At 64.6% G+C, this 103,983-nt stretch carries 88 protein-coding genes, 1 tRNA gene and 1 pseudogene (1 of these 90 cut by a window edge); 73 read left to right on the top strand and 17 right to left on the bottom strand.

The window, feature by feature from the left end:
• On the top strand, window positions 1-128 hold a 128-nt coding region (locus BN3789_RS12305; RefSeq protein WP_147569527.1), incomplete at its 5' end, for an IS3 family transposase.
• 389 nt (window positions 129-517) lie between these two features.
• Here BN3789_RS12305 and BN3789_RS03945 read toward each other — a convergent pair.
• The gene (locus BN3789_RS03945) at window positions 518-1,624 is read right to left on the bottom strand and encodes an AAA family ATPase (protein ID WP_066830226.1); all 1,107 of its coding nucleotides are present in this window, start codon (window positions 1,622-1,624) and stop codon (window positions 518-520) included.
• Between the two features lie 484 nt (window positions 1,625-2,108).
• Here BN3789_RS03945 and rfbB point away from each other — a divergent pair, with 484 nt between their 5' ends.
• The 5 genes from rfbB to BN3789_RS03920 all read left to right on the top strand — a co-directional run bounded on the left by rfbB (window position 2,109) and on the right by BN3789_RS03920 (window position 7,926).
• Window positions 2,109-3,128 carry a dTDP-glucose 4,6-dehydratase gene (gene rfbB, locus BN3789_RS03940; protein ID WP_066830223.1) on the top strand — a complete coding sequence of 340 codons (1,020 nt, stop codon included), beginning with the start codon at window positions 2,109-2,111 and terminating at the stop codon, window positions 3,126-3,128.
• 142 nt (window positions 3,129-3,270) lie between these two features.
• Window positions 3,271-3,828 carry a VanZ family protein gene (locus BN3789_RS03935; RefSeq protein ID WP_066830221.1) on the top strand — a complete coding sequence of 186 codons (558 nt, stop codon included), beginning with the start codon at window positions 3,271-3,273 and terminating at the stop codon, window positions 3,826-3,828.
• Between the two features lie 269 nt (window positions 3,829-4,097).
• Complete coding sequence (glmM, locus tag BN3789_RS03930; RefSeq protein WP_066830219.1) at window positions 4,098-5,438, top strand: phosphoglucosamine mutase; 1,341 nt, start codon at window positions 4,098-4,100, stop codon at window positions 5,436-5,438.
• A 278-nt stretch (window positions 5,439-5,716) separates the two neighbouring features.
• Entirely contained in the window at window positions 5,717-5,941 is a 225-nt protein-coding gene (locus BN3789_RS03925) for a hypothetical protein (RefSeq protein ID WP_066830216.1), read from the top strand.
• Window positions 5,935-7,926 (top strand): DUF4012 domain-containing protein, encoded by a 1,992-nt coding sequence (locus BN3789_RS03920; protein ID WP_066830213.1) that lies wholly within the window; start codon window positions 5,935-5,937, stop codon window positions 7,924-7,926. The genes BN3789_RS03925 and BN3789_RS03920 overlap by 7 nt, the downstream gene beginning before the upstream one ends.
• A 118-nt stretch (window positions 7,927-8,044) precedes the next feature.
• Here BN3789_RS03920 and BN3789_RS03915 read toward each other — a convergent pair whose 3' ends face one another.
• Window positions 8,045-8,989, bottom strand: a complete 945-nt coding sequence (locus BN3789_RS03915) for an SPFH domain-containing protein (RefSeq protein ID WP_066830210.1) — start codon at window positions 8,987-8,989, stop codon at window positions 8,045-8,047.
• Window positions 8,990-9,127: 138 nt separating this feature from the next.
• Window positions 9,128-10,654 (bottom strand): carboxypeptidase M32, encoded by a 1,527-nt coding sequence (locus tag BN3789_RS03910; protein ID WP_066830207.1) that lies wholly within the window; start codon window positions 10,652-10,654, stop codon window positions 9,128-9,130.
• A gap of 511 nt (window positions 10,655-11,165) precedes the next feature.
• Between BN3789_RS03910 and pheS the strand changes: the two genes are divergently transcribed.
• From pheS to BN3789_RS03895, 3 genes are all read left to right on the top strand, one after another.
• Window positions 11,166-12,242 (top strand): phenylalanine--tRNA ligase subunit alpha, encoded by a 1,077-nt coding sequence (gene pheS, locus BN3789_RS03905; protein ID WP_066830204.1) that lies wholly within the window; start codon window positions 11,166-11,168, stop codon window positions 12,240-12,242.
• Window positions 12,243-12,335: 93 nt separating this feature from the next.
• On the top strand, window positions 12,336-14,801 hold the full coding sequence (gene pheT, locus BN3789_RS03900; RefSeq protein ID WP_066830202.1) for a phenylalanine--tRNA ligase subunit beta: 2,466 nt from the start codon (window positions 12,336-12,338) through the stop codon (window positions 14,799-14,801).
• A gap of 92 nt (window positions 14,802-14,893) precedes the next feature.
• Window positions 14,894-15,712: a hypothetical protein gene (locus BN3789_RS03895; protein WP_066830199.1), complete on the top strand. Its 819-nt coding sequence runs from the start codon at window positions 14,894-14,896 to the stop codon at window positions 15,710-15,712.
• A 269-nt stretch (window positions 15,713-15,981) separates the two neighbouring features.
• On the opposite strand, the gene BN3789_RS03890 is transcribed toward BN3789_RS03895, so the two are convergent.
• Together BN3789_RS03890 and pyk are read right to left on the bottom strand one after the other, a co-directional pair.
• Window positions 15,982-16,908, bottom strand: a complete 927-nt coding sequence (locus BN3789_RS03890; protein ID WP_147569523.1) for a hypothetical protein — start codon at window positions 16,906-16,908, stop codon at window positions 15,982-15,984.
• A gap of 240 nt (window positions 16,909-17,148) precedes the next feature.
• Window positions 17,149-18,609: a pyruvate kinase gene (gene pyk, locus BN3789_RS03885; RefSeq protein WP_066830194.1), complete on the bottom strand. Its 1,461-nt coding sequence runs from the start codon at window positions 18,607-18,609 to the stop codon at window positions 17,149-17,151.
• Between the two features lie 479 nt (window positions 18,610-19,088).
• Between pyk and BN3789_RS03880 the strand changes: the two genes are divergently transcribed.
• Together BN3789_RS03880 and BN3789_RS03875 are read left to right on the top strand one after the other, a co-directional pair.
• The gene (locus BN3789_RS03880) at window positions 19,089-21,773 is read left to right on the top strand and encodes a cation-translocating P-type ATPase (protein WP_066830192.1); all 2,685 of its coding nucleotides are present in this window, start codon (window positions 19,089-19,091) and stop codon (window positions 21,771-21,773) included.
• A gap of 431 nt (window positions 21,774-22,204) precedes the next feature.
• Window positions 22,205-24,892, top strand: coding sequence for a cation-translocating P-type ATPase (locus BN3789_RS03875; protein WP_066830189.1), 2,688 nt, complete (start codon window positions 22,205-22,207; stop codon window positions 24,890-24,892).
• Window positions 24,893-25,377: 485 nt separating this feature from the next.
• Here BN3789_RS03875 and BN3789_RS03870 read toward each other — a convergent pair whose 3' ends face one another.
• Window positions 25,378-26,493 carry a CdaR family transcriptional regulator gene (locus BN3789_RS03870; RefSeq protein ID WP_066830186.1) on the bottom strand — a complete coding sequence of 372 codons (1,116 nt, stop codon included), beginning with the start codon at window positions 26,491-26,493 and terminating at the stop codon, window positions 25,378-25,380.
• Window positions 26,494-26,618: 125 nt separating this feature from the next.
• A complete protein-coding gene (locus BN3789_RS03865) occupies window positions 26,619-28,145 on the bottom strand; it encodes a UxaA family hydrolase (RefSeq protein WP_066830183.1) in 1,527 nt (508 codons plus the stop codon).
• A 411-nt stretch (window positions 28,146-28,556) separates the two neighbouring features.
• Here BN3789_RS03865 and BN3789_RS03860 point away from each other — a divergent pair, with 411 nt between their 5' ends.
• The 26 genes from BN3789_RS03860 to BN3789_RS03735 all read left to right on the top strand — a co-directional run bounded on the left by BN3789_RS03860 (window position 28,557) and on the right by BN3789_RS03735 (window position 55,830).
• Window positions 28,557-29,924, top strand: coding sequence for a GntP family permease (locus BN3789_RS03860; RefSeq protein ID WP_066830181.1), 1,368 nt, complete (start codon window positions 28,557-28,559; stop codon window positions 29,922-29,924).
• Between the two features lie 130 nt (window positions 29,925-30,054).
• A complete protein-coding gene (locus BN3789_RS03855) occupies window positions 30,055-31,398 on the top strand; it encodes an enolase C-terminal domain-like protein (protein WP_066830178.1) in 1,344 nt (447 codons plus the stop codon).
• Window positions 31,399-31,696: 298 nt separating this feature from the next.
• On the top strand, window positions 31,697-33,022 hold the full coding sequence (locus tag BN3789_RS03850) for an enolase C-terminal domain-like protein (RefSeq protein ID WP_066830175.1): 1,326 nt from the start codon (window positions 31,697-31,699) through the stop codon (window positions 33,020-33,022).
• Between the two features lie 180 nt (window positions 33,023-33,202).
• Entirely contained in the window at window positions 33,203-34,120 is a 918-nt protein-coding gene (locus tag BN3789_RS03845) for a dihydrodipicolinate synthase family protein (RefSeq protein ID WP_066830163.1), read from the top strand.
• Window positions 34,121-34,282: 162 nt separating this feature from the next.
• Window positions 34,283-35,476 (top strand): glycerate kinase, encoded by a 1,194-nt coding sequence (locus BN3789_RS03840; RefSeq protein ID WP_066830160.1) that lies wholly within the window; start codon window positions 34,283-34,285, stop codon window positions 35,474-35,476.
• Between the two features lie 99 nt (window positions 35,477-35,575).
• Entirely contained in the window at window positions 35,576-36,460 is an 885-nt protein-coding gene (gene garR / locus BN3789_RS03835; RefSeq protein WP_066830156.1) for a 2-hydroxy-3-oxopropionate reductase, read from the top strand.
• Window positions 36,461-36,571: 111 nt separating this feature from the next.
• The gene (locus BN3789_RS03830) at window positions 36,572-37,432 is read left to right on the top strand and encodes an MBL fold metallo-hydrolase (RefSeq protein ID WP_066830153.1); all 861 of its coding nucleotides are present in this window, start codon (window positions 36,572-36,574) and stop codon (window positions 37,430-37,432) included.
• Between the two features lie 550 nt (window positions 37,433-37,982).
• On the top strand, window positions 37,983-39,152 hold the full coding sequence (rsgA, locus tag BN3789_RS03825) for a ribosome small subunit-dependent GTPase A (protein ID WP_066830151.1): 1,170 nt from the start codon (window positions 37,983-37,985) through the stop codon (window positions 39,150-39,152).
• Window positions 39,153-39,477: 325 nt separating this feature from the next.
• Window positions 39,478-40,284, top strand: a complete 807-nt coding sequence (gene cpaB / locus BN3789_RS03820) for a Flp pilus assembly protein CpaB (RefSeq protein WP_229254160.1) — start codon at window positions 39,478-39,480, stop codon at window positions 40,282-40,284.
• Window positions 40,284-41,855 carry a CpaE/TadZ family protein gene (locus BN3789_RS03815; protein WP_066830149.1) on the top strand — a complete coding sequence of 524 codons (1,572 nt, stop codon included), beginning with the start codon at window positions 40,284-40,286 and terminating at the stop codon, window positions 41,853-41,855. The genes cpaB and BN3789_RS03815 overlap by 1 nt, the downstream gene beginning before the upstream one ends.
• Complete coding sequence (locus tag BN3789_RS03810) at window positions 41,852-43,195, top strand: TadA family conjugal transfer-associated ATPase (protein ID WP_066830148.1); 1,344 nt, start codon at window positions 41,852-41,854, stop codon at window positions 43,193-43,195. Before BN3789_RS03815 ends, BN3789_RS03810 begins: the two co-directional genes overlap by 4 nt.
• Window positions 43,180-44,121, top strand: coding sequence for a type II secretion system F family protein (locus tag BN3789_RS03805; RefSeq protein WP_229254159.1), 942 nt, complete (start codon window positions 43,180-43,182; stop codon window positions 44,119-44,121). The genes BN3789_RS03810 and BN3789_RS03805 overlap by 16 nt, the downstream gene beginning before the upstream one ends.
• A gap of 12 nt (window positions 44,122-44,133) precedes the next feature.
• Window positions 44,134-44,739, top strand: coding sequence for a type II secretion system F family protein (locus BN3789_RS03800; protein WP_066830142.1), 606 nt, complete (start codon window positions 44,134-44,136; stop codon window positions 44,737-44,739).
• A gap of 16 nt (window positions 44,740-44,755) precedes the next feature.
• On the top strand, window positions 44,756-44,980 hold the full coding sequence (locus BN3789_RS03795; protein ID WP_229254158.1) for a class III signal peptide-containing protein: 225 nt from the start codon (window positions 44,756-44,758) through the stop codon (window positions 44,978-44,980).
• Between the two features lie 19 nt (window positions 44,981-44,999).
• On the top strand, window positions 45,000-45,533 hold the full coding sequence (locus BN3789_RS03790; protein WP_066830139.1) for a hypothetical protein: 534 nt from the start codon (window positions 45,000-45,002) through the stop codon (window positions 45,531-45,533).
• Window positions 45,534-45,550: 17 nt separating this feature from the next.
• Window positions 45,551-45,790, top strand: a complete 240-nt coding sequence (locus tag BN3789_RS03785) for a hypothetical protein (protein WP_066830136.1) — start codon at window positions 45,551-45,553, stop codon at window positions 45,788-45,790.
• Window positions 45,735-46,280: a TadE/TadG family type IV pilus assembly protein gene (locus BN3789_RS03780; RefSeq protein ID WP_066830133.1), complete on the top strand. Its 546-nt coding sequence runs from the start codon at window positions 45,735-45,737 to the stop codon at window positions 46,278-46,280. The genes BN3789_RS03785 and BN3789_RS03780 overlap by 56 nt, the downstream gene beginning before the upstream one ends.
• Before the next feature lie 28 nt (window positions 46,281-46,308).
• Window positions 46,309-48,333 carry a hypothetical protein gene (locus BN3789_RS03775; RefSeq protein ID WP_066830130.1) on the top strand — a complete coding sequence of 675 codons (2,025 nt, stop codon included), beginning with the start codon at window positions 46,309-46,311 and terminating at the stop codon, window positions 48,331-48,333.
• Entirely contained in the window at window positions 48,330-48,803 is a 474-nt protein-coding gene (locus tag BN3789_RS03770) for a hypothetical protein (RefSeq protein ID WP_066830119.1), read from the top strand. Before BN3789_RS03775 ends, BN3789_RS03770 begins: the two co-directional genes overlap by 4 nt.
• Before the next feature lie 2 nt (window positions 48,804-48,805).
• Window positions 48,806-49,291, top strand: a complete 486-nt coding sequence (locus BN3789_RS03765; RefSeq protein ID WP_079989066.1) for a DUF192 domain-containing protein — start codon at window positions 48,806-48,808, stop codon at window positions 49,289-49,291.
• Between the two features lie 67 nt (window positions 49,292-49,358).
• A tRNA-Phe gene (locus BN3789_RS03760) sits at window positions 49,359-49,431 on the top strand.
• A gap of 70 nt (window positions 49,432-49,501) precedes the next feature.
• Window positions 49,502-50,566, top strand: coding sequence for a glycoside hydrolase family 5 protein (locus tag BN3789_RS03755; RefSeq protein ID WP_066830117.1), 1,065 nt, complete (start codon window positions 49,502-49,504; stop codon window positions 50,564-50,566).
• 15 nt (window positions 50,567-50,581) lie between these two features.
• Window positions 50,582-51,460, top strand: a complete 879-nt coding sequence (gene rsmI, locus BN3789_RS03750) for a 16S rRNA (cytidine(1402)-2'-O)-methyltransferase (RefSeq protein ID WP_066830114.1) — start codon at window positions 50,582-50,584, stop codon at window positions 51,458-51,460.
• A 482-nt stretch (window positions 51,461-51,942) separates the two neighbouring features.
• Window positions 51,943-53,544 (top strand): methionine--tRNA ligase, encoded by a 1,602-nt coding sequence (gene metG / locus BN3789_RS03745; protein ID WP_066830111.1) that lies wholly within the window; start codon window positions 51,943-51,945, stop codon window positions 53,542-53,544.
• A 362-nt stretch (window positions 53,545-53,906) separates the two neighbouring features.
• Window positions 53,907-54,785: a 16S rRNA (adenine(1518)-N(6)/adenine(1519)-N(6))-dimethyltransferase RsmA gene (gene rsmA / locus BN3789_RS03740; protein WP_066830108.1), complete on the top strand. Its 879-nt coding sequence runs from the start codon at window positions 53,907-53,909 to the stop codon at window positions 54,783-54,785.
• A complete protein-coding gene (locus BN3789_RS03735) occupies window positions 54,778-55,830 on the top strand; it encodes a TatD family hydrolase (RefSeq protein ID WP_079989065.1) in 1,053 nt (350 codons plus the stop codon). The genes rsmA and BN3789_RS03735 overlap by 8 nt, the downstream gene beginning before the upstream one ends.
• 65 nt (window positions 55,831-55,895) lie before the next feature.
• Here the strand turns inward: BN3789_RS03735 and BN3789_RS03730 are convergent, their stop codons facing one another.
• Window positions 55,896-57,323, bottom strand: a complete 1,428-nt coding sequence (locus BN3789_RS03730) for a pyridoxal phosphate-dependent decarboxylase family protein (RefSeq protein ID WP_066830105.1) — start codon at window positions 57,321-57,323, stop codon at window positions 55,896-55,898.
• Window positions 57,324-57,443: 120 nt separating this feature from the next.
• Between BN3789_RS03730 and BN3789_RS03725 the strand changes: the two genes are divergently transcribed.
• The 22 genes from BN3789_RS03725 to htpG all read left to right on the top strand — a co-directional run bounded on the left by BN3789_RS03725 (window position 57,444) and on the right by htpG (window position 78,275).
• Entirely contained in the window at window positions 57,444-58,346 is a 903-nt protein-coding gene (locus tag BN3789_RS03725) for a LysR family transcriptional regulator (RefSeq protein ID WP_066830102.1), read from the top strand.
• Window positions 58,347-58,429: 83 nt separating this feature from the next.
• Window positions 58,430-58,768, top strand: coding sequence for a hypothetical protein (locus BN3789_RS03720; RefSeq protein WP_066830099.1), 339 nt, complete (start codon window positions 58,430-58,432; stop codon window positions 58,766-58,768).
• A gap of 22 nt (window positions 58,769-58,790) precedes the next feature.
• Complete coding sequence (locus BN3789_RS03715) at window positions 58,791-59,096, top strand: hypothetical protein (protein WP_066830097.1); 306 nt, start codon at window positions 58,791-58,793, stop codon at window positions 59,094-59,096.
• A gap of 505 nt (window positions 59,097-59,601) precedes the next feature.
• A complete protein-coding gene (locus BN3789_RS03710) occupies window positions 59,602-60,723 on the top strand; it encodes a phosphate/phosphite/phosphonate ABC transporter substrate-binding protein (RefSeq protein WP_066830095.1) in 1,122 nt (373 codons plus the stop codon).
• A 203-nt stretch (window positions 60,724-60,926) separates the two neighbouring features.
• The gene (phnC, locus tag BN3789_RS03705; protein WP_066830092.1) at window positions 60,927-61,808 is read left to right on the top strand and encodes a phosphonate ABC transporter ATP-binding protein; all 882 of its coding nucleotides are present in this window, start codon (window positions 60,927-60,929) and stop codon (window positions 61,806-61,808) included.
• A complete protein-coding gene (locus BN3789_RS03700) occupies window positions 61,805-62,638 on the top strand; it encodes a PhnE/PtxC family ABC transporter permease (RefSeq protein WP_066830090.1) in 834 nt (277 codons plus the stop codon). The genes phnC and BN3789_RS03700 overlap by 4 nt, the downstream gene beginning before the upstream one ends.
• Entirely contained in the window at window positions 62,638-63,519 is an 882-nt protein-coding gene (locus tag BN3789_RS03695) for a PhnE/PtxC family ABC transporter permease (protein WP_066830088.1), read from the top strand. The genes BN3789_RS03700 and BN3789_RS03695 overlap by 1 nt, the downstream gene beginning before the upstream one ends.
• A gap of 63 nt (window positions 63,520-63,582) precedes the next feature.
• Window positions 63,583-64,044 carry a phosphonate C-P lyase system protein PhnG gene (locus tag BN3789_RS03690; protein ID WP_066830086.1) on the top strand — a complete coding sequence of 154 codons (462 nt, stop codon included), beginning with the start codon at window positions 63,583-63,585 and terminating at the stop codon, window positions 64,042-64,044.
• Entirely contained in the window at window positions 64,044-64,754 is a 711-nt protein-coding gene (gene phnH / locus BN3789_RS03685) for a phosphonate C-P lyase system protein PhnH (RefSeq protein ID WP_161938971.1), read from the top strand. Before BN3789_RS03690 ends, phnH begins: the two co-directional genes overlap by 1 nt.
• Window positions 64,742-65,872: a carbon-phosphorus lyase complex subunit PhnI gene (locus tag BN3789_RS03680; RefSeq protein ID WP_066830080.1), complete on the top strand. Its 1,131-nt coding sequence runs from the start codon at window positions 64,742-64,744 to the stop codon at window positions 65,870-65,872. Before phnH ends, BN3789_RS03680 begins: the two co-directional genes overlap by 13 nt.
• Window positions 65,865-66,713, top strand: coding sequence for an alpha-D-ribose 1-methylphosphonate 5-phosphate C-P-lyase PhnJ (locus BN3789_RS03675; protein ID WP_066830077.1), 849 nt, complete (start codon window positions 65,865-65,867; stop codon window positions 66,711-66,713). The genes BN3789_RS03680 and BN3789_RS03675 overlap by 8 nt, the downstream gene beginning before the upstream one ends.
• A gap of 4 nt (window positions 66,714-66,717) precedes the next feature.
• A complete protein-coding gene (locus BN3789_RS03670; protein WP_066830074.1) occupies window positions 66,718-67,599 on the top strand; it encodes an ATP-binding cassette domain-containing protein in 882 nt (293 codons plus the stop codon).
• Window positions 67,600-67,701: 102 nt separating this feature from the next.
• A complete protein-coding gene (locus tag BN3789_RS03665) occupies window positions 67,702-68,976 on the top strand; it encodes an alpha-D-ribose 1-methylphosphonate 5-triphosphate diphosphatase (RefSeq protein WP_066830072.1) in 1,275 nt (424 codons plus the stop codon).
• Entirely contained in the window at window positions 68,977-69,726 is a 750-nt protein-coding gene (locus BN3789_RS03660) for a phosphonate C-P lyase system protein PhnL (protein WP_202615060.1), read from the top strand.
• 39 nt (window positions 69,727-69,765) lie between these two features.
• Window positions 69,766-70,503, top strand: coding sequence for a GNAT family N-acetyltransferase (locus BN3789_RS12300; protein ID WP_187119104.1), 738 nt, complete (start codon window positions 69,766-69,768; stop codon window positions 70,501-70,503).
• A gap of 206 nt (window positions 70,504-70,709) precedes the next feature.
• Entirely contained in the window at window positions 70,710-71,489 is a 780-nt protein-coding gene (gene pstB, locus BN3789_RS03650; RefSeq protein WP_066830347.1) for a phosphate ABC transporter ATP-binding protein PstB, read from the top strand.
• Window positions 71,490-71,575: 86 nt separating this feature from the next.
• Complete coding sequence (locus BN3789_RS03645) at window positions 71,576-72,256, top strand: response regulator transcription factor (RefSeq protein ID WP_066830068.1); 681 nt, start codon at window positions 71,576-71,578, stop codon at window positions 72,254-72,256.
• Window positions 72,257-72,283: 27 nt separating this feature from the next.
• A complete protein-coding gene (locus tag BN3789_RS03640) occupies window positions 72,284-73,714 on the top strand; it encodes a sensor histidine kinase (RefSeq protein ID WP_066830066.1) in 1,431 nt (476 codons plus the stop codon).
• 215 nt (window positions 73,715-73,929) lie between these two features.
• Window positions 73,930-74,592, top strand: coding sequence for a YveK family protein (locus tag BN3789_RS03635; RefSeq protein ID WP_066830063.1), 663 nt, complete (start codon window positions 73,930-73,932; stop codon window positions 74,590-74,592).
• A gap of 1 nt (window position 74,593) precedes the next feature.
• Window positions 74,594-75,397 (top strand): CpsD/CapB family tyrosine-protein kinase, encoded by an 804-nt coding sequence (locus BN3789_RS03630; protein WP_079989063.1) that lies wholly within the window; start codon window positions 74,594-74,596, stop codon window positions 75,395-75,397.
• A gap of 17 nt (window positions 75,398-75,414) precedes the next feature.
• Window positions 75,415-76,065: a CpsB/CapC family capsule biosynthesis tyrosine phosphatase gene (locus BN3789_RS03625; protein WP_066830060.1), complete on the top strand. Its 651-nt coding sequence runs from the start codon at window positions 75,415-75,417 to the stop codon at window positions 76,063-76,065.
• 176 nt (window positions 76,066-76,241) lie between these two features.
• A complete protein-coding gene (gene htpG, locus BN3789_RS03620) occupies window positions 76,242-78,275 on the top strand; it encodes a molecular chaperone HtpG (RefSeq protein WP_066830057.1) in 2,034 nt (677 codons plus the stop codon).
• Window positions 78,276-79,027: 752 nt separating this feature from the next.
• Here htpG and vsr read toward each other — a convergent pair.
• The gene (vsr, locus tag BN3789_RS12295) at window positions 79,028-80,020 is read right to left on the bottom strand and encodes a DNA mismatch endonuclease Vsr (protein WP_079989062.1); all 993 of its coding nucleotides are present in this window, start codon (window positions 80,018-80,020) and stop codon (window positions 79,028-79,030) included.
• Between the two features lie 359 nt (window positions 80,021-80,379).
• On the opposite strand from vsr, the gene BN3789_RS12625 reads away from it, so the two are divergent.
• The 5 genes from BN3789_RS12625 to BN3789_RS12900 all read left to right on the top strand — a co-directional run bounded on the left by BN3789_RS12625 (window position 80,380) and on the right by BN3789_RS12900 (window position 84,385).
• Window positions 80,380-80,541, top strand: coding sequence for a hypothetical protein (locus tag BN3789_RS12625; RefSeq protein WP_154018718.1), 162 nt, complete (start codon window positions 80,380-80,382; stop codon window positions 80,539-80,541).
• A 68-nt stretch (window positions 80,542-80,609) separates the two neighbouring features.
• Window positions 80,610-81,500, top strand: a complete 891-nt coding sequence (locus BN3789_RS03605) for an ABC transporter ATP-binding protein (RefSeq protein WP_229254157.1) — start codon at window positions 80,610-80,612, stop codon at window positions 81,498-81,500.
• The gene (locus tag BN3789_RS03600; protein ID WP_066830051.1) at window positions 81,490-83,688 is read left to right on the top strand and encodes an FtsX-like permease family protein; all 2,199 of its coding nucleotides are present in this window, start codon (window positions 81,490-81,492) and stop codon (window positions 83,686-83,688) included. Before BN3789_RS03605 ends, BN3789_RS03600 begins: the two co-directional genes overlap by 11 nt.
• A gap of 12 nt (window positions 83,689-83,700) precedes the next feature.
• Window positions 83,701-83,826, top strand: coding sequence for a hypothetical protein (locus tag BN3789_RS13325; RefSeq protein WP_267872867.1), 126 nt, complete (start codon window positions 83,701-83,703; stop codon window positions 83,824-83,826).
• A gap of 172 nt (window positions 83,827-83,998) precedes the next feature.
• Window positions 83,999-84,385: a YxeA family protein gene (locus BN3789_RS12900; RefSeq protein ID WP_066830048.1), complete on the top strand. Its 387-nt coding sequence runs from the start codon at window positions 83,999-84,001 to the stop codon at window positions 84,383-84,385.
• Window positions 84,386-84,610: 225 nt separating this feature from the next.
• Here the strand turns inward: BN3789_RS12900 and BN3789_RS12620 are convergent, their stop codons facing one another.
• The 5 genes from BN3789_RS12620 to BN3789_RS03575 all read right to left on the bottom strand — a co-directional run bounded on the left by BN3789_RS12620 (window position 84,611) and on the right by BN3789_RS03575 (window position 89,534).
• The gene (locus BN3789_RS12620) at window positions 84,611-84,769 is read right to left on the bottom strand and encodes a hypothetical protein (protein WP_154018717.1); all 159 of its coding nucleotides are present in this window, start codon (window positions 84,767-84,769) and stop codon (window positions 84,611-84,613) included.
• A 1,000-nt stretch (window positions 84,770-85,769) separates the two neighbouring features.
• Complete coding sequence (locus BN3789_RS03585; protein ID WP_147569521.1) at window positions 85,770-87,419, bottom strand: hypothetical protein; 1,650 nt, start codon at window positions 87,417-87,419, stop codon at window positions 85,770-85,772.
• 5 nt (window positions 87,420-87,424) lie between these two features.
• On the bottom strand, window positions 87,425-88,183 hold the full coding sequence (locus BN3789_RS03580) for an ABC transporter ATP-binding protein (protein ID WP_066830039.1): 759 nt from the start codon (window positions 88,181-88,183) through the stop codon (window positions 87,425-87,427).
• Between the two features lie 77 nt (window positions 88,184-88,260).
• Entirely contained in the window at window positions 88,261-88,434 is a 174-nt protein-coding gene (locus tag BN3789_RS12285; RefSeq protein WP_079989060.1) for a type II toxin-antitoxin system antitoxin, read from the bottom strand.
• A gap of 80 nt (window positions 88,435-88,514) precedes the next feature.
• Window positions 88,515-89,534 (bottom strand): SPFH domain-containing protein, encoded by a 1,020-nt coding sequence (locus BN3789_RS03575; RefSeq protein ID WP_066830036.1) that lies wholly within the window; start codon window positions 89,532-89,534, stop codon window positions 88,515-88,517.
• Between the two features lie 274 nt (window positions 89,535-89,808).
• Here BN3789_RS03575 and BN3789_RS03570 point away from each other — a divergent pair, with 274 nt between their 5' ends.
• The 4 genes and pseudogenes from BN3789_RS03570 to pflA all read left to right on the top strand — a co-directional run bounded on the left by BN3789_RS03570 (window position 89,809) and on the right by pflA (window position 95,153).
• A complete protein-coding gene (locus BN3789_RS03570) occupies window positions 89,809-90,192 on the top strand; it encodes a PTS-dependent dihydroxyacetone kinase phosphotransferase subunit DhaM (RefSeq protein ID WP_079989059.1) in 384 nt (127 codons plus the stop codon).
• A gap of 474 nt (window positions 90,193-90,666) precedes the next feature.
• Window positions 90,667-93,129: pseudogene (grcA3, locus tag BN3789_RS03565) on the top strand (autonomous glycyl radical cofactor GrcA3).
• A gap of 173 nt (window positions 93,130-93,302) precedes the next feature.
• Window positions 93,303-94,352 carry a Gfo/Idh/MocA family protein gene (locus tag BN3789_RS03555; RefSeq protein ID WP_066830020.1) on the top strand — a complete coding sequence of 350 codons (1,050 nt, stop codon included), beginning with the start codon at window positions 93,303-93,305 and terminating at the stop codon, window positions 94,350-94,352.
• A gap of 33 nt (window positions 94,353-94,385) precedes the next feature.
• Complete coding sequence (gene pflA / locus BN3789_RS03550; RefSeq protein WP_066830016.1) at window positions 94,386-95,153, top strand: pyruvate formate-lyase-activating protein; 768 nt, start codon at window positions 94,386-94,388, stop codon at window positions 95,151-95,153.
• Between the two features lie 114 nt (window positions 95,154-95,267).
• Here the strand turns inward: pflA and moaC are convergent, their stop codons facing one another.
• A complete protein-coding gene (gene moaC / locus BN3789_RS13460; RefSeq protein ID WP_066830013.1) occupies window positions 95,268-96,665 on the bottom strand; it encodes a cyclic pyranopterin monophosphate synthase MoaC in 1,398 nt (465 codons plus the stop codon).
• Window positions 96,666-96,667: 2 nt separating this feature from the next.
• The gene (locus tag BN3789_RS03540; RefSeq protein ID WP_066830010.1) at window positions 96,668-97,744 is read right to left on the bottom strand and encodes a GTP 3',8-cyclase MoaA; all 1,077 of its coding nucleotides are present in this window, start codon (window positions 97,742-97,744) and stop codon (window positions 96,668-96,670) included.
• Between the two features lie 108 nt (window positions 97,745-97,852).
• On the opposite strand from BN3789_RS03540, the gene BN3789_RS03535 reads away from it, so the two are divergent.
• Window positions 97,853-98,335, top strand: a complete 483-nt coding sequence (locus BN3789_RS03535; RefSeq protein WP_066830007.1) for an S-ribosylhomocysteine lyase — start codon at window positions 97,853-97,855, stop codon at window positions 98,333-98,335.
• 50 nt (window positions 98,336-98,385) lie between these two features.
• Window positions 98,386-98,952, top strand: coding sequence for a histidine phosphatase family protein (locus BN3789_RS03530; protein WP_066830005.1), 567 nt, complete (start codon window positions 98,386-98,388; stop codon window positions 98,950-98,952).
• A gap of 40 nt (window positions 98,953-98,992) precedes the next feature.
• Here the strand turns inward: BN3789_RS03530 and BN3789_RS03525 are convergent, their stop codons facing one another.
• Window positions 98,993-99,859 carry a MurR/RpiR family transcriptional regulator gene (locus BN3789_RS03525; RefSeq protein WP_066830003.1) on the bottom strand — a complete coding sequence of 289 codons (867 nt, stop codon included), beginning with the start codon at window positions 99,857-99,859 and terminating at the stop codon, window positions 98,993-98,995.
• 215 nt (window positions 99,860-100,074) lie between these two features.
• Here BN3789_RS03525 and BN3789_RS03520 point away from each other — a divergent pair, with 215 nt between their 5' ends.
• From BN3789_RS03520 to BN3789_RS03510, 3 genes are all read left to right on the top strand, one after another.
• On the top strand, window positions 100,075-101,505 hold the full coding sequence (locus BN3789_RS03520; protein WP_066830001.1) for a 6-phospho-beta-glucosidase: 1,431 nt from the start codon (window positions 100,075-100,077) through the stop codon (window positions 101,503-101,505).
• Between the two features lie 358 nt (window positions 101,506-101,863).
• On the top strand, window positions 101,864-102,958 hold the full coding sequence (locus BN3789_RS03515) for a PTS transporter subunit EIIC (protein WP_066829998.1): 1,095 nt from the start codon (window positions 101,864-101,866) through the stop codon (window positions 102,956-102,958).
• Window positions 102,959-103,434: 476 nt separating this feature from the next.
• A protein-coding gene (locus tag BN3789_RS03510) for a glycoside hydrolase family 1 protein (RefSeq protein ID WP_066829997.1) crosses the window boundary here: on the top strand, window positions 103,435-103,983 show its start. Its footprint extends 903 nt past the window's final position; 549 of the gene's 1,452 nt are visible here — the first part of the coding sequence; the start codon lies at window positions 103,435-103,437; its stop codon lies beyond the right edge, outside the window.

Here is a 103,983-nt window from a genome sequence, read left to right as displayed (position 1 = left end):
CCCTCGAGATCTTCGAGTACATCGAGTGCTTCTACAACCGGGTGCGGATCCACTCGGCGCTGGGGCACCTCAGCCCCGAGGAGTTCGAGGCGAGGCATATGGAGGGCGCCGCCAAAACGGCGGCGTAAGGATGTAAACGGAATCGGGGCAAATTCAAACAGCAGCGCGTAGGCCTCCGCATCCGACATCCCCTCGGCCTCCGCCCAGCCGATCCCCGCCGCCTCGGCGGCCTCGGACACCGCCTGGACGCTGTGCTTCGGCATTCCCTGCGACCTCGCGATCGCGTTTCGCGACATGCCCGACTCGAGCAGCCGCAGGACCTCCCTGGCCCTGATCTTCCTCGCCATGTCTTGCCTCCTTCTCTCTCGGTTGCATGGCGAGCCGAGCGTAGGCGGAGGCGGTGCCGAACGGGAATACGGCTGGTGCCGAACGGCAATATCGGGCGATGGATGGAGCGGTGCCGAATCGCGATACCGAGGGTGCTAACAGGCGCGATTACTCAAGTAGACAGCCTCCGTCACTCGCTACTCCTCATCCCCTCAAGGTACTCCCTGAAAAACGGGATGTCGAAGTCGACGATTCTGCGGCCGCGCTCGCCGATGACGCCCTGTTCGAGCAGCCTACGCTTGTACTGCGCGGCGTAGCCGCTTGAGACCCCGAGGCGATGCGCGATATCGGACACGCGGCTGGCCCCTTCGTCTTCAAGCATCGCCTCGAGAAAGCGCAGGTCGCCTTCGGAGAGCTCCCGATATGCCGCGTCGAGCACGCGCGTGCGCATGTCGTTGCGCGCCATGTCTATGCCGCGCTTCACGTCTTGGGAGCTGATGCGTTTCATTTCGGGGTGCTGAGACCAGACCCTCGACCCGACGAGTTGGATCATATACGGGAAGCCCTGCGATGCTTCGGCCATTCGAGCCAGTTCTTGATCGGATGCCGTGCGGCCCTCCGCCTCGATCGTCTTGCGCAGCGCATCGATGACCTCGTAGTCCGGAATGCGCTCCATGTGATACTGGGCCGCTCGGCGCAAAAACGAAATATTCTCGTTACGCAGCAGTGCGGATACCTGATGGGGGAGGCCCGCCATAAGGAGCCCGATTCGCCTGCCCTCTCCAACGAACAGCTGATATGTGGCAGCCAGCGCGACCATTTCGTCGAGAGTCACGCGCACCTCGTCTACGGTGATAAGAAGCCCCACGTTCTGTTCTTCAAGTTCGTTAAGCAGACGGGTCATCCGCGTGCGCCAATTACCGGTTTCCGGGGACGAACGTTCCCATGAAACGCCGAAAACACCTCCGACGTTTACTCCCGTCAGATGATGTTGGTTTTCAGACGAGACGAACTCCCGCGCTTTCTCGAGGCTTTGCTCATATATGTCTTCCAACATGCCCGGGAGAGCGGAGACGCTGACGGCGATCCAGCCGTATTGCTGGGCTTGACGCGCGAGGTACATGAGCAGCGCGGTCTTTCCCGTTCCGCGAGCGCCGATAAAGATGGTCGAGAGATTTGGATCGCCCGGGCCGTTATCGAGCGCATTCAGGATATTGCTTATCTGCTCGTCGCGTCCGGCCATGACGAAAGGCACAACACCAAAGGTCGGGGTAAATGGGTTTCTCGATGCCGTCATGTCGCTCCTTCCGTTTTGCATGGCACAGGCATGCTCCGAGCGGTGTCCCATTTCGATTTTTGCATCTTTTGGCATCGTTTGGGAGTTTTGTCATTTGTCCCGCGTGTCGCCAGAAATGTGTACGTGTGGAAGAACGTCCTGACGGGTTGCGCCATGTCTTCACGACAACGAGATGCTTTTGGAGACCGGATGGTTCGGAGGTCGGCATTCTGTGGCACAATATCGAATTCACATTCGATTATGACGTCTGGTCGACTACAAATCCTTATAAGCGCCATTATGAGGTTGTGTCAGCGCACCGTGTATTTGGCTCTCTATCATGGACTCCGCATCTTCCATGTGTCGTAGACTGCTGTGAGCCCTTCGATTGTGAGGCTTTCCGCTCCGACATTACGAATGCAAAGCCATGTGTCTTCCCGCTGCAGCGGGCTGATAGTTCGTGTAGAGTGACGGGGTGGAACAATACAGCGGAAGGATGGCTGGAATGTCGGAGATCTTCGAGCCGAAAAACATCATCGTCACCGGCGGCTGCGGCTTCATCGGGTCGAACTTCGTGCGCTGGGTGGCGCGCGAGCACCCGGAGGTGCACGTCACGGTGCTCGACAAGCTCACCTACGCGGGCAACCCCGAGAACATCGCGGGGCTGGACTCTGCGTGCGTGGAGCTCGTCGTGGGCGACATCTGCGACGCGGGGCTTCTGGACGAGCTCGTCCCGGGGCACGACGCCGTCGTGCACTACGCGGCGGAGTCCCACAACGACAACTCCATCGCCGACCCGGCGCCGTTTTTGCGCACCAACGTGGAGGGCACCTTCGCGCTCATAGAGGCCTGCCGGAAGCACGGCGTGCGCTTCCACCACGTGTCGACCGACGAGGTCTACGGCGACCTCGCGCTCGACGACCCCGCCCGCTTCACGGAGGAGACGCCGTACCGGCCGTCCTCCCCGTACTCCTCCACCAAGGCGGCCTCCGACATGCTCGTGCGCGCCTGGGTGAGGACCTACGGCCTGCGCGCGACCATCTCCAACTGCTCGAACAACTACGGCCCCTACCAGCACCCCGAGAAGTTCATCCCCAGGCAGGTCACCAACATCCTGGACGGCGTGCGCCCCAGGCTCTACGGCGACGGGCGCAACGTCCGCGACTGGATCCACACCGAGGACCACAGCTCCGCCGTGTGGACCATCCTCACCCGCGGCCGCGTCGGCGAGACCTACCTGATCGGCGCGGACGGCGAGCGGAGCAACATCGACGTGCTGCGCGCCATCCTGCGCGCGATGGGGAGGCCCGAGGACGACTTCGACTGGGTCCGCGACCGCCCCGGCCACGACCGCCGCTACGCCATCGACCCGACGAAGCTCCGCCGCGAGCTCGGCTGGGAGCCCGCCCACACCGACTTCGCCGCCGGCCTGGAGCGGACCATCGCCTGGTACCGCGACCACGAGCCCTGGTGGCGCGCCGCCAAGGACGCCGCCGAGGCCCGCTATGCCGCGCAGGGGCAGTAAGGCGGGCAAACCCTATAGCTCCCAAAACCGAAAAGCCCGCAGACGTCGCGTCTGCGGGCTTTTTGCGTAGAGCATCCCGAGGAGCGATCGAGTGGGTATCAGAACGCGAGTCGCAAGAAGCTGAAAAGAGGTGAGGGGCCATATGATTTCCCATCGCACAAAACGCTGTATCTGGTTTGCCTGCGTTGCACTCGGCGTGGTCGCGTTCGCGGCCATCTTCGCCCTTACCGTGCAGGGACCGCAGGAAAGCGCCTCCCTTTCCGGTTTCTTCGAGCAGAAGCTCACGCCGGTCGAGACCGCTGCCGGCGGATCGATCTGGATGACCATCAAGGCGACGATTCGCAAAGTCGCCTCGCATCTGTTCGCTGTCGCCGGCATTCGCAAGTGGGCCCATACGGCGGAGTTCTTCGCGCTCGGGCTGTTTGTGAGCTTGGCGGCGCTTCTGTACGTGCCGCGAAGCGACAGCTCTCCTTTGAAGCCGCGCAAGCGCTTGAGCCATCGAGCGACTGTTGCCCTGGCGATCTGCGTCGTATGCTCCCTGTTCGACCAGATCCATAAGCTGTTCGTCCTCGGTAGGCATTTCGATGTCACCGACCTTCTTTTCGACGCTTTGGGCTACGGGCTGGCGCTCGTCTTGGTGTTCATCCCCGCCGTCCTCTTGATGGCGCACCGGGGAAAGCGCGGCGCCCATTTCGGCTGACCAGGGGAATGCTTATAGGGAACGCACATTTTGACCACCTCCGGTGCTGCGTCGCTGGCGCAGCTTGCCGATCCGCCATCCTCGCCGCCCCCAACATGCCTCAGGGCGTCTCCCTCCCAACTGATAAACGATTCGATAACTTGACGCCGCCCCGTTTGGGCCAATGCGCTCGCAACGCTACAATAGAGCCGCTGGCGCACGCCAGTTTCAATGCATCGCGCCGCGGTCGCATGTCCGCTGGTCGCACCATTCTGCGAAAGGGACCGTACATGAAGTATTTCGGCACCGACGGATTCCGTGGAGAAGCCAACAAGGGCCTTACGGTTGATCATGCGTTCAAGATCGGACGGTATGTGGGCTGGTATTACGGCGCGCGCCAGGAGCGCAAGGCGCGCGTGGTCGTGGGCAAAGACACCCGCCGTTCGAGCTACATGTTTGAATCTGCGCTGGTGGCGGGCCTTGTCGCCTCGGGTGCCGACGCGTACATGCTGCACGTCATTCCCACGCCGGGCGTGGCGTACGAGACGGTCGACGGCCGTTTTGACTGCGGCATCATGATCTCTGCCTCCCACAACCCCTACACCGACAACGGTATCAAGCTCGTGAACGGCGAGGGCTACAAGATGGACGAGGAAGTGCTCGAGCTGATCGAGGACTACATCGACGGCAAGTGCGACGTGCCGCTGGCCACCGGAGACGCCATCGGCGCGACGATCGACTACATGCAGGGCCGTAACCGCTACATCGCCTTCTTGATCTCCAGCGCCAACTTCTCGCTGCAGGGCGTGAAGATCGGCCTGGACTGCGCCAACGGTTCCGCGTCTTCGGTTGCCAAGCCCGTGTTCGACGCGCTCGGTGCCGACGTTCGCGTGATCAACAATAGCCCCGACGGCTTCAACATCAACGTCGACTGCGGCTCCACCCATATCGATCGCCTGCGCCGTCACGTGGTCGAGCAGGGTCTGGACGTGGGCTTTGCCTACGACGGCGACGCGGACCGTTGCATCGCCGTGGACGAGCACGGCAACGTGGTCGACGGCGACCTCATCCTGTACGTGTGCGGCGTCTACCTCAACAAGCACGGCCGTCTGACCGGCGGCACCGTGGTCCCGACCGTCATGAGCAACTACGGCCTGTTCAAGGCGTTCGACGAGGCGCGCCTGTCCTACGAGACCACGGCCGTCGGCGACAAGCACGTCTACGCCTGCATGCGCGCCAACGGCTACAGCCTGGGCGGCGAGCAGTCCGGACACATCATCTTCGGCGACATCGAGTGCACGGGCGACGGCATCATGACCTCGCTGCGCGTGATGGAGGTGCTGCGCGCCGAGCGCGAGACGCTGTCCCAGCTGTGCGCGCCGGTGAAGCTGTATCCGCAGCTGCTCACCAACGTGCGCGTGACCGACCGCGACGCGGCGATGGCCGACGAGGGCGTGCTGGCGTCCGTCAAGCAGGCGGAGGAGTTCCTGGGCGATCGCGGCCGCGTGCTCGTGCGCGCGAGCGGCACCGAGCCGCTGGTCCGCGTGCTCGCTGAGGCGCCGACGAAGGAGCTGTGCGAGGAGGCGAGCGCGTTCACGCTGAAGGCGCTCGATTCGTTCAAGGTGGAGTAGGCGAAAACCGTCGATACATAGGCGTCTGTATCGGGCGTCCCGCGCGGTGGCGGGGCGCCCGATTTGCGTTTTGGCACAGAGTGCGGGGCTGCGTGCCATCCCCGACCAACCCATCGAAGGGGCGTCCCCGATTTGCAAAAGTGCATGCGGAAGGTACGTCCCCAATTTGCATGCATCCCCTTGTAGCTCATTTGGAGTTTAGTAGCTGCAAGTTTGCATAAACTATACTTTCAAGGGCGAATACAGACGCACTCGTGCGTGCGATACAAGGAGACGATATGGCAGATTCGAACGACATGAACGGCAGCGGTCCGCAGCGTCCGCCGCGCCGCCGCACGGCCGCCGAGCAAGGAGAAATCGCAATGCGCGTTCCTTATAGTTGGTTGGGCGAGATGATCGAGCTGCCGTCCGATCCGGCCGATCTCGTCGCCGAGTTCATTCGCACGGGCACCGAGGTGGAGTCTGTTGATACGGTTGTCTCTTATTCACAGCCGATGTGTTAAAGAGACCGCCCCAGGACGGCCCCTACACCGAGCCGGTCGGCCGCATCGAGACCGAGCGGGGGAGCGCCTCCTCCGAGCCGACCGCCTTCCAGGGTGCGCCCTCCGGGGAGCGCGCCGAGTTCTACGACTTCGGCCTGCCCTACGGCGAGGACGCCGGCTCGCGCACCGACGACGGACTCGTCAAGCGCCGCCACAGCCGCCGCGACCGCCGTCGCCGCCGCATCCGCCGCACCGTCATCGCCGTCGTCGTCCTGCTCGTGGTCGCGCTCGGCGTCTCGGGCGCCCTGCTCGCCCGCTCCGCGCTGTCCGTGCGCGACCGCGCGGGCGAGGCCGTGGGCATCGTCAACTCGGTGAAGGACAAGGTCACCTCTGGCGAGTTCTCGACGCTGCCCGACGACGCGGTGCGCCTCCAGGCCCTGTGCGCCGACATCGAGGCCGAGACCTCCGGTCCCCTCTGGGCCGCGGCCTCCGTCATCCCCGTGGTCGGCTCCGACGTGTCTGCCGCCCGCGAGCTCGTCTCGGTTCTGTCCGAGGTGTCCGCGGACGCGCTCGTGCCCATGGCTGAACAGCTCGCCGGCGCCACGCCGGGCAGGCTGTTCGCCGACGGCAGCATCAACGTGTCGGCCGTCTGCGCCGTCGTGGACGCGCTGGCCGACAGCGCCGGGGTCCTCGGGAGCGCGAACGAGCGCGTGCAGGCGATCGGCGACACGCACGTCGCGCAGGTGACCGAGCTCGTCGAGACCGCCAAGGACGGCTTCGCGGTGCTCGACGGCGCGGTCAAGGCGAGCGAGAGCCTCTCGCCCGTGCTGCCCGCCATGCTGGGCGCGCAAGGTACCCGCAGCTACCTCGTCATGGCGCAGAACAACGTCGAGATCCGTGCGAACGGCGGCCTGGGCGGCTCCCAGGGTGTCATCACGATCACGGACGGCCAGATGGAGATCGGCGATTTCCGCGGTTCGCTGCGCGTGTCCGACGATCAGCAGGTTCTGCTCACCGATGAGGAGAACAACCTGTTCAACAAGATGACCGGCAACGTGGGCAAGGTGACGGGCGACGCCACCATGATCCCCGATTTCCCGCGCGCCGCCTCCATCATCGGTCAGCTGTGGGAGGCCGGTATGGGTCAGCACGTCGACGGCGTCATCGCGCTCGATCCGGTGTTCCTCCAGTACCTGCTCGGGCTCGTCGGCGGCGTGACGCTGCCCGATGGCACGGCCGTGGACGGCACGAACGCGGCGACCGTCCTCATGCACGACGTGTACTGGAACTACCCCCAGGAGGAGTCCGACGCCATCTTCGCGAGCGTGGCGCAGGCGGCCTTCGACCGCATCCTGTCCGGCATCGGCGAGGCCGACATGGCCGGCCTCGTGCAGGTCTTCGCGCGCGGCTGCGACGAGGGCCGCTTCATCGTTTGGATGGAGGATGCGGACGAGGAGCAGGCGATCGAGGACATGGGCATCGCCAACGAGCTGCCTGACGCGGGCGACGTCGACGGCGTCCCGGAGGCCGGCGTCTACCTCAACAACGTGGGCTATTCCAAGATGGACTGGTACCTCGACCTCAACGTGGACGTCTCCTCGGGCATGAAGCGCGGCGACGGCACCACGACCTACGACGTCACGGTCGACATCGCCAACACCTGCACCGAGGCGGAGGCGGCCAACCTGCCGGGATACGTGGGCGTGAACAAGTGGATGGACGACGGCTCGATCCAGCTCGTGCCGCTCGAGCGCTACATCGTCTACCTGTTCGCACCTGCAGGCGGCACCATCTCCGATGTGAACGTGCAGGTGAACGGCCAGGCCGACATGACTATGAAGGAAGGCACCTACAACGGGCTGAACGTCACGTACGGCATGCTCGACCTGTATGACGAGGAGAGCTGCACGGTGACCTACACGATCACGGTTCCCTCCGATGCGGCCGGCGAGCTCCAGATGCGCGTGACCCCGACCTGCCAGGATGCGCGCGAGGGTAATCTGTAGAGTTCTCAGAGCACGCGCGGTACAGTAAGGCGCCCCGTCCGGAAAGCGATCCGGACGGGGCGCCTTTGCGTTGCGCGTGCGTGTGCGGGGCGGCCGGCTGGGCGAGCGGAGCGATCCGCTAGCCCTCAGGCGTCACCGGCGGCACGTTACCGGCGTCGTTGGCCTCGCCGGCGGCGATCATCTGCTCGAACATGCTTGCCGACTGGCGGAAATCACTCGGGAGCACCACGGTGGAGCTCTTGCCGCTCTTGGCGAACTCGTTCATCATCTCGGTCCACTGCGTGAACATGAACAGCAGGTTCGCCTCGTCGTTGCCCACGCCGGTCTCCTGGATGATCTCCAGCGAGTCCTTGATGCCCAGCGCGATGGCCTTGCGCTGGTTGGCGATGCCCTCGCCCGCCTGCTCCATGGCCTCCGCCTCCGCCTTGGCCTCCGTGACGCGACGGATGCGGTCGGCTTCGGCCAGGTCCTGCGCCGCGGCTTTGGTGCGCTGGGCGGCGTTGATCTGGTTCATGGAGTTCTCGACCTCAGCGGGCAGCGCGATCTTGGTGATGAGCGTCGAGACGAGCGTGAAGCCGTAGGCCGCCATCTGCTCAGAGACGGTGGCGTTCACGTCCTTGGCGATGTCGTCCTTCTTGGCGAAGACCTCGTCGAGGGTGTAGACGGGGATGGAGCTGCGCAGGGCGTCGGTGATGAAGTCGCGCATCTGGGCGACGGGCTGCTGCAGCATGTAGTAGCTCTTGTACACGCCGGATTCCTGCGGCGCGTTGCCGAGCTCGTAGCTCACGTGGTACTGCGCGGAGACCTCGAGGCCGATGGTGACGTTGTCCTCGGTCTTGACGTCGATATCGAAGCCGTTCTTCATGGTGCGCAGGCTCACCGTGGCCGCCTTGCGGTCGATGAAGGGGATCTTGGCGTGGAAGCCCGCGCCGACGATGCGGTTGAACTTGCCCAGGCGCTCGATGATGACGGCGTGCTGCTGCTTGACCACGAAGAACAGGTTGCCTGTCGCGATGCTGATGATGAGCAGGACGAGCACGGCGATGAGGATGAAGCCGAACATGGCGTTTCCTTTCGACGGATGAACTTACAGGCAGGATACCCCATCCGGGCGCAGGGGAATCGCAAGCTTGGGATAAAGGGGCGCGCCGCAGGGAGATCCCCCCTGCGGCGCGCCCGCGTCAAAAACGAAACATAAGCATTACAGCGCGTAGAGCGCACCGAACTTCTTGGCGAGGTAGTCGCAGTAATACGTCGCGTCGAACGGCGCACCGCAGGCGTTCTCGATGAGCTCGGGCGCATCCTTGCCGCGGCCCCAGCGCCAGATGTTCTGCTCGAGCCATGCACGCACCGGTGCCAGGTCGCCCGAGGCGCACGCCGCCTCCAGGTCGATGCCGGCGCTCGCCATGGCCGGCGCATACTGCGCGTCGTAGGCGCTTCCCAGCGCGTAGGTGGGGAAGTAGCCAAAGCTGCCGCCCGACCAATGCGTGTCCTGCAGGCACCCGTGCGTGTCGTCGGGCACCTCGATACCCAGGTACTTCATGGTCAGCTCGTCCCAGAGGCCCGGGATGTCGCGCGCCGTCGCCTCGCCGGAGAACAGCTTCCGCTCGATCTCGTAGCGGATCATGATGTGCAGCGGGTAGGTGAGCTCGTCGGCCTCGGTGCGGATGAGCGAGGGCTCCGCGATGTTGACGGCACGGTACAGCTCCTCCTCGGAGACACTGTCGTAGATGGCGGGGATGCGGCGGCGCAGGATCTGCAGCAGCGGGCCCATGAACGCGCGGCTGCGGCCGACGGTGTTCTCGAAGAAGCGCGACTGGCTTTCGTGGATGCCCATGGACGTGCCGCCCGCCAGGCACGTGTAGGCGTAGGCCTCGTCGACGCCCAGCTCGTAGATGGCGTGGCCCGCCTCGTGGATGATGGAGTAGACGTTCGAGATGACGTTGTCCTCGTAGATGTGCGTGGCGATGCGCGCGTCGCCGGTCGAGAAGCCCTCGGAGAAGGGGTGCTCGGTGAAGGCGAGCGCGGTGTCGGCGCGGTCGATGCCCACCAGGTCGATTAGGTCGAACGAGATCGCCTTCTGGATGGACTCGGGGATGCGCGCCTGGAGGAACGAGGCGTTGGGCTGCACGCCGTGCTCCACGATGGCGTGCACGAGCGGGACGACGGTTGCGCGCACCTGGTCGCAAAACGCGTCGAAGGCCTGGGAGGTGAGCCCGCGCTCGTACTGGTCGAGCAGCACGTCATAGGGGTCGCGCGTGGGATCGAGATAGCCCGCATGGCGCTTGCAGGTCTTGACGATGCGGTCGACGTAGGGCTCGAACGACGCCCAGTCGTTGGCAGCCTTCGCCTTGTGCCACACGGCATCCGCCTCGCAAATCAGGCGGGTCCAGGCCTCTTCTTCCTCGGTGGGGATGACGAGCGCTTCGCGCTGGTCGCGCGCGAGCACGCGGACCTCGTCGGCGAGCTGGCCGGTGATCTTGTCCTTGGCGGCCGCCTTCTCGAGCGCGCGGACGAGCTCAACGGCCTTATCGCTCGTGAGCAGCTTGTGATGGGCGGCGGCGAGCGTGCCCAGGGCCTCGCCGCGAGCTGCGGCGCCGTTCTCGGGTGCCACGGTGGCGCCGTCGAACTCGCTAATCTTGAGCAGGTACTCGTAGGTCCACAGCCTGCGCTCGAGCTTTCGCAGCTTCTTACCCAGCTTGTGGGTGTTGATCTTTGCCTTTCCCATCGCGTTCTCCTCATCCTCCGTGCGATTGAGTATTCCAACAAGTGTAGCTGTATCGGCTTCGTAAGCCTATGGCAAAACACCGGTAAGCATCCGGCCGGTCGCGCAAGCGACGCGCATTCCGGATAAAAGGACCCGTCCCAAAAGGCGCCGAAAAGCGTGGAATGTGCGCTTGCGCGGGTTTGCGGCAAGCGCTTGTGCTATCCTTGCCCTCAACGCGTTGACGGAGAGGGTTGTGCCCGCCGCGTCCCGCAGAGAGAGGGAAGGTCACCGGCTGAAAGCCTTCCTGCGTGGGCAAGGACACAGCGTTCACTCCCGAGCAGCGACCTGAACGGACGTGCCGGAACACGGCAGCTGAGTAGGGAAGCCGCGCGCCCGGGCGATATCGGGCAAAAGAGGGTATGCCGGGCGCGACAACCGGCAGCCAAACAAGGTGGTACCGCGGATCTGTCCGTCCTTGCACACGGGGTTTCCCCACGTGCAAGGACGGTTTTTTATTGAGAAGGGATGTTTCATGAGTCTGATTGAAGACCTTGACCAGCTCGAAGCCAAGGCAAAGGAGATGATCGAGGGCGCCGTGACGGTTGATGCGCTCGAGCAGGCGCGCGTGGCGCTGCTCGGCCGCAAGGGCGAGATCACCTCGGTCATGCACATGATGGGCAAGGTGGCTCCCGAGGAGCGCCCGGTGCTCGGCAAGCGCGCCAACGAGCTGCGCCGTCTGGCCGAGAGCCTGCTGGAGCGCCGCGGCGGCGCGCTCAAGCGCGAGGCCATGCGCAACCTCATGGCGACCGAGGCCGTTGACGTGACCCTGCCCGGTGCGCGTCCCAAGATCGGCCATCAGCACCTCATCAACCAGATCATCGAGGAGATCGAGGACGTCTTCTGCGGCATCGGCTACACGGTCGAGGACGGTCCGCACGTGGAGACGACCTTCTACAACTTCACCGCGCTGAACGCGCCGATGGACCATCCCAGCCGCAGCGCGCGCGACACGTTCTACGTGGTGGACAACGCGCCCGGCACCTGCGCCCACGCCGAGGCGCACGCGCACGGCGAGTCCGACGTGCTGCTGCGCACCCAGACCTCGGGCGTGCAGGTGCACACCATGGAGGAGCAGAAGCCGCCCATCTACATGATCGCCCCGGGCACGGTCTACCGCCCCGACACCCCCGATGCCTGCCATCTGCCGCAGTTCAACCAGGTCGAGGGCCTTGTGGTGGACGAGGGCATCACGTTCGGCGACCTCAAGGGCACGCTCGACTACTTCGTCAAGTGCATGTTCGGCTCCGAGCGCAAGACGCGCTACCGCCCGCACTTCTTCCCGTTCACCGAGCCCTCCTGCGAGGTCGACGTGAGCTGCGGCGTGTGCCACGGCGAGGGCTGCAGCTTCTGCAAGCATTCCGGCTGGATCGAGATTCTGGGCTGCGGCATGGTCGACCCCAACGTGCTCGTGAACTGCGGTATCGATCCCGAGCGCTATTCCGGCTTCGCCTTCGGCATCGGCGTCGAGCGCGTGGCGGCGCTCCGTTACGACCTGCCCGACCTCCGCACGCTGATGACGGGAGACATGCGCTTCCTGAACCAGTTCTAGGCGGTCCCGGGCGACGCCCTGGGCGTCGCGCCTGTTCGAGACCGTTCATGCGAAAGCCGAAACCGTTCTACATGTCATAAAGGAGAAATCGCAATGCGCGTTCCTTATAGTTGGTTGGGCGAGATGATCGAGCTGCCGTCCGATCCGGCCGATCTCGTCGCCGAGTTCATTCGCACGGGCACCGAGGTGGAGTCTGTTGATACGGTGGGCGAGTCCTTCGACCATGTCGTCACCGCCCAGGTGGTTTCCAAAGAGCCCCATCCCGATTCCGACCATATGTGGGTCACCAAGGTCGATGTGGGCGAGTTCAATCTCGGCGAGGACGGCGCGCCCGAGCCGCTGCAGATCGTGTGCGGTGCCCAGAACTTCAACGAGGGCGATCACATCGTGACCGCCCTGATCGGCGCCGAGCTGCCCGGCGGCGTCAAGATCAAGAAGTCCAAGCTGCGCGGCGTGGTGTCGTTCGGCATGAACTGCTCCGCACGCGAGCTGGGCCTGTCCGGCGACCATTCCGGCATCATGATCCTGCCGCCCGACGCGCCCGTGGGCGTGCCGTTCGCCCAGTACCAGGGCACCTCCGAGACCGTGCTGGACTGCGAGATCACGCCGAACCGCCCCGACTGCCTGTCCATGGTGGGCATGGCGCGCGAGGTCGGCGCCATCTACGACCGCGACTACCATGTCGAGTACCCCCAGATTAAAGAGGAGGTCGGCCGTCCGACCGCCGACGAGATCTCGGTCGACTTCGACGGGGAGGGCATGTGCAGCCGCTACGTCGCGCGCATCGTCCGCAACGTGAAGGTCGGCCCCAGCCCTGACTGGATGGTCCAGCGCCTGAACGCGCTCGGCATCCGCCCGCACAACAACATCGTCGACATCACGAACTACGTGATGATGCTTACCGGCCAGCCGCTGCACGCGTTCGACCTGTCCACATTCGCCGAGCGCGACGGCAAGCGCTCCGTCGTGGTGCGCGCCGCGCGCGAGGGCGAGACGTTCACCACGCTCGACGGCGTCGAGCGCACGCTGTCTGAGGGCATGAGCCTCATCACCGACGGCGAGCGCCCCGTGGCGCTGGCCGGCGTCATGGGCGGCATGGATTCCGAGATCGAGGACGACACCGTCGACGTGATGGTCGAGAGCGCCTGCTTCGACGCCGGCCGCACCTCGCACACGAGCCGCGACCTGTCCCTGATCTCTGACGCGTCCATCCGCTTCGAGCGCCAGGTTGACGAGACCGGCTGCGTGGACGTGGCCAACATCACGTGCGCGCTGATCGAGGAGCTCGCCGGCGGCGAGGTCGCTCCGGGCTACGTGGACCTCTATCCCGCGCCCAAGCAGCAGCCCGAGCTCACGCTGCGCCTTGCGCGCGTGCACGCCATCTGCGGCGCGGACATCGATCCCGAGTTCATCGAGCGCGCCCTGACCCGCCTGGGCTGCACGGTGTCTCGCGTGTGCGAGGGCGATGAGCAGGCGTTCCGCGTCGTGCCGCCGAGCTTCCGCCCCGACCTGCCGCGCGAGATCGACCTGATCGAGGAGATCTTGCGCCTGTGGGGCATGGACCGCGTCGAGGCGACCATCCCTGCCGCCAAGAACCACATCGGCGGCCTGACGCGCGAGCAGCATCTCACCCGCAAGATCGGCCAGATCCTGCGCGCCTGCGGCCTGAACGAGACCACGACCTTCGCCTTTGCTGCGGCCGACGACCTCAAGAAGATCGGCATGTCGGAAGAGGGCCGCGGCCTTCCCGTCGTGCTCATGGACCCGCTGATCGCCGAGCAGACCGAGATGCGCCGCTCGCTGCTGCCTGGCCTGCTGCGCTCCGTGGCCTATAACGAGGCCCACGGTATCGCCAACGTGCAGCTCTACGAGATCGGCCGCCTGTTCCACGGCCGCGAGAACGCCAGCAAGCCCAAGGAGAACGTGAGCGTCGCCGGCGTGCTGTCCGGCGCCATGGGCGACGTGACGTGGAACCAGAAGTTCGCGCCGCTGCGCTTCTTCGACGGCAAGGGCGTGGTCGAGGAGCTGCTTGCCCAGCTGCGTGTCGAGAAGGTCCGCTTCCGTCCCGCCGAGGGCGAGGGCTACGCGTTCTTGCAGCCCGGCCGCGGCGCCGAGGTGCTGTCCGGCGGCACCGTGCTCGGCTGGGTCGGCGAGATCCACCCCGATGCGCGCGAGGCCATGGACATCGATCTTCCCGTGGTCGCCTTCGAGCTCAACTTTGAGGCCCTGCTGCGCGGCGCCCGCAACCAGGAGGCCTACCACGAGTTCTCGAGCTTCCCGAGCGTGGAGCACGATCTGGCTATCGTCGTCGATGAGGGCGTGACCTGCGAGGATCTGGAGCGCCGCATCGTGAGCGCCGGCGGCAAGCTGCTGTCCGATGTGCGCCTGTTCGACGTGTACCGCGACCCGGTGCGCGTGGGCGAGGGCAAGAAGTCCATGGCGTTCGCGCTGACGTATCGTTCCGACGACCATACGCTCACGTCCGAGGAGGTCGAGCGCGCCCACTCCAAGCTCGTGGCGAAGGTTTGCAAGGCCACGGGCGGCGAGGTCAGGTCTTAACTGTTGCCGCGGCGCGTTGACGCATTGGTCTTTTATACTGAGGGGGTCCGTGCCTGGCGCGGACCCTTGTTCGTTTGGAGGATGCGCACCCTATGCCCAGCTGGAACATTCATATCGCCGAGGCCGAGCGCCTGCTTGAGCGCGGCGGTGCGGTGGCCCGCACGGTTCGGGACGCGAACGCGTTTTTGTTCGGCAGCCTCGTGCCCGACATCATGGTGGGGTATATGGTTCCCGGCATCGGCAAGCCCATTCCGTATCGGACCACGCATTTTGCCGCGCCCGCGTTCATCCCCAAGCCGCGTGAGCGCGAGTTCTGGGACACCTATGTCGTTCCGCAGGCCGCGCTGCTGTCCGACGAGGACCGTGACTGCGCGTGCGTGCGGCCGATGAGTATCGTCGAGGAGCGCGAGGCCATAGACCGCATCCACTTCCCCCAGCGTTTCGAGGGGCGGCAGGATGCATCCGCGGTCGAACGGGATCGATGCGAGGGCGCTTCTGCGCCACGGCCCGAGCGCACCCTTTTCGATTATCTGCTCGGCACCTGGGCGCACTTGGTGGCGGACAACCTGTGGAACACCCGCGTCAACGAGTTTTTGGATGCGCATGGCGGCAAGCCGAGCGAGCAGTTCCGCATCAAGAAGCAGGGAGATTTCGACGGATTCGGCAAGATGCTGCCCATCGTCTCGATTCCGCGGGAGACGCCAGCACTGCTGCAGGCCGCAGCCGAGTTTCCCCAATATCCGATCGCGCGCGGGCACGTGCACGACGCCATCGTGGTGGCGCACGAGATCGTGCGCACCAACGGGGCGCCCGACCACGCTCCCTATCAGCTGCTCACCGAGGATTTCTTCGAAACCACCTTCGCAGAGGTCCTGGACACGACCGATCGCGCCCTCGAAGAGCGTCTGTAGCCGCCGCGCCCGTGCGCGTTGCCACTCCGGGGCGGCCCAAAATCCATGAATATCGAGTTTGGTGCGATTTTTGAGTGCCCCTCGCCCACAGGTGCCACACCCCTCAACAAAACCGCAGGATTCAACTGGGCGTTTGTTGAGGGATATGGCGCATAGGGAGAAATGGCGCTCTAAAATCGCACCAAACTCAACCCTCCATCTTTGTAGGTTTTGCTTAAAACGGATTTTTATACAAAAGAATTTCCGATACCTGCACGTTTATAACAATTCTATTCAGTCCAAGATTCGGGCAACAAGAGCTTTCTCAGTGCGAGGCGAGATGTGTTCCGTCCGGGCTCGCAGCGAGAGAAATCTACCCCCAGATAGCGCGCGAGCCGCTGCACGACCGCCTCAAAGCGATCGAAATCCTTGATGCGCGACGGCGTGATGAACATCACGGTGTAGCCGGTCGCCTCGATGTCGTCGCGTCGGTCCTCGTCTGACTCCCTCTTCTCTACTCCTGCGTGATGCTCGCTGCTCTGGTATTCCAACACGACGCGCGCGGACCGATAGACCAGGTCCCCGTAGCGGATTTGAGGGACATGCATCGATCCCAGATACTGGATAACCGGCAGGTCGGCGTTGAGCTCCGGCAGGGGAAGGCCGTAGCCGCCCTCGGACACGGGCAGACAGAGCAGCAAGAACAGCACCGTCTCCATGGGGGAGGCGGACCCGTCCTGCAAGATGCGCGCAAATCGCTTTGCCCGTTTTGCGCCGTAAATGCCCGGATTGCGCGCAATAAACTCCCGAATAGACTTTGCGGTCGTCAAGACGGGCAGGTCATATGTAGTAAAGCATTCGTTATCTGAAAAGGCGGGCAGCGTATAGGTCCCGCACAGCTCCAGTCCAAGCTGGATGCTCGTCGCGAAAGAGTGCTTCTGGCCATACAGGATGAACAGCAGCTCGGGTGTCACGCGCAGGCAGTCTTCATCGATGCTGACAAGATAGGGCTCCGTGATGCTCGCAGAGAGTGCTCGGCAGGTAATGAGCTTGGAGTTGCGCCGATGTGCATGTTCGGGGACCAGCACCATGTAGGGCTGCGTGAGCCGGGCAATAGTGTCCGAGCGCTCGACAAGTTGCTTGATGTCGCGCGCGTTGCTTGCCGCGTCGAGCATATCGGCCGGCGCGAACGCAACCGACGCATAGTCGCGCGGCATGGCGCCCGAACGGATGAGCTCAAGTGCCGTTTTGTCTGTCGCATAAAGTCTTTTCATGCGACCAGAATATCACAAGTTAAGTAAAAACTATAAAAGAAAGCAAAATAATATGATGCGTACCAAATGGAACCTATGCATCACATGGTACAAGAGTAAAAGAATACCCCCGCCTACATATATAGACGGGGGTATGCAAGCTGTCAAAAGGGCAGGCGTGCGGCAAAATGCCGTGAGCCGGCGTTAGCGCACCTGCGCGACGTAGGCCACGTTGGTGGACGTCGCCTTGCCGTCGAGGTGGATGGACATACGCGGATCGCCAGCGGTGGCAACGGTGAGGTCGCCTTCCTTGACGTAGCCGAGCTCCTTGGCGGTCTCGATCGCCTTGATGATGGTGCCGTTGACGGTGCCCTGCGTGATGGCGGCCAGGTGCGGATCAACGCCCCAGTACATGATCATCTGCTGAACGGCCCACTCGTGACGGGAGAACGCGCAGATGGGCACGTTCGGACGGAAGTGGGAGATCAGGCGCGCGGTGCGACCGGTGGTGGTGGGAACGGTGATGCACTTGGCGCCCACGACGGTGGCCATGTTCACAGCGGACATACCCACGACGTTGTTGATGACGCGGGTGCCGTGCGCGTTCTCGGGGGCCTTGAGCTGCGCGTGGACGGGAAGGTGCTTCTCGGTCTCGTGCGCGATGTGGGCCTGCATCTTGACGGCCTCGACCGGGTACTGGCCGGCAGCGGTCTCGCCGGAGAGCATGACGGCGTCGGTGCCGTCATAGATGGCGTTCGCGACGTCGGCGACCTCGGCGCGGGTCGGGCGCGGGTTGTGCTGCATGGAGTCGAGCATCTGGGTCGCGGTGATGACGGGCTTGTAGGCCGCGTTGCACTTGGCGATGATCTCCTTCTGGATGTGCGGCACGAGCTCGGGAGCGATCTCGATGCCCAGGTCGCCGCGGGCGACCATGATGCCGTCGGAGGCCTCGAGGATGTCGTCGAAGTTCTGGACGCCCAGCGCGCACTCGATCTTGGGGAAGATCGTGACGTGCTCGCCACCGTTCAGGCGGCAGAGGTGACGAATCTCCTCGACAGCCTGGGCGTTGCGGATGAAGGAGGCGGCGATGTAGTCGATGTTCTCCTTGATGCCGAACAGGATGTCCTCGCGGTCACGGTCGGTGATGGCGGGCAGGCCGATCTCGACGTTGGGGATGTTGACGCCCTTGCGCTCGCCGATCTCGCCGGTGTTCTTGACGACGCAGTGCATGTCCTGGCCGTCGATGGACTCGACCTCGAGGGCGACCAGGCCGTCATCGATCAGGATGAGGGAGCCGGCCTCGGCCTCGGAGGGGAGGTCCAGGTAATCAAGGGAGATGTGGGTCTCGTCGCCGAGCCAGTCCTCGGAGGTGGGCTGCGCGGTCACGATGATCTTGTCGCCCTCGTGAACGGTGATCTTGGCGTGATCCTTGAGCAGGCCGGTGCGGACCTCGGGGCCCTTGGTGTCGAGCAGGATGCCCACGGGGATACCGAGCTCGCGGGAGATGCGGCGGACGCGCTCGATGCGCTCGTGATGCTCCTCATAGGAGCCGTGCGAGAAGTTGAAGCGGGCGACGTTCATGCCCGCCTTGATCATCTCGCGGAGGGTCTCGTCGCTGTCGCAGGCAGGACCCATGGTGCATACGATCTTCGTGCGCTTGTACATTCAGACCTCCATCTGACGGTAAGAGTGCGCTGATAAAACGAATTACCAGCGCGTATTATAGAAGATAATCACTCACAGGAACGTAAGAGATGCATCATCTCTGAGTCATCACACAAGTTTTACGAGAACGATTCCATAAGTGAGAAGCTACTGGTTTTCCGAACGTGCTCGAGGGGAGCCTACGGGATGGAAGGGGCTTGCACAAGGTTCTCCATACCAATTTAGTGCGTTTATTGGTCCGCCGCGCATGTGGCGGCGTCCACACGCGGTTGACAAGTCGCCGACCTGAGCGCCTGCGCCGAATATCGACCGTTTGCGTAGAACATGAATAAATTGTGTAGGAGCGCGCTACACTTTTGTTTGTTGTAAGCCGCTGGCCGGTACGCAGCCTCTAGAGGCCCTTGCCCCTTCTCACGGGGAATTAAGATCGGGCAAAATCTGCTGGCCAGCACGTGTTCCCAAGAGGGGAGAAGCAAAGTATGCAGAAGGAATACTTAGCTTCGGCCGAGGAGGTGCTCGAGGACCAAGCCTCGAATGCCGAAACCGGTCTTACGGCAAGCGTGGCCCAACAGCGCCTGTCGCAGTTCGGTCCCAACAAGTTGGACGAAGAGGAGAAGACGCCGCTGTGGATCCGCTTCTTCCAGCAGATGGCGGACCCCATGGTCATCATGCTTATCGTCGCCGCCGTCATCTCGGCGGTCACGGGCATGATCCAGGGCGAGTCGGAGTGGGCGGACGTCGTCATCATCATGGCGGTCGTCATCATCAACTCCGCGCTCGGCGTGATCCAGGAGGCCAAGTCCGAAGAGGCGCTCGAGGCCCTGCAGGAGATGAGCGCCGCGCAGTCCAAGGTCATCCGCGACGGCAAGATGACCATGCTGCATTCGTCCGAGCTCGTTCCGGGCGACGTCGTGCTGCTCGAGGCCGGCGACTCCGTACCTGCCGACTGCCGTGTGCTCGAGAGCGCGTCCATGAAGATCGAGGAGGCCGCGCTCACCGGCGAGTCCGTCCCGGTCGAGAAGCACGCGGATGCCATCACGCTCGAGGCGGGCGTCGATGACGTGCCGCTGGGCGACCGCAAGAACATGTGCTACATGGGCTCCACCGTGGTCTACGGCCGCGGCCGCGCTGTGGTGGTCGGTACCGGCATGAAGACCGAGATGGGCAAGATCGCCGGCGCCCTGACCGAGGCCAAAGAGGAGCTCACGCCGCTGCAGATGAAGCTCGCCGAGCTGTCGAAGATACTGACCATCATGGTCATCGTCATCTGCGTGGTCATCTTCGCGGTCGACCTGCTGCGCTCCGGCATCGGCAACGTCGCCTCCGAGCCGCAGATGCTGCTCGATACCTTCATGGTCGCCGTGTCGCTCGCCGTCGCGGCCATCCCCGAGGGCCTCGTGGCCGTCGTCACCATCGTGCTGTCCATCGGCGTGACCAAGATGGCCAAGCGCCAGGCAATCATCCGCAACCTGTCCGCGGTCGAGACGCTCGGCTGCACGCAGGTCATCTGCTCCGACAAGACCGGCACGCTGACCCAGAACAAGATGACGGTCGTCAAGCACGAGCTCGCCTCCTCCGAGGAGAAGCTGCTTGCCGGCATGGCCCTGTGCTCCGATGCCAAGTGGGACGAGGAGGCCGGCGAGGCCGTGGGCGAGCCGACCGAGTGCGCGCTCGTGAACGATGCAGGCAAGGCCGGTATGCAGGGTCTCGATATCGAGCACCCGCGTGTGGGCGAGGCCCCGTTCGACTCCGGCCGCAAGATGATGTCCGTCGTGGTCCAGGAGGCCGACGGTTCCTTCGAGCAGTACACCAAGGGCGCTCCCGACGTCGTGCTGAACCTGTGCACCCAGGTCTTTGACGGCGACAAGATCGTGCCCATGACCGAGGCGCGCCGCGAGGAGCTGCTGGCCGCCAACAAGGCCATGGCCGACGAGGCCCTGCGCGTGCTCGCGCTCGCGAGCCGCACCTATGCGGAGAAGCCGACGGACTGCTCGGCCGAGGCACTCGAGCATGATCTCGTGTTCTGCGGCCTGTCCGGCATGATCGACCCCGAGCGTCCCGAGGTGGCCCCGGCCATCAAGGAGGCCCATGGCGCCGGCATCCGCACCGTCATGATCACGGGCGACCACATCGACACCGCCGTGGCCATCGCCAAGAACCTCGGTATCGTCGCCGACCGCAGCCAGGCCATCACGGGCGCCGAGATCGACAAGATGTCCGACGCGGAGCTCGACTCCCAGATCGAGAAGTACGGCGTGTACGCGCGCGTCCAGCCCGAGCACAAGACCCGTATCGTCGAGGCGTGGAAGTCCAAGAACAAGATCGTCGCCATGACCGGCGACGGCGTGAACGACGCGCCGTCCATCAAGCATGCGAACATCGGCATCGGCATGGGCATCACCGGCACCGACGTCACCAAGAACGTCGCCGACATGGTGCTCGCCGACGACAACTTCGCCACGATCATCAACGCGTGCGAAGAGGGACGCCGCATCTACGACAACATCCGCAAGGTCATCCAGTTCCTGCTGTCCGCGAACCTGGCCGAGGTGTTCTCGGTGTTCGCGGCGACCATCATCGGCTTCACGCTGTTCCAGCCCATCCAGCTGCTGTGGGTCAACCTCGTCACCGACTGCTTCCCGGCGCTCGCGCTGGGCATGGAGGAGGCCGAGGGCGACATCATGCGCCGCAAGCCGCGTAACGCCACCGACGGCGTGTTCGCCGGGCACATGGGCCTCGATACGGTTGTCCAGGGCCTGATCATCACCGTGCTGGTGCTTGCGAGCTTCTTCTGCGGCGTGTACTTCGACATGGGCACCATCGACATCGCCAACATGATGGCGGGCACCGCCGACGAGGAAGGCGTCATGATGGCGTTCATCACGCTCAACATGGTCGAGATCTTCCATTGCTTCAACATGCGCAGCCGCCGTGCCTCCATCTTCCATATGAAGAAGCAGAACAAGTGGCTGTGGGGCGCCGCGATCCTCGCGCTCATCCTGACGCTCGTCGTGGTCGAGTTCGACCCGCTGGCCGAGATCTTCTTCGGCGTGACCGCGCTCGAGCCGCGCGGTATGATCACCGCGCTCGTGCTCGGTTTCCTGATCATTCCGCTGGTCGAGATCTACAAGGCCATCATGCGCGCGGTCGAGAAGGACGCATAGCCTTTGCACGCATGTGCGCTCCGATGTGCACGGGAGGCCCCTTTCGGGCCTCCCGTTTTTTGTGCGTCGGCACGGCGCGGGCCCTGGTTGAACGGGGCGGGTGCGAGGCCGCCGCGCGGGGATTTCGGCTCCCGACAGGGGGTTTGTCGAGTATGTCCGCCGTCTGCTGCGGTCCGCATCCCCCGCCGCGTTGCAAATGGTACGCAGACCAATGGGCGCTCAGCTCTCGCTGATATTTCTCGCAATTTGTAACATGGCCTTTTCAAAGGCAAGTCTGTAGGCTTAATACCGTCGTTATAGGGTATTATTGCTACTCATTGCAAGACGCCAGCTAACATGGCAGCCTTGAAGGGCCCTTGCCCCGCGCTCCTGGGGAATTATGATCGGGCTTCAACCTGTTGGTTGGCACGACACCCAGGAGGAAGAAAGGTATGGAGAAAGAGTACCTGGCTTCGGCAGAGGATGTGCTCAACGCGCAGTCCTCGAACGCCGAAACGGGCCTTACTGCAGCCGTGGCGCAGCAGCGCCTCGGCGAGTTCGGTCCCAACAAGCTCGATGAAGAGGAGAAAACTCCGCTATGGAAGCGCTTCTTCGAGCAGATGGCAGACCCCATGGTCATCATGCTTATCGTCGCTGCGGCGATTTCTGCCATCACGGGCACCATTCAGGGTGAGCCCGAGTGGGCCGACGTCATCATCATCCTGACCGTCGTCGTCATCAACTCCGTGCTGGGCGTGGTCCAGGAGGCCAAGTCCGAGCAGGCGCTCGCCGCGCTGCAGGAGATGAGCGCCGCCCAGTCCAAGGTCATCCGCGACGGCAAGCTGGAGCACCTGCCGAGCGCCGATCTGGTCCCCGGCGACATCGTGCTGCTCGAGGCCGGCGACTCCGTGCCCGCGGACTGCCGCATCATCGAGAGCGCATCCATGAAGATCGAGGAGGCCGCGCTCACCGGCGAGTCCGTCCCGGTCGAGAAGCACACCGATCCCATCGTGCTTGCCGAGGGCACCGACGACGTGCCGCTGGGCGACCGCAAGAACATGTGCTATATGGGCTCCACCGTCGTGTACGGCCGCGGCACCGCCGTCGTGGTCGCCACCGGCATGAAGACCGAGATGGGTAAGATCGCCGACGCGCTGACCACCGCCAAGAAGGAGCTCACGCCGCTGCAGATCAAGCTGAACGAGCTCTCCGGCATCCTGACCAAGCTCGTGCTCGGCATCTGCGTGGTTATCTTCGCCGTCGACCTCATCCGTCACGGTGGCGAGCTGGGCTCCAACCCCGAGATGATCCTCGACACCTTCATGGTCGCCGTATCGCTCGCCGTCGCCGCCATCCCCGAGGGCCTCGTCGCCGTCGTCACCATCGTGCTGTCCATGGGCGTCACCAAGATGTCCAAGCGCCAGGCGATCATCCGTAAGATGACCGCGGTCGAGACGCTCGGCTGCACCCAGATCATCTGCTCCGATAAGACCGGTACGCTTACCCAGAACAAGATGACCGTCATCAAGCACGAGGTCGAGGGCCCCGACGCCCTGCACGTGCGCGCCATGGCCCTGTGCTCCGACGCCAAGTGGGATCCCGAGGCCGGCGAGTCCGTGGGCGAGCCGACCGAGTGCGCGCTCGTGAACGATGCCGCCAAGCTCGGCTTCTATGAGGGCGGCGACGCCGCCAAGTACCCGCGCGTGGGCGAGGCCCCGTTCGACTCCGGCCGCAAGATGATGTCCGTCGTGGTCAAGACCCCCGAGGGCACCTTCGAGCAGTACACCAAGGGCGGCCCCGACGTGGTGCTCGGCCGCTGCACCCAGGTCATGAACGCCGACGGCTCCGTCGAGCCCATGACCGACGCGCGCCGCGAGAAGATCATGGCCGCCAACAAGGAGATGGCCAACCAGGCGCTCCGCGTTCTGGCCTCCGCCGTCCGCATGCACGACGAGCAGCCTGCCGACTGCAGCCCCGAGGCCCTCGAGCACGACCTCACCTTCGTGGGCCTGTCCGGCATGATCGACCCCGAGCGTCCTGAGGTCGCCCCGGCCATCGCCGAGGCCAAGGAGGCCGGCATCCGTCCCGTCATGATCACGGGCGACCACATCGACACCGCCGTGGCCATCGCGAAGAACCTGGGCATCTGCGAGGACGCCAGCCAGGCCATCACCGGTTCCCAGCTCGACAAGATCTCCGACGAGGACTTCAAGGAGAAGGTCACCGAGTACAGCGTGTACGCGCGCGTCCAGCCCGAGCACAAGGCGCGCATCGTCGACGCCTGGAAGAGCCGCGATAAGATCGTCGCCATGACCGGCGACGGCGTGAACGACGCCCCGTCCATCAAGCGCGCCGACATCGGCGTGGGCATGGGCATCACCGGTACCGACGTCACCAAGAACGTCGCCGACATGGTGCTCGCCGACGACAACTTCGCCACCATCATCAACGCGGTGGAGGAAGGCCGTCGTATCTACGACAACATCCGCAAGGTCATCCAGTTCCTGCTGTCCGCCAACATCGCCGAGGTGCTTTCGGTCTTCGTGGCGACGCTCGTGGGCTTCACCATCTTCCAGCCCGTCCAGCTGCTGTGGATCAACCTGATCACGGACTGCTTCCCGGCGCTCGCGCTCGGTATGGAAGAGGCCGAGGGCGACATCATGAAGCGCAAGCCGCGTAACGCCACCGACGGCGTGTTCGCCGGCGGCATGGGCATCGACATCGTGTTCCAGGGCGTCATCATCACCATCCTTGTGCTTGCGAGCTTCTTCGTGGGCGTGTACTTCGACATGGGCTACATCGACATCGCCGACATGATCGCCGGCACCGCCGACGAGGAGGGCGTCACCATGGCGTTCATCACCCTGTCGATGGTCGAGATCTTCCACTGCTTCAACATGCGCAGCCGCCGCGCGTCGCTGTTCAGCATGCCCAAGCAGAACAAGTGGCTGTGGGGCGCCGCGCTGCTCGCGCTCATCCTCACCGTCGTGGTCGTCGAGTTCCACCCGCTGGCCGTGATGTTCGGCTTCATGGAGCTGCCGCTCGAGGCGCTTGCCTGCGCCATCGGCCTCGCCTTCCTGATCATCCCGATCATGGAGATCTACAAGGCCATCATGCGTGCGGTCGAGAAGAACGACTAGCATCATCTGGGTCCTACATCCCCGCTGACGACAAGGCCCCGAGGGATCGCCCTCGGGGCCTTTTTTCATCCCGAATAAGTGCAAATTCGGGGACGTACCTTCCGCGTGCACTTTTGCAAATTGGGGACGTACCTTGGGGGTGCATGTTTGCAAATTCGGGGACACCCCTTGATGGGCTGGTTGGGGCCAGGCGCGTTTCAATCCATCCCATCTCGGCATTTCCGCAGGATTCCGATGTTCAGCCCGCGCTGTTTTGTGAAAACTTCCGCCGGAGCATCCGTATCCACGGGCCAGACCGAGGTTTACACATGGGGAATACCCCGTCAACGTGCAGAAGCGCGCGCTCAAGGGGTGTCCCCGAATTTGCAAACATGCACGCGGAAGGTACGTCCCCGAATTTGCACGGCGGAGGCTCCGGGCGCAGAAAAAAGCCCTCCTGTCCCGCGTGGGACAGGAGGGCGAAGCCTGGGCTCGACGGTCGCGCTCTATTGGCGGCGGATGTAGCGGCGCAGCAGGAACGCCATGGTCAAAACGGCGAAGCCGGAGAGCTTGCGCGGGTTGTAGCCCGTCTTGTCGGCGATCTTGTTCAGGCGGTTCTGCAGCGTGTTCTTGTGCAGGAACAGCTCGTCGGCGCAGTGGACGATGCTGCCGTTGTGGCGGGCATAGGCCTCGAACACGACCTGGAAGGAGTCGACTTCCTCGTCGGATAAGCCGCTGAACACATGGTCGACCAGGCGCTGGGCGTCGTCGCGCGGAATGGAGGAGACCACAAGGCCCAGGTCCATGCTGTCGTAGCGCTGGGTGAACCCCTCCTGGGCGAACTCGTTCCACTCGAGGGCGCGGCAGGCCTCCTCGTAGCTGCGCCAGTAGTCGGAGCACGATTCGGCTGCCATGCCGATGCCGAAGCGCACGGGCAGGCGCAGCAGCCGGTGGGCGTCGTCGCGGATGCCCTCGAGCAGGCCGGGCAGGGCGCGCTCGTCGCGCGTGTCGATAAACAGGCACAGTTCGCGCTCGGAGAACGCGAAGAAGCTCGTCTGCAGCTGCTGGAAGCGCGCGTGCATCATGGCGAACAGCGCATCGTAGTCGGGCACCTCGTCGGTCTCGACGCGGCCCACTACGACGATGCGCGGGCGGTTCAGGTCGATGCGCAGAAACGAGGCGTAGTAGGCGACGAGCTCCTCGTCGTGATGCTTGAGCTTGAGCATGTTGACGAGGTTCTGCACGCGCGAGCGGCGGTCGTACTGGACGGCCTGGTCCCAGTTCTCACGGATGAGGATCTCGGTCATCTTCTTGATGACGACGCCGAACGGCTCGACCTCGGAGCGCTCGCCCGTGATGCCGATGACGGCGACGACGGAGTCGTTGAAGACGACGGGCACGTTGATGCCGTGCTTGGCGCCCTTGAACTCGTGCTCGTTGTCGATGGTGACCGTCTGCTTGGTCTTGATCGCCAGACGGGCGCCGTCATGGCTCGTGCCGATGCGCGAGCGCACCGTGCTGGCGATGATGGTCCCGGTGGTGTCGAAGAGATTGATCTCGTGGTTGATGACGTCCTTGAGATTGGTGACGATGCTCTCGGCAATCTGCGGATCGAGGTTCATAGCGCTTCCTCATGAGGAGAGGGGGCCCTCCGTGCGGACGGCCCCCATCGGAATTCGTACATGGCATGCGATCTGGCGCTGAAGGCGCACGCCTTATGGTACCCGACGCATGCCTTCATAGATCATTAGGTAATGGGCGCGGGATTGAAGACGCACAGATCGTTCGCGAGGCCGTGCTCTTCGGCGTGCGATTTCTTGCGACCGCTCACCACGTCGAGCAGCAGCAAGAACAGCTCGGTGCCCACTTCTTCGATCGTGCGCTCGCCGCTCGAGACGGGGCCGGCGTTGACGTCGATGAGGTCGGGCCACTGCGCGGCGACCTCGCTGCGCGAGCAGACCTTGAGGACGGGTGCGGCCGCCAGCGAGTAGGGGGTGCCGCGACCGGTCGTGAACAGCTCGGCGCCCATGCCGCTGGCGAGCTGGCAGGGGCCGCAGCACAGGTCGCTCGCCGGGGTGGCAGCGTAGATGAGGCCGTGCTTGGTGGGGCGCTCGCCCGGCGAGAGGACCTCGACGATGGGGGAGCGGCCGGACTTGGCGATCGAGCCCATGGCCTTCTCGACGATGTTGGACAGGCCGCCCTTCTTGTTGCCGGGCGTGGGGTTCGCGGAGCGGTCGGCGCCGCCGCGGTCCAGATACTCGTCGTACCAGCGCATCTCGGCTGCGAGCTTCTTCTCGGTCGGCTCGTCCACGCAGCGGTGGGCCAGCAGGTACACGCCGTCGCGCACCTCGGTGACCTCGGAGAACATGGCCGTGCCGCCGCCGGCGACCAACAGGTCGACGCAGTAGCCGATCGAGGGGTTCGAAGCCACGCCGGAGAAGGCGTCCGATCCGCCGCACTGCGCGCCGATCAGCAGGTCGGACAGCGGCAGCGTGACGCGGCGGCGCTCGTTCAGGCGCTTGAGCTTGGTCTCGGCCATGGCGCAGATCTTGTCCATCATGTCCTCAAAACCATGGCAGTCCTGAAGAATGATGACGTTGTCGGGGTTGTTGTCCTCGGGACGGTCCTCGCAGAACATCTCGGGCGAGAACTTCTCGCACCCGAGGCCCACGAGCATGAACTCGCCGCCGAAGTTGGGGTGCTTGGCGATGTTGCGGATGATGCGCTTGGGGATGTAGGCGTCCGTCGCGTTGATGGCGACGCCGCATCCGTACGCATGGCTGACCGCCACGACGCCGTCCACGTTGGGGTACTTGGGCAGGATGTCGCGCTTGATGCGTTCGACGGCCTTGTTCACCACGCCGGCGGCGCACTGCACTGTGGTCTGGATGCCCAGGTAGTTGCGCGTGCCGCCGTAGCCGCCGGGCTCGACGGGCGCGTAGCCCTCCCAGGTGGTGACCGGCGGGGTGGGCAGGTCGGTCACGATGTTGGTGCCCCATTCCATCTCGTCGAGCGGGGGAGGGGTGGGAAGGTCGAGCGACGTCTCGTTGATCCACGTGCCCGCAGGGGTGTCCTGCTTGGCGTAACCGAGGACCACGCCGTAGCGGACAACGTTGCCGCCCTTGGGGATGTCGGCCAACGCGATCTTGTGCGCCTGGGGGATATCGCTTTGCGCGATGACCCCGCCGCCCACGTCGGTGCCGGCTGCGATGTCGTGCAGCGCGATGCCGACGTTGTCGATCTCGTTGATCTTGACGTACAGCGATGCGGCCATATACCAGCTCCTTTCCATATAAAGGCAGCTTTCTCTACGCGCTTTACTCTATCGGTGTGTCAATGTCTAAAAAATGTTTTCTGTACCACCAAACGGCCAATTCACCTGCTCAAGCGATGGTATTTGGACTCTTAAAAGGGTATGCAGGTTAGCTCATCATTTCTCCATAAGCAAGCGAGCGGCGATATGCCCGATCTTTCGCTTCCGCGGTCCGCGCAGGCCGCAGGCAGCAGGATGAGCGAGCGTATCGGTGCTTTAGTTTTGGGCGCACGTGGGCGCAACGAGGTGCGGGCCGTCGGCTGCCAGTCTGCCCGACGCGATCGAGTTGTGTGCTGCGTACCCTGAAGGAGAGAAAGGAGAGGGGGAGAACACATCTAGTTCCAACGCATGCATCTGTAAGGAGGAAAGAGTATGGATGCAGGACTTCTTAGTCTGATTGGCATTCTCGTAGCCATGGCCTTCCTGATCATCGCTTCGATCAAGGGTCTTCCTATTCTGGTCGTCGGCCCCGTGTCGGCAATCATCGTCTTCGCGTTCTCGAGCATGGGTCCCGCAGAGATCCTGGAGAACATGGCCGGTGCCTACTCTGAGGACTTCGCCGGCTTCTCGCAGAGCAACTTCTTGCTCTTCCTGCCCGCGTGCATCCTGGGCGCCATGTTGGGCGATTGCGGTGCCGCTCAGAAGATCGCCATCAAGATCGGCGACGTCGCCCAGCGTCTGGGCGGCGGCAAGAACGACATGATGTCCAAGTACCTGGTCATCATGGGCCTGTCCCTCATCACCGCCATCCTGTCCTTCGGCGGCGTCTCCGGCTTCGTCGTCATCTTCACCATCGCGCCGATCTGCCGCGAGATCTTCAAGAAGATGGACATTCCTTGGCACTTCGTCATCGCCGTCGCCGTCTACGGCGGCTCCATGTGGACCGCTATTCTGCCGGGCTCCCCGTCCGTCCAGAACCTCATGCCCATGAGCTACCTGGGCACCGAGGCCACCGCGGCTCCGGTCCTGGCCATCGTCACCACGCTCACCTGCATCGTGTTCGGCGCCTGGTACATCTGGTTCGTCCTGCGTCGCAACGAGCGTCGCGGCGAGGGCTACCTGCCCACCGGTAAGCTCATGGAGGAGAACTCCAGCGAGCTCGACACCTCCATCCTGGGCGACACCTGCACCAACTGGGAGTTCATCAAGGCCCTGCTGCCCTCCATCGTGCTGCTGGTCTGCATGAACGTCATCCTCGTCGACTACGATCCGTGGATCTCGCTGACCATCGGCTGCCTGGTCTGCTATGCCCTGTACTTCAACAAGTTCCAGAACATCGGCAAGACGCTTGGCGCCGGCTGCACCTCCACGATGAAGTCCATCATGAACGTCTCCGCGGTCGTCGGCTTCGGCGCTGCCGTTGAGCTCGCCCCCGGCTTCCAGTACGTCGTCGACAACCTGAACGCCATCCCGGGCACCCCGCTCATCCAGCTCTGCCTGGCCACCAACCTCGTTGCCGGCATCACCGGCTCCGCCTCCGGCGGCGAGGCCATCGCCCTGAACCTGTTCGCTCAGCGCTTCGTCGACATGGGCATCAACCCCGACGTCGTGCACCGTGTTGTCGCCGTGTCCTGCTACGGCCTGGACTCCATGCCCTACAACGGCTCGGCCATCAACCGCCTGAACTACACCAACCTCGACTACAAGCGCGGCTACATCCACGAGTTCATCCTGGGAGCTATCTTCCCGTTCATCAACTCGTTCTTCTGCGTCTTCTTGGCATCGATTGGTATCGTGTAGTCAACCATCGACATGAGTTGGGAGGGTCCGGTTTCGAGTCATCGAGATCGGGCCCTTTTTGTTTCGCGGAAGGCGGGCGCGGGAGGGTGTTTGGCCGCGCCGGGTCCTTCTGCAAGGAAAGGAGTATCGCATGGACGTCAAGATCGAACGAATGGAGGTCGTGCCGGTCGCAGGCTATGACAGCCCGCTTCTGAACCTCGCCGGCGTGCACGAGCCGTTCTTCACGCGCAACATCGTGGTGCTGACCGACTCGGCCGGCTACACCGGCGTGGGCGAGGTCCCCGGCGGCGAGGTGATCACTAAGCGTCTCGAGAGCCTGATCCCGCTTGTCGAGGGCAAGCCACTCGGCCGCTTCAAGCAGACGCTGCTCGAGGCCCAGGAGTTCCTGAGCGCCAACATGGCCGCCGCTGCCGCCGCCGGCGGGGCCCAGACGGCGCACGCCCAGATCTTCTCCAAGGTCACCAACGTCATCACCGGCATCGAGACCCCGATGCTCGATCTGTTGGCCAAGCATCTCGAGGTGCCCGTCGCCGCGCTGCTCGGTGACGGCCAGGTGCGCGAGGACGTGCGCTTCCTCGGATACCTGTTCTATGTCGCAGACCGCAACGTCGTGGGCGGCCCGTACCTGCACGACGATGACGACTCCGACGAGTGGGGCCGCATCCGCCGCGACCCGGCGCTCACGCCCGAGGCCATCGTGCACCAGGCCGAGGCTGCAGCCGAGCGCTTCGGGTTCCATGACTTCAAGCTCAAGGGCGGCGTGTTCCCTGCGCGCGAGGAGATCCGCGCCATCCGCGCCCTGAAGGAGCGCTTCCCCGAGGCCCGCATCACCATCGACCCCAACGGCGCCTGGTCGCTCGCCGAGTCCGTCGAGGTCTGCCGCGACCTGGTGGGCGTGCTGACCTACTGCGAGGATCCCTGCGGTGCGGAAGGCCGCTTCTCCGGTCGCGAGACCATGGCCGAGTTCCATCGTCAGACGGGCCTGCCCACGGCCACCAACATGATCGACACCGACTGGCGCGAGATGAAGGCGGCCATCCGCCTGGACTCCGTCACGATCCCGCTGGCAGACCCGCACTTCTGGACCATGCAGGGATGCGTGCGCGTGGCGCAGCTCTGCCATGAGATGGACCTCACCTGGGGCGTCCACTCCAACAACCACTTCGACATCTCGCTCATGATGGTCGCGCACGCTGCCGCCGCGGCGCCTGGCTTCGTGAACGCCTGCGATACGCATTACATGTGGCAGGACGGCCAGCATCTGGGCAAGACGGCCCCGCAGTTCCACGACGGCTGCCTCACGGTGCCGCGCGACAGCATCGGCCTGGGCATCGATCTCGACCGCGCCAAGCTGGACGCCGCCCACAAGCTCTATGTGGACAACGGCTGCGGCACGCGCGATGACGCGCGCGGCATGAACGCGCTCATCCCCGGCTGGACCTACGACCCGCATCGTCCGGCCATGGTGCGCTAGCACGCATGCGGAAACGGTCGTCCCGCGTCGTCCAGGCGGCGCGGGGCGACCCAATCGGGGAGGGGCCGCATTTTTCCGCGAACGGTCCCGCCTCTGTTCCCAAAGACGTGTCGCGCCCGCTCCCGATGGGCAATTTTACCCCTGATGACCTGCTAGAATAGTACGCAGAACATCTTGTGTCGCGCTGCATCTGCGGCTTATGTCCTATCGAATATGGGAGCGCCTGCACCAGGACGGTAGATTTAGAACCATCATCTCGACCGGCAGTGATCCCGGTCGCCGAACAGGAGGAGTCCTTATGGTACCCACAATTGAGAAAATCGAAGTCTATCCCGTTGCCGGCTACGACAGCATGCTGCTGAACCTCTCTGGCGCCCATGGTCCGTACTTCACGCGCAACATCGTGATCCTGACCGACTCCGAGGGTGTCGAGGGTATCTCCGAGGTCCCCGGCTCCACCAAGATCACCGAGGTCCTGAACGAGATCGACGACCTGGTCATCGGCCAGCCCATCGGTCAGTACAAGAACATCGTCAAGTCCATCCACGACAAGTACGCCTCGCTCGACGCCGGCGGACGCGGTGACCAGACGTTCGACCTGCGCACCACCGTGCACGTCCAGACCGCCATCGAGACCGCGCTGCTCGACATCCTCGGCAAGCACCTGAACGTGCCCGTGGCCTCCCTGCTCGGCGACGGCCAGGTCCGCGACTCCGTGCGCTTCCTCGGCTACCTGTTCTATGTGGGCGACCGCAACAAGACCGACCTGCCCTACATCCATGACGACGACGATTCCGACGCCTGGGGCCGCATCCGCCGCGACGAGGCCCTCACGCCCGAGGCCATCGTCGAGCTCGCCAAGGCAGCCTACGAGCGCTACGGCTTCAAGGACTGGAAGCTCAAGGGCGGCGTCTTCTCCTGCCCCGAGGAGCTCGAGGCCATCCGCGCCCTCAAGAAGGAGTTCCCGAACGCCCGCATCGACCTCGACCCCAACGGCGCCTGGTCGCTCGCCGAGGCCGTCGAGAACTGCAAGGACATGGTCGGCATCCTGACCTACTGCGAGGATCCCTGCGGTGCGGAAGGCCGCTTCTCCGCGCGTGAGACCATGGCCGAGTTCCATCGTCTGACCGGCCTGCCCACCGCGACCAACATGGTCGCGACCGACTGGCGCGAGATGAAGGCCGCCATCCGTCTCGACTCCGTGTCCATCCCGCTGGCCGACCCGCACTTCTGGACCATGCAGGGCGCTGCCCGCGTCGCGCAGCTCTGCCACGACATGGACCTCACCTGGGGCGTCCACTCCAACAACCACTTCGACATCTCGCTCGCGATGGTCGCCCACTGCGCCGCCGCCGCGCCCGGCTTCTACAACGCCTGCGATACGCACTGGATCTGGCAGGACGGCCAGTTCCTCACCAAGAACCCGCCCAAGATCGAGGGCGGCGAGATCGCGGTGCCCTACGACGTGCCCGGCCTCGGCATCGAGATCGATCGCGACGCGCTCGAGAAGGCGCATCAGCTCTACGTCGAGAATGACCTCGGTACGCGCAACGACGCCATCGCCATGCAGTACCTCATCCCCGGCTGGAAGTTCGACGGCAAGCGCCCCTGCCTGGTTCGCTAGCCGCTCGGGGCGCCGGCGCCGCGCGGCGCGCCAAACTGGTACGCGGAACACGGTTCCGGTGCCGGCGCCCTGTGCCTCTCGTCGCGTATACCATAGTTCGGGAGGCGAATATCCCATATAACTAGATGTGTCAAGCACGAACCGTCATTTTTTCGGTAAGTGCCCGAGATTGGAGCACGAATGGCAAGTAAGTTCGATGTCGAGCGCCTTAAGGGCATCGTCGTCCCCATCATCACCCCGGTTACCGATGCCTATGACGGCAAGATCGATATCGCGCGCCTGTGCGATCAGGTCGACTACGTCATCGAGCACGGTGTCGACGGCATCCTGGCGTTCGGATCCAACTCCGAGTTCTACATGTTCGACGACGACGAGATGATCGAGGCCACCCGCGCCATCGTCGAGCGCGCCGCCGGTCGCGTGCCGGTGTTCTTCGGTGTCGGCCACATCCGCACCTCCAAGGCCGTCGCGCTCGCCAAGCGCGCCGCCGAGCTGAACGTCGACGCGGTCTCCGTGCTCACCCCGATGTTCATCCATCCCACCGAGGAGGCCAACTACCACCACTTCAAGGCGGTTGCCGACGCCATCCCCGACACGATGGTGCTCATCTACAGCAACCCCGGTCGCGCCGGTTACGCCATGACGCGCAACACCATCTCCCGCATCGCGCATGACTGCGAGAACATCGTGGGCATCAAGGACTCCTCGGGCGACATCACGAACCTCCAGGAGCTCATCCGCCTGACCGACGACATCGACTTCGCTGTCTTCGCCGGCAAGGACACCGTCGTGTTCCCGGCTCTGTGCTGCGGCGCCGTGGGCGCGGTGTGCTCCACGTCCAACATGTACCCCGAGCTGGTCTGCGGCATCTACGACAAGTTCGTGGAGGGCGACTACAAGGGCGCCCTTGAGAACCAGACCAAGCTCAACCCGATCCGTCTGTCCCAGGACGCCGCCAGCTTCCCGGCTGCCACCAAGGACATGGCCAACCTCATGGGCATGAACGCCGGTCCGTCCGTGCTGCCCACCGAGCCCGCCGACGGCGCTGTGCTCGAGGGCATGAAGGCGGCCATGCGCGCCGGTGGCTACCTCGACTAGCTCCCCCTTTTCCTTGCCGGTCGCCTTGGGCGACCGGCCTTCCTCATCTAGCGCGGGGCGTGTCCCTGCCTATATGGCGCCCCGCGCATTTTGATGTTCCTGCGGCCGCTTTGGCCGGTACATAGGCTCAAGCACAGCTTCAACTTTCGAGAGGAGGTTTCCATGGACAAGCTATCCGTTCTGATCGCGTCTGACTCGTTCAAGGGATCCGTTTCGAGCCTCGGCATCGCCGATCTGCTCGAGCAGGGCATCCATCGCGTCGTTCCCGACTGCGAGGTCCGCAAGTTCGCCATCGCCGACGGCGGCGAGGGCACGGTCGAGGCCATCGTCTCCGGCGTGGGCGGCGAGATGCGCGAGGTCGAGGTCTCCGGACCGCTGGGCGACACCGTGTGCGCCCACTACGGCTTCATCGGCGAGGACACCGCGATTCTGGAGATGGCTGAGGCGAGCGGTATCACGCTCATCGAGCAGAACAGCGACAACGCCCTGCGCGCTTCCACTTGGGGCGTCGGGCAGGTCATGCTGGATGCCATCGACCATGGAGCCAAGCGTATCTATATCGGTTTGGGCGGTTCGGCTACAAGCGACGGCGGCGCCGGCATGGCCAAGGCGCTCGGCATTCGCTTTTTGAACGCGGACGGCGAGGACATTCCTTGCGGTCTGGTCGGGCTGGGCGAGCTCGCGTCGATCGATTGCTCCCAGATGACCGATAAGCTCGACGGCGTCGAGGTCATCGCCCTGACGGACGTGACGAGCCCGCTGACGGGCCCGGATGGCGCCGTGTGCGTGTTCGGTCCGCAGAAGGGCATCCCCGCCGATCAGACGACTCACTTCGATGCGTGGATGGCCCGCTATGCCGAGATCATGAACGCCACGGTCGGCCGTGCGGTTGACGCGGTGCCCGGTTCGGGCGCTGCCGGCGGCCTCGGGGCGGCGCTCGTCGCGTTCTGCGGAGCGCGCATCCAGCGCGGCATCGAGACGCTGCTCGATCTCATCGGGCTCGAGGACGCTATGGACGGTGTTGATTTGGTGATCACGGGCGAGGGCCGCATGGACTCCCAATCGGCGTTTGGCAAGGCACCCATAGGTGTGGCCAAGCGCGCCAAGCGCCACGGCATCCCGGTGGTCGCGGTCGTCGGCGGACGTGCCGACGATTTGGGTACCGTATATGACGAGGGCATCGACCTGGTGCTCTCCATCGCCACGGGCCCGATCACGCTCGCCGAGAGCATCGCGCACGCCGATACGCTCGTGCCGATTGCGGGCGAGAACGCCATTCGCGCGCTGCTGCTGGGATCCAAACTCCGCGCCGAGCACGAGTCCCAGGAAGCGTCCGCGATCTTTTCTGCAGCATAACGGGTGCTGCAGGCTCTCTGAATCCCTTTGGGGTTCCCGCCCGCGTTTTGCGGGCGTGAACATAGGCAGGCTGTTGTAATGAAAAGAAAGGACAGCAGTATGAATGTAGGATTTGTCGGTCTGGGTATCATGGGCAAGCCCATGTCCATCAACGTCCAGAAGGCTGGTCACACGGTCTATGCGTTCGACTTCAACATCGAGCGCGCGAACGACCTCGTCGAGCTCGGCGGCGTTGCCTGCGCAAGCGGCAAGGAGGTCGCTGAGAAGTCCGACGTCATCATCACCATGCTCCCCAACTCCCCGCACGTCGAGGCCGCGCTCTTCAACGAGAACGGCATCGCCGAGGGTCTTTCCGCTGGCAAGTGCGTCATCGACATGAGCTCCATCGCTCCGCTGGCGAGCCGCGACTTCGCTAAGCGCCTCGAGGAGATCGGCGTCGACTTCCTGGACGCCCCCGTCTCCGGCGGCGAGCCCAAGGCCATCGACGGCACCATCGCCGTCATGGTCGGCGGCAAGGAGGAGGTCTTCGCCAAGTACGAGGACCTGCTCAAGACCATGTCCTCCACGGTCACCCTCGTGGGCGAGGTCGGCGCTGGTAACATCACCAAGCTCGCCAACCAGATGATCGTCGCCATCAACATCGCCGGTGTCGCCGAGGCCTACTCCCTCGCCAAGAAGGCCGGTGTCGATCCTTCCCGCGTCTACCAGGCCATCCGCTCCGGTCTGGCCGGCTCCACGGTCATGGATCAGAAGTCCCAGAAGATCTTCGACGGCGACTTCACCCCTGGCTTCCGCATCGAGCTCCACATCAAGGACCTGCAGAACGTCATGGACACCTCTCACGGCGTGAACGTCTCCGTGCCGTTCTCCTCACTCGCGATGGAGATCATGCAGTCCCTCAAGGCTCATGGCCACGAGAAGGACGACCACTCCGGTATCGCCGAGTGGTACGAGATGGTCAACGACATGAAGCTCCAGGGCTAAGTGTCGATCAAGACGTCTTTGCCGTCTGCCGGGCGCCCCGCATCGGGGCGCCCGGTTTTTTCTTAAGGCAGCAGGCGGCATGTTCCGCCTGCTTATGAGGGGGAGGGCCCTATGCCGTTTCGTTGCACGCCGCCGATTCCGGGCGTGTTCGCCTGTGCATCCGAGCGTCCATGGGAGCTTGCGGTCGAGCCGTTCCAGGTTGCCCCGCGTACGTACTATGTAGCCGGTCAGCGCTGGGTCGGCTGCTATCTCATCGATACGGGCGCGGGATGCATCCTGATCGACACGGCGGTGTCGGAGACCTGTCCTTTGCTGATCGACTCGGTCCACAAGCTGGGATACCAGCTCTCCGATATCAAGCTCATCCTCATCTCCCACGTGCATGTCGACCATTGCGGCGCGGCCGGCATGCTGGCGCATCTCACGGGTGCCAAGGTCCTCATGAGCCGCGAGGACACCGAGTTCATGCGCGCCTGCCCCGAGGAGACGACGCATCTCGATGCGCGCCTGCATGCGCAGCCGTTTGAGGTTGACGGCTACTTCTCGGACGAGCATCCCGTCGATCTGGGGGACATATCGGTGCGCACGCTGCTGACGCCTGGCCACACCTGCGGTTGCACGTCGTTTTTCTGGGAAGTCGAAAACCCCGCGAACGGCGAGCGGTATACCGTCGCCATGCATGGCGGCGTGGGCGCGAACACCATGAACGACGACTATTACCGGACAAGCGCCTACCTCACCCCGGCGCTGCGCACGCGCTTCATCGACGATGCCGAGCGCATCGCTGACATTCCGGTCGATATCGCGCTGCCGAGCCACCCCAACCAGATCGAGATCATGGATCGCGCGGGAACCTATACGGATAAGGGCCAGCCCTATCGGGATACGACGGTTTGGGGAGACTTCCTGCGCGAGCGCGTGCGTCAGATTCGCGAATACGACCCGGGTCCGCAGGAGCTTCAGCGTGCGTAGGACACCGTTGAGTCGCATGAGGGAACATTCCACGGGTGCATAAAGATGGTTTGCAGACCATGGGACGGGGCGTGTCGCCCGCCTATAGTCTGAACCATGATCGGATACGGGAATCAAGAACACCGCAAGGACACGTGCACACCGTAAGGACACGAAGAAGCACGATAAAGCTCCTACCATAGAGGCAGCGAGACAAGGCGTCTCCCAGAACCTGCTTTCTCTCCCCTGAGGCGGGCGGACCTCAGCTTTTTTGCCACTTTTCCTCCTTTCATGGCGAAAAGGCTGAAGCCGCCCGCCTTTTTGCGTTCTGCAGGTCCGCGTGTTTAGCCTACGATCACATCAAAGCGTCCGCCAACGGACCGTGAGTGGAGGCTCCACTGAGCAGGCGGGGAACGCTCATAGGTCCGCCCACATGGGTGCCTGGGCGGCAGGAGTGATGCTCACGCGCCCGTCCCCATGGGTAGGCGCGGCAGCCCGGCGCGAACGCAGTTAATCAGTGCTTCCCTTGCGTTACACTGGGCGATGTCGTCTTTCGAGCGGAGGGGCTCCTATGGGCAAGAACAAGGCAAAGGGCAAGCGCCGGTCGCATGCAACGCCCGTCGACACGGCTGCCATGATGGCGACGCTGCCGCAGGTCGATGCGTTGCACGATGTGCCCACCTTCGCCGACATGCATATCGACGATGCGCAGCGGGCCGCGCACGAGTCGTTCTGCGCTGCGCTCGCGGCGACGGATGCGCAGGCGGCCTCCGAGATGCACATGGGATGCGTCGTGCGCCTCGACCGCGGGTTCCCGCTCGTCGCGACCGCAGAGCGCGTGTTCCGCGCCGAGCACGCGGTGAGCTTCGCCAAGGGGCGCTCCGAGGGGGAGCGCCTGCTTCCTGCGGTCGGCGACGTCGTGACGGTTCGGCTGGCCCCCGGCCACGATATGGGCGTGATCGAGCGCGTGCTCCCGCGCAGGACCTCATTCGAGCGCTGGCGGGGCAAAAACCGCGGTGAGAGGCAGGTGCTCGCCGCCAACGTCGATACGATCTTCATCGTGCAACCGCTCGGCGCCTCCCGCGACACCTCGGCGCTCGTCCGCGATCGTATCGCCCGCTCCCTTGTGCTCGCCTACGATTGCGGCGCCGATCCGGTGGTCGTCTTCACCAAGGCCGATCGCTGCGACGCGGACGAGCTCTCATCCATCTTGGCCGATACGAGGCGTCTTGTTGGATCCGAGGTGCGGGTCATCGTCACGTCCTCGATGGAGGGGACGGGCCTGGACGAGATTCGTCTCTGCGTGCCGCACGGCACCTGCGCCATGATCCTGGGCGAATCGGGTGCGGGCAAGTCGACGCTGCTCAACGCGCTGCTCGGGCACGAGGCCATGGCTACGGGCGAGGTGCGCGAGCGCGACGATGCGGGACGCCATACCACCGTCGCGCGCGTGATGGTGGCGCTGCCCGAACCCTGCGGCGTGATGACCGATGCGCCCGGCTTGCGCAGCCTTCCGCTGGTTGGGCATGAACGCGGCCTTGCCCGCGCGTTCCCCGAGATCGTCGTGGCGGCTCGCGCGTGCCGGTTCAACGACTGCACGCATACGCATGAACCGGGCTGCGCCGTGCGCGAGGCCCAGCAGGCCGGCGACATCGACGGCATCCGCCTCGAGGCCTTCCTCGCGCTCGCATCCGAGATGCGCGTCAGCGCGCAGAGCCTCGACCCCGACATCAAGCTCTAGGGAAATACCGACCAATGAATGGGTCATTTGGGGATGGGTTCGTTCCAACCCATCGGCGGCAGCGCAAGCCGCCGATGGGTTGGAACGAACCCGTCCCCAAATGACCCATTGCTTACGGACATCTAACACGTCTGTTTGATATGGGAAAGTCCCTCGTCAGATGGCGAGGGACTTTCTTTTTTCGATTCAGATGACCCTTCGATCCCCTCGGACAATTGAATCGTTCCGCACGGCAGGACCGAACAGGCGATGCGCGTGGCGGATACCCAGCAGGTGCCGATGAGGGGAGCGCTTCGTGAAACGCAGTGTCAGGCTCGCGATCAGCGTGGTTACGGGAATCGCGGCGGCTGTCGTAGCGCTGGCCTACGCCTCGTCGGTGCGACAGGAGGCGCAGGCTGCGCAGCAGGAGGCCCTCGCGCGCTATGGCGGCGAGCTCGTGGCCGTTTGTGTGGCCTCGCGCGACATCGAACCGGGCGACATGATCGACGAGGGGAACGTGGTCGTCGAGGAGTGGGTGACCAGCCTGCTGCCTCCCGAGGCCATGACTTCTCTGGGCGATGTCGCCGGTCGCGTCGCGACCTCGCACATCCCCGAGCGGGCAGTACTCTCACCGGTCTATTTCGAGACGCAATCCGGCTCGCTGGAGATCCCTGCCGACAAGGTCGCGGTGTGCGTGGCGAGCGATCCGCAGCATGCGGTGGGCGGATCGCTCGCGCGCGGCGACACGGTGGATGTGTACGTGTCCGACGCCGAGATCGCCGACCGCCTGCTGTCGGCGCGCGTGCTGGACACAAGCGCGCTCGCCCAGGGCGGCGGCGATCTGAGCTGGGTGACGCTGGCGGTCGATCCCGGGCGGGTGTCCGAGGTGCTCGCGGCGATGTCCGCCGGCCAGATCACGCTGGTCGCTCCCGGACGGGACGGTGGCGTATCGGACGACGCCGCTGACGAGGACGATTCGGCGGCAACCGATGCGGGCGATACCGAGCGGGCATCTGGTGGCGATGCGGTCAGTGAGGCGTCCTCGAATCAGGCTGATGAGGATGCGCACCGTGAAGAAAGTAAGGATGGGGGCTCTGCCGGTTCGTCTGAAGACGAGGGGGTCTCCGTGGAAGAGAAGCGTGGTGATGCTTGATGGGATCGATGTGGCTGGCGTGCTGCAACGGGAGCGAGGCGCCCCGGGTTCGGCACGAGATCGAGGCGCGCGATGCGGGCGCACGGCTGCTGCGCGTCGATGATGCGGCGAGTCTGCTCGCGGTGGCGCAGGTCATGGCGGGGATCGCCGCCGGTGCGGCGGTCTGCGTGCATGATGGCGAGGACGCCGAGGGCGCTATCGAGAACCTGGTGCGCCTGGAGTGCGCCGAGACCGTTCTGGCGTTTGTCGACGAGGCGGATGCGGGGCTTATCGCCCGCCTCTTTTTTGCAGGAGCAACCGAGGTCATCGCTGTTGGAGACGTGTGTGTTGACGGCGACGGCGAAAGGGCGTGTGCGGGAGAGGGTCCCGAGTCAGTTCTGCGGCCGGAGCGTGCAAGCGGCGATGACCTCGAGCTCGAAGTTCCGCCGTGGGAGCGTGCCGAGCCTGCGCGCGAGGATATCGGAGAAGACGCGTATGCGCGGACGCCGGGTGATTCCGATGACAAGAAGACGGAAGGTGCGGATGCGCGATCCGTCTCGGCCGGACCGACGGCGTCGGACGCGCCCGACCGGGCCGATGGGGGCGGAAAGCCCGTTGCGCGAGATGCCTGCGAGCCCAAGCCTGCAGATGGCGGTGCCGCGGAGCCCGGGGAGGATGCGACGGCGTCGCGACCGGCGCCGGACGCGGTGACGTTTTCGCCAAGAACTGGCGGGGCGGAGGTCGGCGGCGCACCGTTGGTGGTCGCCATCTCCGGTTTGGGTGGGTGCGGAAAGACGACGGTTGTTTCGGCCATGGCGTGGCAGGCTGCGCAGATGGGGTTGCGCGCGGCGGTCGTCGATCTTGATCTGATGTTTGGAAACCTGCACAACCTCATGGGGGTCGAGCGGGTGTGCGACCTGGGGCGACTGGTCGATGCCGACGGCAAGCCGATGTGCTCCCAGGAGATGATCGAGGCGACGGCGATGCGGATCGCCCCGGGACTCACCCTGTGGGGGCCGTGCTTTGCCCCCGAGTACGCGGAGCTCATGGCGGCTCCCGTCGAGGAGCTGATCGGCGTGCTGCGCCATGAGGCCGATGTGATCTTCGCCGACACGTCGGTATTCTGGGGAGATGCGGTGGCGTCGGCCGTGTCGAGCTGCAACCGCTGCCTGGTGGTGGGGAGCGGCAGCGTCTCGGCGGAGACCTCCACGGTGCGCGCCGTCGCCCTGGCCACGCGCATCGGGGTGCCCAAGACGCGCATGACATGCCTGTTCAATCGGTTCGGAGCTCCCGGCTGCGACGAGGAGCGCGCCATGCGCTTTGAGATGGCGGTCGCCCTGCGCTCGCGTGCGCGCATTTCCGATGGGGGCCAGACGGTGCACGACCTGCTGTCGTTCGGCAAGCTCGGCGACCTCATGGCCACCTCGAACCCATTTACCCGCGACGTGCAGACGACGACCTACGGCCTGCTCAAGGAGCTCGGCTGCCCCTTGGAGGGCTGGGAGGGCCAGCAGCAGGCGCTCGGTGCGCAGAACGGCTCGCGCTCTCGCATCAAACTGCCCTGGAAGCATGAGGAAGGGGCGGGGCAATGAGCGTTCTCGAGCGCGTGAGGCGCGCGGAGCGCTTCGACGACGAGGGCGTCGAGGGCCTGGAAGGCCTGATGGACGAGCGCCTGCGCGAGGTCAAGCGAACGGTTAAGCGCGAGATGATGGAGCGCATGGGCTTTGCCGAGGTCGCGCGCATGGCCAACGCGGCGGATGCCGCGCGGTCGCGCGAGGAGCTTCGGCCGGTGATCGAGGCGGTGCTCAACACGAGCGAGACGGCGGAGGTCGACGCGGCGGACCGCGCGCGCATCATCAACGAGGTGCTTGACGACGTGGTGGGGCTCGGCCCCCTGCAGCCGCTGCTCGACGACGAGAGCGTGACCGAGATCATGGTGAACGGCTGCACGTCGGCGTTTTTCGAGCGCGGCGGAACGCTGCACCCCATGCCCGACGTGTTCGAGAACGACGAGCAGATCCGCATCATCATCGATCGCATCATCTCGCCGCTCGGCAGGCGCGTGGACGAGCGCAGCCCGCTGGTGAACGCCCGCCTGCCGAGCGGCTACCGCGTGAACGCGGTCATCCCTCCCATCGCCATCGACGGTCCGACGCTGACGATCCGCAAGTTCTCGGACCGCATCAGCTCGCTGGCTCAGCTCGTCGAGATGGGTTCGCTGCCCGACTGGTACGCAAGGCTGCTGTCGTGCGCGGTGTCGCTCAGGCAGGATCTGGCGGTGGCAGGGGGTACCGGCTCGGGCAAGACCATGTTGCTCAACGCGCTGTCGTGCGAGATCGGCCTCGGGGAGCGCATCGTGACCATCGAGGATTCCGCCGAGCTCAAGTTCTCGCGGCACCCGCATGTGGTCCGTCTGGAAGCGCGCGAGGCGTCGATCGAGGGCGAGGGCGCGGTGAGCATCCGCGACCTGGTGACCAACGCGCTGCGCATGAGGCCCGACCGCATCGTGGTCGGAGAGGTGCGCGGCGCCGAGTGCATCGACATGCTGCAGGCCATGAGCACGGGCCACGACGGCTCGCTGACGACGCTGCACGCGGGCTCCGCCCGCGAGGCGATCGTGCGCCTGACGCTTCTGGCGCGCTACGGCATCGACCTGCCGGGGGACCTGATCGAAGAGCAGATCGCGATGGCCCTCGACGGCATCGTCATGTCGGCGCGCCTGCCGGGCGGGCGGCGCTACGTCTCCTCGTTTGCCGGCGTGTCGCGCGCGGAGGGCGGCGGCGTGGAGCTGACCGAGTACGTGGCCTTCGATGCGGCGACGCGGACGTGGGAGCTCGTATGCGAGCCGCCGTTTATCGAGGAGGGGTTGCGGTCGGGTTTGTTGAGCAGGGAGGAGGTGGAGCGATGGAGGTCCTTGTGTCCTGCTGCGTAGGCGCGCTCGCCATGGTGAGCACGGGCATGGCGCTGGTGCCGGCAGGTGCGAGTGCCGCCACCCCCTATGTGCCCCAGGCGGCCGCCACGCCGCTCGAATCCTTATGCGGGATGGCCCGACGCCTGGGGTCGGCGCTGCTGGGCGGCAGGAGCGTCCCCGCAGCGCCCGTTGCGCGCGCGTTGGGCGAGCTGCGCTTTGCGGCGTGGGGCCGGACGCGTCCGCTTGGGAGCGCGGACGACGCGACGCTTCTGGGGCTGGTCGTGATGATGAGCGCGGTGTCCGGCGTGGTCGTATCGGTGGTGGCGCATGCGCTGCCGGCGCTGCCGATCGGGTTGGCGCTGCCCTCGGTGGTCCTGGTGGTGCTGTCATCGCGCAGGGCCCATCGCGAGGCGGGCCGTCTGGAGGAGGCGATGCCCGAGGCGTTCGGGGCGCTCGCCATATCGCTGGGGTCGGGTCACTCCCTGTCGCAGGCCATGCGCTACGTGGGGAGTCATGCCGAGGAGCCCGTCCGCTCGGAGTTCATGCGCGTCTCGTTCGCGGTGGATTGCGGGATCTCGGCGGTGGATGCGCTCGACGCCATGCTGACGCGCCTGCGCGCCCCGGGGCTCGACTTGGTAGTGCTCGCCCTCAAGGTCTCCCAGAGAACGGGAGCCCCGCTGAAGGATTTGCTCGCAGAGGCGACGCGTATGGTCAGCGCGCGCATCGAGCTGCGCCGGATGCTGGACGTCAAGACGTCGCAGGCACGTCTGTCGGCACGGCTGGTCGCCTGCATGCCGGTCGGGATGCTGGCGGTGCTCTCGCTGATCTCCCAGGATTTCCGCGCCGGCTTGGCGATGCCGATCGGTGCGGCATCGGTTGCGTTGGCGCTGGTGCTCAACGTGGCGGCGCTTGTCGTAATCCGCAAGATCATGAAGGTCGAGCTGTGAGAGGGGGTCGGTATGCAACAGGTTCTATGGGTGGGAGCTGTCGGTTTGTCGGTTGCGCTCTGCGCGTGGTTCGTGCTGGAGCTGGATGGGCGGAAGCTGTTGGGGTCGATGCGGGCGGGCGCCGCGCGCGTGGACGCGCTGCGTGCGGCGCGCAGAGGAAAGGCGGCGGGTGCGACGGTGACGCTGGGGCAGGTATCCGAGATGGTCGACGTGATCAGGCTCGGGCTGTCCGCGGGGTTGTCGTTCGATGCCGCGCTGGGAATGTATTGCGAGCACAGCCGCGACGCGCTCGCGTCGCGTATGGCGCGCGCCCGCCTGGGCTGGCAGATGGGCATGGAGACGAGGGAGGAGGGCCTCATGGCCGTGGCGCGCGACGTCGAGGTGCGGCAGCTCGAGTCGTTTGCGGTGTCGGTCGGGCAGGCCCATGCGTTGGGGGCGCCGCTTGCCGACACGCTGGCACGGCAGGGGCACGAGATGCGCGCGGCACACCGTGCGGCCGTGGAGCGCGAGATCGAGCGGGCTCCGGTCAAGATGCTGATCCCCACCGGCGTGCTCATCTTGCCGGCGCTGCTGCTGTCTATCGTGGGGCCGCTCATCGCATCGAGCGGGGCGGCATGAGGTAAGGAGGGTTCATATGGAACGGATGACGAAGCTGATCGGATGCGTGCGGGCGCAGGCGGCCGAGGTCGGGACGCTGTTTCGCGAGGAGCGGGCGCAGGGCACCATGGAGTACGCGATCTTGGTCGCGGTGCTGGTGGTCGTGGCCATCGCTGCGATAACGGCGGTCGGCCCCATGATCGGCGACATGTGGACGGCGATCGAGGACGGCGTCACGAGAGCGACCGGTGCGGTCGGATAGGGGCGTCGGGCCTCGTCGCATGCGGTGGGCGCTTTTCGCGCTGCCGGCCGCATGCCTTGCCGTGGCGCTTGGGGCGCTGTGGTGGACTCAGGGCGTGGCGGATATCGTCGCGCCCTCCTCGTCTGAAGCGACCGGGCAGCGGGCTGAGGACGTCTCAGACGAGCGGAGTGCCGTCGAGACGGTCGATTCCGATGTCGAGCGGATGTTCGAGCGGGCGGAGGTCGTGATGGAGAAGGCCGTCGAGTCATCCGTCGATTCGTTCATATCCGATCTTGGCGCCGGTGCCGAAAAGGGAGCCCAGGGCGCGGCGGTGCAATGGTCCGAGCAGCGCGATCTGGTCGGGCCCGCGCAGGATGTGCTGTACGCCTATGCGGAGCTTCCCGAGGCCGAGCTCATGAGCAGCGGATACCTCGACCTCGCGGGGAACGTCTGGGTGGCGCTGGTCCAGGGCGGCCGGGAGTGGGTCGACATGGTGTATCTGGCGTCCAACGAGGAGCGAAGCGAGACGGATGTGCATATCGTCCGCCTGCGGGCGGAGATACCGGATAGCTAGGAGGGCGGGATGAGGAGATGGGGGCAATCGACCGCGGAGTTCGCGAAATCCGGCGTCTCGCCGTGCGCGCCGCAGGGGAGCAGCGGGCCCAGGGGACCCTCGAGTACGCATTGGTGTTCTGCATGCTGCTCGCGATCGTGCTGGGTCTGGCGGCCATCTGGAAAGCGGGCGAGCAGGGCCTGTTCGCCCGTTTGGTCGAGGATGCGGCCTCGCACGGCCTCGACCCGCTCGGCGTCTTGGACATCTTGCTGTACTGAGCTTGCGCGCGAGCGGTCGGCGCAGGCGACCGTCGAGGCCGCCTTCCTGCTGCCGACGTTTCTGGTGCTGTTGCTGTTGGCGCTGCAGCCGGTGTGCATGCTCTACACCCGCAGCGTGATGGAGTCGGCCGCCTCCGAGACCGCGCGCCTGATGGTCACGGCGCAGGAGGACAACGACATGACGCTGAAGGCGTTCGCGGTGCGTCGTCTCCAGGCCGTGCCCGATCTGGACATCTTCCATGCGGGCGGGCCCGCCTCGTGGGACGTCCGCCTCACGCGCGCCGAGGACACCGGCGGGGCGGTCGGCGTGTCGATCAAGGGGTACGTGACGCCGTTGCCGGTGCTCGGCGTGTTCGCCTCGGCGTTCGGCAAGACGAACATCTACGGCGATGTGGAGATGGAGGTGACGGTGGCATATGAAGGACGTCCGAGCTGGCTGGAGGGCGATTACGAGACGTGGATGGAGATGTGGGAGGAAGAAGAGGCGTGAGGAGGGCTCCGATGGGGGAGCGGCCCGCGTGCGCTGGGGCATCGACCTGTTCATAGAGGACGGCGCGTACACGACGCTTGCAGCGGCGGTCACCATATTGGTGGTGCTGACGCTGCTGTTCTCCTCGCTCACGGCGACATGGAGCATGTCGCGTGCGGGAGACGTGCAGGTCAGCGCTGACGCGACCGCGCTCGCTGGCGCCAACGTGGTGTCATCGTACTGCACGGCGGCGACGGTGATGGACGCGTGCGTGCTGAGCCTGGGGCTCGCCGGGTTCATCACCTCGGGGACGGGGCTCGTGCTCACGCTGATCCCCGGCGCGGAGGCGGCGGGTGCCGAGACGCTGCACAAGGGGATACAGATTCTGAAAACGCGCAACAAGTTCTCGCAAAGCGTGGGCAAGGCGCTCATGAAGCTCGAGAAGGTCCTGCCGGCGATCATCGCCGCCAACGGGACGAAGACGTGCATGGCGCAGACGACCGATGCGGTCGCGTATATGGGGACCGCGATTCCCGTGCCGTGGAAGTCCGATTCCGATTTCGGCGCGCTCGAGGAGGATGTCGAGACCGATGAGCTCGAGGAGGCGGGCGAGAAGCTCGAGGAATCGGCGCAGGAGATGCAGGAGGCCGCGAAGAAGACCGCGGAGGCCAAAGAGGAGGCGTGGCGCGCCGATTGCGGCAAGGCGGGCAAAAACATGCAGGAGCGCGCGGCCAGCCTTTCGGGCCTGTCCGCCATGGAGAATCCCGATTACCAGTCGAGCGTGAGCTGGCAGCCAAAAATCGCGCTCGACCGCGCGCGTGCGTACTACCGCTGGCGCCTGAGCAACGAGAAGCCCAAGAACAACTCGACCGAAGAGAAGGCGAACTCGGCGGCGCGTCGGGCGTTCTACCAGTTCGCGTGCGATGAGCTGCGCGATGCCGCGGTCGAGCTGCGCGGCGACCATGTGGTCTCGACGGTGCCGCTGCTGCCGAGAAACACCGAGGAGATTCGTCAGAGCTCCCTGTACCGGCGCGCCATGTGGCCCTCGACGATAGAGGACGGCGGCGTCACGCTGCACTACGGAACCGACTGCCCGGGCGCCAAGGGGGACGCGGGGCCGCAGCTCTCGCTGGCAGATGTCGAGCTCGGCAACGCGGTCGAGTGCCCGGAATGCGCGTTCGGCGTGGGCGACGTGGGGAAGACCCCTGCGGCATCGACGTCGATCGACAACGGCTTCGAATACCATCTGCGCGCGTTCACCAAGGCGCTCGATGCGTACGTCGAGTGCCGGAACCGGGAGCTCGAGCTTGAGCGCCAAACGAAGGACGAGGCCGAAAACGCGGGCAACGTCTTTCAGGACATCGCCGACGAGCTGAGCGTGATTAGACCCAAGATCGCCCCGCCAGGACGCTACGGCTGCATCGGGGTGGTCGGCTCGGGCGAGATCGTGTCGCCCGAGCTGCTCGAGACCGATTTCTCGGAGGCGGTCGAGCTGGGGGAGCGCGGGGCGGTGTCGGCGGCGGCGCTCGCCCGCGACGAGGCGACGCTGCAAAACAACGTGCTCGCGAGCTTCTTCTCCTCGCTGGAGCGCAATGCCGTGCTCGGCGGCGTGGCGGGCATCCTCGGCGCCGTCATGGACCTGTGGGGCGTCCTGCTCGTGGGGTACAGCGCCGCCGGCGAGGGACTCACCTCGCTGTTCGACCAGTTCGTAGCCGGTGCAGGAGGAATCGGGCTGGGTCCCATCGCCACGTTTCTGCAAGATCTCCTGGGCGCTGCGATCGAGGGGCTCGGCTTGCAGCCTGTCGACATGAGCCTCAAGAAGCCGGTGCTCACGGACACGACGAACGTGCTCGCGCGCTCCGATATTCCCGCGCTGTCCAACGTCCAGTCGCTGGTGCGCAGGATCCCGGTCGGCACGACCGATCCCGGCGACATCGCCGAGGCGTTGACGTATATGCCCGTGGCCGAGATCACCTCCTACGAGTTCAGCCTGGGCGAGATCGAGTTCCCGTGGGGCGGCTCGATCCCGTTGACGATTCGGGTCAAAGACGTGATAGAGGCGGTGGGAGGATGAGCGGGCTCAAGGGCTGGATGGGCGAGGAGCGGGCGCAGGCGACCGTGGAGATGGCGATCGTCGCGCCCGTGCTGATCGTGCTCGCGCTGGTTGCCTACAACGCGATGATGTTCGCTTCGGCCGTGGCGCGGTTCGACCGCGTGGCGCCCGACGTGGTGCTCGCGCACGCCGTCTCGCCGGTGGGCGACGGGGGCGCCGATGCCGTGACGACGACGGTGGAAGAGCAGCTCGCACAGGCGATGGCGGGATGCGGCGTCGAGGTCGAGGTCGTGCTCGAGGGGGAGGACGACCAGGGGCTGGGGTCGCTGCTGACGCTCGTGGGCGTCACGCGTACCTACCGGTGCGTGATGCGCTATGCGCCCTGGCCGTCCGCGCTGACGATCGCCGGCGTGGACATGGGGGCGCCGCTGTATCTGGAGCACGAGCGCGCGGTCGTCATCGATCCATGGCGCCCCGGGGTGGTGATGTAGCGATGCGGGGAGAGAAGGGTCGTGAAGCGCTCGAGCGCGCGCTCGATGAGCTGGGCTGGAGGCCCGCGGAGCTGGTGGTGGCGCGTGGATTCGCGCCAAGGCTGCTCGGCATGACGGTGAGGGACCCTGTGGGGAGGGGCGGCCTGCCGCTGGTCATGGCGTTTCCCTCGTGCCGGTCGGTCCATACGTGCTTCATGCGCTACCCGCTGGACATCGCCTGCGTGGACGTGCACGGGCGCGTGCTGGCGCTGTACGAGGGCGTGCGTCCGTGGCGGATGGTGTCGTGCCCCGGGGCGGTGGCGGTGCTCGAGCGCGCCTCGCTGCTCGGGGCCGACGGCGGGCGGGTGTCTTGGTGCCGCGTTCAAGACGAGGCGCCGCGAGCATGTGCGGGCGCAACCCCGCCAGGGGCGCTCGGAGACGGTGCATGGGGAAGCATGCTCGCTGACCTGCAGAGATGGCGAACGGTTCCGCCGTGCCGAAATTTCTGAATTTTCCCCTTGACCCAATTTCGGCATTTGCTAAACTGTACTAGCCGTCGCTTGCGACAGGCGATGTGGCCAGATAGCTCAGTTGGTAGAGCAGAGGACTGAAAATCCTCGTGTCAGGGGTTCGAATCCCTTTCTGGCCACCCTTTGATTGATGAGCGTCCGGCGGAAACGCCGGACGCTTTTTTATTCCGCTCGCAAGGAGGGGTCGGGATGGCAGAGAGAATCCGCGGCGTCAATCTGTCCGGCTGGTTTATCCCTGAGCCTTGGGTCACCCCGTCGCTGTACGCGGCAACGGGGGCCTCGAACGACGTCGAGCTGCAGCAGGCCATGGGTTCTGCGACGTACAGCGACCGCCTGCGCCAGCACTACGAGACGTTCATCAGCGAATTCGATTTCAACCGCATGTCCGCCATCGGCTTCAATGCCGTTCGCCTGCCGGTGCCGTGGTACGTGTTCGGTTCGCAAAGCGATGCGCTCGCGCACATCCCGGCGGTCGATTACGTGGACCGCGCCATGGAGTGGGCCGAGAAGTACGACATGACCGTCCTGCTCGACCTGGCGACTGTGCCCGGCGGGCAGGGTGACTCCAACGAGAGCGCCACCACGCCCGAGACCACGGCGGACTGGCACTCGACGTCCAACGGCCGCCATGTCGCCCTGAACGTTCTGGGTAAGCTCGCCGAGCGCTACGGCACATCTCCGGCGCTGCTCGGCATCGAGCTGCTCGACTCCCCGATCATGAGCGTGCGGCGCGGCCTTTTCAACGTGACGCAGGGCATTCCGAGCCATTACCTGCGCAATTACTACCGCGATGCCTACGAGCTCGTGCGCGCCCACATGCCCGAGGACAAGATCGTGGTGTTCTCCGATTCGGGCCATCCCGAGATGTGGAAGCGCTTCATGAGCGGTGCCAAGTACCAGAACGTGTACATGGATCTGCACCTGTACCACTACCGCGACGACACCGCGGTTGACATCACGTCGCCCAAGGGCATCTCCCAGGCCGTCGCGCGCAACCGCCGTCTCATCAAGGAAGCGCGCTCCTGCGGGTTCCCGGTGATCGTGGGCGAGTGGTCCGCTGCCGCCGTGATGTCGAGCTCGACGGTGACCCCGGAGGGCCGCGACGCGTACGAACGCGTCTTCATCTCGAGCGAGCTGGCCAGCTTCGGCGAGGCGGCGGGCTGGTTTTTCCAGACGTGGAAGACCGAGAAGCGCATCCCCGCGTGGGACGCGCGCGTCGCGCTCTCGCCGCTTGAGCGCGCGATGATCGACTAGGCGGGGGTATTCGGCATGCAGTCCGGGCGCCTCTATATCGTGGGCACTCCCATCGGCAACCTCGGAGACCTGACTCCGCGCGCGGCCGACGCGTTCCGCGCGGCCGACGCCATATGCTGCGAAGATACCAGGGTGACGGCGAAGCTTTTGGCCCACCTGGAGATCTCCCGCCCGCTCATCCGGTGCGACGAGAACGTTATCGCGGCGCGCGCCCCGGAGATCGTGGAGCGAGTGCTTGCGGGGGAGATTGTCGCCTTCGCCTCCGATGCGGGCATGCCGAGCGTGTCCGATCCCGGTCAGGTGCTGGTCGATGCCGCGCGCGAGGCGGGGGCGGATGTGGAGGTCATCCCCGGTCCCTCCGCGTGCGTGACGGCGCTCGTGGCGAGCGGCATCTCGTGCGAGCACTTCTTCTTCGAGGGGTTCTTGCCGCGCAAGAACGGCGAGCGTATACGCCGCCTGCAAGAGCTTGCGCTGGTACCGGGCGCGCTGCTGTTCTATGAGTCGCCGCACCGCGTCGCGGCGTCGCTCGATGCCATCGCGCAGGTGTTTCCCGCGCGCACGGTCGCGCTGTGCCGTGAGCTCACCAAGCTGCACGAGGAGGTTCTGCGCGATAAGGCCCCGCAGCTTGCCGATGCGGTGCGCGAGCGCGGTGAGCTGCGAGGGGAGATGGTCGTCGTCGTGGCGCCGCCCACGGCAGACGAGCTGCCCGGTCTGCGCTGCGCCGTCGCGGCGGATGCGCATGTCGACCCCGACGAGGCGCTTCGCGCTGACATCGAGCAGGCGCTTGCCGCTGGCGAGTCGACTTCGGCGCTCTCGAAGCGTCTGGCGCAGCAGTATTCCCGCAAGAAGCGCGACGTGTACAACCTGATCTTGCAGATGGACGAACAGCGGTAGGAAAACTGGGGCTGCGGGCGCCCGCGGGGTGCCTGTCGGGCGAGAAGGCGGCCGAGCAGCGTTTCTCGGCCGTTCGTGTCGCGCAGTTTTCGGTATAGATTCCCGATCGTGGTCAATTTACCCGTCGAACCGGGAAGTTCGTTCTGGACTGCAGAAAAAGACAATATAATATATATCGAACTGGCGCGCTCGGGACGTCTTTTCCCGCAGGGCTGGCAAGAGGGCACAGTACTCTTCTGGAAGCAGGCGGAATAATAACGTCTAATATTAAGCACTTAGATGACGAGCTCCGGTTCGATGGGTAAATTGACCACGATTCCGAAAAGATAGCGCACGACACCCACTTAACGGCGCGCATGTCCCGCAACATCCGCGGTCTCTCCTTTTTCTGCCCAAGCCGAAGGGGCCCGTGCTGTTTGCGTTACAATGGCGAATTGATTGTGAACCCACTGCAACGTCAATGAGGGGGAGGTCCGCGCGTCATGAGCACGAAACCGTCCTATTACATCACCACGCCTATCTACTACGTGAACGCCGCCCCGCATCTGGGCACGGCGTACTCTACCATCATGGCCGATGTCCAGGCGCGCTTCCGCCGCGCCATGGGCTACGACGTCATGTTCCTGACCGGCATGGACGAGCATGGCCAGAAGGTCGCCGAGGCCGCGGCATCGCACGGCCTGACGCCGCAGGAGTGGTGCGACTCCCAGGCTCCGCTGTTCCACGCGCTGTGGGAGGAGCTCGAGATCTCCAACGACGACTTCATCCGCACCACCGAGAAGCGCCAGGAGCATGCGGTCCAGTACCTGTGGGAGCGCATGAAGGAGGCCGGCTACATCTACAAGGGCAACTACGACGGCTGGTACTGCGTGCCCGACGAGACCTACTTCACCGAGACCCAGGTCGAGAAGGCCGACGAGGAGCGCGGCACCAAAGGCCAGCACCTGTGCCCGGATTGCGGCCGTCCGCTCGAGCGCATTCAGGAGGAGAGCTGGTTCTTCAAGCTCTCCGAGTTCCAGGACCGCCTGCTCAAGCTCTATGACGAGCGCCCCGATTTCGTGCAGCCCGATTTCCGCATGAACGAGGTCCGCACGTTCGTCGAGGGCGGCCTGCAGGATCTGTCCGTCTCCCGCAACAACATCGATTGGGGCATCCCGCTGCCCTTTGGCGACGGCCATGTGACCTACGTGTGGTTCGACGCGCTTCTGAACTACATGACGGCGGTCGGCTACGGCGTGGATACCGACGAGGCCCGCGCCGAGCTCGCGTACCGTTGGCCCGCGCAGACGCATATCGTGGGCAAGGACATCATCCGCTTCCACTGCGTGATCTGGCCGGCCATGCTCATGGCTATCGGCGAGGCCCTGCCCGAGCACGTGTTCGCCCACGGCTTCTTGACCGTCCGCAACGAGCAGACCGGCAAGGCCGAGAAGATGTCCAAGTCCCGCGGCAACGCCATCGCTCCGCGCGAGGTCATCGACCTCATGGGCGTCGAGGGCTACCGGTACTACTTCATGACCGACGTGGTGCCCGGCTCCGACGGCGCGATCTCGTTCGGTCGCATGAAGCAGGTCTACAACGCGGACCTTGCCAACAGCTGGGGCAACCTCGTGTCGCGGTCGCTGAACATGAGCGCTAAGTACTTCGACGGCTGCGCTCCGGCCAAGCCCGCCGCGGCCGACGCGTTCGCCAACCCGCTCGCGCAGGTCGCCGACGGCCTGGTCGAGCGCTATGCGGCCAAGATGGAGGCGTTCGCCTACGGCGAGGCGGTCAACGAGGCCATGGAGCTCATCCACGCGGCCAACCATTACATCGAGGATTCCGAGCCCTGGGCGCTCGCCAAGGATCCGGCGCGCGCCGATGAGCTGGCGTTCGTGATCTATAACCTGCTCGAGGCGATCCGCATCTCCGCCCATCTACTCGCGCCGTTCATGCCCACCACGAGCGCCGAGGCCCTGCGTCGCATCTCGTGCGCCGATGAGGCCGCGACCGACGATCTGGTCGCAGCGTGCGCATGGGGCGGCCTTGCCGGCGGCCAGCCGGTCGAGAAGGGCGACGCGCTGTTCCCGCGCCTGGTCGACTAGAACGACATCGCTCAATTCGCTTCGCACCCGCCCGCACCCCGTATGGCCTAGAGCCCGGGGTGCGGGCGGGTGCTTTTTGCATGCCGCGGGGGTTCGCGCCCGTCGCGGGTGCCGTCGGTTCGTTCATTCATGAATGAGCGGGTGGGTCAAATAAACGAATCCTGGGCAAACGCCGAAAAGGGCTCCGCTGATTCATGAATAAGCGGAGCCTGGGGCCAAGGAGCCGCCGGCCAGTTCGTTTTGCATCCCCGGGTCAAGCGGCAACGGCCCGCGCGTGCAGCGGGCTCATCGGGCTTTTGTGGGCCTGCGGTTCGTGGGGGATAATAGGCGGGATACACCGGCATGATGACGACGGAGACGACATGACGACCTCGCCTTTGGCAAACCCCGGCGCCACCCGGGCGCTTCTTGAGACCTATGGCCTGGCGACCAAGCACAGGCTCGGCCAGAACTTCCTGATCGATAACCACGTGATCGAGAAGATCATGGACCTGGCGGCCCTTGAAGGATCCGAGCGCGTGGTGGAGGTCGGGCCGGGCATCGGCACGCTTACCTTGGCCCTGCTGCAGGACGCGGCGCGGGTCGTCTCGATCGAGGCCGACGGGGAGCTCGAACCCGTGCTGAGGACCCATGCCCTCGAGCACGACAACTTCGCCTACATCATGGGAGACGCGCTGCGCGTCGCACCCGAGCGGATCGCGGAGGCGTGCGGCGGGGCGCCCGAGATACTCGTGGCCAACCTGCCCTACAACGTCGCCGCGACCATCATCCTGCAGTTCTTCCAGACCATGCCGGACTTGCGCAGCGCCGTCGTCATGGTTCAGAAGGAAGTCGCCGATCGAATCGCCGCGCACCCGGGGACCAAGACATATGGCGGCTACACGGCAAAGCTCGGCCTGTATGCGGGCGTGACGGGCCGGTTCGAGGTTCCGCCGCGCTGCTTCATGCCGGCGCCCCATGTGGATTCGGCCGTCGTGCGCCTCGATCGCCATGAGGTGCCGCTCGCGTCGGAAGCCTCCGATGTCGATCGCATCTGCGAGGTCATCGATGCCGCGTTTGCCCAGCGGCGCAAGACGATCCGCAACTCCATGTCGGCATCGGGTTTCGATAAGGCGGCGCTCGATGCCGCGTTCAATGCGTGCGGCATCGCGCCGACGGCGCGCGCCGAAACGCTCGGGGTCGAGGACTTCGTGCGCCTCGCGGCGTGCCTGAGCGGGAAGTGGCGGGAAGACAATGAGTAAGCGGCACGGACAGTCGGGCCAGGTCGGGCTCGTCGAGCAGGATGCGCAAGGTGGAAGCCTCAACCCGACGCTTCGCCTGAGCCTGGCGTATATGAAGAAAAGCAAGGTGTTCGAGCTGCCTTGGGCGGGGGCGCCTGTGGCCGACACCCACGCGCACCTCATGAGCTTTTGGCGCGTCGATCCCGTGTCGGCGCTTGCGCGCGCGGCGGCGGCGGGCGTGGGCCAGCTGACGACCATCTGGGATCCTTTGTCGGATGGCAGGCATGCATCGAGTGCCGCCGAGTTCCATGTGCTGCTCGAGGGCTGGATCGCCGAGGCCCGTGCGCTGTTCGCGCAGGGCGTGGCGGCGGGTGCGGTGGACGAGGCTCGTGCGATGCCCGAGCTGTTCGATCACATCTCGTATCTCGCCGGCGTCCACCCGTACGGCGCGCCGCGCTACACCGATGCGGTCCACGCCCAGGTTGCCGAGGCGCTTGACGATCCGTGGTGTCGCGGCATCGGCGAGATCGGGCTCGATTACCATTTCGACGCCGACGACGACATCGAGGCGGCGCCGCACGATATCCAGATCCATGCCATGGTCCGCCAGCTTGCGCTTGCCCACGAGCATCGGCTGCCCGTCGAGCTCCATCTCCGCCATGAGGATGCCGATGAGGAGCGCAGCTCGCATGCGGATGCGTATCGCGTGCTGAGCGAGGAGGGCGTCCCGGAGGCGGGATGCGTGCTGCACTGCTTTGGCGAGGATCGGGCCACGATGGAGCGCTTTGCCGGCCTGGGCTGCTACATCGCGTTCGGCGGTGCGGCGACGTTCAAGCGCAACGAAGACGTCCGCGAGGCGTTTTGCGCCTGCCCGCTTGACCTCCTGCTGTTCGAGACGGACTGCCCGTACATGGCGCCGGAGCCCATCCGCGGCCTTGAGTGCGAACCGGCTATGATCTGTCAGACCGCCTTGACGCTGGCGGCGGCGCGCGCCGAGCGCACCGGGGAGCGCGCAGAGGATATCCTGCACGCCGCGTGGGAGAACTCGAAGCGTCTGTTCGGATAGCGGGCGGAGCGTTTTGGACGGGGCGATCCCGCTCACCCCGTCCTTGGGCCCCAGGCCGCCTCGTCTTACGACCGCTCTGCGAGAATGTCTCGGCAGTGGGCGCGCAGATGCCGGATCGTGCCGCGCATGTCCTCCTCTTTGGCCTCGGGATGGATGGCGCAGATGCGCAGGCAGGTCTTGCCGGCGAGTTCCGTCGTGAAGACGCCCGCGTATCCGCTCGCCACGACGCGCCGCGAGATCTCGCGATTGAGCTCGTCGAGCTCGGCGTCGGGATAGCCGGCGGGGGCGAAGCGGAAATTGACCATGGCCATCTGGGCGGGTGAGACGATCTCGATGTCGGGGTCCTTGCGGCACTCGTCCTCGGCCCACCGGGCGAGCGTGAAACCGTGCTCCACGGCGGAGGCCAGGCCGTCGGATCCCATCGCCTGAAGCGTGAACCACAGCTTGAGCCCGCGTGCGGGGCGCGTGAGCTCGGGCCCAAGGTCCCATGGGTTGACGAGATCGGCGTCGCTTTCCAGGTCCTGCAGGTACTCGGGGTGCGTGCTGTAGGTCTTGAGCAGATGCGTGCGGTCGCGTGCGAGCACCATGCCGCACGAATACGTCTGGAACAGCCACTTGTGCGCGTCCCATGACAGCGAGTCGGCGAGCTCGACGCCGTCGAGCATGTCACGATAGCGCGTCTGGAGCACGCTTGCGCCGAAGGCGCCGTCGACGTGCATCCAAAGATGCTGCTCGCGGCAGATGCGCGCGATGTCGCGCAGCGGGTCGACCGATCCCGTGTTGGTGCTGCCCGCCGTGCCCACGACGGCAAACGGGATGAGGCCCGTGCGCCGATCCTCGGCGATGGCCCGCTCGAGCGCCGCGGTATCCATGCGCCAGGCGCTATCGCAGGGGATGGCGTGCACGTGGTCGCGCGGGATCCCGATGATGTGCAGCCCCTTGGCGACCGAGCTGTGCGTCTGTTCCGACACATAGGCCACGCCGCGGCCCCACTCCTCATCTGCCAGCATGGCGTCGCGCGCTGCCGCGAGCGCGGTGAGATTGGCCATCGAGCCACCCGAGACGAACAGGCCGCCTGCGGTCTCGGCGGGAAAACCCGCCTTGCCCGCGAACCAGGCGAGCAGCGTGTCCTCGGCCACGCATCCTGCCGGATAGTTGGCAAAGCTGCCCGCGTGGCGGTTGTATCCTGCGGCGATGATGTCTCCAAGCCACGAGATGGCAGTGGTGGGGCCGGGGACGAAGCCGAGGAAGCGCGAATGGTCGGCGTTGTAGCCGTAGCCGATGACGTCGTGCTCCATCTCGCGCACCACGTCGTCGAGCTCGCGTCCTTTGTGCGGGATGCCGCGGCGACGGATGGCGTCGAGCGTGTCCTGCGGCGCTTCGCAGACCACGGGCCCCTCCGATAGGTGGCGGTTGCGTGCGAACAGCTCGCAGACGAAGCGCACGGCGGCGAGCTCGACATCCGGCTCGGTGGCAGTTCCTTTTGCGTACATGCGGCGTCCTTCCCTCGATGTGTGACGGTGACCATCGTTGCAGCCGATAAGCTATTTGTACAATTCATAGTTCTGATATATCGTTCAAATAATTTGATGGCAGATGGGAGAGGGCGGACGATGGAGCTCCGACAGATCGAGACGTTTCTTAAGGTCGCCGAACTCGGGAGCTTCTCGCGCGCTGCCGAACGGCTCGGATACACGCAATCGGCGGTCACCATGCAGATCAAGCAGCTCGAACGGGAAGTGGGCGCCCGGCTGTTCGACCGCGTGCCGCGCGGGGCGCGCCTGACCGACCGGGGGAGAGCGTTTGCCTTCCACGCGCGCGAGGCGATCGCGGCGCTCGAGCGCGCCGCCGCGTCGGTGCGCATCCCGGATGCGGACGCCGACCAGCTGGTCGGCACGCTGCGTATCGGCAGCGTCGAATCCGTCGCGACGGCCCTGTTGCCGACGCTGCTCGCCCGATTCTATGAGCGGCATCCGCGTGTGGAGCTCATCGTGTCGACGGCTCGTCTGGAGCGGCTCGCGGAAGGGGTGCTCGACAACACGCTCGACGTGCTGCTCACCATGGACCGCAAGCTCAGCATCGCGCGGCTCGAGCGCACCGTATTGCGCGAGGAGCCCATCGTGTTCGCGGCGTCCTTGCAGATGGCGCAGCAGATCGGGCCCGTGCGCATCGATGAGCTGGCCGGGCTGCCGCTCGTGCTGACCGAGCGCGGCGAGAGCTATCGGCACGAGCTCGAGTGCCTGCTTGCGGAGCGCGACGAGCAGCTGCATCCCGTGGTGGAAACCGGCAATACCGAGACGCTGGTCCATCTGGCGGAGCAGGGTGTGGGCATCGCGTTCCTGCCGCGCTTCTCGGTGGCGCGCTCCCTGCGCAGGAAGAGCCTGGTCGAGCTCGCATGCGATATAGAGCCCATTCCCATGTGGATTCAGGCGTTCGCGCACGAGGCGAAGCCCGTCTCCCGCGCCATGGCTGCCTTCATGGAGATGCTACGCGTGCACTTTGAGTACACCGCATGAGCGCGCATGCATACTAAGTTTAAGGGTTAACAGGCGGTCGGTGCCGTATGGAGCGGTGGCCGGCGAGACGAGGGGATGCGGGCATGGCCGAGACCGAGAAGAAGGCTGTCGAGCAGGATGGCGCCGCGGCTGGCGGCCAGACGGCATCGGGTGCCGACGCGACGTATCGGCGCTCTGTCGACCGCGATATCATGCGCAGCCTGCCAGGAACGTATGCGATGTACGGCATGATCGCCGGCGCGATCATCGCCTATGCGCTCTCGCTGGTCGGCACGGCGATCGACAGCGATCTGCTGTTCCGCGGCGGCAACATGGTGTGCTTCAGCCTGCTGATCATCGGCGGTCTTACGTATTTCCATTCCTATACAACGGCAAAGCGGCTGACGCGCGAGCGTCGCGCCGAGCAGGACGCACGTCGCTAGACGGCAAGGGGGACCACGGCTCATGAGCAAGAAGAGCAATGTCGACAAGATTCGCGAGGCGAAGGAGCGCGAGCGCGCAAACGCCCGCGAGCGCTCGGTGGATAACGACATCCTGTTCTCGCTGCCGGTGACCAAGGTGATGCTTGCGGCGCTTGCCGTCGCCATCGTGCTGTACGTGCTGTCGTATGTGGGCGAGGTGTTCGGCGTGGGCGCGCTTCAGCACTATGGGCACGTGGCGAGCTACGTGCTGTTCGCGCTGACCTTCTTTTTGCTGGTGGTGGCCCGTGTTCAGGCAAAGAAGCTGACGAGGGAGCGCCGCGGGCAGTAAGTCGTTCGGGGCCGATGACACAGAGCGGACCGTTTGGCACGCTAAAGTCTTTTACTGACCCCCTTTAGCGTGCCAAACGGCCCGCTCTGTGTCATCAGACCCCTCTTCGCCCCTTTCGCAAGACACGGCGGCCGATCGGTGTTTCCGCAAATCGTACCGGCCCCGAATATGTTCTGGACGATGCCCTGACATTCCAAACACTGCGCCAACAAACGGGCGCCTTTTGGCTGCGCGGCCGTCCCCGGCCCTTACATAGATGAAAAAACGCGTCGTTCCGCTTACGAAAACCGACATCGATTTGCCTGAATCCCTACTGAGCAAGGGGCGTGTTATCGCTCCCGCAGAAGTCGCGTAAACATCAATCAGCGCTTTGCAACGAATCGCGTGCGGCGATCTTTGGGCTGCGAACGGTGCGTACCATCTTCTCCGTCGACTCACGAGGCCTTGCGCCCCGCGAGAACATGCATTCAGCCAGCCGGGCATCCGGCATCCGAGAGGAGAAGAAGTGCGCAATCTCACCGAAACTCAGCTGTCTCGTCGTTCCTTCCTTGGCCTGTTCGGCGCCAGCGCCGTCGTGGCCGGTCTCGGCCTTGCCGGTTGCGGCGGTAATGATGCTGGCAAGGGCGGCGCCGCCACCGGCACCGATTCCGGTTCCGCCAGCACTGCGTCCGATGGCGAGACGCTCGACAAGATCACGATGGTGTGGCTGCCCAACGAGTCCGCCGCTGAGTTCGATGCCGGCCGCGAGGAGTTTGGCCGCGTCCTGTCCGAGTACGCCGGTGTCGAGGTCGAGCTCATGACCACCACCGACTACAACGTCGCCATCGAGGCCATCTCCTCGGGCAAGGCCCAGATGGCCAACCTCGGCGCCGAGGGCTACATCCAGGCTCAGGAGAAGAACGAGAACGTCCACGCCCTGTTCACCACCTCCGACACCGAGGGCACGCTCGATGGTGCCAAGTACTACAGCCGCATCGCCGTGCCGGCCGACCAGATGAGCGAGTACGAGGACGCCGAGAGCGAGACCGGCTACTCCATCAAGAACATCAAGGGCAAGCGCATGAGCTTCGTCTCCCAGACCTCGACCTCCGGCTTCAAGGTTCCCTGCAACGCCATCATGACCGAGTTCCCCGATGACGTGACCTCCACCGACGAGCTGGCCCAGCCCGGCTTCTTCTCCCAGGTCCTGTTCGGCAACTCCCACCCCGGTTCCTGCGTGAATCTGCTGCAGGGCGACGCCGACGTGGCCGCCTTCGACGATATCGACATCGACATGTACCTCGCCGTGCCCGAGGGCGAGCGCGACGCCGTGAACCAGCCCGGCTCCGTCTACGGCGTGGCCGAGGGTGCCGCCCAGCCCTTCGACCGCGTCCAGGGCAAGGAGTTCGGCATCATCCAGTCCACGCCCGTCCTGAACGGCCCCATCGTTTACAACGCCGACGTGCTTCCCGAGGACATCAAGGACAAGATCCTCGAGGGCATGACCTCCACCGAGGTCGCCGACAACGAGCAGCTGTTCGCGCCCGAGGACGCCGAGGGCACCGGAGCTATCTGGAGCAAGGGTGACACCGCCGGCTTCATCGCGGTCGATGACGAGTGGTACGACCCCATCCGCGCGCTTGCGTAAATCGGTTGGTTGGGGACGGGTTCGTTTCAACCCATCTCCCGGAGGTTCGCGCAGAGGCACACGCCGAAGGGGTGTCCCCGGCATGCAAAAGTGCACGCGAAAGGTACGTCCCCAATTTGCATTTTGCGCCGGGCGCCCCGTGGCGGGCGCCCGCGTTTTCGCATGCAGGTCTGCAGGTATCTGAGCAAAAGAGATGGAGAAGCATGAGCACATCGAATCATCTGCTGGTCATCGACGATCTGGGCAAAAGCTACGAAGCCCGTCGTCGCGGCACTGCGGAGGGGACCGCAAGCGCGCTTTCGGGCGTGAGCTTCACGGCGGACCCCGGAGAGTTCATCACCGTGATCGGTCCTTCCGGCGCCGGCAAGTCGACGCTGCTGCGCAGCATCAACCGCCTGATCGAGCCGACCGAGGGCACCATCACCTTCGATGGGCGCGACATCACCCACCTCGGCCGCGGCAAGCTGCGCGAGGTCCATCGCGAGATCGCGATGATCTTCCAGAACTACAACCTGGTGTATCGCCTGACCGCCATCCAGAACGTGCTGCACGGTCGCCTTGGGTACAAAAACGCGCTTGCGGGCAGCCTGGGCCTCTACACCGAGGAGGAGAAGCTGCGCGCCTTCGAGCTGCTCGACGAGGTCGGATTGGGCGAGTTCGCCTACCGCCGCGCCGATCAGCTGTCCGGTGGCCAGAAGCAGCGCGTGGGCATCGCGCGCTCGCTGATGCAGGAGCCCAAGATCATGCTGTGCGACGAGCCGATCGCGAGCCTTGACCCCAAGAGCTCGCGCATGGTGATGGAGACGCTGCAGCGCCTGACCCGTCAGCGTGGGATCACGTGCATCGTCAACCTGCACCAGGTCGATTTCGCGCTCGAGTACTCCGATCGCATCATCGGCCTGCGCGCCGGCCAGAAGGTGTTCGAGGGCACGCCCGACGAGGCGACGCCGCAGGTCATCCGCAGCATCTACGAGGGTCAGATGGACGAGGTCGTCGACGTCTCCATCAACGCGCCTGCGGCCATCCCGACCCTTGTCGGCGAGGGCATGGCCGTGTCCGCCGAGGCCGCGGGAGGCGCGCGATGAGCGCCGCGCAGGCGGCTGCGCGCACAAGCGACGCCGCGGCCCCCGACCTGTCTTGGTTCCGCCGTCGCCAGGCGCGCACCCTCGCCGTGCTGGTCGCGATCGTCGTGCTGTTCCAGCTGTGCTCGCTGATCTGCAACTTCAGCCTCGGCTACGCGGTCAGCTCCATCCCGGCGGCGTTCGTGTGGATGTTCCAGAACTTCGTGCCGACGGTCGAGTCGCTCGCCAACCTGCCGATGGTGGTGGAGCAGACCGTCTCGACGGCGCTTGATTCCGTGGCCGCCACGGTCATCGCCGCGGTCTGCGGCATCGCGTTCTCGGTTCTGGGCTCCTCCTCGATCGGCGTCGAGTGCGCGCCCGTGCGCGGCGTGATCCGCGCGATCGCGAGCATCTTCCGCAACATCCCGATGATCGCCTGGGCGCTGCTGCTGCTCCTGTCGTTCAAGCAGAACGAGTTCACGGGCTTCCTCGCGCTGTTCTTGACGACGTTCGGCCAGCTCATGCGCTTCTTCTTGGATACGTTCGACGAGATCCCCACAGGACCCGTCGAGGCACTGCGCAGCTGCGGCGCCTCCTATTGGCAGGTGGTGTTCCAGGCGGGCCTGCCGCTCGCAGTGGCCGACCTCATGAGCTGGATGCTCTACATGGTCGAGACCAACATCCGCTCGGCGACGCTCATCGGCCTGCTCACGGGCACGGGCATCGGTTTCGTGTTCAACCTGTACTACACGTCGTTTCGCTATGACACGGCCGGCCTGGTCATCGTGGTGACCATCGTGTTCGTGCTGGTCATCGAGGCGATTTCGAATGCGGCGAGGAGGTCGATGATCTAATGGCGAGCGCAACTCTGACCAAGGGCGCGGCCGATGTGCTCGAACGCGACGCGCGCGGACACATCCGCCTCACCTCGGTGCGTGAGCGCAACCTCTCGGTGCAGCTCACCCTCATCGTGCTCGTGACGCTCACCGTGGTGACGTTTGCGCGCATGGGGTACGGCACGGTCGACCTGCTCGCGGCGGCACGCCAGGCGTTCGCCGATTTCGGGGCGATGATGCTGCAGCCCGCCCTCGACCCGCCGTTCGGCGCGGGCCACTTCACCTGGGGCACCGTGATCGAGAGCGCGGTCATCACCGTTGCGATCACCGCGATCTGCACCGTGCTGTCGGCCATCGTGTCGTTCTTCTTGGCGCTTGCCGCGGCGGCGAACCTCTCGAGCCCGGTCGCGTCCAACATCGTGAAGGGCTTCGTCGCCATCATCCGTTCCATCCCGACCATCCTGTGGGTGCTCGTGTTCACGGTCGCCATCGGACTCGGCTCGGAAGCCGCGGTGCTCGGCATCTCGTTCCACTCCATCGCCTATCTGGTGAAAAGCTACTCGGAGAGCTTCGAGGAGATCGATGAGGGCGTGATCGAGGCGCTGCGCGCGAGCGGCGCGAGCTTTTGGCAGGTCGTGTTCCAGGCCGTGACGCCCGCGACGATCACCAAGTTGCTGTCGTGGACCTTCATCCGCCTGGAGATCAATTTCACCAATGCCGTGGCCGTGGGCGCCTTCGCCGGCGCGGGCGGCATCGGATTCCAGCTGTATCAGGCGGGCAGCCGCTACTACAACCTCCATGAAGTCGGCGTGATCGTGTACGTCTGCCTGATCGTGGCCTTTGTGCTCGAGTTCGTGAGCGTGCGCCTGCGCAAGCGCTACATCCTGGCCGACTCGTAAGCCCACGGTCGATCGGGGCAGGTCCCCATCGTGACTACTAAGAAGTAAGGAGAACAACCGCACATGTTATCGAGACGGGCGAGGACCGAGATCCTCGTGGAGAGCGGGCCCGCGCTGGCGCATGACGCGGCGCGTGCCATCGAGCGCGAGCTCGAGGTGCGCGTGGTCGTGCCGCCGCGCCAGGGGCTGGTGATGAACCAGGTGCGCGAGACGGCGCGCAACAGCCGGTTTTACCTGGGCGAGGCGCTCATGAGCGAGTGCCGCGTGCGCATCGGCGATGTGGAGGGGCTCGGCGTGGTGCTGGGCGCCGACGGCGCGTTCGCGCGCAGCCTGGCGACCATCGACGCCGCCTATGCGGTCGAGCCGACGCCGCGTGTCGTGGCCGAGATCGATCGCAGGATCGACGACGCCGGGCGCGAGCTAGAGCGGCGTCGCGCGCAGGAGGCGGCAGTCGTCATGGGCTCGCGCGTGAGCTTCGATGAGATGGGCGGTCAGGATATGAGCGTGCAGGCGGTGGCGAAATGATGCGCGAGGTGTTTGAGCGCGAGTCCGCTGCCGACGATCGCGCGTTCTATCTGCAGCGCGCGTTCCGTGCGCTGCTCGACGCCATGGCGCGTCCCGGAGAGGTGACGGAGCTCGCTGCCCGTGCGCAGGGCGACGTGGCGGATGCGGACGCCTCCGGGCTTCCCGAGTCCGCGCTGGTGCTGGCCGATGTGGTGCTGGATGCGGCGACATCGGTCGCGGTGGCGGGACCCGCGGAGGATGTCGCCGCGACGGTGCTCGCCCGCAGGACCCATGTGGCCATGCGCGATGCCCAGACGGCGGCCTTCGGCTTCGTGCCCGCATCGGTTCGCGGGCAACAGGCGCGGGCGTTCGTCACGGCGCTGTCTGCGGGAACGCTGCTCGACCCGCAGCTCGGCGCCACCTGCATCGTCGTGTGCGACACGCTGCTCGGCTCCGACCGCGACGGCTGCCTCACGGGCGCGCGTGCCGGCGGGGCGGACGTGTCGTCTTGGGAGCTTTCCGGCCCCGGCATCCGCGAGGCGGCGCGCATCGAACTCGACCGCACGGAGATCGTGGAGGCCCGCCTCGAGCGCGGCGACGAGTTCCCGTGCGGCATCGACCTGGTCTTCGTCGATGCGGCCGGCCACGTGCTGTGCCTGCCGCGCACGACGCGCGTCCGTCGCCTGGATGAGGCGGCGCGAGAAGAAGGGGGTGCCGCATGGGGTATGTAGCGGTGACCGGAGGCGAGCAGGCCATCGCGACCTCGCTCGACCTCATCGAACGCAAGCGCGTGGCCGGCGGGCTCGCGCTCGACGTGGACACCATCTTGTCCTGCCTGCCCGAATTGGTTCAGCAGGTGGAATCCGAGGGCTCGCTGTGGGCGCCCGAGGTCGCGGCGACCGCCGTCAAGCAGGCGTGCGGATCGGTGGAAGAAGCGGTGTTCCTCATGCGCGCCTACCGCTCCACGCTTGAGCGGCTCTACACCTCGCGCGTGATCGACACCGACGAGATGCGCGTCGACCGCCGCATCTCCGCTGCGTTCAAGGACATCGAGGGCGGCCAGATCCTCGGCGCCACGCGCGATTACTCGCATCGTCTCATCGAGTTCGAGCTGGCCGACGAGACGCAGGCCTCGGTGCGCGACCGGGCGCGCGAGCTGGCGGAGCGCCTGGCCGACACCGCCGTGCCTGCTACCCCCGACGCGCTTGCCCGCGTGCCCCGCGTGCTGACCTACCTGCGCTCCATCGACATGGTGCGCGACTGGCCGGTCGACGACACCGAGCCGGTCGACATCACCAAGACCCCGCTGTCGTTTCCCGCGCCGCGCAGCGTGATCCTGCAGGCTCTGTCGCGCGGCCTCACGCAGGCGGTCATCGCGATCGGCTACGCGGCGATTCGCGGTTTCGGCCTGTCGCACCCCACGGTGGGCGAGCTGCGCCGCGGTTCGGTCGCCGTCGAGATCGACGCACCCGGCGCCGTGGCCGACGCGCCGGCGGAGGACGCCTATTACCTGGGCTCCATCCCGGTGACCGAGGTCGAGAGCCTGATCGTGGCCGACGAGGTGGACGAGCAGGGCGAGCACCGCTCGGCGCTCGACGTGGGCTACGGTCTGGTGGTGGGCACCGATGAGAGCAAGGCCATCGCCATGAGCGTGCTCGACCACAGCCTGCGGGCGGACGACGTGCGATTCCCCACGCAGGACCAGGAGTTCGTCCTCTACCACATCGACGGCGTCGAGGCGACCGGCTTCATCTCCCATCTCAAGCTGCCCCATTACGTGACGTTCCAGAGCAAGCTCGACTCGGCGCTGCGCTCTGTTGCCGAGAAGGGAGGCGAGGCCGATGCGTAAGAACTACAACTTCGCCTTCTTGGACGAGGGCTCCAAGCGCGAGATCCGTCGCGCCATCCTCAAGGGCGTGGCGATTCCCGGCTACCAGGTGCCGTTCGCGAGCCGCGAGATGCCCATCGGGCGCGGCTGGGGCACGGGCGGCCTGCAGCTGACGCTCTCGTGCATCGGGCCGGATGACGTCCTCAAGGTCATCGACCAGGGCTCCGACGCGAGCGTGAACGCCGTGTCGATTCGCGGCCTCGTCCACGAGACAACCGGCGTGGACACCACGACGGCCACGCAGGACGCCACGCTCATCCAGAGCCGCCACCGTATCCCCGAGCGCCCGCTCACCCGCGACCAGCTGCTTGTGCTGCAGGTTCCCACGCCCGAGCCGCTGCGCACCTACGAGGCGCGCGAGACGGTGACCAAGCGCCTGCACGCCGAGGCGGAGTACACCGGTGCCTATCTGGAGCTGTTCGAGCAGATCGTGCGCTACGGCACCACGACCACGGGCGCCGACCATCCCGTGATGGTCGAGGGGCGCTACGTCATGGCGCCGAGCCCCATTCCCCGTTACGACAACGCCAAGCTCAACATGGCCGAGAACCTCACGCTGCTGGGTGCCGGACGCGAGAAGAAAATCTACGCGGTGCCGCCCTACACCCATGTCGAGTCGCTCGCCTTTGATGACTATCCCTTCGTGACCGAGGAGTTCGAGGGCGCGAGCTGCCATGTGTGCGGGGCGACGGGCGTGTACCTCACCCAGACCGTCGACCCTGTAACCGGTGAGCAGGTGTGGCAGTGCTCCGACACCGATTTCTGCGCGCAGCATGCCGCCGAACAAGAAAGCGAGGCGTGAGACCATGGTGACGCCACAGACAACTCCCGTGCCCGTCGAGCACGTCTTTTGCGATGATGCGCCCGTGCTCAAGGTGTGCGGGCTCTCCAAGCGCTTCGGCGCCGGCTGCCCGTATTGCGCCGATCCACGTGCCGAGCTCGAGCGCAACATCTGCCCCGTGTGCGGTACGGTGCACGCGGTTCGCAACGTGTCGCTCGAGGTGCATCCCGGCGAGATCCTGGGCATCGTGGGCGAGTCGGGCTCCGGCAAGTCGACGCTCATGCAGTGCCTCTACTTCGACCAGGACCCGACTGAGGGCGATATGCGCGTGGCCGCGTTCGACGGGGGCGCCGCGAACTGCTTCGACGTGTCGCGCCAGCAGCAGCGCTACATCCGCGACCGGATCTTCGGCATGGTCTACCAGAATCCCTACCTGGGTCTGCGCATGAATTTCTCGAGCCTCTCCAACATCGCCGAGAAGCAGATCGCGGCAGGCGTGCGCGACGTGCACCACATGGTGAGGCGCGGCGAGGAGCTGCTCGAGCGCGTGAAGATCCCCCTGCGGCGCAAGCAGGATCCGCCCCGTGCGTTTTCCGGCGGTATGCAGCAGCGCGTTCAGATCGCCAAGGCGCTCTCCAACGAGCCGCCGATGCTGTTCTTGGACGAGGTGACCACGGGTCTGGACCTGTCGGTTCAGGCGCGCGTGCTCGACCTGATCTTGCAGCTGCGCCGCGACCTGGGCGTGTCGATGGTCGTGGTCAGCCATGACCTGGGCGTGATCCGCCTGCTCGCGGATCGCACGATCGTCATGCTCGACGGCCAGGTCATCGAGCACGGCCTCACCGATCAGATCATGCAGGACCCGCAGCACGCGTACACGCAGGAGCTCGTCTATTCCCTGCTGTAATCCAGCTTTCTGTCCATGGGGGACGGGTTCTGGGGCAGACGGCGCGCCTGACGCGTTTTGAACCCGTCCCAAACGTATCACGCGATCCAAGGAGGTCGTTCCTTGTACGTCATTCGCAACGGAATCATCGTGCAGCCCGATCGGCTGCTGTTCGGCTACGAGCTCGTGGTGGTCGAGGACCGCATCGAGGCGATCCAGCGCCAAGGGGCGCTCGACGCCGAAGCGGCAGGTGCCGGTATCATCGATGCGCACGGGGGCTACGTGGTGCCCGGTCTCATCGATATCCATTCCGACTACATCGAGACGGTGATCTCACCGCGCCCGACGGTGCTGATGGATTTCCCGACCGCGCTGTTCGAGGCCGAGCGCGAGCTGCTCGCTCACGGCATCACGACGATGTTCCACTCCCTTTCGGTGTACGGCAACGACAAGATGGACGTCAAGCCGGTGCGCCAGTGGGACCGCACCGAGCAGATCATGGCGCTCATCTCGCGCGCCAAGCGCACCGAGGGCCGCAACGCCCATCTGATCCGCCACCGCCTGCACCTGCGTCTGGAGATCGATAACGTCAATCTGGTCGAGCAGGTCGAGCACCACCTGCGCGCCGGCGAGATCGACGAGCTCTCCTTCATGGACCACACGCCCGGCCAGGGCCAGTACCGCGACATGGAGATCTGGCGCAAGTCGTTCCGCGGCAAGTCGCTCTCCGAGCAGGAAGCCGCCGCCATGGCGGCCGACGCCCAGGCCGCGCCCAAGCTGAGCTACGAGCAGCTCAGCTACCTCGCCGGCATCGCGCGCGAGCAGGGCATCGCGCTGGCGAGCCACGATGACGACTCGATCGACAAGCTCGATCTCATGCGCGAGCTCGGCTGCACGATCTCCGAGTTCCCCATCTCGCAGGAGGTCGCCGCCGCCGCGGTCGAGCGCGGCATGTTCACGGTCATGGGCACCCCGAACATCCTGCTCGGCAAGAGCCATTCGGGCAACCTGTCCGCGCGCGACGCGGTGCGCGCCGGCGTGGCCCGCTGCCTGTGCTCGGACTACTATCCCACGGCCATGCTCCAAAGCGCGTTCGTGCTGCACCGCGACTTCAAGCTGCCGCTCGAGCAGGCGTTCGCCATGCTCACCATCAATCCCGCCCGCGCGGTCAAGATCGACGGCATGCTGGGCAGCCTCGAGGAGGGCAAGAAGGCCGACATCCTGGTGGTGCGCGAGGTCGAGGAGGGCCAGCGCTCCTATCCGGTCATCACGGCGACGCTGGTCGACGGCCGCGTGGTGAGCCGCATGTGGTACCCCGCCCTGCCGTCCATGTCGGCGCGCTTCGCCGTCGACGCGGCGACGCTCGAGGAGACCGTGACCGATCTGGAGGTGCGCTAGATGAATATCAGCTCGGTTGCCGTTTCCGGCGAGGCTCCGGCGCCCGCTGACGCCGTGCGCCCCATGCTCGACATCCAGGACCTGTCGAAGGGCTTTACCCTGCACGCCGCCGACCGCCGCGTGCGCGGCTGCGAGCGCATCTCGCTTTCCATCGCCCCCGGCGAGTTCGTGGGCATCACCGGCCGCTCCGGTTCGGGCAAGTCCACGATCCTCAAGTGCATCTACCGCACGAATCTGCCCGAGACCGGCTCCATCTGGTACGACTCGGCCGCGTTCGGAATGGTCGACCTTGCGCGGCTTGATGAGCGCCGCGTCATCTACCTGCGCAATTACGAGATCGGCTACATCTCCCAGTTCCTCGATTGCGTGCCGCGCACCACGGCGCGCGAGATCGTGGAGGCGAGCGCCGCCGAGGCGTTCGACGACCCGCGGGTGATCGAGTCCGAGACCGTGCGCATGCTCGAGCATTTCGATTTTCCCCGCGAGCTGTGGGATCTGTATCCCAACACCTTCTCCGGCGGCGAGAAGCTGCGCCTGAACATCGCCCGCGCCATGGTGCGCCGTCCGCGCCTGCTGCTGCTCGATGAGCCGACGGCGAGCCTGGACAACGCGAGCAAGGTCAAGGTCCGCGATCTGATCGAGCAGCTCAAGGAAGGCGGCACCACGATGCTCGGCATCTTCCATGACCTTGAGTTCATGGAAGGCGTCTGCGACCGCGAGTACAATATGCAGGCCGGCGAGATGCGCTAGCAGTCGCCGCCGCATCAGATGCATACAGGGGAGGTGCGCATGGGCGAGGCCTGGGATATCCGCATGGCGCGCGAGGACGACGCGCCGTCGATTTATCGGTTGGTATGCGAGCTTGAAGGCCAGCAGTTCGTCTACGACGCGTTCTTTCGGTCCTTTGCGTCGCAGCTTTCCGATCCTGCCGTGCACTGTCTGGTGCTCGAGGTGGACGGGCGCGTGGCCGGGTATCTCAACCTGCGCATCGATCACCATATTCATCATGCGCGTCCGACGGCGGAGATCCTTGAGCTCATCGTCTCTGCGGGCGAGCGTGGGGCCGGGCTGGGCGCCCGCCTTGTCGAGCGCGCCCGCCTGCTCGCGCAGGTCGTCGACGAGTTCTATCCCACACTGACCGAGCAGGACAAGCATGCGCGGATCGAGGTGCCCACAGGGCTCACGGTGCTCGTGGATGGCGACAAGATGGCGCGCGTGTTCAACAACGTCATGAAGAACGCGATCGCGTACAGCTACGAGGGCTCGACGATACTCATCTCGGCCGAGCGCGTGGATGCCGAGGTGCATATCCGGTTCGAGAACCAGGGCGACCCCATCCCGGCGCCGAAGCTCAAGGTCATTTTCGAGAAGTTCTACCGCCTGGACGCGGCACGCGCGACGAATCGCGGCGGCGCGGGCCTGGGCCTGGCGATCGCCAAGGAGATCGTCGTGGCGCATGGCGGAAACATCGCCTGCGAGTCCACGCCGGAGCACACCGTGTTCACCATCACCCTGCCCGACGCGTGAGGGACGCCGGGCGGATCCGGCAGGCAGCTTACAGTTCCCTGACAATTCGCTTTCAGCTGCATGAAACGCGGCTCGTATCCTAGAGCGAGCTATGACAGCTTGCTTGAGGAGGTAGCGGGTTGAACGAAATGGATCAGGAGCGCTCCGCGACGGCCGACGTGATGGCGCAGGCCCTCGAAGAGGCACACAAGCGTGAAATGGGCACGATGCCCTCGCAGGCACCCAAACCCGAGAACCCGATTCGCATGTCGGTCGAGCATCTCGACCTGTACTACGGCGACCATCAGGCGCTGAAGGATGTTTCCATCGACATCCGCGACCGCGAGATCACCTCGTTCATCGGTCCGTCCGGCTGCGGCAAGTCCACGCTGCTGCGCTGCCTGAACCGCATGAACGACATGGTCAAGGATTGTCGCATCGAGGGCAAGATCACCCTCGACGGCGACGATATCTACCAGGACTACAACGTCACCCGTCTGCGTCAGCAGGTGGGCATGGTGTTCCAGCGCCCCAACCCGTTCCCGATGAGCATCTTCGACAACGTCGCGTACGGTCCGCGCGGCCTCGGCATCAAGAACCACGCCGAGCTCGAGGAGATCGTCGAGGAGTCCCTGACCGGCGCCGGCCTGTGGGACGAGGTCAAAGACAAGCTCAAGCAGTCCGGTCTGGGCCTTTCCGGCGGCCAGCAGCAGCGCCTGTGCATCGCGCGCGCCATCGCCGTCAAGCCCCAGGTCCTGCTGATGGACGAGCCCACCTCGGCACTCGACCCCATCTCGACTGTCATGGTCGAGCAGCTCGCCATGGAGCTCAAGAAGGACTACACGCTCGTGGTCGTGACGCACAACATGCAGCAGGCGTCGCGCATCTCCGACTCGGTGGCGTTCTTCCTCCTCGGCGAGCTCGTGGAGCACGCGCCCACCGAGGAGCTGTTCAGCGCGCCCAAGGATAGCCGTACGTCCGACTACCTGACTGGTCGTTTTGGCTGATTGTCTGCCGCCGCGGTGCGGCGACCCGTGTTCTTCCCGCGGCGGTGTATGATACTCGTAAATGCAGCGGAAATCGGAGACGCGCGATGATCTATTACGTTGAGGACGACGACAACATCAGGGGGCTGACGCTGTATGCCCTGCGTCAGCAGGGTATCGAGGCGGAAGGCTTTTCGTGCGACAGCGAGTTCAAAGCCGCCGTGGCCCGTCGTGTTCCCGATGCCGTCCTTCTCGATATCATGCTTCCCGATACCGACGGTCTTGAGATCATGCGCCGCCTGCGCGCCATGCCCGAGACGGCGACCGTGCCCATCATGATGCTGACGGCCAAAGACACCGAGCTCGATAAGGTCGTGGCGCTCGATGGCGGTGCGGATGATTACCTCACCAAGCCGTTCTCGCTCATGGAGCTCACCAGCCGTTGCCGCGCCCTGCTGCGCCGCGGCGGCATGTCCAAGCAGGTGAGCGACGTGCTGTCCGCCGGCGGCATCGTTTTGTCGCCCAGCCATCGTCGCGTGACGGTCGATGGCGAAGAGGTCAAGCTCACGCTTCGCGAGTTCGACCTGCTCGAGTATCTCATGCGCAAGCCCGGCATCGTGTTCTCGCGCGAGGCCCTGCTGCAAAGCGTGTGGGGATGGGACTTCGACGGCGGCTCGCGTACCGTCGACGTGCACGTCCAGACGCTGCGCCAGAAGCTTGGCGACCGCGCCACCTGCATCGAGACCGTGCGCGGCGTGGGCTATCGCTTCGCCGGCCAAGAGGCCTGATGACTCGCGAGCCGGGCGCGTGATTCCATGACGCCTAAAAACAGCACGCATCATTCCCTGTCCCGCCGTGTGTTCGCCACCGTGTTCGCGGTGGCCATGCTCGTCGTGGTCGTGTTCTCGCTCGCCGGCACCGCCTACGTGCAGGGCAGGTTGGTGACTTTGGCGCACGAGGAGCTCGACAACCAGTCCGACGTCGTGGCGGCGGCGCTCAACAGCATGCCCGACGACAAGTTCCTGCTGAACCACCTCGACTTGAGCAATACGCGCATCACGCTGATCGACACCGACGGCACCGTGCTGTTCGACAGCGAGGCGGACGTGGAGGACATGCCCAACCATGCCAGCCGGCCCGAGGTCGTCGAGGCGTTCGAGACCGGACGCGGCGATTCTGAGCGCTCGAGCTCCACGCTCGGCGAAATCATGCTCTACGAGGCGGTCCGCCTGGATAACGGTGCGGTTTTGCGCCTCGCGCAGGAGCAGGATGGATACCTGTCTATTCTGGTCGGCATGATGCCGCCTCTGCTCGGCCTTGTGGCGCTCGGCGTGATCGTGTCCGTCGTGGCCGCGCGTCTGGAGTCGCGTGTCATCATCGCGCCGCTGCTCGAAGTCGATCTCGACCATCCCGTCCGCAACATCCAGGATGCCTACAGCGAGATGATCCCGATGCTCGACCGGATCGAGACGCAGCGCCAGGAGCTCAAGCGCCAGATGCGCGTCCTGGCGGACAACGACCGGATGCGCCGCGAGTTCACGGCCAACATCACGCATGAGCTGAAGACGCCGTTGACGGCGATTTCGGGATACGCCGAGCTGATCGCGAGCGGCATGGTTGCCGATGAGGAGGATCAGCGCGATTTCGCCCGCCGCATCCACAAGGAGGCCGGTCGCCTGACGGCGCTCGTCAACGATATCCTGACCTTGTCGAGCCTCGACGAGGCGGAGCGCGGCGACGCCGAGGTGTCCAACAGCGTGCTGGGTTCGCGCGAGCCGGTCGACCTGCCGCGCACGATCGACACCGTGTACCACCGTCTCGATACCGTCGCGGATGTCAACGGCATTACGCTGCAGCTGCGCGTCGAGCCGGCTATCGTGTTCGGCGTGCCGCGTCTGCTCGACGAGCTGGTGTACAACCTGGCGAGCAACGCCATCCGCTATAACAAACCCCACGGCTCGGTCACGCTGCGCTGCGGCATGGAGGACGGCGCCCCCTATGTCAGCGTGGAGGACACCGGCATCGGTATCGCTCCGGAGGAGCAGGACAAGATCTTCGAGCGCTTCTACCGGGTGGACAAGAGCCGCTCCAAGGCGCGCGGCGGCACCGGGCTGGGGCTCGCCATCGTCAAGCATGCCGCCATGTTCCACGATGCAACGATCTCGGTCGACAGCACGCTGGGGGAGGGAACAACCATCACGGTGCGCTTTCCCAAGGAGGCCATGCAGATCGAGGACCTGATGTAGCGACCGCTCCGCACGTTGCATTTGATAATCTCTGCATTTTTAACGAGAACGTCGTCCGTAATGTATAAACCCATCGTTTATGCGATTGTTTACGATACCATGTTGAAGGTTTACAAGATGGCAGCTGTTCTCGCGGGCCGCACGGTCTGCGTGGGCGAGCTGTCGTGTGCGCCGAGGACTCCCGGCGAGCAAGGGAATAGTGAAAGGTTCGTTCGATGACACTGCTCGAACTGTTCCAGCTGCTCAAGAAGCATATGCAGCTGGTGATTGTGCTTCCAGTTGCCTGTGCGTTGGTCATGGCCGTTGCCAGCTTCGCGGTCATGCGCAACACCTACACGGCCCAGACGAGCATGTACATCTTGGCGAGCTCGAGCGCGGCCCAGGGGCAGACGACCAACTACAACGAGCTCACGGCGAGCCAGCTTCTGGCCAACGACGTCGCCGCGCTGCTCGAGAGCGATCGAGTCAGGCAGGATGCCGCCGAGGCGCTCGGCCTCGAGGATCTCGATGACTTCGACATCAGCGTTGCGAGCGAGACGACGACCCGCGTCATCACCCTGTCGGTTGACGGTCCGGATGCCGAGAGCGCTGCCAGCGTCGCCAACGAGATGGCCCAGCAGGTTTCCGTCGTCGCCCAGGACGTCCAGGTCGCCGACAGCATCAACGTGATCGACGAGGCCGTCGCCCCCGATGCGCCGAGCGGCCCCAACCGCCTGCTCTACATCGCCGTCGCCTTCATGGCCGGTCTGTTTTTGGCTGTCGCCATCGTCGTCCTCATGGACATGCTCAACACGCGCGTCCGCAGCGCCGAGGACGCCGAGGAGCTGCTCGGTATCCCCGTGGTCGGTCGCATTCCTGCAATGAAGGGTGGTAAGTAACATGCCTAGGAGTAAAGCCACTGCCGATCGCCTCGTTGTTCAGAACGCGGCGAAGACCCTTCTTGCCAATATCCGCTTCGCAAGCCTTGACGACCCGATTCGCGTCATCACGGTCACCTCGACGGCGCCCAACGAGGGCAAGTCGACGGTTGCGCTCAACCTGGCGCAGGCCATCGCGACGAGCGGCAAGCGCGTCGTGCTGGTCGAGTGCGACATGCGCCGCCGCAGCATGGCCGACATGATCGGCGTCCATTCGCGCGGCGGTCTGTACGCCGTGCTCTCCGAGCAGATGCGTCTTGAGGATGCCGTCGTCGAGACCAGCCAGAAGAACCTGTTCTTCCTGGACTCCGAGCCGCATATCCCCAATCCCGCCGATATCATTGCTTCCCGTCGCTTCGCGAATCTGGTGAAGGCGCTGAAGTCCACGTTCCAGTACGTGATCTTCGATACGCCTCCCGTGGGCACGTTCATCGACGCCGCCGAGGTCGGTCATCTGTCCGACGGCCTCCTGTTCGTCATCCGCGAGAACTTCACCAAGCGCGCCGAGATCGTGGCGGCCGTCGACCAGCTCAAGAAGGCCGAGGTCAACATCATCGGCACGGTCATGAACTACTGCGAGACCGAGGTCAGCGACTACTACTATTCGTATTACACCAAGGACGGCAAGAAGGTTCGCACCTCCGACACCTCCGATGCGCCCGCGGCCGCTCCGGCGCGGGCTGCCGCCGACACGCGCGGTGCCGCCCAGGGCGTCGTTCCGTCGACCGGTCTCACCTCTAAGAGCCGCACATCTCGCCGTTCGTAAGCGAGCCTGTCCCGACCATGCGCGATATCCACAGCCATATCCTTCCGGGAGTTGATGACGGGGCCGCGGACCTCGACGAGAGCCTTGCCATGCTCGAGGCCGCGAAGGCCGCGGGCGTGACCAGCATCGTGTGCACGCCGCACTGCCGCGACCCCTACTTCGACTACGACGCCATGTGGGATGCCTATGAGCTGCTCGTCGCGCATGCGGATGGATTTCCCTTGCAGATGGGATTCGAGGTCAACCATGCCAAGCTCATGGACCTTGGCATGGATTGGGTCGACTATCTGCACTTCGATGGAACGAACGAGTTCTTGCTCGAGCTGTCGACGCATGCGGGCAAACTCGAGTTCCAGGAGTATGAGCGCACGATCTACGAGCTTCAGGGTCGAGGCTACGAGGTCATCATCGCGCATCCCGAGCGGTATCGGGCCATCCAGGACGACCTCAACGTCGCCGTCCGCCTGATGCGCATGGGGTGCAAGCTGCAGGCGTCCGCGGACTTTATCGCAGGCGGCCGCCTGGGTCGCGAGAAGCGTCCCGCCAAGCTCATGTTCGACGAGTTCATGTACTCCTACATCGCGAGCGATGCCCATATCCCCGAGCATTACCGCTATCTCGCCGAAGCGCGCGCCAAGTTCCTCATCCGCGGCCGCCACATGCGCTAATTGACCGGTTTGTCCGGTTGCTATCCTGGCATAGATAAAACTCCAGAAATCAGTTGGATTGTTGCGCCCTGTTGCGCTCAATTGCGCCTTTTCTGCTCGATCTGAATACTTGCGCGCCCTATGGTTATAAAATCTAAGTCTGAATACATCAGGTTTGGGAACCGGAAAGGATGCATATGCGCGAGTTCAAGACAGAGAGCAAAAAGCTGCTCGACCTCATGATCAACTCCATCTACACCAACAAGGAGATCTTCCTGCGCGAGCTCATCTCCAACGCGTCGGACGCTGTCGACAAGCTGAATTTCAAGAGCCTCTCCGACGAAAGCGTCAAGCTGGATGATGAGGACCTGGCAATCCGCGTGTCGTTTGACAAGGACGCGCGCACGCTCACCATCTCGGATAACGGCATCGGTATGACGGGCGAGGAGCTTGAGAAGAACCTCGGCACCATCGCGCATTCCGGAAGCCAGGAGTTCAAGGCGGAAAACGCCGAGAGCCAGGGCGACGCGGTGGATATCATCGGCCAGTTCGGCGTGGGCTTCTACTCGGCGTTCATGGTCGCCAAGCACGTGCGCGTCGTGAGCCGCGCATTCGGTTCCAACGAGGCCAACGTCTGGGAGAGCGACGGCCTTGAGGGCTATACCATCGAGCCGGGCGAGCGCGATGGCCACGGCACCGACATCATCCTGACGCTGCGCGACAACGAGCAGGGCGCCAACGGCGAGCCGGGCGAGGACTACGATCGCTATCTGTCCGAGTGGGGGCTGAAGGATCTGATCAAGCGCTACAGCAACTATGTGCGCTATCCCATTCAGATGATGGTCACCAAGAGTCGCCAGAAGCCCAAGCCCGAGGACGCGGGCGACGATTACACGCCCGAGTACGAGGACTATCAGGAGCTCGAGACCATCAATTCCATGACGCCGATCTGGAAGAAGCATTCCTCCGATGTCGAGCAGTCCGACTACAACGAGTTCTACAAGTCCACGTTCCACGACTTTGAGGATCCGGCGCGCACCGTCAGCTTCCATGCCGAGGGCACGCTCGAGTACGACGCGCTTCTGTTCATCCCCGGCCGTGCGCCGTTCGACCTGTACAGCAGGGATTACGAAAAGGGACTGGCGCTGTACAGCTCCAACGTCCTCATCATGGAGAAGTGCGCCGACCTGCTGCCGGATTACTACAACTTCGTCCGCGGCGTGGTCGATTCGGCCGATGTGTCGCTCAACATTTCGCGTGAGACGCTCCAGCACGATCGCCAGCTGCGCGCCATCGCCCGCCGTGTCGAGAAGAAGATCACGAGCGAGCTCGAGAGCATGCGCGATGACGATCGCGACGCCTATGAGACGTTCTTCGAGAACTTCGGCCGTGGCCTCAAGTACGGCATCTATTCGAGCTACGGCATGAAGGCCGATGAGCTTGCCGACCTGCTGCTGTTCTACAGCGCGCGCGAGAAGAAGATGATGACGCTGTCCGAGTACGCGCACGCCATGCCCGAGGGGCAGAAGGCCATCTACTACGCTGCCGGCGATTCGCGCGAGCGTCTGGAGAAGATGCCGGTCGTGACCGGTGTGCTGGCGCGCGGCTACGACGTCTTGCTGCTTACGCAGGATGTGGACGAGTTCACCTTCCAGGCCATGCGCGAGTATGTGGCGAAGGACATGCCGAAGGTCTACGAGGACGACGCCGCCAAGGAGGCTGCCGCCAAGGCTGTGGCCGATGGTGCCGAGCCTGAGCTCGAGGATCGTCATCTGGAGCTCAAGAACGTCGCGACGGGCGACCTCGACCTGGCGACGGAGGACGAGAAGAAGGATGCCGAGGAGGCGACCAAGGAGAACGGCGACCTGTTCGAGGCCATGAAGGACGCCCTGGGCGACAAGGTCGAGAAGGTCGCGGTGTCGGCGCGCCTGGTGGGCGAGAGCGAGTCTCCGGCGTGCATCACCACGGAAGGCCCGCTGTCGCTCGAGATGGAGAAGGTGCTTCAGCGCGGTCCCGAGGGCGATCTCGACGGTCTGCCCAAGACGCAGCGCGTGCTCGAGCTGAACGCCAAGCATCCGGTGTTCGCCAAGCTCGTCGCCGCCCAGAAGGATGGCGACGCCGAGAAGGTCAAGCTGTACGCCGGCCTGCTGTACAATCAGGCCCTGCTGGTCGAAGGCATCCTGCCCGAGGATCCCGTGGCGTTTGCCGCGAGCGTCTGCGAGCTGATGTAGTCGGAGGCTCACGTATCGACCGCGTTCGCGGGTTGGCCGGGGACGGGTTCGTTCCAACCCATGCCTGGCTCCGCGGCGGCCGGGCGCCCGTGCAAATCGGGGACGTACCTTCCGCATGCACGTTTGCACGCCGGGGACACCCCTTCGGCGCACGCCAGCACGAGCTCTCCGTATCCACGGTGCCTTAACAGAGGTTCATACAATAAGGACCCCGAAGGGTGTGAAACCCTTCGGGGTCCTTTTCATGTAGGGGCACGGTTTAGGCTTTACGCCACGATGCACTGCTGCAGGTTCGTCTCGTCCAGGGCGTCCAAGAGGCGATGGAAGGAATCCTGCAGGTTGACGCCTTGATCCTGAGAGCGATGATGCTTCTGATCAGAAACGGTGGAGCCGAGGAGGCCTGTTCTCTGTGTCGGGGGGAAGGAGAAACCGTCTGCATGTTGGGATGGTTGCAATGGTAACCATGCTTTTGCTGCTCTTTGGGAAGGATGCATGCTCGGCCTCCTCGCTCATCCACCAAATGGCACATCCGGTGTTGCTGCTGGTTCGGATGTGTTGTCCTCATTATGACCAGCTGGCATCAACACCATGACTTAAGAGGTCCTTACGACTGTTTGTCCGTTCTGTGACAAGGTATCTGACGTGCGAAAACGGGCGAAATTATCGCTGCTTACCTCATGTGAACCTCAAGAAAATGTGTGCGCCCTGTGGGTGCAGGCGCCTCGCTCGGAGCCGCCTGCACCCACAGGTGATCAATCGGCGTTTCCTCGGCTTGCGGAGTTGATCTGATCGATAACGCGCGCCATCGTCTCGTCGATGCGGTCGCGCTTGAGCTCGCACTCCCAGATGGTGATGGCAAGCCACCCCATCTGCTCGAGTTCGGCGACGGCCCGTGCGTCGCGCTCGACGTTGCGGCGAAACTTGGCCTCCCAGAACTCCGTGTTTCGCTTCGGCGTGCTGGGATGGCAGTGCGGGCACCGGTGCCAGAAGCAGCCGTTGACGAAGATGGCGATCTTCCTGCCGGGGAAGGCGATGTCGGGACGGCCGGGCGCCTTCTTCCACTGCAGGCGGTACCCGGTGAGGCCGGCGGCGCGCAGGCGCTGGCGAACGAGCATCTCGGGTTTGGTGTCGGCCCGCTTGTTGCCCTTCATCGATTTCTTGATGGCGGCGCGCCTGCGGACCAACTCGGTCTCCGCAGCGCTCAGATCCGAGGTGTCGATGCCGTCAAGCAGGTCTTTCTTGCGCTTCTTGCCCGGCTTGCGACCGGAGGCGCGCCGCGGCGTGCGCCCTGCAGCTTCAGTCTCTTGCGCCGAGCGCTGCTGAGGCACCTCGGCGGTATCGTCCAGCTCGACCAGGGCCTGTACCAGCCCTTGGTCGGCGGGCATCCATTCGAGCGTTGCGAGCGAGCGCCGGCTTACCCAGCGAAGGTCCATCTGGCGGTCGTTGCGCTGCGGTTCGGTGTTGTCGCCCGTCTCGTCGATGCGGCAGAAGAAGCACTCCATCGACAGATGGAAGTCGTCGTAATCGTACTCGACGGTATAGAAGTTGCGCAGGCTGACGATGCGCACCTGCAGCTCTTCGGCCAGCTCGCGCACGCATGCCTGCTCGGGCGTCTCGCCGCGCTCGACTTTGCCGCCCGGGAACTCCCAGAGGCCCTGCATGGAACCGTATCCCCGCTGCACGGCGAGTACCTCGTCGCCCTTGTCGCGCCGAATGATTCCTGCTGCTACATGAACTGTTTTCACCGTATGCGATCCTATCCGAACAATCGATCGAAGGCCATTGTACACGACGCGGCATCTCGCATCTGCCGCAGGAAACGCTGATCAATTCATTCCGCGCCGGCCGACCCCGTGCCGGGCGCCTGCGGGCTCAGGCTGCGTCGGCGCAGCACCACTGCGCCTTCCTCGCCTTCGCGCGCATCCGCCTCGCCACGGGACCGGCCGCCGCGAAAGCAATTGACCAGCGTTTCCCTGGAAACGCGAACCCCGCCGCCTCCTTAAGCCTCCCTTAACCAACCTTACAAAACCGCAATCAAGGTGTAAGCCAAATCGATGGCTCCCGTTCGGCCGTGCTGCGACTATAGGGTCAGGAGGTGGTTGTCATGGAGGCAACGAACATGAACCCGTATCAGCGCAACCCGTATGATGTGAAGCAGAAAAAGCAGGGTGTTGGGATGAGTGCGCTCGAGATGGTCTTGTGGCTGCTGGTTATGGCAGCGCTCTCGATCGTCATGATCTGGCTGCTCTGGACCAATTCCAGGTAGCCGTGCGTCTTCTCGGGCGAGCCGGTCTGTTGCCGGCTCGCCCGCAATGAGTGAAAGGAACGTTTGCCATGAGAAAGCAGACCGTGCAGGCCGATCACATCGATGCGACCGCGCCGCGCGTCCACATGACCCTGCCCACCACGCCGCGCGGGGGTGCCGAGGCGCCCCGCCACGCCGCACCGGCCGCGACGGCGCAGCCGGTGCTCGACGTACGTCACGTCGAGAAGGTCTACGGCGCGCGCAACAACGTGACGCGTGCGCTCGCGGACGTCTCGTTTACCGTCGCGCGCGGCGAGTTCGTCGGCATTATGGGCGCGTCGGGATCGGGAAAGTCGACGCTGCTCAACTGCATCTCCACCATCGATGCCGTGACCAGCGGCAACGTGCTGGTCGGCGGCGTGGACGTTACGGGCATGAAGTCATCCAAGCTGACGAAATTCCGTCGCGAGCAGCTCGGCTTCATCTTCCAGGATTCCAACCTGCTCGACACGCTGACCGCGCGAGAGAACATCGCGCTGCCGCTTACCATCAGCCGCGTGCCGGCCGCCGAGGTGCTTCGCCGCGTGGAGGCCACCGCGCAGCGCCTCTCCATCGCCGAGGTGCTCGACAAGTATCCCTACCAGATGTCGGGCGGCCAACAGCAGCGCGTCGCCGCCGCTCGCGCGCTCGTGACCGATCCGGCCATCATCATGGCGGACGAGCCTACCGGCGCGCTCGATTCCAAGAACGCGCGCCTGCTGCTCGAGTGCTTCGAGACCATGAACCACGACTACCAGGCGACGGTGCTCATGGTCACGCACGACAGCTTCGCGGCGAGCTACACGCATCGCGTGCTGTTCATCCGCGATGGCCGCATCTTCACCGAGCTGCGCCGCGGCTCGTCGACCCGTCAGGCGTTCTTCGAGCGGATCATGGAGGTCGTTGCCATGATGGGCGGTGAGGGTTCCGATGCTTTGTAAGCTTGCGCTGGGTAACGTGCGCCGGGCGGGAAGAGACTACCTGGTCTACCTGCTGACCCTCACGCTTGCCGTCACGGTGTTCTACGCGTTCAACACCATTTCCATCCAGGTCGACCTGGCCGATATCGCCAGCGAGGGCCTGGCGACCTCGCTCGGCGGCATCATCAGCGGTCTGACGGTGTTTCTGGCCATAGTCATGGGCTTCCTCATGGTCTACGCCAACAACTTCATCATGAAGCGACGCAAGAAGGAGTTCGGCCTCTATCAGGTTTTGGGCATGAGCCGCGGCCAGGTGGCGCGCGTGATGGCGCTGGAGACCTTCATCGTGTCGGCGGCGGCCCTTGTGCTCGGCATCGTGCTGGGGCTTGCGCTCTCATGGCTCATGACGTTTTTCACGGCCTCGCTCTTCAAAACCCAGATCGCCGACTTCCATTTCTTCTTCTCGATCAGCGCCCTGTTCATCACGGTGGTCTGCCTGCTGGCGATTTTTGCGGTCACGCTCGTGTTCAACCTGCGCGTGGTGGCGCGCGCCCGCGTCATTGACCTGATGAGCGCCGGGCGGCAGAACGAGGCCATCCGGACGCGCAACCCTTGGGTCGCCGCGGCGGTCTTCCTCGTCGGCTTGGCGGCGATCGTGGTGGCCTACGTGCGCCTGCTGAACGATGGCCTGCCCTACGACGGATCGCCCGAGGGGATGCAGAAGTTCCTGATCACCACCGTGACCGTCGTGATCGGCACCATCCTGTTCTTCTTTGGGCTCTCGGGCTTTTTGCTCAAGGCGCTGCAGGCGGCGCGCGGCCTGTACTGGCGCGGCCTGAACATGGTGACCATGCGCCAGCTCGCCGCCAAGGTGAATACGGTGAGCTTCTCGATGGCCATGATCGCGATGCTGCTGTTCTTGGCCATCACCTCGGTGACCGCGGGCATGTCGCTCGCCGACGTGATGAACACCTCGGTGGAGCGGGGCACGCCGGTCGACTACACGACGGTAGTCGTCTACTACAGCGGTTCCACCGTAGATGAGCTGAACGCCGATCCCACGGTTACGGGCGGCGAGGGCGGCGTGGTGTTCGCCGAGGCCGAGGAGCCCGTGGACGTCATGGAGATGAGCCGCCGGCAGACCGTCAACGCGGGGACAGACGATGCGCAGCCCTTCGATTTGGCCTCGATTGCCGGAAGCTCCATCCAGGTGGACCTCTTCGAATCCACGCCGCGCGGCGCCGACATGCCCGTCGTGAACCTGTTGGACCTCTGCGAGGAGGTGGACGAGGAGCTTCCCCAGGGCATCGACGAGACCGGGGTGTCCGGACTCGGCCTGACGGTGATGCGTGAGAGCAACTATAACGAATACCTGAGGTTCCGCGGGATGGACCCCATCGTCTTGGGCGAGGACGGCTATACGATCCTGTCCGATATGGGCGAGAGCGTGAACCGTATCTACGACAAGGTGCTGGGCGAAGGCGTTGAGCTGACCATCGGCGGGCGCGTGCTGTACCCGGTGCAGGACCGCGTGAACGAGGACGCGAGCACGTTCGTCAACGCGATGTTCGGCATGAACTCCGGCACGATCGTGCTGCCCGACAGCCTGGTGGATCAGCTGGACCTGCCGCCGTACCAGAGCTATCTCATGCTCAACTACGCCGACGGGGTGAACCCCGACGACGCCGACGCCTACATCGGCGAGTACCGTGAGTACGGCGACATCACCGATACCGCGGGCAACCTCGTCGGTGCGTGGGGCGTCGAGGCGACGCGCACCTCGACCTACGAGAGCGTGGACTCCATGAACGGCCTGATCTCGTATTTGGCGATCTACATCGGTTTCGTGCTGGTGGTGGCGTGCGCGGCGATTCTCACCATCCAGCAGCTCTCGGGCGTGTCGGACGCCAGCAAGAACTACCGGATCCTGGCGGAGCTCGGCACCTCGGACCGCGAGATCTCGCATTCGGTGCTGGTGCAGCAGACGATCTTCTTCGTGTTCCCCGTGGTGGTGGGTGTCGCCCACTCGATCGTGGCGCTGTCGATCATCATCGATCTGGTCGAGGTGTTCGGCGGCCTGACGATCGGAGGCACCGTCGGCTTCACCACGCTGATCTTCCTGATCGCCTATGGCGGCTACTTCTGCGTGACCTACCTCATGAGCAAGGGCATCGTGCGCGACGCGATCCGCACGCGCCATGCGCAATAGGGGGTTGACCGTATGTTCGACCATGTCACATGGGCGGCAGTCATCCGGAGCATCACCGACACGTGGCTACCGCTCATGGGCTGGGCCGCCGCCGGCGCCGTCATCTGGCTCATCGTCCGCCTGTGGCGCCGCTTGTAGCCCCGCCCCTCCCCGCGAGTGCAAATGTGGGGACGTACCTTCCGCGTGCACTTTTGCACGCTGGGGACACCCCTTCGGCGCGCGCTCTTGCACGAGCCTCTGGCGGGTCTCCGTATCTGCGGTGACCCATCAGAGGCGTGCGGGGCGCCGGAGGATATGTGAGAGGATACCGATGAAACGCGTTATTGCGGTTGTGACTGTGGCCATCTGCCTGCTGATTGGCGGCGCGGGGTTTGCCGTATCGAAGCTGGGCGAGCAGTTTGGGGATCAGTTCGGCGATGTCGCGCTGTCGGCACCGCTTACGGGCGGTGTGTACTACACGCAGATCGACAACGACTGCGTGACGCGCGACGATGCCGATTCCGACATGCCGTACCGCTACGAGCTTACAGCGTATGCAGAGGACGGGTCGCAGACAACCACGGTGTTTCATACGAGCCGAGAGCTGCGTGACGGCGCGTACCTGCGCTTCGACGCGGCATTTCTGCGCGGCATGATCTCCTGGGAAGAGGTGCAGGCCGACGACCTTCCCGACACCGTGCGCACCCAACTGCAGTAGATGCGAGTGCAAATGTGGGGACGTACCTTCCGCGTGCATTTTTGCACGCGGAAGGTACGTCCCCACATTTGCACTCGCGCAAGGGGCTTGGGCTTTTCGGCTCAGATGGCCCCGGGTTGCGCAACCTGCAAATAGCAGGAAGAGCCTGCAATCACAACGAGCTAGAAAAAACGCCCGCCGGCGCTCATGCCGACGGGCGTTTTCGGTACTTGGGTTGAAAGCTCTTTAGCAGGCCAGACGACCGAACTCAGAGGAGACCTTGGGGGAGACGTGAGCGGTGCGGCCGAGGTAGGGGGTGTTGGAGACGCCGGGGACGTTGATCTCGTTGGAGAAGAGGTTGACGATAGCCTTGGCGGTGGACTGGAGCAGATTGATGGCGGCCATAGTTCTTCCTTTCATATCGCGTGTTATGGTTGCGTGCGCGCCGTTTACAGTGGGATTCAGCGCGCTCGCCGATTTGCTGATGGCAAGTGTAGTCGGTCGATTTTTGCCTTTCAAGGGTGTCTGGAAACGATTCTGAAATGATTCAAGATTCGTACATAAACCGCAGGTCAGAGGCTCATTTTGCCTGCATTCGCTCCAGTGCGGGATAGCGATGGAGTGCGTCGTTTTACTCTCTGGGCGCGCCAGCGGGGCAGTTTTTGCCGCCTATGATCACAATTCCTTCACACATGTGTGCTACTGCGAAACGTGGCAGACGCCCCACACATAACAGCGCCCCGCGCGAGCAATCGCGCGGGGCGCTGCGCCCGTTGGTAGACCGAGTCGTGCTATCAGCGAGCAGATAGATTGAAGAGGGCCTAGATGGATGCTGCGTATGGACGCATAGGCCACGTCTCGGAAGGGGTACGCACGCTCTTGGCGGAGCTTCCCGCCTTCTTCGCTGCTTCCAGAAACGCCTCGTATGAACGCTTAAGGTTGAGTCGCTGGTCCTTAGAGCGCTTGGGGCGCGCGGTCGCTGCCTTGCTCTGAGCGGTGGTTTTCACGGTCTTCACGAGGTGAGGGTCCTCTTTTCTCTCGGGTGCGGCGCGCATGCGATCATCTCCTGTTCAGCGTTGCCGGCGCTTAAATCCTTAAGCAATCCGACGGTCGGTTACGTGCGCCAATAGAAATGTACCTCAGGGTGAGGACAATAATCTGAAGAACCGATTAAGGTTGATTTCATGCCGCGAACGGTCCCTTTTCGGGTGGGGGCGGTCAAGGTTGTGGATGATTCGAGGATACAGTGTCTACCTGCGGAAACTCATACATTCCCGCAGGTAGACAGGGGTGTTCGGAGGGCTCTTTTCCCGGCGTGGGCGCCTTGGCGGGATGTGTCCGTTTTGAGGCGGCCGGGCGCCGAGCCCGCCCTGATGGCAGGTCCTGCGCCCGGGTGCCGGGGATTCTACACGATATAGAGCCTGGCGGTACGGGCCGTGCGCATGAAGAGCAGCTGTCCCAGAATCGCGGCCACGACGCCGACGCCGATCGCCGTCGCGTGCGCCGCAGCAATCGAGGCCATGTCGGGAATCAGCGCCACGCAGAGCGCTCCGAACCCGAATTCGCAGACCATGCCCCCGATCACGCTCACCGTGATGGGCATGCTGCGCTTCACGATCTCGTTGGCCGAGGTCCATGAGAAGTTGGGGCGGGCGGCGTCGATGGCGATACCCACGTTGGCCCACAGGTGGAACAAACCCAGGCTCACGATGAGCAGCTCGATTGCGATAAGGGGCTCGATCTGCCCGGAGACAAGCAGGATGACCGTGCTCAGCACCAGCGAGCACCCCACCGGAATGAGGTTGGAGGCGAGCTTGGACCAAAGAATCGTGCGCACCGAAAGCGGCGCGCTCGCCATGATCCATGCGCAGCGCCCCTCGAGCGAGACGGAGATGGTGGAGCTGGCGCCCGTGGAGGCACAGAAGGCGAAGACCCACGGAATCACGAGGTAGATGCGGTCTCCCATGTGGGCGAGCGCGTCTTGGTCTATTCCGTCGATGGCGCCGGACATCAGTATGCCGCGCAGGCCCATGACCGACAGGGCGATCGCGATGGCGACCATGAGCAGGTAGCCGAACAGACAGTTGAACGCATAGGAGGGAATGCCGAGCAGCGTGCGGAACTCTTTCACGACGATCGCCGTGAACGGGGTACGGCGTGCCCCGACGGCCGCGCGCCCGCGCGCCCGGCGCCTTCTGCCGGCCAGCATGCCGTTGATGCGCAGGTAGAAGCGCTGCATGACCTCGACGCACGCTGCGGTGACGCCGATCGACGCCGTAGCGAACAGGGCAAAGGAGAGCGCGTCGTGGCTTGCGATGCCGGCGGCTGCCCAGGCGGCGGGAGGGTAGGCGCTCGTGATGGCCGATTCCAGCACAGTGGCGACCTGCAGCGTGGCTGCGACGGTTGCCTCATGATCAACGCCGGCGGTAAACGAGAAGCCGTAGGCGCCCATCACGAACGCGAGCATGGCCAGAAGGGCGAGCACGATGTAGACGATGCCGGCATGACGGAAGCGCGCTGCAAGCGCGGTGACGGCGAAGGCGGCGAACGTGGCGAGTGCCGTGGGCGCCAGCGGGGCAAGGACGACGCTGAGCGCCGCCAGGGCGATGGAGACGGGGCTCGCCCCCGCCATGATGAGGTAGACCGCGTACATGGGAACCATGAAGATGGTCGCCACGGCGATAGCGCTGCCGAACAGCGTCGCCATGCGGGCGATCACGACGGTGCGTCGTGGGATGGGAAGCGACATGATGAGGTCGTAATCGCGCGTGCCGAACAGCGTGCCGCGCGCCTTCATGAAGGTGAAGAACACGCCCGCGAGCGATCCTGCGGCCACGGCGAAGGGCGGGATGACGTTCGCCATCCCCGAAACGGCGAGACCGATGGCCATGAGCGCCGTGTAGCCGGCGAATACGGTCACGAGCAGCAGGGCGAGCAGTGCGACGAACACGAGCCTGCGCGCCCGGGCGGCGCGGGGCATGCCCTGGGCATTCGGGGCGAACGAGTTGAGCAGGCCGAGGACCTGCACATGCATCAGGGTAAGCATATCGCGCATGGCGATCATGCCTCCTTCTCGACGAGCTCGAGGAAGACGTCTTCGAGCGAGGAGTCGCCGCGCACCTGTTCGGTGGTGCCGCTTGTCAGCAGCTCTCCGCCGCGGATGATGGCGACCTTGTTGCAGAGCTTCTCGACCACCTCGAGCACGTGCGACGAGAAGAACACCGCGCCGCCGCGTGCAGCGAGCTCGTGCAGGATCGCCTTGAGCTCGTGGGAGGCCACGGGATCGAGGCCCACGAAGGGCTCGTCGAGCACGAGCAGGCGGGGTTCGTGGATGAGCGCGCCGATGAGCACGAGCTTCTGACGCATGCCGTGTGAGTAGGTGCCCACCGTGTCGCCGAGCGCGTCGGTGAGCTCGAGACGCTCGGCAAGCTCGCCGATGCGACGGGTGCGCTCGTCGTCGGGGACGCGGAAGATGTCGGCCATGAAGGTCAGGTACTGCATGCCGGTCATGAACTCGTAGACGTCGGGGTTGTCGGGCACGTAGGCCAGCGCGCTCTTTGCCTGCAGGGGCTTGCGGACCACGTCGTGCCCGCAGATGCGGATGCGGCCGCCGTCGATGGCCTGCGCGCCCACGATGGAGCGGATGAGGGTGGTCTTGCCCGCGCCGTTGTGGCCGATAAAGCCGTAGATATCGCCCGCTTCGACGCCGAGCGAGAGGTCGCGGACCGCGATGGTGTCCCCGTAGCGCTTTTGGAAATGCTCCACGCTGAGGACGGGAAGCGAACTAGGGGTAGGGGTAGTCAGAGCAGAGCCGTTCATGTCTGCCTCCAAAAGGTTCGATGAGGTTGTCGGTGAGAGATGGGGTGCGTGATTTTTTAGGGACAGTCCCTAAAAAATCACTCGGTGCGGTCGCGGTCCTTGGATTTGGGGAGGCGGCCGTAGCGCTTGAGCGCATCGCGCAGGATCCATTCCACCTGGCTGTTGGCGCTGCGCATCTCGTCGTCGGCCCAGCGCTGGACTGCCTCCCAGATCGCGGGGTCGATGCGGAGCGGGTATTGCTTGCGTGCCATGGTGGTCACCTGCTCGGTGGTGGGTGGTTGCGGGACGGGGCCGATCGATTCGGTCCCGTCCCGACGCGTGTCAAACTGGATTAGTAGATCGAGCTCGTGTTGAGAACCGGGTGCGCTTCGGACTCGCCGCAGAGCACGACCATGAGGTTCGAGGCCATCTGGGCCTTGCGCTCCTCGTCGAGCTCGATGGTGCCGCCGTCGGCAAGCTCCTTTACGGCCATGTCGACCATGGACACCGCGCCCTCGACAATCTTCTTGCGGGCGGCGATGACGGCTTCGGCCTGCTGGCGGCGCAGCATCGCCTGGGCGATCTCGGGTGCGTAGGCGAGGTGCGTCAGGCGCGCGTCGTCCACGCTCACACCGGCAGGGGAGAGCCGCTGCGTGAGCTCGCGCTTGAGCGCCTCCGAGACCTCTTCGATATTGCTGCGCAGCGTGATGGCGTTCGTGTCGTCGGAGTTGTCCTCCAGATGGTCGTAGGCGTACACGCTCGCCACATGGCGCAGCGCGGTCTCGGCCTGCGTGGCCACGAACTGCTCGTAGTTGTCAACATCGAACAGGGCTTTGGCGGTGTCCTCGACGTGCCACACCACGACGTTGGCGATCTCGATGGGGTTGCCCATCTTGTCGTTGACCTTCAAGATCTCGCCGTTCAAGGTGCGTGCGCGCACGCTCACCTTGGTCGAGATCGCCTTTGCGCCCACGTTCGCCTTGGCGTTTTTCAGACCGCCCTCGGCGTCGAGCTCGACGCGGAGGCCGCTATCGGATCCTCCCATGGAACGGCTGTAGAAGGGGTTCGCCCAATGGAAGCCCTCGCTGCGCACGGTGCCCTTGTAGTCGCCGAACAGGATGCAGACGCGCGCCTGCCCGGGCTGCAGGGTGAAGAAGCCCGCGACGGGGAAGATCCAGATCACCACGGAAAGCACGATGGCGAGAACGAGTCCTGCGATGGAGAGGGGCGACACCGGCACCCCTGCGCTGTCGCAGGCGGCCATATCGCTGATCGACAAGACGTACAGCGCGACGATCAGAGCGAACAAGACGATGGTGATGACAAGCATGCTCCAGCCGGACTTGGCCTGCATCTGCTTTTCCACGCTCATGGTAGTTCCTTTCGAACCGTGCATCCGCGTTTGCGTGACAGCCCGGATGCTGCCCTGGATTGCCTCGGGGAAGGGCAGACCCCGACGAGCGCCTCGATCGGTCTCGTTGATTGCATTGTGATATCACATTAGTATCCAGTCAAGTACCGTCTGCCGATTCGGCGAACGGCCGGTGCGGGCTGGCCCGGCAAAACGGACCGTTCCTCCTGCCCTTGATACGTTTGGGGGAATAATTTGGGTACTATGGCTACATAAGATTGAATCAGCAGGGGGAATGATGGTAGGAGTTGTGCTGGTCTCGCACTCAAGAGCGCTGGTCGAGGCTCTGCGGGACTATACCAAGATGATCGCGCCCCAAGCTGCCGTTGCGGTGGCGGGGGGCATGTCCGACGGTTCGTTCGGCACGAGCTACGTGTCGGTGTTCCAGGCGATCGACGAGGTGAACGGGCCGGATGGGGCGATCGTGCTCGTCGATATGGGCGCTGCCGCCATGGTGGTCAAGATGGTCCTGGCCGATATGAACGACGAGGGTGTCCGCATGGTCGACTGCCCGTTTGTGGAGGGGGCCGTCGAGGCGACCGTTCAGGCACAGTCCGGCATCGAGCGCGACGTGATCGTCGAGTCGCTGAAGTCCCTCTCCAATCTGCGCAAGTTCTGAGTGCGGTGCGCCTGGCGTGCGCATGGATGCTGGGGCTTCTGCGGGGTGAAATGCCGGAAATCCCGGCATTTCACCCCGATATTAATATTAGGCAGCGTATACACAGCATAAAAATACATCGCCATTCTGAAAAGGGGACTTATGGGTACATACATCGCGACCCTTCGAGTATCCTCCATAATGAACATATAAGATATGAAGTCCTATAACGACTATATGCTGCATTCGGGGTGCTACTCAGCAAGTCGGAGAACTTGTACCCAAAAGTCCCTTTTCCGTTTTGGTGGGCGGGAGCATCCCCCGCAGCGGCGCCGCGCATGCCCTCTCCGCGTGTTTCTTGTGTGAGCAGAAAGTAAACACTTTCTAACATATCTATCTTGACTGGCATATGTTATCTTCGTCTAACATCCGGTGAGTGAAAAAATGGCACTAGGTGAATAACATATTCGCCAGGGGGTACAAGCTTGCAATGAGATGCGCCCGAACAGACATTTTGGCTGCTCACCGGCGTTACATTCATATGCGCGCGCCGCAATCGCGCGCACGACCGCGAGGAGCGTGGTTGAACCAATGGAAGCATGGGAAGATTTTGTAGGAGGTATCTGGCAAGGCGAGGTGGATGTCCGCGATTTCATCCAGCGGAACTACACGCCCTATGAGGGAGACGACTCCTTCCTGGCCGGACCGACCGAACGTACGAAGACGCTGTGGGGCACGGTGCTCGGCCTGCTCGAGGAAGAGCGCGCAAAAGGAGGCGCGCTCGATATCGAGACCAAAGTCGTGACGGGTATCACGGCATATCCTGCCGGCTACATCGATGCCGAGCACCCCGAGCTCGAGACCATCGTGGGCCTGCAGACCGATCGACCGCTCAAGCGCGCGCTGCACGTCAACGGCGGCATTCGCATCGCCTGCCAGGCGGCCGAGCAGCACGGCTACGAGATCGATCCGGAGATCGTCGACATCTACACGAACAAGCGCAAGACGCACAACCAGGGCGTTTTCGACGTCTACAAGCCCGAAATGCGGGCTTGCCGTTCCGCGCACATCATCACCGGCCTGCCCGATGGGTACGGTCGCGGCCGCATCATCGGCGACTATCGCCGCGTGGCGCTCTACGGCCTTGATTTCCTCATTCGCGACAAGGAGGCCCAGAAGGCTGCGACGCCCCACACCATGACCGAGGCCGTGATTCGCGACCGCGAGGAGCTTGCCGAGCAGATTCGCGCCCTGCACCAGCTCAAAAAGCTCGGCGAGATCTACGGCTTCGACATCTCGCGTCCGGCCCAGAACACGCAAGAGGCCATCCAGTGGATGTATTTGGCGTACCTCGCCGCGGTCAAGGACCAAAACGGTGCCGCCATGTCCATCGGCCGCACCTCGACGTTCATCGATATCTACGCCGAGCGCGACCTGCGCCGCGGCACCTTCACCGAGGAGCAGATCCAGGAGTTCGTCGACCACTTCATCATGAAGCTGCGCATGGTCAAGTTTGCGCGCACGCCGGAGTACCAGAACCTGTTCTCGGGCGATCCGCAGTGGGTGACCGAGTCCATCGGCGGCATGGGCGTGGACGGGCGCACGCTCGTCACCAAGATGAGCTTCCGCTACCTGCATACGCTGGAGAACATGGGCACGAGCCCCGAACCCAACCTGACGGTGCTGTGGTCCACGCGCCTGCCCCAGAAGTTCAAGGAGTTCTGCGCCAAGACCTCAATCGCGAGCTCGTCGATCCAGTACGAGAACGATGACGTGATGCGCGTCTACCACGGCGACGACTACGCCATCGCCTGCTGCGTGAGCTCCATGCGCGTAGGCAAGGAGATGCAGTTCTTCGGTGCGCGCGCGAATCTGGCGAAGTGCCTGCTCTACGCGCTGAACGGCGGCATCGACGAGGTGTCCAAAAAGCAGGTCGGCCCCAAGTACCGCCCCGTCGAGGGCGACACGCTCGACTACGACGACGTGATCGCCAAGTACAAGGACATGATGCGCTGGCTCGCCGGCGTGTACGTGAACACGCTGAACATCATTCACTACATGCACGACAAGTACTGCTACGAGGCGATCCAGATGGCGCTGCACGACCACCATGTGCATCGGTGGTTCGCCACGGGCATCGCGGGCCTTTCGGTCGTGGCCGATTCGCTGTCCGCCATCAAGTACGCCAAGGTCCATCCGGTGCGCGACGAGGACGGCGTCATCGTCGACTTTGAGATCGAGGGCGACTTCCCCAAGTACGGCAACGATGACGACCGCGTGGACCGGATCGCGCACGACGTCGTGCACGAGTTCATGGAGTTCGTGCGCCGCAACGAGACGTATCGCAACTCCGTGCCGACCACGTCGGTGCTCACCATCACGTCGAACGTGGTCTATGGCAAGAAGACCGGCGCGACGCCCGACGGCCGCAAGGCGGGCGTGCCGTTTGCGCCCGGCGCGAACCCCATGCACCGTCGCGACAGCCACGGCGCCATCGCCAGCTTGGCGAGTGTGGCGAAGCTGCCGTTCCGCGACGCGCAGGACGGCATCTCCAACACGTTTTCCATCATCCCCGGCGCGCTCGGCAAGGAGGACCAGGTGTTCTTCGGCGACATCGACCTGGGAGAGATCGAGTTCGAGAACCCCGTTGCGTCCTGCGACGCGTGCAATTAGGGAAACCCTGATCATTATTAGGAGGTATTTCACATGAAGGTTTCCGATGTGGCTCAGGCTCAGGCCGACAATCTGGTGAACATGATCGACGCGTATGCCGAGAAGGGCGGCCATCATCTGAACGTCAACGTGTTCAATCGTGACACCCTGCTCGACGCGCAGGCGCATCCCGAGAAGTATCCGCAGCTCACCGTGCGCGTGTCGGGCTATGCGGTGAACTTCCACAACCTGACGCGCGAGCAGCAGGATGAGGTCATCGCGCGCACGTTCCACGAGAGCATGTAGCGCGCCGTCCGCCATGTCGGGGGCACCGTGCCAGGCGGTGCCCCCGGTCCGGCTTTTGAGCCGTGCGGCAGCGAGCTTCGATATGCGGAATCTGCGGCTCGACGTGCGCGATATCGGCTGTATGCTCGGTATGATAGATACGGTGCGTTGAGGCTTGGCAGAAAGGAAGCGCCATGAACGAGCTCGCGTTTGCGGTTGTGGGGACCAGTACGATTGCCGACAGCATGGTGGACATGATCCATCAGTGCTCCCGCGCCCGATACCGCGGCAGCATGTCGCGCGACGCCGCTCGTGCCGCCTCCACCACCGAGCGCCTGGGTGGCACGACCCCGTACACCTCGATCGAAGAGGTGTGCCGCGACGCCGCGGTCGACGCGGTGTACATCGCAAGCCCGAACGCCCTCCATGTCGATCAGGCGCTCGCGTGCATTCGTGCCGGCAAGCACGTGCTGGTGGAGAAGCCCTTGGCGCCGAACGAGCGTCTGGCGCGCCTCGTGTTCGACGAGGCCGCGGCGCACGGTGTGGTCGCGTTGGAGGCGATGCGCTCGGTGCACGACCCCGCCTACGAGACGCTGCGCGCCGCCGTGGAGCGTATCGGCCGGGTCCGCCGCGCCAGCCTGCGCTTTGGCAAATACTCCTCCCGCTACGATGAGGTTCTCGGCGGCAGGCAGACGAACATCTTCGACGCGCGCATGGCGAGCGGATCGCTGATGGACATCGGCGTGTACTGCGTTGCCGCCATGGTGCACCTGTTCGGCGCGCCGGAGGACATCAGCTGCACGCCGGTGCTCATCGCCGATGAGGAGAACGAGGCGACCGGAGGGGTCATCGATGGCGCGGGAACCATCCTCGCGCGCTATCCCGACAAGGTCGTGGAGCTGTCGTACTCCAAGATCTCCCAGGACCTGCTGCCGTGCCAGATCGAAGGCGAGCTGGGAACCGTCACCTACAGCGGCGTCTCGGTGCCCTCCCGCGCATCGGTGCGCCTGCGCGGTCAAGCCGTGCGGGGAGCCTGGACGGCCGAGGCCCAGAGCACGGGCGACGAGACCGAAGACCTCGCTCTTGCCGCGTGCGACAACAACATGTGCTATGAGCTCGACGACTTCTGCGCCTGCGTGGCAGGGGAGATGGATGCCGCGCGGTATCGCGACATCACGCTTGCCTCGCTGGCCATCATGGATGAGGCGCGCCGCCAGGCGGGTATCGTGTTCCCCGCGGATTGATGACGGCGGGCCCATCTCATTGGTAGGTGGATTATGGAATCAAGCTATACCTTAGGACGCATTCATTCGATTGAGACTATGGGGACCGTCGACGGTCCGGGGATCCGCTTCGTGGTGTTCACGCAGGGGTGCCCCATGCGCTGCCTGTTCTGTCACAACCCGGATACGTGGAAGACGGGCGCCGGTGCCGGGACGCTCATGTCGGTCGAGCAGATCGTTGACGAGTTCGAGAGCAACCGCGCGTTCTACCGCAACGGCGGCATCACCGTCTCGGGCGGCGAGCCGCTGCTGCAGCCCGAGTTCTTGGCCGACCTGTTCGGCGCCATGCACGCCCGTCCCGCCGGACGCGTGCACACCTGCCTCGATACCTGCGGCTACGCATTCGATCCCGACCGCCCCGAGCTCACGGCCCGCGCGCTCGATGAGTCCGACCTGGTGCTGCTCGACATCAAGCATGCCGACCCTGCCGGCCACCGTGCCCTCACCGGGCGGGATCCCGGCCGCATCCTGGCGTTCGGCGACGAGCTGGCGCGTCGCAAGATCAAGACCGTCATCCGCCATGTCGTGGTGCCCGGATATACCGACACGGTCGAGGAGTGCGAGGCGCTCGGACGCCTGATTGCCCCGTGGCGCAACGTCGTCGGGCTCGAGATGCTGCCCTATCACACCATGGGCGTGGCCAAGTACGAGCAGCTGGGCATCGCCTACCCGCTCGCCGGCGTGGAGCCCATGGACAAGGCGCGCGTGCCCGAGCTGCGCGAAGCGGTGCTGCGCGGCATGCGCGAAGCGCGCCACCGATAACGGCGCTTTGGATGGGTTGATTGGGGACGGGTTCGTTCCAACCCATTGACGGCGCGCTGCACCGCCTATGGGTTGGAACGAACCCGTCCCCAATCAACCCATCCTGCCAAGAAGCTACCTGCCGAGCCACCTGAGGATGAAGTTCACCAGCGCGGCCGCATCGTTGATGCTGATGAACGGCGGCAGCTCGCGAGCCGCATCGGCCTGCTCCGCCTCGCGCGCCGCCCGTGCGCGGAAGTTGCGCTCCACGACATCGTTGCAGGCGATGGCCAGCGTGTTCTCGTCGATGAGGTCATAGGACGTGTCGCCCCGCAGCCGGTCGACGCCCGAGCGCGTCACCACGATATTGGGGAGGCCGGCCGTCTTGTATCCCTCGACGATCACGATGTCCACGTCGGTATAGTGGGTGAGCAGGTCGCCCACCGGCACCTCGTTCTCGGTGTAGGCGTATTCGGCGTATTGGCCGGGCGCGACCAGGCCCACATGGCGGCTGCCCGCCTGCGCGTGGCGCCAGGAGTCCTTCCCCGGCTGGTCGATATCGAATCCCTTGTGCCCGTGGTGCTTGATGGACCCGACGCGCAGCCCACGCTGCGTGAGCCGCTTGATGATCTTTTCCACCAGCGTGGTCTTGCCGGAATTCTGGTATCCGATGAACGCGATGGCAGGAGCCGCGGCTTTTGCGCCGGGGCCGCCCGGCAGGGGGGAGGCGGGTTCCGGCTCCACGGGATCGGCCGTCTCGGCGCTGTAGGGCGCCGCGTCCACAGTGGGCGCCGCGTCCGTCGCGGGTGCCGTATCCGTCGCGGGTGCCACGGCGGGCGCGTCGGCCTGCTCGGCGCGCTCCCAGACGCCCGACCTGCCGCCTTCCTTATGCAGCAGGCGTACGTCGACGATCTCCATGCCGCGGTCGACTGCCTTGCACATGTCGTAGATCGTCAGGCAGGCGACCGAGGTCGCGGTCAGCGCCTCCATCTCGATGCCCGTGACACCGGTGACGCCCAGTGTGGAGGTCACGCGGAAGCCGACGCGCCCGTCGGCTCGCGCGCCGTCGCCCTGAGCGGGAATGGGCTCGATATCCACCTTGCTTTTGGTGATCATGAGCGGATGGCACATGGGGATGAGGTCGCTCGTGCGCTTGGAGGCCATGATGCCGGCCACGCGCGCGCAGGCGAGCACGTCGCCCTTCTTCGCACGGTCCTCGAGGACCATGGCCTGCGTCTCCGGGTGCATGAGGATGGACCCTTCGGCGACGGCGAGGCGCTGCGTGACCGCCTTGTCGGACACGTCGACCATGCGCACGTCGCCCTTCTCGTCAACATGGGTGAGCGTATCGCGATACGCGTCGCGCGCCGGGGAGGCCGCAGCGTCGGTGTTGCCGGCATCCTGGTGCCCGTCTGCCGTCGGGGCGTCCGGTGCGCCTTGCTGGCCGGGTCCGTCTGTCTCCACGACGGCAGTGGGGTATTTCTCGCCGGTCGCCCGCTTGATCATGGGCTTTTTCGTCGATCTTTTGGTCATGGTCAGCCTCCGATCTGCGACATGAAGCGTGCCGTGCCGTCTGTCGTCTTGTGTTCTTGCGGCTTGTGCGCGATGGCGTCGCGATAGATTGTCAGGACCTGCTCGTCATCACCGGCGCGCAGCGCGTCGCGCACCGGGTACTCGTCATCCGAAAACAGGCAGGGGCGCAGCTTGCCGTCGGCGGTGAGGCGCAGGCGGTTGCAGCGCGAGCAGAAATGGTTGGACATGGCCGAGATGAAGCCCACGGTGCCCCGGGCGCCCGCAAAGTGCCAGTATTGCGCGGGGCCTGCGCCCGACGGGCCGTTTTGGTCCGCGGGCGTAAGCGGGCCCAGCCCGGCGCGCTCGCCGGCACCGGAGATCTGCGCGCGCAGCTCGTCGGAGGGCACGATGTCGCTTTCGTCCCACGCTTCGGGATGGAGCTCGGGTGCCGTGCCGGATACGCCCGGAGGGCAATGCGGCTCGTTTTTGCAGGCGCCAATCGTCTCCTCGTTGCCGATGGGCATGTACTCGATAAACCGCACGTGCACGGGGCGTTCGACGGAAAGGCGGGCAAGGCCGAAGACATCCTGCTCAAGGCGGCGCACCACGACGGTGTTCACCTTGACGGGGTCGAACCCGTGCGCGAGGGCGGCGTCGATGCCCGCCAAGGCCTGTTCGAGACGACCCAGGCGCGTGATGCGCGCGAACTGGTCGGCATCGAGCGTGTCGAGCGAGATGTTGACGCGGTCGAGACCGGCCGCGCGCAGGTCGGACGCCATGCGGGGCAGCAGCGCGCCGTTGGTCGTCAGCGAGATGTCCTCGATGGTCGGGATGGCGCGTATGGACCGGATGAGCGGCACGATACGGTGGGACACGAGCGGCTCGCCGCCGGTCAGGCGGATGCGCCGGATGCCCTCGCCGGCCACGAGCTCCACGAAGCGGGCGATCTCTTCCGCCGTGAGCAGCTCGGCGTGGTCGCGAGCGGGAACGCCGTTTTCCGGCATGCAGTACACGCAGCGGTAATTGCACTTGTCCGTGACGGAAATGCGCAGGTAGCTGATACTGCGGCCAAAGCTATCGTGAAGATCGTGGGTCGTCACGGGTTCACCTTTCGGGCGGACGATGGTTCATGCAAGAGGATAACACCGCCGGCGGCGGCCGTGGTAAGCTGGGCTGCATGAGAATCGCGCCGTCGATTGGGAGGACCCATGGACAAGATTGCCAGCTTCACCGTCAACCATCTGGTGCTGAAGCCGGGTGTGTACGTGTCGCGCGTCGACCGGGACCCGCAGACGGGAGGCGCGGTGACCACGTTCGACCTGCGCTTGACCGAGCCCAACCGCGAACCGGTCATGAACACCGCGGAATGCCATACGATCGAGCACCTCGGCGCCACGTTTCTGCGCAACCATCCGGAATGGGCGCCGCGCGTGGTGTACTTCGGTCCCATGGGGTGCCGAACGGGCTTTTACCTCGTGGTGTTCGGCGAGGTGAGCTCCGAGGAGATTCTGCCGCTCGTGCGCGAGCTGTTCGCGTTCGTTCGCGACTTTACGGGCGGGATTCCCGGCGCCCGCCCCGAGGAGTGCGGCAACTACCTGGACCAGAATCTGCCCATGGCGCGCTGGCTCGCCGAGCGTTACCTCACGCGCGACCTCGCGAACGCGGACGAGACGCGGCTGCATTATCAGTGAGGCGCGACAGCAGGGCAGAGGAATTGTCGCGATACCGAAGGGAATTGTCGATGGCGACACTGTATCTTATGCGTCACGGCCAGACGCTGTTCAACGTGCTCAAGCGCAAGCAGGGATGGTGCGACTCCCCGCTCACCGAGGCAGGCGTCGAGCAGGCAAAACGCGCCGGTGCGTGGTTCGTGGAGCGGGGCATCTCGTTTGATCATGCGTATTCCAGCACGTCGGAGCGCGCCTGCGACACGCTCGAGCTCGTGGTGCCTGGCATGCCGTATGCCCGCCTGAAAGGCCTGAAGGAGTGGAACTTCGGGACGTTCGAGGGGCTTACCGAGGACACCAATCCGCCGTTGCCCTACGGCGACTTCTACGTGCCGTTCGGCGGTGAGGGCGAGCAGGAGATGCGCGACCGCCTTATGGAAACGATCGGCTCTATCATGGAGCGCCCGCAGCATGAGTCGGTCTTGGCCGTCAGTCACGGTGCGGCGACGGCGGGCGTCCTGCGTGAGTTGGGATTTGACTGGCATGCGGACGGCCGTCGCCTGGGCAACTGCTGTATCGCCGTGCTCGATTACCGTGACGGATCGTTCAGCGTGCGCGACCTCGTGAATCCAAACGACTAGCCAGCTGGCTGCGACTTGGGGACGCACCCTTTCTTGCAGGCTAGCGCATCGCGGGCGTGGGGTTGAGACGCGTGTAGGGAAGCGAGCCTCTGAGGAAGACCTCGCTCATTTCGTAGTGGGCAGCAAACACGCAGCTGAACAAGGCGTCGAGCACGAACTGTACCGAAATATGGCTTGCGAACTGCGTGATGCGGTCCTGCAAGTGCTCGCGATCGCTCACCAGCAGATACGCGGCGAGTCCGGGATGGCTCAGCTTTGCCGCCGGGGTGCCGATGAACACAACGGGTACCTGCCGCTCGGCCAAGATGCCCAGGCGTTTCCCCAGGTCCGGCGAGAGCCCGGAGTAGGAGATGACCACAGCGGCATCGTGCTCATTGGCGGCGAGTGCCCGGCGGAACTGCTGCTCAAAGCTTTCATCGCAAAACGCGTCGCGCCCGATGGACAGCAGGCGGTCGCGAAACATGCGCGCCGGGTAGAGGTTGTGCGATTGCGTGTAGATGCCGACGCGCTGCGCCCGGCCCAGTACCTCGGCTGCTCGCTCCAGCTCGCTCGTGTCGAGCACATCGCAGGTGTCGCGCAGGGTCGCCCCGTACAAGGAGCGCATGTGGGGCACGATGCACGCCGCCTGCTCACCTGGGCCGAAGGGGAAGTTGAAGTCTACGTCGGCACCGTCGCGGTCGCGGGCGGTCTGGGCGCGGACGAGCTCGACTTTGAGGTCCTTGAAGCCCTCCAACCCGACCTTTTTGCAGAAGCGGTGCACGCTCGCGATGGATACGCTGGCGGCCCGTGCGAACTCTTTGATGGAGGCCGCGCGTAGGCGGTCGCCCATGGCCAGTGCGGTGCGGGCGATCTGCTGGTCGACGGGGGTGAGGTCGCGCGCGTCGCGCACGCGTCGCTGCAGATCCATGGTCATCCTTCCTGTGATGGGTTATTTGGGGACGGGTTCGTTTCAACCCATCCCATACGTGCCTGCCTCGGTGCGTCATGTATCAAAATGTATCATACACGCCTATAACCTTTACCTATGCACTGAAAAGAAGTATCGCATCGGCGTGTGCGGCACCTCGTTGGGCGGCTGTGGGGGCATACTGGATCCAACGACGTAACGATAAGGAGGCGTATATGGGTTTTCCGAACGGATTTCTGTGGGGCGGCGCGACCGCTGCCAACCAGTGCGAGGGTGCGTACAACGAGGGTGGTCGCGGCCTGGCCAACGTCGACGTGATCCCACACGGTGAGGCGCGCTGGGCGGTCATGGCCGGCGAGCGCAAGATGCTCGACTTCGAGGACGGCTATTATTACCCGGCGCAGCAGGCCATCGACATGTACCACCACTACAAGGAGGACATCGCGCTGTTCGCCGAGATGGGCTTCAAGACCTATCGTTTGTCCATCGGCTGGAGCCGCATCTTCCCGAACGGCGACGATGCCGAGCCCAACGAGGAGGGCCTGGCGTTTTACGAGGACCTGTTCCGCGAGTGCAAAAAGCACGGCATCGAGCCGCTTGTGACCATCACGCATTTCGACTGCCCCGTCCACCTCATCAAGGAGTACGGCGGCTGGCGCAACCGCAGGCTCATCGACTTCTACAAGAACCTCGTGACGGTGCTCTTCACGCGCTACAAGGGGCTGGTGAGGTACTGGCTCACCTTCAACGAGATCAACATGATCCTCCATCTGCCGTTCATGGGCGCGGGCCTGGTGTTCGAGGAGGGCGAGGACCGCGAGGCCGTCGAGTACCTGGCTGCCCACAACGAGCTCGTGGCAAGCGCCTGGGCGACCAAGATCGCGCACGAGATCGATCCCGACATGATGGTCGGCTGCATGCTCGCCGCCGGCACCTGCTACCCCTACAGCTGCAAGCCCGCCGACGTGCGCCGTGCGCAGGAGAGCAACCAGGAGAACTACTTCTTCGTGGACGTGCAGAGCCGTGGGTACTACCCGGCCTACGCCAAGAAGTTCCTGGAGCGCCGCGGCATCGATGTGGGCATGACCGCCGAAGACGAGAAGATTCTGGCCGAGAACACCGTGGACTTCATCTCGTTCAGCTACTACAACACCCGCTGCGCTGCCGCCGAGCCGCAGGAGGGTGCCGAGACGGGCGCGGGCAACGCGTTCGAGGGCGTGGTGAACCCCTATATCGAGAAGAGCGAGTGGGGCTGGGGCATCGACCCGCTGGGCTTCCGCATCACCATCAACGACCTGTACGACCGGTACCAGAAGCCGCTGTTCGTGGTGGAAAACGGCCTGGGCGCCAAGGACGAGCCGAATGCCGACGGCTCGATCGACGACGACTACCGTATCGACTTCCTGCGTCGCCACATCGAGGCCATGCGCGACGCCATCACCGAGGACGGCGTCGAGATGCTGGGCTACACCACGTGGGGCCCGATCGATTTGGTCTCCGCGTCGACCGGCGAGATGTCCAAGCGCTACGGCTTCATCTACGTGGACCGCGACGATGCGGGCAACGGCACGCTTGAGCGCCGCAGGAAGAAGAGCTTCGGATGGTACAAGAAGGTCATCGCCACCAACGGTGAGGATCTGGCGTAACCGGTCCGCTCCACAGCGCGGCCGGGCGTTACGGATCGGGGCGCGTGCGCAGCCGCGCACGCGCCATTTTGCCGAGGGGGAGCCCGTGCAAATCGGGGACGTACCTGTTGCGTGCATACATGCACGCAACAGGTACGTCCCCGATTTGCAGAGCCCGCGGCGCGCCGCCCCGAATCGAGAGTACGCTATAGGCACGCCGCCCTGTTGACAGTGCGGTATAGGCACACTTTTGGGCGAAAAACGTGCCTATGGCGTACCGTGGATGAGGTGGCGTGCCTATAGCGTACTCTCGATTCGGGGGTTGTCGCGGAGCGCGCACGAGAAGCCGCCAAGGCCGTTTGTCCGGCAGAATGCGTCGTTGGCGGGGCTCTCGGCCGACGCAGCGCCCGCAGACGATGAGCCCGCCGCGCCGCAAAAGCCGCTCGACCGCTTCATCGACGTCATCTCGGATATCTTCCAGCCCATCTTGGGCATCATGGCCGCCTGCGGCATGATCAAGGGATTCAACACGCTGTTCATGGCGCTGGGGGTCTATCCGGACACCTGCGGCGGCTATTTGCTGTTGAACGCCATCGGCGACGGCCTGTTCAACTTCCTGCCCATGTTCTTGGGGTACACGGCGGCCAAGAAGTTCGGCATGAAGCCGATGCTCGGCCTCGTGATCGGTGCCATCATGTGCTATCCGGGCATCCAGAACTCCACGTTGGAGGCTGCGGGAGAGCCGCTGTACACGCTGTTCGAGGGGACGATGTTCGCCTCTCCGGTGTATGTCGACTTCTTCGGGATCCCCTTCGTGTCGATGGACTACACCGCCACGGTGATCCCGGTCATCTTCGTGACCTATTTCGCGAGCAAGTGCGAGAAGCTGTTCAGCCGCATCGTGCCTGACCTGGTGAAGTTGTTCTTCGTGCCGTGCCTGACGCTGCTTGTGTGCATCCCCGTTGGCCTTTTGCTCATCGGCCCCGTGGCCACCTTCGCCTCCAAGCTCATCGCCGTGCGCGACTTCAGCCCGCTTGTCGCCGGCGCCATCGTGGGCCTCACCTGGCAGGTGCTCGTCATCTTCGGCTTCCACTGGTCGCTCGTGCCGCTGGGCATCGTGAACCTCACCACCCTCGGTCACGACTACATTCTCGCCTGCATGATCGGTCACTCCTTCGCGCTGGGCGTGGTCCTGTTCGCCATGTACCTCAAGAACAAGGACGAGAACTTCCGCGAGCTCGCGCTGCCCGCGATGATCTCCGCGTTCTTCTTCGGTGTCACCGAGCCCGCCATCTACGGCATCGCCCTGCCCCAGAAGAAGCCTTCGTCGTGGCGTGCATCGGCTCCGCCGTGGGCGGCCTTATCATCGGCCTGTCCGGTGCCGTGCTGTTCATGTCCGGCGGCCTGGGTGTCTTCAACTGGCTTTCCTACCTGCCTACCGACCCCAGCTCCACGATCGGTGCGACCTACATGATCTGGGCGATCGTGGCCTCGCTCGCCTCTGCGGTCGTGGCGTTCGCCATCGAGTTTGCGACCTATAAGCCTGAGCAGGCATAGCGCTTTTTGATGCATGCGGCCGTCATCCGTCTTCGAGGGTGGCGGCCGCATTCCGAGATCCTGTGGCCGATTGGTATCAAGATGTTTCAATCAGCCGTTCGGACGATTGAAAAGAAGTGTCCAACCGCGCGTCGCCGCGCCTGCGCGCGCCCGCGGTCTGGCATAGTTGGAACCAGATGCACGGGTTCGTCTCGGGAAACACCGACCAATTCGTTCCGCGCCGGGTGCCCTCGTGGCGGGCGCCTGCGGGCACGCCCGGCGCGAAAGCAAGTAATCGGTGCTTCCCCGGCCGCGTCGTCTCTTGACGCGCATGCTCGGGCGCTTTGCGCCTTCGATGCTTTGACCCGGCGTCGTTCATCTTCGTACATATCCTGATGAAGGGAGATAGGAAGAATGGCGGTAACATTCCCTGAGGGTTTCTTCTGGGGCGGTGCAACTGCTGCCAACCAGTTCGAGGGCGCATGGAACGTCGACGGGCGCGGACCCTCGGTAGACGATCACTTCACGGGCGGCAGCTACGAGCGCCCGCGCGAGATCACGATCGACATCAAGCCCGACCTGCTGTATCCCAACCATGACGGCATCGACTTCTACCATCGCTATGCCGAGGACATCGCCCTGTTCGCCGAGATGGGCTTCACCATGTTCCGCATGTCCATCTCCTGGAGCCGCATCTTCCCGACCGGCATGGAGGACGAACCCAACGAGACGGGCCTCGCCTTCTACGACCGGGTCTTCGACGAGTGCAAAAAGCACGGTATCGAGCCGCTCGTGACGCTTTCGCACTACGAGATGCCCTATGCGCTGGTGGAGAAGTACAACGGCTGGGAGGGCCGCGAGCTCATCGAGATCTACGAGCGCTACTGCGCCACCGTCTTCGAGCGCTATAAGGACAAGGTCACCTACTGGCTCACCTTCAACGAGATCAACTGCGGCGCCACG

This window comes from Collinsella ihumii, from assembly GCF_900046475.1.
In the GTDB taxonomy this organism is placed as follows: domain Bacteria; phylum Actinomycetota; class Coriobacteriia; order Coriobacteriales; family Coriobacteriaceae; genus Collinsella; species Collinsella ihumii.
Note: the sequence above shows the minus strand (reverse complement) of the source record. Positions and strands in the feature narration are given on the sequence as shown.

Coding starts and splice junctions, on each gene's coding strand:
- BN3789_RS03575 (WP_066830036.1), bottom strand. CDS start 89,534: ATGAGCGTGGAAAAGCAGATGCAGGCCAAGTCCGGCTGGAGCATGCTT.
- BN3789_RS12285 (WP_079989060.1), bottom strand. CDS start 88,434: ATGGCACGCAAGCAATACCCGCTCCGCATCGACCCCGCGATCTGGGAG.
- pyk (WP_066830194.1), bottom strand. CDS start 18,609: ATGTACAAGCGCACGAAGATCGTATGCACCATGGGTCCTGCCTGCGAC.
- BN3789_RS03780 (WP_066830133.1), top strand. CDS start 45,735: ATGCGGCCTCGCACGGCCTCGACCCGCTCGGCGTCTTGGACATCTTGC.
- BN3789_RS03645 (WP_066830068.1), top strand. CDS start 71,576: ATGATCTATTACGTTGAGGACGACGACAACATCAGGGGGCTGACGCTG.
- BN3789_RS03890 (WP_147569523.1), bottom strand. CDS start 16,908: ATGCCGCGCGACTATGCGTCGGTTGCGTTCGCGCCGGCCGATATGCTC.
- BN3789_RS03625 (WP_066830060.1), top strand. CDS start 75,415: ATGCGCGATATCCACAGCCATATCCTTCCGGGAGTTGATGACGGGGCC.
- pstB (WP_066830347.1), top strand. CDS start 70,710: ATGCCCTCGCAGGCACCCAAACCCGAGAACCCGATTCGCATGTCGGTC.
- BN3789_RS03770 (WP_066830119.1), top strand. CDS start 48,330: ATGAGCGGGCTCAAGGGCTGGATGGGCGAGGAGCGGGCGCAGGCGACC.
- BN3789_RS03535 (WP_066830007.1), top strand. CDS start 97,853: ATGGACAAGATTGCCAGCTTCACCGTCAACCATCTGGTGCTGAAGCCG.
- BN3789_RS03810 (WP_066830148.1), top strand. CDS start 41,852: ATGAGCGTTCTCGAGCGCGTGAGGCGCGCGGAGCGCTTCGACGACGAG.
- BN3789_RS03790 (WP_066830139.1), top strand. CDS start 45,000: ATGCGGTGGGCGCTTTTCGCGCTGCCGGCCGCATGCCTTGCCGTGGCG.
- BN3789_RS03700 (WP_066830090.1), top strand. CDS start 61,805: ATGAGCGCCGCGCAGGCGGCTGCGCGCACAAGCGACGCCGCGGCCCCC.
- BN3789_RS03600 (WP_066830051.1), top strand. CDS start 81,490: ATGCTTTGTAAGCTTGCGCTGGGTAACGTGCGCCGGGCGGGAAGAGAC.
- BN3789_RS03755 (WP_066830117.1), top strand. CDS start 49,502: ATGGCAGAGAGAATCCGCGGCGTCAATCTGTCCGGCTGGTTTATCCCT.
- BN3789_RS03815 (WP_066830149.1), top strand. CDS start 40,284: ATGGGATCGATGTGGCTGGCGTGCTGCAACGGGAGCGAGGCGCCCCGG.
- BN3789_RS03670 (WP_066830074.1), top strand. CDS start 66,718: ATGGTGACGCCACAGACAACTCCCGTGCCCGTCGAGCACGTCTTTTGC.
- BN3789_RS03915 (WP_066830210.1), bottom strand. CDS start 8,989: ATGTTCGGCTTCATCCTCATCGCCGTGCTCGTCCTGCTCATCATCAGC.
- BN3789_RS03660 (WP_202615060.1), top strand. CDS start 68,977: ATGAATATCAGCTCGGTTGCCGTTTCCGGCGAGGCTCCGGCGCCCGCT.
- phnH (WP_161938971.1), top strand. CDS start 64,044: ATGCGCGAGGTGTTTGAGCGCGAGTCCGCTGCCGACGATCGCGCGTTC.
- pflA (WP_066830016.1), top strand. CDS start 94,386: ATGGAATCAAGCTATACCTTAGGACGCATTCATTCGATTGAGACTATG.
- BN3789_RS12620 (WP_154018717.1), bottom strand. CDS start 84,769: ATGGCCGCCATCAATCTGCTCCAGTCCACCGCCAAGGCTATCGTCAAC.
- BN3789_RS03715 (WP_066830097.1), top strand. CDS start 58,791: ATGAGCAAGAAGAGCAATGTCGACAAGATTCGCGAGGCGAAGGAGCGC.
- BN3789_RS03895 (WP_066830199.1), top strand. CDS start 14,894: ATGCCCAGCTGGAACATTCATATCGCCGAGGCCGAGCGCCTGCTTGAG.
- BN3789_RS03580 (WP_066830039.1), bottom strand. CDS start 88,183: ATGAACGGCTCTGCTCTGACTACCCCTACCCCTAGTTCGCTTCCCGTC.
- rsgA (WP_066830151.1), top strand. CDS start 37,983: ATGGGCAAGAACAAGGCAAAGGGCAAGCGCCGGTCGCATGCAACGCCC.
- rfbB (WP_066830223.1), top strand. CDS start 2,109: ATGTCGGAGATCTTCGAGCCGAAAAACATCATCGTCACCGGCGGCTGC.
- BN3789_RS03525 (WP_066830003.1), bottom strand. CDS start 99,859: ATGGATCTGCAGCGACGCGTGCGCGACGCGCGCGACCTCACCCCCGTC.
- htpG (WP_066830057.1), top strand. CDS start 76,242: ATGCGCGAGTTCAAGACAGAGAGCAAAAAGCTGCTCGACCTCATGATC.
- BN3789_RS03695 (WP_066830088.1), top strand. CDS start 62,638: ATGGCGAGCGCAACTCTGACCAAGGGCGCGGCCGATGTGCTCGAACGC.
- BN3789_RS03635 (WP_066830063.1), top strand. CDS start 73,930: ATGACACTGCTCGAACTGTTCCAGCTGCTCAAGAAGCATATGCAGCTG.
- BN3789_RS03605 (WP_229254157.1), top strand. CDS start 80,610: ATGAGAAAGCAGACCGTGCAGGCCGATCACATCGATGCGACCGCGCCG.
- BN3789_RS03520 (WP_066830001.1), top strand. CDS start 100,075: ATGGGTTTTCCGAACGGATTTCTGTGGGGCGGCGCGACCGCTGCCAAC.
- BN3789_RS03925 (WP_066830216.1), top strand. CDS start 5,717: ATGGCAGATTCGAACGACATGAACGGCAGCGGTCCGCAGCGTCCGCCG.
- BN3789_RS03850 (WP_066830175.1), top strand. CDS start 31,697: ATGGTACCCACAATTGAGAAAATCGAAGTCTATCCCGTTGCCGGCTAC.
- BN3789_RS03945 (WP_066830226.1), bottom strand. CDS start 1,624: ATGACGGCATCGAGAAACCCATTTACCCCGACCTTTGGTGTTGTGCCT.
- BN3789_RS03910 (WP_066830207.1), bottom strand. CDS start 10,654: ATGGGAAAGGCAAAGATCAACACCCACAAGCTGGGTAAGAAGCTGCGA.
- BN3789_RS03860 (WP_066830181.1), top strand. CDS start 28,557: ATGGATGCAGGACTTCTTAGTCTGATTGGCATTCTCGTAGCCATGGCC.
- BN3789_RS03690 (WP_066830086.1), top strand. CDS start 63,583: ATGTTATCGAGACGGGCGAGGACCGAGATCCTCGTGGAGAGCGGGCCC.
- phnC (WP_066830092.1), top strand. CDS start 60,927: ATGAGCACATCGAATCATCTGCTGGTCATCGACGATCTGGGCAAAAGC.
- moaC (WP_066830013.1), bottom strand. CDS start 96,665: ATGACCAAAAGATCGACGAAAAAGCCCATGATCAAGCGGGCGACCGGC.
- rsmI (WP_066830114.1), top strand. CDS start 50,582: ATGCAGTCCGGGCGCCTCTATATCGTGGGCACTCCCATCGGCAACCTC.
- BN3789_RS03680 (WP_066830080.1), top strand. CDS start 64,742: ATGGGGTATGTAGCGGTGACCGGAGGCGAGCAGGCCATCGCGACCTCG.
- BN3789_RS03730 (WP_066830105.1), bottom strand. CDS start 57,323: ATGTACGCAAAAGGAACTGCCACCGAGCCGGATGTCGAGCTCGCCGCC.
- BN3789_RS03875 (WP_066830189.1), top strand. CDS start 22,205: ATGGAGAAAGAGTACCTGGCTTCGGCAGAGGATGTGCTCAACGCGCAG.
- BN3789_RS03845 (WP_066830163.1), top strand. CDS start 33,203: ATGGCAAGTAAGTTCGATGTCGAGCGCCTTAAGGGCATCGTCGTCCCC.
- pheT (WP_066830202.1), top strand. CDS start 12,336: ATGCGCGTTCCTTATAGTTGGTTGGGCGAGATGATCGAGCTGCCGTCC.
- BN3789_RS03865 (WP_066830183.1), bottom strand. CDS start 28,145: ATGGCCGCATCGCTGTACGTCAAGATCAACGAGATCGACAACGTCGGC.
- BN3789_RS03585 (WP_147569521.1), bottom strand. CDS start 87,419: ATGCGCGATATGCTTACCCTGATGCATGTGCAGGTCCTCGGCCTGCTC.
- rsmA (WP_066830108.1), top strand. CDS start 53,907: ATGACGACCTCGCCTTTGGCAAACCCCGGCGCCACCCGGGCGCTTCTT.
- BN3789_RS12625 (WP_154018718.1), top strand. CDS start 80,380: ATGGAGGCAACGAACATGAACCCGTATCAGCGCAACCCGTATGATGTG.
- garR (WP_066830156.1), top strand. CDS start 35,576: ATGAATGTAGGATTTGTCGGTCTGGGTATCATGGGCAAGCCCATGTCC.
- BN3789_RS03800 (WP_066830142.1), top strand. CDS start 44,134: ATGCAACAGGTTCTATGGGTGGGAGCTGTCGGTTTGTCGGTTGCGCTC.
- BN3789_RS12300 (WP_187119104.1), top strand. CDS start 69,766: ATGGGCGAGGCCTGGGATATCCGCATGGCGCGCGAGGACGACGCGCCG.
- BN3789_RS03720 (WP_066830099.1), top strand. CDS start 58,430: ATGGCCGAGACCGAGAAGAAGGCTGTCGAGCAGGATGGCGCCGCGGCT.
- BN3789_RS03725 (WP_066830102.1), top strand. CDS start 57,444: ATGGAGCTCCGACAGATCGAGACGTTTCTTAAGGTCGCCGAACTCGGG.
- BN3789_RS03555 (WP_066830020.1), top strand. CDS start 93,303: ATGAACGAGCTCGCGTTTGCGGTTGTGGGGACCAGTACGATTGCCGAC.
- BN3789_RS03570 (WP_079989059.1), top strand. CDS start 89,809: ATGATGGTAGGAGTTGTGCTGGTCTCGCACTCAAGAGCGCTGGTCGAG.
- glmM (WP_066830219.1), top strand. CDS start 4,098: ATGAAGTATTTCGGCACCGACGGATTCCGTGGAGAAGCCAACAAGGGC.
- BN3789_RS03935 (WP_066830221.1), top strand. CDS start 3,271: ATGATTTCCCATCGCACAAAACGCTGTATCTGGTTTGCCTGCGTTGCA.
- BN3789_RS03765 (WP_079989066.1), top strand. CDS start 48,806: ATGCGGGGAGAGAAGGGTCGTGAAGCGCTCGAGCGCGCGCTCGATGAG.
- BN3789_RS03630 (WP_079989063.1), top strand. CDS start 74,594: ATGCCTAGGAGTAAAGCCACTGCCGATCGCCTCGTTGTTCAGAACGCG.
- BN3789_RS03880 (WP_066830192.1), top strand. CDS start 19,089: ATGCAGAAGGAATACTTAGCTTCGGCCGAGGAGGTGCTCGAGGACCAA.
- BN3789_RS03855 (WP_066830178.1), top strand. CDS start 30,055: ATGGACGTCAAGATCGAACGAATGGAGGTCGTGCCGGTCGCAGGCTAT.
- BN3789_RS03830 (WP_066830153.1), top strand. CDS start 36,572: ATGCCGTTTCGTTGCACGCCGCCGATTCCGGGCGTGTTCGCCTGTGCA.
- BN3789_RS03675 (WP_066830077.1), top strand. CDS start 65,865: ATGCGTAAGAACTACAACTTCGCCTTCTTGGACGAGGGCTCCAAGCGC.
- BN3789_RS03735 (WP_079989065.1), top strand. CDS start 54,778: ATGAGTAAGCGGCACGGACAGTCGGGCCAGGTCGGGCTCGTCGAGCAG.
- BN3789_RS03530 (WP_066830005.1), top strand. CDS start 98,386: ATGGCGACACTGTATCTTATGCGTCACGGCCAGACGCTGTTCAACGTG.
- metG (WP_066830111.1), top strand. CDS start 51,943: ATGAGCACGAAACCGTCCTATTACATCACCACGCCTATCTACTACGTG.
- BN3789_RS03640 (WP_066830066.1), top strand. CDS start 72,284: ATGACGCCTAAAAACAGCACGCATCATTCCCTGTCCCGCCGTGTGTTC.
- BN3789_RS03870 (WP_066830186.1), bottom strand. CDS start 26,493: ATGAACCTCGATCCGCAGATTGCCGAGAGCATCGTCACCAATCTCAAG.
- BN3789_RS03785 (WP_066830136.1), top strand. CDS start 45,551: ATGGGGGCAATCGACCGCGGAGTTCGCGAAATCCGGCGTCTCGCCGTG.
- BN3789_RS13325 (WP_267872867.1), top strand. CDS start 83,701: ATGTTCGACCATGTCACATGGGCGGCAGTCATCCGGAGCATCACCGAC.
- BN3789_RS12900 (WP_066830048.1), top strand. CDS start 83,999: ATGAAACGCGTTATTGCGGTTGTGACTGTGGCCATCTGCCTGCTGATT.
- BN3789_RS03840 (WP_066830160.1), top strand. CDS start 34,283: ATGGACAAGCTATCCGTTCTGATCGCGTCTGACTCGTTCAAGGGATCC.
- BN3789_RS03795 (WP_229254158.1), top strand. CDS start 44,756: ATGGAACGGATGACGAAGCTGATCGGATGCGTGCGGGCGCAGGCGGCC.
- pheS (WP_066830204.1), top strand. CDS start 11,166: ATGAGTCTGATTGAAGACCTTGACCAGCTCGAAGCCAAGGCAAAGGAG.